General features: G+C 70.7%; 106 protein-coding genes, 1 tRNA gene and 1 pseudogene (2 of these 108 running past the window's edge). 64 read left to right on the top strand and 44 right to left on the bottom strand.

The genetic code is table 11. The annotated features are described in order from the left end of the window. Positions 1-207, bottom strand: partial view of a hypothetical protein gene (locus AB0G04_RS03335; protein ID WP_360975517.1) — the beginning only. 462 nt of this gene lie to the left of the window's left edge; 207 of the gene's 669 nt are visible here — the first part of the coding sequence; the start codon lies at positions 205-207; its stop codon lies off the left edge, out of view. A 93-nt stretch (positions 208-300) separates the two neighbouring features. Here AB0G04_RS03335 and AB0G04_RS03340 point away from each other — a divergent pair, with 93 nt between their 5' ends. The 7 genes from AB0G04_RS03340 to AB0G04_RS03370 all read left to right on the top strand — a co-directional run bounded on the left by AB0G04_RS03340 (position 301) and on the right by AB0G04_RS03370 (position 9,512). Further along, the gene (locus tag AB0G04_RS03340; RefSeq protein WP_360975520.1) at positions 301-1,062 is read left to right on the top strand and encodes a GNAT family N-acyltransferase; all 762 of its coding nucleotides are present in this window, start codon (positions 301-303) and stop codon (positions 1,060-1,062) included. Next, positions 1,059-1,841 carry a lysophospholipid acyltransferase family protein gene (locus tag AB0G04_RS03345; protein ID WP_360975523.1) on the top strand — a complete coding sequence of 261 codons (783 nt, stop codon included), beginning with the start codon at positions 1,059-1,061 and terminating at the stop codon, positions 1,839-1,841. Before AB0G04_RS03340 ends, AB0G04_RS03345 begins: the two co-directional genes overlap by 4 nt. Positions 1,842-1,914: 73 nt before the next feature. Beyond that, on the top strand, positions 1,915-2,628 hold the full coding sequence (locus AB0G04_RS03350) for a response regulator transcription factor (RefSeq protein WP_106316166.1): 714 nt from the start codon (positions 1,915-1,917) through the stop codon (positions 2,626-2,628). A 35-nt stretch (positions 2,629-2,663) separates the two neighbouring features. Then, the gene (locus AB0G04_RS03355) at positions 2,664-4,247 is read left to right on the top strand and encodes an ATP-binding protein (protein ID WP_360975526.1); all 1,584 of its coding nucleotides are present in this window, start codon (positions 2,664-2,666) and stop codon (positions 4,245-4,247) included. 39 nt (positions 4,248-4,286) lie between these two features. After that, complete coding sequence (locus AB0G04_RS03360; RefSeq protein WP_360975529.1) at positions 4,287-5,840, top strand: trypsin-like peptidase domain-containing protein; 1,554 nt, start codon at positions 4,287-4,289, stop codon at positions 5,838-5,840. Between the two features lie 250 nt (positions 5,841-6,090). Then, positions 6,091-9,255, top strand: a complete 3,165-nt coding sequence (locus AB0G04_RS03365; protein WP_360975532.1) for a cyclic nucleotide-binding protein — start codon at positions 6,091-6,093, stop codon at positions 9,253-9,255. Positions 9,256-9,296: 41 nt separating this feature from the next. Then, positions 9,297-9,512, top strand: coding sequence for a hypothetical protein (locus tag AB0G04_RS03370; RefSeq protein ID WP_360975535.1), 216 nt, complete (start codon positions 9,297-9,299; stop codon positions 9,510-9,512). Between the two features lie 22 nt (positions 9,513-9,534). On the opposite strand, the gene AB0G04_RS03375 is transcribed toward AB0G04_RS03370, so the two are convergent. After that, positions 9,535-9,882 carry a thioredoxin domain-containing protein gene (locus AB0G04_RS03375; RefSeq protein ID WP_360975538.1) on the bottom strand — a complete coding sequence of 116 codons (348 nt, stop codon included), beginning with the start codon at positions 9,880-9,882 and terminating at the stop codon, positions 9,535-9,537. After that, on the bottom strand, positions 9,864-10,226 hold the full coding sequence (locus AB0G04_RS03380; RefSeq protein ID WP_360975541.1) for a MerR family transcriptional regulator: 363 nt from the start codon (positions 10,224-10,226) through the stop codon (positions 9,864-9,866). Before AB0G04_RS03380 ends, AB0G04_RS03375 begins: the two co-directional genes overlap by 19 nt. Before the next feature lie 90 nt (positions 10,227-10,316). Here AB0G04_RS03380 and AB0G04_RS03385 point away from each other — a divergent pair, with 90 nt between their 5' ends. From AB0G04_RS03385 to AB0G04_RS03395, 3 genes are all read left to right on the top strand, one after another. Continuing rightward, positions 10,317-11,174, top strand: a complete 858-nt coding sequence (locus AB0G04_RS03385) for a patatin-like phospholipase family protein (RefSeq protein ID WP_360975544.1) — start codon at positions 10,317-10,319, stop codon at positions 11,172-11,174. After that, complete coding sequence (locus AB0G04_RS03390) at positions 11,174-12,214, top strand: 1-acyl-sn-glycerol-3-phosphate acyltransferase (protein WP_360975547.1); 1,041 nt, start codon at positions 11,174-11,176, stop codon at positions 12,212-12,214. The genes AB0G04_RS03385 and AB0G04_RS03390 overlap by 1 nt, the downstream gene beginning before the upstream one ends. A gap of 168 nt (positions 12,215-12,382) precedes the next feature. Next, positions 12,383-13,531, top strand: coding sequence for an FHA domain-containing protein (locus AB0G04_RS03395; RefSeq protein ID WP_360975550.1), 1,149 nt, complete (start codon positions 12,383-12,385; stop codon positions 13,529-13,531). A 76-nt stretch (positions 13,532-13,607) separates the two neighbouring features. Here AB0G04_RS03395 and rocD read toward each other — a convergent pair whose 3' ends face one another. From rocD to AB0G04_RS03415, 4 genes are all read right to left on the bottom strand, one after another. After that, positions 13,608-14,822 carry an ornithine--oxo-acid transaminase gene (gene rocD, locus AB0G04_RS03400; protein ID WP_360975553.1) on the bottom strand — a complete coding sequence of 405 codons (1,215 nt, stop codon included), beginning with the start codon at positions 14,820-14,822 and terminating at the stop codon, positions 13,608-13,610. 46 nt (positions 14,823-14,868) lie between these two features. Continuing rightward, entirely contained in the window at positions 14,869-15,666 is a 798-nt protein-coding gene (gene ddaH / locus AB0G04_RS03405) for a dimethylargininase (RefSeq protein ID WP_360975556.1), read from the bottom strand. A gap of 259 nt (positions 15,667-15,925) precedes the next feature. Further along, positions 15,926-16,492 carry a hypothetical protein gene (locus AB0G04_RS03410; protein WP_360975559.1) on the bottom strand — a complete coding sequence of 189 codons (567 nt, stop codon included), beginning with the start codon at positions 16,490-16,492 and terminating at the stop codon, positions 15,926-15,928. Between the two features lie 102 nt (positions 16,493-16,594). After that, positions 16,595-17,200 (bottom strand): ATP-dependent Clp protease proteolytic subunit, encoded by a 606-nt coding sequence (locus tag AB0G04_RS03415; protein WP_360975562.1) that lies wholly within the window; start codon positions 17,198-17,200, stop codon positions 16,595-16,597. 92 nt (positions 17,201-17,292) lie between these two features. Here AB0G04_RS03415 and AB0G04_RS03420 point away from each other — a divergent pair, with 92 nt between their 5' ends. Beyond that, positions 17,293-18,120, top strand: a complete 828-nt coding sequence (locus AB0G04_RS03420; RefSeq protein ID WP_360975565.1) for a DNA-formamidopyrimidine glycosylase family protein — start codon at positions 17,293-17,295, stop codon at positions 18,118-18,120. 29 nt (positions 18,121-18,149) lie between these two features. Here AB0G04_RS03420 and AB0G04_RS03425 read toward each other — a convergent pair whose 3' ends face one another. Together AB0G04_RS03425 and AB0G04_RS03430 are read right to left on the bottom strand one after the other, a co-directional pair. Next, positions 18,150-19,433: a polysaccharide deacetylase family protein gene (locus AB0G04_RS03425; RefSeq protein ID WP_360975568.1), complete on the bottom strand. Its 1,284-nt coding sequence runs from the start codon at positions 19,431-19,433 to the stop codon at positions 18,150-18,152. 238 nt (positions 19,434-19,671) lie between these two features. Then, complete coding sequence (locus AB0G04_RS03430) at positions 19,672-20,814, bottom strand: glutamate--cysteine ligase (protein WP_360975571.1); 1,143 nt, start codon at positions 20,812-20,814, stop codon at positions 19,672-19,674. A 177-nt stretch (positions 20,815-20,991) separates the two neighbouring features. On the opposite strand from AB0G04_RS03430, the gene AB0G04_RS03435 reads away from it, so the two are divergent. Then, positions 20,992-22,329, top strand: a complete 1,338-nt coding sequence (locus AB0G04_RS03435; RefSeq protein WP_360976255.1) for a carbohydrate-binding protein — start codon at positions 20,992-20,994, stop codon at positions 22,327-22,329. A 4-nt stretch (positions 22,330-22,333) separates the two neighbouring features. On the opposite strand, the gene AB0G04_RS03440 is transcribed toward AB0G04_RS03435, so the two are convergent. After that, positions 22,334-22,984, bottom strand: a complete 651-nt coding sequence (locus tag AB0G04_RS03440) for a DedA family protein (RefSeq protein WP_360975574.1) — start codon at positions 22,982-22,984, stop codon at positions 22,334-22,336. Positions 22,985-23,110: 126 nt separating this feature from the next. On the opposite strand from AB0G04_RS03440, the gene AB0G04_RS03445 reads away from it, so the two are divergent. From AB0G04_RS03445 to AB0G04_RS03470, 6 genes are read left to right on the top strand one after another with little or no spacing between them, the layout of a single operon-like run. Further along, positions 23,111-23,458, top strand: coding sequence for a PadR family transcriptional regulator (locus tag AB0G04_RS03445; RefSeq protein ID WP_360975577.1), 348 nt, complete (start codon positions 23,111-23,113; stop codon positions 23,456-23,458). Further along, entirely contained in the window at positions 23,455-24,468 is a 1,014-nt protein-coding gene (locus AB0G04_RS03450; RefSeq protein WP_360975580.1) for a hypothetical protein, read from the top strand. Before AB0G04_RS03445 ends, AB0G04_RS03450 begins: the two co-directional genes overlap by 4 nt. Next, positions 24,461-26,107 carry an alpha-amylase family protein gene (locus tag AB0G04_RS03455; protein ID WP_360975583.1) on the top strand — a complete coding sequence of 549 codons (1,647 nt, stop codon included), beginning with the start codon at positions 24,461-24,463 and terminating at the stop codon, positions 26,105-26,107. The genes AB0G04_RS03450 and AB0G04_RS03455 overlap by 8 nt, the downstream gene beginning before the upstream one ends. A 50-nt stretch (positions 26,108-26,157) precedes the next feature. Continuing rightward, positions 26,158-26,919 carry a 3-oxoacyl-ACP reductase FabG gene (gene fabG, locus AB0G04_RS03460; RefSeq protein WP_360975586.1) on the top strand — a complete coding sequence of 254 codons (762 nt, stop codon included), beginning with the start codon at positions 26,158-26,160 and terminating at the stop codon, positions 26,917-26,919. A 48-nt stretch (positions 26,920-26,967) separates the two neighbouring features. Beyond that, a complete protein-coding gene (locus tag AB0G04_RS03465) occupies positions 26,968-27,360 on the top strand; it encodes a hypothetical protein (RefSeq protein ID WP_360975589.1) in 393 nt (130 codons plus the stop codon). 27 nt (positions 27,361-27,387) lie between these two features. Next, positions 27,388-28,818 carry a glutathionylspermidine synthase family protein gene (locus tag AB0G04_RS03470; protein ID WP_360975592.1) on the top strand — a complete coding sequence of 477 codons (1,431 nt, stop codon included), beginning with the start codon at positions 27,388-27,390 and terminating at the stop codon, positions 28,816-28,818. Between the two features lie 168 nt (positions 28,819-28,986). On the opposite strand, the gene AB0G04_RS03475 is transcribed toward AB0G04_RS03470, so the two are convergent. Both AB0G04_RS03475 and AB0G04_RS03480 read right to left on the bottom strand, forming a co-directional pair. Next, positions 28,987-29,412 (bottom strand): hypothetical protein, encoded by a 426-nt coding sequence (locus AB0G04_RS03475; protein ID WP_360975595.1) that lies wholly within the window; start codon positions 29,410-29,412, stop codon positions 28,987-28,989. After that, complete coding sequence (locus AB0G04_RS03480; protein ID WP_360975598.1) at positions 29,405-29,770, bottom strand: hypothetical protein; 366 nt, start codon at positions 29,768-29,770, stop codon at positions 29,405-29,407. Before AB0G04_RS03480 ends, AB0G04_RS03475 begins: the two co-directional genes overlap by 8 nt. 78 nt (positions 29,771-29,848) lie before the next feature. Between AB0G04_RS03480 and AB0G04_RS03485 the strand changes: the two genes are divergently transcribed. Both AB0G04_RS03485 and AB0G04_RS03490 read left to right on the top strand, forming a co-directional pair. Next, positions 29,849-30,742, top strand: a complete 894-nt coding sequence (locus tag AB0G04_RS03485) for a Gfo/Idh/MocA family oxidoreductase (protein WP_360975601.1) — start codon at positions 29,849-29,851, stop codon at positions 30,740-30,742. A 388-nt stretch (positions 30,743-31,130) separates the two neighbouring features. After that, complete coding sequence (locus AB0G04_RS03490; RefSeq protein WP_360976258.1) at positions 31,131-31,451, top strand: hypothetical protein; 321 nt, start codon at positions 31,131-31,133, stop codon at positions 31,449-31,451. 7 nt (positions 31,452-31,458) lie between these two features. Here the strand turns inward: AB0G04_RS03490 and AB0G04_RS03495 are convergent, their stop codons facing one another. Beyond that, complete coding sequence (locus AB0G04_RS03495; RefSeq protein ID WP_360975604.1) at positions 31,459-32,436, bottom strand: AraC family transcriptional regulator; 978 nt, start codon at positions 32,434-32,436, stop codon at positions 31,459-31,461. A 298-nt stretch (positions 32,437-32,734) separates the two neighbouring features. Here AB0G04_RS03495 and AB0G04_RS03500 point away from each other — a divergent pair, with 298 nt between their 5' ends. Continuing rightward, a complete protein-coding gene (locus AB0G04_RS03500) occupies positions 32,735-33,091 on the top strand; it encodes an STAS domain-containing protein (RefSeq protein ID WP_360975607.1) in 357 nt (118 codons plus the stop codon). 62 nt (positions 33,092-33,153) lie between these two features. Here the strand turns inward: AB0G04_RS03500 and AB0G04_RS03505 are convergent, their stop codons facing one another. Genes AB0G04_RS03505 through AB0G04_RS03515 form a run of 3 tightly spaced genes read right to left on the bottom strand, consistent with a single transcriptional unit; the run spans position 33,154 to position 35,781 of the window. Then, a complete protein-coding gene (locus AB0G04_RS03505) occupies positions 33,154-34,662 on the bottom strand; it encodes an MDR family MFS transporter (protein WP_360975610.1) in 1,509 nt (502 codons plus the stop codon). A gap of 22 nt (positions 34,663-34,684) precedes the next feature. Next, entirely contained in the window at positions 34,685-35,281 is a 597-nt protein-coding gene (locus AB0G04_RS03510) for a helix-turn-helix domain-containing protein (protein WP_360975613.1), read from the bottom strand. A 41-nt stretch (positions 35,282-35,322) separates the two neighbouring features. Then, positions 35,323-35,781 carry a hypothetical protein gene (locus tag AB0G04_RS03515; protein WP_360975616.1) on the bottom strand — a complete coding sequence of 153 codons (459 nt, stop codon included), beginning with the start codon at positions 35,779-35,781 and terminating at the stop codon, positions 35,323-35,325. Between the two features lie 131 nt (positions 35,782-35,912). On the opposite strand from AB0G04_RS03515, the gene AB0G04_RS03520 reads away from it, so the two are divergent. Both AB0G04_RS03520 and AB0G04_RS03525 read left to right on the top strand, forming a co-directional pair. Then, the gene (locus tag AB0G04_RS03520; RefSeq protein ID WP_360975619.1) at positions 35,913-37,457 is read left to right on the top strand and encodes a protein kinase; all 1,545 of its coding nucleotides are present in this window, start codon (positions 35,913-35,915) and stop codon (positions 37,455-37,457) included. A gap of 102 nt (positions 37,458-37,559) precedes the next feature. After that, a complete protein-coding gene (locus tag AB0G04_RS03525; RefSeq protein ID WP_360975622.1) occupies positions 37,560-39,269 on the top strand; it encodes a capsular polysaccharide synthesis protein in 1,710 nt (569 codons plus the stop codon). 518 nt (positions 39,270-39,787) lie between these two features. Here the strand turns inward: AB0G04_RS03525 and AB0G04_RS03530 are convergent. The 3 genes from AB0G04_RS03530 to AB0G04_RS03540 all read right to left on the bottom strand — a co-directional run bounded on the left by AB0G04_RS03530 (position 39,788) and on the right by AB0G04_RS03540 (position 41,469). Beyond that, positions 39,788-39,859, bottom strand: a tRNA-Arg gene (locus AB0G04_RS03530). A 148-nt stretch (positions 39,860-40,007) separates the two neighbouring features. Continuing rightward, entirely contained in the window at positions 40,008-40,658 is a 651-nt protein-coding gene (locus tag AB0G04_RS03535; protein ID WP_360975625.1) for a DUF305 domain-containing protein, read from the bottom strand. A 28-nt stretch (positions 40,659-40,686) separates the two neighbouring features. Beyond that, the gene (locus tag AB0G04_RS03540) at positions 40,687-41,469 is read right to left on the bottom strand and encodes a DUF3105 domain-containing protein (protein ID WP_360975628.1); all 783 of its coding nucleotides are present in this window, start codon (positions 41,467-41,469) and stop codon (positions 40,687-40,689) included. A gap of 87 nt (positions 41,470-41,556) precedes the next feature. Here AB0G04_RS03540 and argS point away from each other — a divergent pair, with 87 nt between their 5' ends. The 4 genes from argS (at position 41,557) to thrC (ending at position 47,069) form a co-directional block, all read left to right on the top strand. Beyond that, positions 41,557-43,218, top strand: coding sequence for an arginine--tRNA ligase (gene argS, locus AB0G04_RS03545; RefSeq protein ID WP_360975631.1), 1,662 nt, complete (start codon positions 41,557-41,559; stop codon positions 43,216-43,218). A 3-nt stretch (positions 43,219-43,221) separates the two neighbouring features. Next, on the top strand, positions 43,222-44,607 hold the full coding sequence (gene lysA / locus AB0G04_RS03550; protein WP_360975634.1) for a diaminopimelate decarboxylase: 1,386 nt from the start codon (positions 43,222-43,224) through the stop codon (positions 44,605-44,607). After that, entirely contained in the window at positions 44,604-45,917 is a 1,314-nt protein-coding gene (locus AB0G04_RS03555) for a homoserine dehydrogenase (protein ID WP_360975637.1), read from the top strand. The genes lysA and AB0G04_RS03555 overlap by 4 nt, the downstream gene beginning before the upstream one ends. 102 nt (positions 45,918-46,019) lie before the next feature. Further along, the gene (thrC, locus tag AB0G04_RS03560) at positions 46,020-47,069 is read left to right on the top strand and encodes a threonine synthase (protein WP_360975640.1); all 1,050 of its coding nucleotides are present in this window, start codon (positions 46,020-46,022) and stop codon (positions 47,067-47,069) included. A gap of 51 nt (positions 47,070-47,120) precedes the next feature. Here thrC and AB0G04_RS03565 read toward each other — a convergent pair whose 3' ends face one another. Next, a complete protein-coding gene (locus AB0G04_RS03565) occupies positions 47,121-47,591 on the bottom strand; it encodes a MarR family transcriptional regulator (RefSeq protein WP_360975643.1) in 471 nt (156 codons plus the stop codon). 258 nt (positions 47,592-47,849) lie between these two features. On the opposite strand from AB0G04_RS03565, the gene AB0G04_RS03570 reads away from it, so the two are divergent. The 5 genes from AB0G04_RS03570 to AB0G04_RS03590 all read left to right on the top strand — a co-directional run bounded on the left by AB0G04_RS03570 (position 47,850) and on the right by AB0G04_RS03590 (position 57,150). After that, complete coding sequence (locus tag AB0G04_RS03570) at positions 47,850-51,116, top strand: efflux RND transporter permease subunit (protein ID WP_360975646.1); 3,267 nt, start codon at positions 47,850-47,852, stop codon at positions 51,114-51,116. Positions 51,117-51,196: 80 nt separating this feature from the next. Then, positions 51,197-52,453, top strand: a complete 1,257-nt coding sequence (locus AB0G04_RS03575; RefSeq protein WP_360975649.1) for an MFS transporter — start codon at positions 51,197-51,199, stop codon at positions 52,451-52,453. A gap of 20 nt (positions 52,454-52,473) precedes the next feature. Further along, a complete protein-coding gene (gene thrB, locus AB0G04_RS03580; RefSeq protein WP_360975652.1) occupies positions 52,474-53,418 on the top strand; it encodes a homoserine kinase in 945 nt (314 codons plus the stop codon). Positions 53,419-53,714: 296 nt separating this feature from the next. Continuing rightward, a complete protein-coding gene (gene rho, locus AB0G04_RS03585; protein ID WP_360975655.1) occupies positions 53,715-55,859 on the top strand; it encodes a transcription termination factor Rho in 2,145 nt (714 codons plus the stop codon). Positions 55,860-55,989: 130 nt separating this feature from the next. Continuing rightward, positions 55,990-57,150, top strand: a complete 1,161-nt coding sequence (locus AB0G04_RS03590; RefSeq protein WP_360975658.1) for a nitric oxide synthase oxygenase — start codon at positions 55,990-55,992, stop codon at positions 57,148-57,150. Here the strand turns inward: AB0G04_RS03590 and AB0G04_RS03595 are convergent. The 3 genes from AB0G04_RS03595 to AB0G04_RS03605 are packed head-to-tail and all read right to left on the bottom strand — an operon-like array spanning position 57,134 to position 59,718. After that, complete coding sequence (locus AB0G04_RS03595) at positions 57,134-57,751, bottom strand: RNA ligase family protein (RefSeq protein WP_360975661.1); 618 nt, start codon at positions 57,749-57,751, stop codon at positions 57,134-57,136. The two genes, AB0G04_RS03590 and AB0G04_RS03595, sit on opposite strands and share 17 nt — an antisense overlap. A 1-nt stretch (position 57,752) precedes the next feature. Next, the gene (locus AB0G04_RS03600) at positions 57,753-58,649 is read right to left on the bottom strand and encodes an AAA family ATPase (RefSeq protein ID WP_360975664.1); all 897 of its coding nucleotides are present in this window, start codon (positions 58,647-58,649) and stop codon (positions 57,753-57,755) included. Positions 58,650-58,662: 13 nt separating this feature from the next. Beyond that, positions 58,663-59,718, bottom strand: a complete 1,056-nt coding sequence (locus AB0G04_RS03605) for an RNA ligase (RefSeq protein ID WP_360975667.1) — start codon at positions 59,716-59,718, stop codon at positions 58,663-58,665. Between the two features lie 183 nt (positions 59,719-59,901). On the opposite strand from AB0G04_RS03605, the gene rpmE reads away from it, so the two are divergent. Together rpmE and prfA are read left to right on the top strand one after the other, a co-directional pair. Then, a complete protein-coding gene (gene rpmE / locus AB0G04_RS03610; protein WP_360975670.1) occupies positions 59,902-60,126 on the top strand; it encodes a 50S ribosomal protein L31 in 225 nt (74 codons plus the stop codon). Positions 60,127-60,209: 83 nt separating this feature from the next. Next, complete coding sequence (gene prfA, locus AB0G04_RS03615) at positions 60,210-61,307, top strand: peptide chain release factor 1 (protein WP_360975673.1); 1,098 nt, start codon at positions 60,210-60,212, stop codon at positions 61,305-61,307. On the opposite strand, the gene AB0G04_RS03620 is transcribed toward prfA, so the two are convergent. Together AB0G04_RS03620 and AB0G04_RS03625 are read right to left on the bottom strand one after the other, a co-directional pair. Beyond that, on the bottom strand, positions 61,291-62,664 hold the full coding sequence (locus tag AB0G04_RS03620; RefSeq protein ID WP_360975676.1) for a PQQ-binding-like beta-propeller repeat protein: 1,374 nt from the start codon (positions 62,662-62,664) through the stop codon (positions 61,291-61,293). The two genes, prfA and AB0G04_RS03620, sit on opposite strands and share 17 nt — an antisense overlap. After that, positions 62,661-64,157: a GGDEF domain-containing protein gene (locus AB0G04_RS03625; RefSeq protein WP_360975679.1), complete on the bottom strand. Its 1,497-nt coding sequence runs from the start codon at positions 64,155-64,157 to the stop codon at positions 62,661-62,663. The genes AB0G04_RS03620 and AB0G04_RS03625 overlap by 4 nt, the downstream gene beginning before the upstream one ends. Before the next feature lie 129 nt (positions 64,158-64,286). On the opposite strand from AB0G04_RS03625, the gene prmC reads away from it, so the two are divergent. The 4 genes from prmC to AB0G04_RS03645 are packed head-to-tail and all read left to right on the top strand — an operon-like array spanning position 64,287 to position 67,376. Continuing rightward, complete coding sequence (prmC, locus tag AB0G04_RS03630) at positions 64,287-65,114, top strand: peptide chain release factor N(5)-glutamine methyltransferase (protein WP_360976261.1); 828 nt, start codon at positions 64,287-64,289, stop codon at positions 65,112-65,114. 24 nt (positions 65,115-65,138) lie between these two features. Next, complete coding sequence (locus AB0G04_RS03635; protein ID WP_360976264.1) at positions 65,139-65,783, top strand: L-threonylcarbamoyladenylate synthase; 645 nt, start codon at positions 65,139-65,141, stop codon at positions 65,781-65,783. A gap of 7 nt (positions 65,784-65,790) precedes the next feature. Further along, on the top strand, positions 65,791-66,381 hold the full coding sequence (locus AB0G04_RS03640) for a phosphotyrosine protein phosphatase (protein WP_360975682.1): 591 nt from the start codon (positions 65,791-65,793) through the stop codon (positions 66,379-66,381). Beyond that, positions 66,378-67,376 (top strand): L-threonylcarbamoyladenylate synthase, encoded by a 999-nt coding sequence (locus AB0G04_RS03645; protein WP_360975685.1) that lies wholly within the window; start codon positions 66,378-66,380, stop codon positions 67,374-67,376. The genes AB0G04_RS03640 and AB0G04_RS03645 overlap by 4 nt, the downstream gene beginning before the upstream one ends. On the opposite strand, the gene AB0G04_RS03650 is transcribed toward AB0G04_RS03645, so the two are convergent. Next, positions 67,359-68,822, bottom strand: a complete 1,464-nt coding sequence (locus tag AB0G04_RS03650) for an SDR family oxidoreductase (RefSeq protein WP_360975688.1) — start codon at positions 68,820-68,822, stop codon at positions 67,359-67,361. The genes AB0G04_RS03645 and AB0G04_RS03650 overlap by 18 nt on opposite strands. A 52-nt stretch (positions 68,823-68,874) precedes the next feature. On the opposite strand from AB0G04_RS03650, the gene glyA reads away from it, so the two are divergent. From glyA to AB0G04_RS03720, 14 genes are all read left to right on the top strand, one after another. Beyond that, positions 68,875-70,185, top strand: coding sequence for a serine hydroxymethyltransferase (gene glyA / locus AB0G04_RS03655; protein WP_360975691.1), 1,311 nt, complete (start codon positions 68,875-68,877; stop codon positions 70,183-70,185). 162 nt (positions 70,186-70,347) lie between these two features. Then, a complete protein-coding gene (locus AB0G04_RS03660; RefSeq protein WP_360975694.1) occupies positions 70,348-70,764 on the top strand; it encodes a hypothetical protein in 417 nt (138 codons plus the stop codon). Between the two features lie 285 nt (positions 70,765-71,049). Beyond that, on the top strand, positions 71,050-71,211 hold the full coding sequence (locus tag AB0G04_RS03665) for an AtpZ/AtpI family protein (protein ID WP_360975697.1): 162 nt from the start codon (positions 71,050-71,052) through the stop codon (positions 71,209-71,211). Between the two features lie 15 nt (positions 71,212-71,226). Then, positions 71,227-72,012, top strand: coding sequence for a F0F1 ATP synthase subunit A (gene atpB, locus AB0G04_RS03670; RefSeq protein WP_360976267.1), 786 nt, complete (start codon positions 71,227-71,229; stop codon positions 72,010-72,012). A gap of 73 nt (positions 72,013-72,085) precedes the next feature. Next, positions 72,086-72,313: an ATP synthase F0 subunit C gene (locus AB0G04_RS03675; protein WP_360975700.1), complete on the top strand. Its 228-nt coding sequence runs from the start codon at positions 72,086-72,088 to the stop codon at positions 72,311-72,313. A gap of 30 nt (positions 72,314-72,343) precedes the next feature. Then, the gene (locus AB0G04_RS03680) at positions 72,344-72,886 is read left to right on the top strand and encodes a F0F1 ATP synthase subunit B (protein WP_360975703.1); all 543 of its coding nucleotides are present in this window, start codon (positions 72,344-72,346) and stop codon (positions 72,884-72,886) included. Further along, the gene (locus tag AB0G04_RS03685; protein ID WP_360975706.1) at positions 72,886-73,707 is read left to right on the top strand and encodes a F0F1 ATP synthase subunit delta; all 822 of its coding nucleotides are present in this window, start codon (positions 72,886-72,888) and stop codon (positions 73,705-73,707) included. The genes AB0G04_RS03680 and AB0G04_RS03685 overlap by 1 nt, the downstream gene beginning before the upstream one ends. Before the next feature lie 75 nt (positions 73,708-73,782). Next, on the top strand, positions 73,783-75,348 hold the full coding sequence (atpA, locus tag AB0G04_RS03690; RefSeq protein ID WP_360975709.1) for a F0F1 ATP synthase subunit alpha: 1,566 nt from the start codon (positions 73,783-73,785) through the stop codon (positions 75,346-75,348). 2 nt (positions 75,349-75,350) lie between these two features. Further along, positions 75,351-76,286 (top strand): F0F1 ATP synthase subunit gamma, encoded by a 936-nt coding sequence (locus AB0G04_RS03695; RefSeq protein WP_360975712.1) that lies wholly within the window; start codon positions 75,351-75,353, stop codon positions 76,284-76,286. Then, positions 76,283-77,728, top strand: a complete 1,446-nt coding sequence (gene atpD, locus AB0G04_RS03700) for a F0F1 ATP synthase subunit beta (protein ID WP_360975715.1) — start codon at positions 76,283-76,285, stop codon at positions 77,726-77,728. Before AB0G04_RS03695 ends, atpD begins: the two co-directional genes overlap by 4 nt. Before the next feature lie 193 nt (positions 77,729-77,921). Beyond that, entirely contained in the window at positions 77,922-79,016 is a 1,095-nt protein-coding gene (locus AB0G04_RS03705; protein ID WP_360975718.1) for an LCP family protein, read from the top strand. 115 nt (positions 79,017-79,131) lie between these two features. Next, positions 79,132-79,413 (top strand): F0F1 ATP synthase subunit epsilon, encoded by a 282-nt coding sequence (locus tag AB0G04_RS03710; protein WP_043524744.1) that lies wholly within the window; start codon positions 79,132-79,134, stop codon positions 79,411-79,413. An 8-nt stretch (positions 79,414-79,421) separates the two neighbouring features. Then, positions 79,422-79,889, top strand: coding sequence for a DUF2550 domain-containing protein (locus tag AB0G04_RS03715; protein WP_360975722.1), 468 nt, complete (start codon positions 79,422-79,424; stop codon positions 79,887-79,889). 275 nt (positions 79,890-80,164) lie between these two features. After that, positions 80,165-80,992, top strand: a complete 828-nt coding sequence (locus tag AB0G04_RS03720; protein WP_360975725.1) for a PhzF family phenazine biosynthesis protein — start codon at positions 80,165-80,167, stop codon at positions 80,990-80,992. Positions 80,993-81,252: 260 nt separating this feature from the next. Here AB0G04_RS03720 and AB0G04_RS03725 read toward each other — a convergent pair whose 3' ends face one another. Both AB0G04_RS03725 and AB0G04_RS03730 read right to left on the bottom strand, forming a co-directional pair. Further along, complete coding sequence (locus tag AB0G04_RS03725; protein WP_360975728.1) at positions 81,253-81,636, bottom strand: VOC family protein; 384 nt, start codon at positions 81,634-81,636, stop codon at positions 81,253-81,255. Then, positions 81,633-82,214, bottom strand: a complete 582-nt coding sequence (locus AB0G04_RS03730) for a cob(I)yrinic acid a,c-diamide adenosyltransferase (RefSeq protein ID WP_360975731.1) — start codon at positions 82,212-82,214, stop codon at positions 81,633-81,635. Before AB0G04_RS03730 ends, AB0G04_RS03725 begins: the two co-directional genes overlap by 4 nt. 41 nt (positions 82,215-82,255) lie before the next feature. On the opposite strand from AB0G04_RS03730, the gene murA reads away from it, so the two are divergent. After that, positions 82,256-83,542 (top strand): UDP-N-acetylglucosamine 1-carboxyvinyltransferase, encoded by a 1,287-nt coding sequence (gene murA / locus AB0G04_RS03735; protein ID WP_360975734.1) that lies wholly within the window; start codon positions 82,256-82,258, stop codon positions 83,540-83,542. Here the strand turns inward: murA and AB0G04_RS03740 are convergent. Beyond that, a complete protein-coding gene (locus AB0G04_RS03740) occupies positions 83,539-83,871 on the bottom strand; it encodes a hypothetical protein (protein WP_360975737.1) in 333 nt (110 codons plus the stop codon). The genes murA and AB0G04_RS03740 overlap by 4 nt on opposite strands. 118 nt (positions 83,872-83,989) lie before the next feature. Between AB0G04_RS03740 and AB0G04_RS03745 the strand changes: the two genes are divergently transcribed. Beyond that, a complete protein-coding gene (locus AB0G04_RS03745; protein WP_360975740.1) occupies positions 83,990-84,838 on the top strand; it encodes a 3-hydroxyacyl-CoA dehydrogenase family protein in 849 nt (282 codons plus the stop codon). 286 nt (positions 84,839-85,124) lie between these two features. Here AB0G04_RS03745 and AB0G04_RS03750 read toward each other — a convergent pair whose 3' ends face one another. Genes AB0G04_RS03750 through AB0G04_RS03765 form a run of 4 tightly spaced genes read right to left on the bottom strand, consistent with a single transcriptional unit; the run spans position 85,125 to position 90,317 of the window. Then, a complete protein-coding gene (locus tag AB0G04_RS03750; protein WP_360975743.1) occupies positions 85,125-85,877 on the bottom strand; it encodes a hypothetical protein in 753 nt (250 codons plus the stop codon). Continuing rightward, positions 85,864-88,323, bottom strand: a complete 2,460-nt coding sequence (locus tag AB0G04_RS03755; RefSeq protein WP_360975746.1) for an FtsK/SpoIIIE domain-containing protein — start codon at positions 88,321-88,323, stop codon at positions 85,864-85,866. Before AB0G04_RS03755 ends, AB0G04_RS03750 begins: the two co-directional genes overlap by 14 nt. Positions 88,324-88,362: 39 nt before the next feature. Then, entirely contained in the window at positions 88,363-89,688 is a 1,326-nt protein-coding gene (locus tag AB0G04_RS03760) for a hypothetical protein (RefSeq protein WP_360975749.1), read from the bottom strand. Between the two features lie 8 nt (positions 89,689-89,696). Continuing rightward, complete coding sequence (locus AB0G04_RS03765) at positions 89,697-90,317, bottom strand: DUF4126 domain-containing protein (protein ID WP_360975752.1); 621 nt, start codon at positions 90,315-90,317, stop codon at positions 89,697-89,699. A 71-nt stretch (positions 90,318-90,388) separates the two neighbouring features. Here AB0G04_RS03765 and nucS point away from each other — a divergent pair, with 71 nt between their 5' ends. Beyond that, a complete protein-coding gene (gene nucS / locus AB0G04_RS03770) occupies positions 90,389-91,048 on the top strand; it encodes an endonuclease NucS (RefSeq protein WP_360975755.1) in 660 nt (219 codons plus the stop codon). Positions 91,049-91,069: 21 nt separating this feature from the next. Here the strand turns inward: nucS and AB0G04_RS03775 are convergent, their stop codons facing one another. From AB0G04_RS03775 to AB0G04_RS03795, 5 genes are all read right to left on the bottom strand, one after another. After that, positions 91,070-92,200, bottom strand: a complete 1,131-nt coding sequence (locus tag AB0G04_RS03775) for a tetratricopeptide repeat protein (protein ID WP_360975758.1) — start codon at positions 92,198-92,200, stop codon at positions 91,070-91,072. Next, positions 92,197-93,624 (bottom strand): AAA family ATPase, encoded by a 1,428-nt coding sequence (locus AB0G04_RS03780; RefSeq protein WP_360975761.1) that lies wholly within the window; start codon positions 93,622-93,624, stop codon positions 92,197-92,199. The genes AB0G04_RS03775 and AB0G04_RS03780 overlap by 4 nt, the downstream gene beginning before the upstream one ends. 88 nt (positions 93,625-93,712) lie before the next feature. Next, positions 93,713-95,200: a DUF6297 family protein gene (locus AB0G04_RS03785; protein WP_360975764.1), complete on the bottom strand. Its 1,488-nt coding sequence runs from the start codon at positions 95,198-95,200 to the stop codon at positions 93,713-93,715. Then, positions 95,197-95,922, bottom strand: a complete 726-nt coding sequence (locus tag AB0G04_RS03790; protein ID WP_360975767.1) for an ATP-binding cassette domain-containing protein — start codon at positions 95,920-95,922, stop codon at positions 95,197-95,199. Before AB0G04_RS03790 ends, AB0G04_RS03785 begins: the two co-directional genes overlap by 4 nt. 23 nt (positions 95,923-95,945) lie before the next feature. Next, positions 95,946-97,439, bottom strand: coding sequence for an aldehyde dehydrogenase family protein (locus AB0G04_RS03795; RefSeq protein WP_360975770.1), 1,494 nt, complete (start codon positions 97,437-97,439; stop codon positions 95,946-95,948). 54 nt (positions 97,440-97,493) lie between these two features. Here AB0G04_RS03795 and AB0G04_RS03800 point away from each other — a divergent pair, with 54 nt between their 5' ends. Next, a complete protein-coding gene (locus tag AB0G04_RS03800) occupies positions 97,494-97,823 on the top strand; it encodes a hypothetical protein (protein ID WP_360975773.1) in 330 nt (109 codons plus the stop codon). 60 nt (positions 97,824-97,883) lie between these two features. Continuing rightward, positions 97,884-98,660, top strand: coding sequence for an alpha/beta hydrolase (locus AB0G04_RS03805; RefSeq protein ID WP_360975776.1), 777 nt, complete (start codon positions 97,884-97,886; stop codon positions 98,658-98,660). On the opposite strand, the gene AB0G04_RS03810 is transcribed toward AB0G04_RS03805, so the two are convergent. The 4 genes from AB0G04_RS03810 to mce all read right to left on the bottom strand — a co-directional run bounded on the left by AB0G04_RS03810 (position 98,657) and on the right by mce (position 103,612). Further along, on the bottom strand, positions 98,657-99,763 hold the full coding sequence (locus tag AB0G04_RS03810; protein WP_360975779.1) for an AI-2E family transporter: 1,107 nt from the start codon (positions 99,761-99,763) through the stop codon (positions 98,657-98,659). The genes AB0G04_RS03805 and AB0G04_RS03810 overlap by 4 nt on opposite strands. 64 nt (positions 99,764-99,827) lie before the next feature. Beyond that, complete coding sequence (locus AB0G04_RS03815) at positions 99,828-101,231, bottom strand: Laminin subunit beta-1 (RefSeq protein ID WP_360976270.1); 1,404 nt, start codon at positions 101,229-101,231, stop codon at positions 99,828-99,830. Between the two features lie 228 nt (positions 101,232-101,459). Then, a complete protein-coding gene (locus AB0G04_RS03820) occupies positions 101,460-102,794 on the bottom strand; it encodes a cell division protein DivIVA (RefSeq protein WP_360975782.1) in 1,335 nt (444 codons plus the stop codon). 290 nt (positions 102,795-103,084) lie between these two features. Then, complete coding sequence (gene mce, locus AB0G04_RS03825) at positions 103,085-103,612, bottom strand: methylmalonyl-CoA epimerase (protein ID WP_360975785.1); 528 nt, start codon at positions 103,610-103,612, stop codon at positions 103,085-103,087. A gap of 82 nt (positions 103,613-103,694) precedes the next feature. Between mce and AB0G04_RS03830 the strand changes: the two genes are divergently transcribed. Continuing rightward, the gene (locus AB0G04_RS03830) at positions 103,695-104,879 is read left to right on the top strand and encodes an acetyl-CoA C-acetyltransferase (protein ID WP_360975788.1); all 1,185 of its coding nucleotides are present in this window, start codon (positions 103,695-103,697) and stop codon (positions 104,877-104,879) included. Then, positions 104,876-105,841, top strand: a complete 966-nt coding sequence (meaB, locus tag AB0G04_RS03835; protein WP_360975791.1) for a methylmalonyl Co-A mutase-associated GTPase MeaB — start codon at positions 104,876-104,878, stop codon at positions 105,839-105,841. Before AB0G04_RS03830 ends, meaB begins: the two co-directional genes overlap by 4 nt. A 133-nt stretch (positions 105,842-105,974) precedes the next feature. Here the strand turns inward: meaB and AB0G04_RS03840 are convergent, their stop codons facing one another. Then, entirely contained in the window at positions 105,975-106,556 is a 582-nt protein-coding gene (locus AB0G04_RS03840; RefSeq protein WP_360975794.1) for a PadR family transcriptional regulator, read from the bottom strand. Positions 106,557-106,609: 53 nt separating this feature from the next. Here AB0G04_RS03840 and AB0G04_RS03845 point away from each other — a divergent pair, with 53 nt between their 5' ends. The 5 genes and pseudogenes from AB0G04_RS03845 (at position 106,610) to AB0G04_RS03865 (ending at position 113,787) form a co-directional block, all read left to right on the top strand. Beyond that, positions 106,610-107,815 carry an NAD(P)/FAD-dependent oxidoreductase gene (locus tag AB0G04_RS03845; RefSeq protein ID WP_360975797.1) on the top strand — a complete coding sequence of 402 codons (1,206 nt, stop codon included), beginning with the start codon at positions 106,610-106,612 and terminating at the stop codon, positions 107,813-107,815. 192 nt (positions 107,816-108,007) lie between these two features. Continuing rightward, positions 108,008-109,681: a methylmalonyl-CoA mutase family protein gene (locus AB0G04_RS03850; protein ID WP_360975800.1), complete on the top strand. Its 1,674-nt coding sequence runs from the start codon at positions 108,008-108,010 to the stop codon at positions 109,679-109,681. 107 nt (positions 109,682-109,788) lie between these two features. Continuing rightward, on the top strand, positions 109,789-110,742 hold the full coding sequence (locus AB0G04_RS03855; protein WP_360975803.1) for a tetratricopeptide repeat protein: 954 nt from the start codon (positions 109,789-109,791) through the stop codon (positions 110,740-110,742). Between the two features lie 29 nt (positions 110,743-110,771). After that, positions 110,772-111,842 (top strand): annotated as a pseudogene (locus tag AB0G04_RS03860) (arginase family protein); the annotation flags it as partial. 1,456 nt (positions 111,843-113,298) lie between these two features. Then, on the top strand, positions 113,299-113,787 hold the full coding sequence (locus AB0G04_RS03865; RefSeq protein WP_360975806.1) for a hypothetical protein: 489 nt from the start codon (positions 113,299-113,301) through the stop codon (positions 113,785-113,787). 34 nt (positions 113,788-113,821) lie between these two features. On the opposite strand, the gene AB0G04_RS03870 is transcribed toward AB0G04_RS03865, so the two are convergent. Next, a protein-coding gene (locus tag AB0G04_RS03870) for a penicillin-binding transpeptidase domain-containing protein (RefSeq protein ID WP_360975809.1) crosses the window boundary here: on the bottom strand, positions 113,822-113,867 show its end. The gene runs 1,859 nt beyond the window's last position; only the last 46 of its 1,905 coding nucleotides appear in the window; the start codon falls outside the window, past its right edge; the stop codon is at positions 113,822-113,824.

The following is a 113,867-nucleotide window of genomic DNA, read 5'->3' on the forward strand; positions in this document are numbered from 1 at the left end:
GACGACGACCTCGGCGATCAGGGCCGCGCCGGCCCACACCACGCCGTCACGGACCTCGAGGGAGGTTTCCAGGGGCGGCGGCACCCGCAGGGTCACCTGGACGGGCGGGCCACCGATCCGGGCGCCGGCCGCGGTGGCGAAGACGCCCGCGCACCAGCCGCCGTTGCCGGTGCCGGGCGGGCCGTTGAAACGAGCCGGGATTCGCATGCCCGAACCTTCGCACACGCCGTTCATCAACCGGTCACGCATCGCCACCTGAAGCGACACGCCATCGGCGTTTGTCAGCCTTACACAGATCACATGGCTGTTCTCATGACTGCCGCCGCACCCACCGGGACCAGCGGCTACTCGCTTCTCCTCGCCGACGGACCCGGTCTGGTCGAGGCCGCGCAGCGACTGCGCCACGACGTCTTCGCCGGAGAACTCGGCGCTCGGCTCAACGGTGCCCCCGAAGGCGTCGACGCCGACGAGTTCGACGCGTACTGCGACCACCTCATCGTTCGCGACGACGCGACCGGTGACGTGGTCGGCACCTACCGGATGCTGCCGCCGCGCGCCGCCGAACTGGCCGGCCGCCGCTATGCCGACTCCGAGTTCGACCTGAGCGCCCTCCGGCCGCTGCGTGACCACCTGGTCGAGATCGGCCGCTCCTGCGTGCACCCGGACCACCGTTCCGGTGCCGTGGTCAACCTGATGTGGGCCGGCATCGCCCGCTATCTGCATCTCAACAACCTGCGCTGGCTCGGTGGCTGCGCGTCGGTGCCGCTCGACGACGGCGGAGCCATGGCCGCCGGGGTGCGCGCCCGGGTGAACGCCAAGCATCTGTCCCCGCCGGCGCTGCGGGTCAGGCCGCGCCGGCCGTGGACTCCGGCCAAGGGCGTCGAGGCGAACCCGAAGGTGCTTCCGCCGCCGCTGCTCCGCGGATACCTGCGGCTCGGCAGCTGGGTGTGCGGTGAGCCGGCCTACGACCCGGACTTCGACTGCGCCGACTTCTACGTGCTGTTCTCGATGGACCGGCTGGACCCCCGGTACCGCCGGCACTTTTTGGGTGCGACGCGATGACAGCGGCCATCGGCGGCACGCTGTGGCATCCGGCCTCGGCGTGCGGTGACCGGTGCCGGGACGGCAGCGGTCACCGCAGCGATCCGGTCACCGCGTTCGTGCGGGTGTGGAGCCTGGTCGCCGTACTCGCGATCGGTCTTCCCCTCGCGGCGCTGGCACGTGGCAGCGCGCTGCGGACGCTGGCCCGGGCGATCCTCGCGGTTCTCGGGGTCCGGACGGTGTGGCGCGGACCGGCGCCGCGCCCCGGCAGTCTGCTGGTCGCCAACCACGTCTCCTGGCTGGACGCGATCGCCCTGGCCGCGGCCCAGCCGGTGCGGATGGTGGCCAAGCACGACGTCCGGGCCTGGCCCGGCATCGGCGCCACCGCGGCGCGGGCCGGCACGATCTTCATCGACCGGACGCGTCCGCGGGCGCTGCCGGGGACGGTGGCCGAGGTCGCCGACGCGCTGCGGTCCGGGCATTCGGTCACCCTCTTTCCGGAGGGTACGACGTACTGCGGTGCCGAGCAGGGGCGCTTCCGGGCCGCTGTGTTCCAGGCGGCGATCGACGCGGGTGCCCCGGTGGTGCCGATCTCGGTCGGCTACGACTCGGCCGAGGCCGCGTTCGTGGGCGCGGACACACTCGGCGGATCGGTGCTGCGGATCGCCCGGATCCGCCGGACCACACTGACCCTGGTCGCGGCTCCGGCGCTGCGGCCCGACCCCGGCGCGGACCGGCGTGCCCTGGCGCGGGCCGCGCAGGCCAGCCTGGCGGGCGGGGGCTATCACCTCGCCGCATGACCATCGGGTGGCTCACAGATAATTTTCAGCGAGTGTGCAGGCGCGGTGCAGCAGCCGGGGAAAGAATGGCCCCATGGCTACCCAGACCCAGCCCAAGCAGAGTGAGGCGAAGCTGCTCGTCGTCGAGGACGACGCCAACATCCTCGAGCTGCTCTCCGCCAGCCTCCGCTTCGCCGGGTTCGAGGTGACCACCGCAACCAGCGGCAGCGCAGCCGTGAGCTCGGCCCGCAACTCCACACCGGATCTCGTGGTCCTCGACGTCATGCTGCCCGACCTGGACGGCTTCGAGGTGATCCGCCTGATGCGCGAGGGTGGCCAGCGGACCCCCGTGGTGTTCCTCACCGCCCGCGACGGCACCGACGACAAGATCCGCGGGCTGACCCTGGGTGGCGACGACTACGTGACCAAGCCGTTCAGCCTGGAGGAGCTCACCGCCCGAATCCGGGCGGTGCTGCGCCGCACCAACGCCGGTGACGAGCAGCCCTCCCGGCTGGTGTTCGCCGATCTCGAGCTGGACGAGGAGACGCACGAGGTCTACCGCGCGGGTTCCCGGGTGCAGCTGTCCCCGACCGAGTTCAAGCTTCTGCGCTACCTGATGCTCAACGCCAACCGGGTGCTCTCCAAGGCGCAGATCCTCGACCACGTGTGGAAGTACGACTTTCGTGGTGACGACAACATCGTCGAGTCGTACATCTCCTACCTGCGACGCAAGGTCGACAACGTGCAGCCCCGGCTCATCCACACCCTGCGGGGCGTGGGCTACGTTCTTCGCAAGCCAGCCGTCTAGGCCCGGTGGTGACACTGCCCGAGCCAGGCCCGGTCGTGACACTCCCCGAGCGGGTCCGGCACCGGATCGCTCGTAACGCGGGGCTGCGCCGGATCTCGCTCCAGACGAAGCTGGTCGCCTCCGTCCTCGTCCTGGTCTTCGCGGCCCTGACCCTGATCAGCGCGGCGAGCACCTATTTCCTCAGCGACTACATGGTCTCGCGGATGGACACCCAGCTGCGGGACATGGTCGAGAACGCCGAGAAGAACCCGGCCAGCTTCCATTACCAGGCCAACTTCATGCCGCCCGACTATCTGGTCGCCTTCACCGCGGTCAGTGGCGGTGGCGAGGGCCGGGTCGGTACCGGCGTCGCCACCGACGACATCCCGAAGCTGCTGACCGGTGTACAGGACATCGAGAAGTACGCCGACAAGCCGTACACGGTCAAGGGCCAGAACGGTAAGTACATGTGGCGCATGCTGGTGGTCGTCCTGAAGACGGACGGCACGGTCATGCACGTCGGCCAGCGGATGACCGGGGTGGACGACGTGATCGCCCGGCTCGTCCTGGTGGACGTGCTGGTCGGCGTCGGCGTGCTGATCACCCTGGCGACCGTCGGTGCGGCCCTGGTGCGGCAGAGCCTCATCCCGCTGCTCCAGGTCGAGCGCACCGCGGCGGCGATCGCGGCCGGTGACCTCACCCGCCGGGTGCCCGACCCGGAGGAGTCCGGCGGCCACCCGACCACCGAGCTGGGCCGGCTCTCCGAGGCGCTGAACGCGATGCTCGCCCAGATCGAGGCGGCCTTCCAGGCTCGCGCCGACTCCGAGACCGCGGCCCGGCATGCGGCCGACGCGGCCCAGCTCTCCGAGTCGCGCGCGCTGGAGTCGGAGGCCCGGGCGCTGGAGTCGGAGGGAAAGATGCGGCAGTTCGTCGCGGACGCCTCCCACGAACTGCGTACCCCGCTGACGACCATCCGGGGGTTCGCCGAGCTGTACCGGCAGGGTGCCGTCTCCGATCCGGAACAGGTGGCCCAGCTGGTCCGGCGGATCGAGGACGAGGCGGCCCGGATGGGTCTGCTCGTCGAGGACCTGCTGCTGCTGGCCCGGCTGGACCGGGAACGGCCGCTCACCCTGGCTCCGGTGGAGCTGCCGGTGCTGGCCCTGGACGCGGTCGAGGCGGCTCAGGCGACGGCGCCGGAGCGGGACATCAGCCTCGAGATACGCGACTCGGCGGAACTGCTCGTGGCGTACGGCGACGACGCCCGGCTGCGCCAGGTGATCGGTAACCTCATGACGAACGCTCTGGTGCACACACCCGCCGACGCGGCGGTGACGCTGCGGCTCTACGCCGGCGAGGGCGATCAGGCCGTGGTCGAGGTGTCCGACACCGGTCCGGGGCTGAGCCCGGGGCAGACCGACCGGGTCTTCGAACGCTTCTACCGGGTGGACGAGGCCCGTACCCGGCGGACCGATCGGGAGGCCACCAGTACCGGTCTGGGGCTGGCGATCGTGGCCGCCATCGTGCGTGCGCACGAAGGTTCCGTGCAGGTGATCTCGGAACCGGGCCGAGGCGCCACCTTCCGCGTGTCGTTGCCTACCATAAATCCGGATAAAGGGTTCACAGAAAACGTCCAGGAGTAACACAGTTCGGTACGAGTACGACGGGGCAGAGTTAGGGACATGAAAGAGAACGAGACCGACCCGCGGCCCGCGGACGCCGCCGCTGACAACACCAGCACGGTGCGGGTGGAGTCTGAGCAGCCGACTCTTGCGCAGCCGCCGGTTGCCCCGCAGTCGGGTGCCCCCCAGTCCGCGGCACCCCAGCAGCAGGGCACCTGGGCGCAGCAGTCGCCCTGGCAGCAGCAGGCGGCCGGCGCGCAGCCGCCGGCCATGAGCGGTTCACCCGTGCAGCCGGTCACCGGTGCGCCGGTGTCGGCCCAGCCCGTCACCGCACAGCCGGGCAGCGGTGCCCCGCAGGCCCATCCGCACTACGCCTACCAGGCGCCGCAGGGCTACGGGCAGGGCGACTACCACGACTACTCCCAGCAGCAATCGGCCTATCAAGCCTGGCACGCGGCCGCCGCGGCGCAGGCGGCAGGCGGTGGCAACGTCCCGCCCGGCTGGACGGCACAGCCCGGCGGCGGGCAGCAGAAGCCTCCCGGCCGTGGGCGCAAGGTCGCCATGGCCGGCGCGGCGGCCGTGCTGATCGCGCTGTTCTCCGGCGGGATCGGTGCCGCCACCGCGGTGGCCATGACCGACTCCTCGTCGTCGCCCGCCGCCGTGCAGACCGGCAACTCGTCGGTCACCCGGGTGGTGGACCGTTCGTCACTGGCCCAGATCGCCGCCGCGGTCCAGGACAGCGTCGTCTCGATCACCACCGGCTCCGGCGAGGGCTCCGGAGTGGTGCTCACCGCCGAGGGCTACATCGTCACCAACGCCCACGTCGTCTCATCGGCGCAGGACGCGAACGTGACGGTGATCTTCGCCGACGGCACCAAGACCGCGGCCAAGGTGGTCGGCACCGACGAGCGCACCGATCTCGCCGTGATCAAGGCCGACGGGGTCACCGACCTCAAGGCCGCCACCTTCGGTGACAGCTCCCAGATCCAGGTCGGCGACACGGTGCTGGCCCTGGGCAGCCCGCTCGGCCTGGAGGGATCGGTCACCGCCGGCATCATCAGCGCCAAGGACCGCAGCATCCGGGCCGGCGGCGAGCAGGAACAGCAGAGCCCGTGGGGCACGCAGCAACAGCAGGCGCCCACCACGATGACCGGCCTGCTGCAGACCGACGCCCCGATCAACCCCGGTAACTCCGGCGGTGCACTCGTCAGCACCAACGGTGAGGTGATCGGCATCAACTCGGCGATCGCCACCTCCGGGCAGAACACCGGCAACATCGGTCTCGGCTTCGCGATCCCGAGCAACAAGGCCAAGCAGGTCGCCGAGGCCCTGATGCAGGGCAAGAAGGTCAGCCACCCGGCGCTCGGCGTGAGTGTCACCACCGCGGAGAACGGCGGTGCCGCGGTCAGCGCGGTGGTGGAGAACAGCGCGGCCGCCAAGGCCCAGCTCCAGCGCGGCGACGTGGTCACCAAGGTCGACGGCAAGGCGATCGAGGATTCGGACGACCTGGTGGCGGCCGTTCAGGCGGGCACCGTCGGCCAGAAGATGACCCTCACCTTCACCCGTAACGGCACTGAGCAGACGGTGACCGTCACCCTGCAGGAATCACAGTAAAGACGAATCCCTCCGCTACGGCGGGTGACGTGACCCGGGGTGGGCACGTCACCCGCCGTTCCACTGCCCGGGCTTCTTCTCCGGGGTCCCCACGGGATTCAGGACCTTTCGGCGTCAAGGGGAAGGATTCACCGCGGAGGACTCGCGTTCACGCAGGCAACCGCCTAATCTCCATTCGCCGTCGGCGAAGCCATCGTCCGCCGGTGCGGTCGCGCGGTGTTCGCCACGGCGGAGTGAGAGGCCCCCTGAGTTGACGTATGTCGAGACCCGGACGAACGTCTGGGAAGCCCTGGCCGGACGGTCCCCCGGGGTGCCGTCGGGCCCGGCCGACACCGGGCTCTGGCACACCGTCGCCGACCGGCTCAACCCGGCGAGCGCCCGCCCGGTCCTGCGGCCCGGCATCGAGGTCCGGCACCGTACCGCGGTGCGCGGCGGCCGGTACGTGATGCTCCGCTCGCCCGAGGACGGCGGCCGTAGCTCGTACCTGCGACTCACCCCGGAGGAGTACCAGCTCGCCCTGATGATGGACGGCGACAGCACGGTGGCCCGGCTGGTCGCCGAGTTCGCCCGGATCGCCGGCCGCCTCGCCCCCGACCAGGTCCGCCGGGTGGTCGCCGACCTGGCCGCCAACCGGATGCTCGAAGAGCTCCCGACGGACGCCTTCCGCCCGCTGCGCGATCTGCACCGTGAGCCGCTGCCCCGGCGGGTCGGTGAATCACTTGTCGCCGCCGCGCGCGGCCGGGTGGTGCTGTCCTTCCCGGTCGACGGCGTGATCACGGCGATCTACCGGTCGGCGGGGCGGTTCCTGTTCACCCGGCCGCTCGTCTGGATCGGCGCGCTGCTGGCCGCTGCCGGGCTGCTGCTGTTCGCCGTCGCCTGGCAGCAGGGCAGCCGGTCCCTCTTCCTGGTCGGCGACTCGTACCTGCTCGGCGCGGTCACCCTCGTACTGCTGAACGTGTTCGTGCTGGCGGTCCACGAGTTCGGGCACGCGCTGGCCGCGAAACGGGTCGGGCGCGAAGTCCCGGCCGCCGGTCTGATGCTGTATTTCGGCCTGCCGTCCGTATTCGTCGACACGACCGACGTGTGGATGGCCGGGCGCCGGGCCCGGATCGCGGTCACCGCCGCCGGCCCCGCCACCGCCCTGGGGCTGGCCGGCCTGCTGCAGGTCGCCGGGTTCGCCGTACCGGCCGTCGCGGGTCTCGCCTTCAAACTGGCCTTCCTCTTCTATCTGCACACCTTCTTCAACCTCAGCCCGCTGCTGCCGCTGGACGGCAAGTACCTGCTGATGGACTGGCTGGAGATCCCGGACGTACGGGCACGCGGGCTGGCCTGGACGGCCGGACGCCTGCGCCGCCGCGGCCCCCGCTGGCGGATGCTGGACCGGGAGGGCCGGCTGGTCGCGCTCTACGGCGTGCTCAGCGTGCTGTGGCTGGTCAGTGCGGCTGGTCTCGGTTACCGGCTGTGGACCGACCGGATCCGGGGCCTGGCGGTCGGCCTCTGGTACGAGGGGATCGGCGCCCGGCTCCTGTTGCTGGTGATCATCCTGGGCGTGGTCGCACCGCCGATCTACTTCCTGCTCGGCCGGGTCGTGCGGGGGTTCCGCCGGATCCGCCAGCAGGCCGCCGAACGCGACCGGGAAGCCGACCTGCCCCGCCGGGTGGCCGCCCTGCGCGCCTCCGAGCTCGGCGGCCTGCCCGAGCCGTCGCTGCAGGCCCTGGCCACGCGGGCCCGCTGGTTCCGCCCGTCCACCGGCCGTCAGCTGGTGCTCGCCGGGGACACCCCGAGTGCCGTCTTCGTGGTGGTCGAGGGCGCGCTGCAGGGCCGCCGCCCCGGCGACCCGGGCGGCACCATCCGGCACCACGCCGGCCCCGGCGGTGTCGTCGGCCTGGCCACCGCGCTGACCGGGCGCAGCGCCCAGCTCGACTGGTACACCGCCGGAGTCACGCTGCTGGCCCTGCCCACGTCCACGGTCGCCACCGTGATCGGCCCGATGCCCGGCCCGCCGCCGCAGGAGCGCGCCGAGGCGGAGGCGCTGTTCGCGGACACCCCGGCGCTGGCCGCGCTGGAGGAGGACCAGCGACTCGCGCTGATCGCCGCGGCGCATCCGGCCGATCTGGACCCGGGTGCGCCGGTCATCCTGCCCGGTCCCACCCATGCGGTGGTGGTCGAGTCCGGGGTGATCGCCATGCCGGACGGTGTCGAACTCCGGCGCGGCACGCTGGTCGGCCCGGTGGGTGACGGCAGTCCGGGCATGGTGGCGCAGGCGCGGACCCCGGTCCGGCTCTGGGTGATCCCGGACGCCTCCGACCTGCCGCCCCTGATCGGTACGTACGGCCCCGGCGGCCCGATGCCGGCGCTGCGCCCGAGCACCCCGGCCGTGGGCCGTCCCGGGTCGGCGCATCCGCCGCTCGCGATTCCGCCCGGCCCGCCGGACGCCGACGAGCAGTACGACGTGGACCGGCACTTCGAACGCCGGATGTGGGGTTTCGTCAGCGTGCTCCTGGTGTTCGCCCTCGCCAGTGTGCTGATCAACGTGAGCAGCGGCCCGGCGTGGGCCGAGATGCCCGCCGAGCGGGTGCTGCTGAGTGTGCAGCGGGGCGGCGTCAGCGTGGACTCCGGCGGCGGCCGGATGTCCCTGCAGGCCGGCGACCGCCGTTACCTGTCCGCCGGTGGTGGCGTCGAGGTGCCGGGCAAGGGCGTGGCCCTGCTGACCTTTCCCGGCGGCGCGGCCGTGGTGCTGTGCGGTGGATCGCGGCTGGAGATCAACGATGTCGGTGTGGAGAACGGCCGTACCTCCACCCCGTCCGGCCGGCTGACCCTGGAGAACGGGCGGCTGCTGGCCGACACGAGCAGCCCGAGCGGGGCGTTCGCGCCGCTCGAGCTGACCGTGCTGCGCAGCCAGGGAGAGGTCGGCAACGACGGACGGGCGTGGTATTCGGTCGATCAGGCCGGGGTCAGCGTCTCGGCCGGGACCGTCACCGTCGGCGGCGCCGAGAACGCCGCCGACGGCGCGGGCCTGAACTGCGGGGACGGCGTGACGGTCGCACCGCCGACGGAGGCGGAGCCCAGCGAGTCGCCGGGTGAGGAACTGTTCCCGTCCGAGGAGTCGACGGCTCCGGAGTCACCGGAAGCCTCGGTCTCCCCGACTACGGTGCAGAGTGAGACCGCCGATCCGGACACCGAGCCCACGACCGGCGGTACGACCCGACCGGCCACCAGACCGACGACGGCTCCCACCACCAGGCCGACGGCTCCGACCTCGAAACCGACGACGGCCCCGACCTCGAAACCGACGACGGCTCCGGCGACGACCGACCCCACGACGGCTCCGACCACCCAGCCGACGACGACCGCGCCCACGACCGCCCCGACGCCCACCGACACCGAGGAACCAGCGGATCCGTCCGTCAGCTGACTGCGGGCGGCCCCGCCGACGAGAGTGAGGAGTGGCCGCCCATGCTGTGCTGGTTCTGCGCCGAGGGGGCACGCGCGACGTGCCGGTTCTGCGGCCGGGGCGTGTGCGCCGAGCACGCGCGGTTCGGGCCGTACCTGCTGGAGGTGACCCGGTCGGTGCGGCGGGACCGGGCCGAGGCGCTGGTCGTGGAGGACGCGGTGCAGTGCGGGGCCTGCCACCCGCGGCCGGCGCCGGTCGCCATGCCGGAACTCGACTGACCTCCAGCGGTGGCGTACGGGTTCAGCTGTTGACGTATGGGCTGAGGGCGTTCGTCATCGCCTGCCGGAGGATCGACTTCGGCCGGGCGCCGACGATCGTCGAGGTCACCACGCCACCGGTGAAGAAGAGCAGCGAGGGCATGGAGATCACCCGGTACGTCATGGTGGTCACCGGGTTCGAGTCGACGTCCAGTGTGGCCACCAGCAGCCGGCCGTCGAACTCCCCGGCCAGCTCGCCCAGGATCCGGGTCATCGGCCCGCACGGCGGGCACCACCGCGCCCAGAAGTCGACGAGAACCGGCGTGCGCGCGGCCAGCACGATCTCGGCGAAGCTCTCGTCAGTGACGACGGTCAGGGATTCATCTGGCATTTGATCTCCTCCAACTGGGACCGCAGCCGATCCCGGACCACGGTGAGCTGATCGAGGTAGCCGTCCACTTCGGCCAGCCGGCGGCGCAGCACCGCGGCCGAGTCCGGGCACACGTGGCCGGCGCTGTTGCCGGCCCGCAGGCATGCGACGAACGGTTTGATGTCGTCCACGCCGAACCCGTCGGCGAGGAGCGACCGGATCTCGTGCACCAGGCGGAGCTCACCGTCGTCGTACTGCCGGTAGCCGTTGGCGTCCCGGCGCGGGTGGATCAGCCCGTGCTCCTCGTAGTAGCGCAGCGTGCGAGGGCTCGTACCGGCCCGCTCGGCAAGCTCTCCGATCAGCATGGATCCGACGGTATGCCCTGACACCGGCGTCAAGGCAAGGCTGCAAGATCGTACGAGAATCCCTCTCCAAGATCGTGCAAAGATGGGCGCATGGTCGACGGTCCGGTGGCGTTCGTGCTGGGTGGCGGCGGCGTCCTGGGCGCGGTCGAGGTCGGGATGCTGCGGGCCCTGTTCCGTGCCGGGTTCCGTCCGGATCTCGTGGTCGGTACGTCGATCGGCGCGGTCAACGGCGCCCTGGTCGCTGCCGACCCGAGTGAGCCGGTCACCGAGCGGCTGGTCCGGCTCTGGACCTCGCCGGAGGCGGCGGCCGTCTACGGCGACTCGATCGGCCGCCAGATGCGGCGGTTCGCGGCCCGGACCCACCTGCACTCGCCCCGCCCGCTGCGCCGCCTGCTCGAGGCCGAGCTGGGCGAGTCGGCCACCTTCGCCGATCTCAAGGTGCCGTTCCACTGCTGCGCGGCGAGCATCGAGCGGGCCGCCGAACACTGGTTCGACAGTGGACCGCTCGTCGACGCGGTGCTCGCCTCGTCAGCGGTGCCCGGCCTGCTGCCGCCCATGGAGATCGGGGGCGAACACTTCGTCGACGGTGGCATCGTCAACTCGATCCCGATCGGGGAGGCCGTCCGGATCGGGGCGAAACTGATCTTCGTGCTCCAGGTCGGGCGGGTGGAACGGCAGCTCAGTGTGCCGAAACGGCCGTGGGAGGTGGCGCAGGTGGCGTTCGAGATCGCCCGGCGGCACCGGTTCGCCCGGGAGCTTGCGTCCCTGCCCGACGATGTACGGGTGCATGTGCTCCCGAGCGGGACCGGTGACGGCGGCGACGGCCGGGACGACTCCCCGTGGGCGTACCGGGACATGGCCGCGGTGGGCCGCCGGATCAGTCGCGCCTACACCGCGTCCCGGCGTTATCTGAGCGCGAACGTCAATCCGCTGCCGGGTGGCAACTGATGGCCCCGCCCCCGGTGTGGGTCCGGCGACTGGTGATCGCACCGACCGTGGTGGTGCTGGCGTTCGTACTGCTCACCACCCTGCCGATCTGGCTGCTGCTGGCCCTGGCCGTGTCCCCGCTGGTGCCCGGCCGGCTACGCGTGCCCCGGCTGGTCTTCCTGGTGATCGTCTACCTGGTGTGGGACGCGGTCGCGCTGGTGTCGCTGACCGGGCTCTGGATCGCCTCCGGATTCGGCGCGCGGATCCGCTCGCCGTGGTTCCAGCGCGCGCACTACGTACTCACCGGGTGGTTCTTGAAGATCCTGTTCTGGTTCGCGCGGTGGTCGCTGCACCTGGAGATCGACGTCGTCGGCACCGACCCGGACACCGCCCTGCCGGGCCGCCCGGAGATCGTGGTGAGCCGGCACGCCGGCCCCGGTGACTCGTTCACCCTGATCCACGGGCTGGTCAACTGGTTCGCGCGGGAGCCGCGGATCGTGCTGAAAGCGGCCCTGCAGTGGGACCCCGCGGTCGACGTGCTGCTCAACCGCCTGCCCAACAGGTTCATCTCGCCCGGACGCACCGGGACGGCGACCCTCGAGCAACAGATCGGCGACCTGGCCACCGGCCTGGACCACAACGACGCCTTCGTGATCTTCCCGGAAGGCGGGAACTTCACCCCGCGCCGCAAGGTCAGTGCCATCGCCCGGCTCCGGGACCGCGGGCTGCACGACATGGCGGCCAAGGCGGAGAACCTGCGCAACCTGCTGCCGCCGAAGCCGGGCGGTCTGCTCGCCGCGATCGAAGCGGCCCCGGACGCCGGTGTGATCTTCGTGGCACACACCGGCCTGGACCGGATGCTCAGCGTCGCTGATGTGTGGCGTGAGCTGCCGATGGACAAGCGTCTGGTGATGCGGTTCTGGAGCGTACCGCCGGAGGACGTGCCCACCGGGGAGCAGGAGCGCACCGAATGGTTGTACGAGTGGTGGGCCCGGATCGACGCGTGGATCGACGAGCATCAGCCCGCGCCGAGGCCGCTGTGGACGCCGCGCGCACGCTAGGGCGTCACCGTCGCGGCGGCCGGCCGTTGGACTTCACATCTGCCTCCTCGTCGATGTCTGGGCGGCGTACGCCGTAGCCGGCGGGTCGCGGCCCGATTTCCGGGGCGATCATGGGCGAGGCATGATGGTTCTTCAGGCGTCCGCACGGTACGTACAGGGGGAGGACCCGTGAGATTCGAGGTCAGCAAGGTCCTCGACGCCATCGAGGCTCGGCTCACCACCGATCCGGCGCTCGCCCGGGCTGTGGTGGATCTGGAGGAGGTCGTCCGTTACGCGGATCTCGACGGCGGCCGCCCGGCCAGCCTGGTCCGTCTCGGTCTGCTGGTAGACGCGCTCGGCCGGTACGTCTCCGAGGAGAACGTCCCGGTGTACGTGGTCACGCCGCGCGGGTTGCTCTCGGACACCGACCTCACCTCGAACGAACGGATGGTGGTGCGCCGCTGGGCCGACGACGGCAAGGTCGAGGTGGTGCCACAGGTCGAGGACCGGGTGCTGGAAGTGGCCGAGATGCTCGGACTGCCGGTGCTCACCCGTGACCGGGAGGACCGCTTCCGGGCCAGCCGCCCGTGGGTGACCGAGCCGGGCCGGCTGCTCGCGCTGGTGTCGGCGCAAGGTGGTCCGACGCTGGTGGCCCGGGTGGGCCGCGGCGAGGTGACGCCGCCGGTGCCGCGTTCCCCGCTGGGCGAGCGGCTGCTGGCCAGGGTGTGGCGGTGCCCCTCGCTGAGCTGCAACAGCTACGGCGACGGCGGTGACTCGGACAGCCCGTTCGCGGACATGCGCACCTACACCAGCCCGGTGTCGCAGCCACCGCCGGCCCTGCGCGCCGGCGTGCCGACATGCCCCCGGCACGGGGAACGGCTGAAGGACGTCGGGCCGCGCCCGGCGACCGAGGTCTTCTCGGTCCGCATCGACGGCGTGATCCGGCAGCGGTTCGTGGTCTCCGAGGACCGGGCCATGGTGGTGGGCCGGGCCCCCGAGGGCGGTTCGGGGGTGATGCTCGGCCAGTGGCTCACCGACGACGCCCGGAAATGGATCAGCCGAGGGCACGTCCAGTTCACGCTGCGCGGTGGCCAGGTGACGGTGACGGACATCAGCATGAACGGTTCGGGTGTCCGGCCGGGCGGCTCGATGGACGACGAGGCGCGGATCACCCTGCGCCGTGACGAGAGCCGGATCCTGGCCGACGACGACATCGTCGAGCTCTATCACGCGGTGCTCATCGGCCGGTCGAAACTCTGGGCCAGTGGCGGCAACGTCCAGCCCGAGTCGGTGATGGGCGAGGCGCCGACCATGGCGTTCCGGCCGGTCGGCCGCTAGGACGTCCGGCTGTCGCTCACCGCTGTCTCGAAGGCGCTGAGACAGCGGTGAGCGACAGCCGGAAAGGGCCGGGAGATCAGCCGCGCACCACCGCGGCGAGCTGGGCCAGCGCGTGGTCCAGCTCCTCCTCGGTGACGACCAGCGGCGGAGCCAGCCGGATCGTCGACCCGTGCGTGTCCTTGGCCAGCACACCCCGCTCGGTCAGGCGCTCACAGGCCTGCCGTCCGGTCATCAGCAGCGGATCGATGTCGACGCCGGCCCAGAGCCCGCGGCCGCGTACCGCCACCACGCCCTTGCCGATGAGGGCCGTGAGGCCCTCGTGCAGCCGGGCACCGAGACGCGCCGACCGCTCCTGGAACTCACCGGTCTCCAGCAGCCGGACCACCGCGGTCCCGACCGCGCACGCCAGCGGATTCCCGCCGAAGGTGGAGCCGTGCTCGCCGGGCCGCAGCACACCGAGCACCGCCCGGTCGGCGGCGACCGCGGAGACCGGCACGATACCGCCGCCGAGGGCCTTGCCGAGCACGTACATGTCCGGCACGACGCCCTCGTGCTCGATCGCGAAGGTCTTCCCGGTACGTCCCAGACCCGACTGGATCTCGTCGGCGATCATCAGGACGTTGTTCTCGGTGCACAGCTCGCGGACACCGGCCAGGAACCCGGCCGGCGGCACCAGCACGCCGGCCTCGCCCTGGATCGGCTCCATCAGGACGGCGACCGTGTTCGGGTTGATCGCGGCCCGGAGCGCGGCCAGATCGCCGTACGGCACCACCACGAACCCGGGGGTGTACGGCCCGAAGTCGGCGCGCGCGTCCGGGTCGGTGGAGAAGCTGACAATCGTCGTGGTGCGCCCGTGGAAGTTGTCGGCCGCCACGATGATCTCGGCCCGCTCGTCGGCGACCCCCTTGACCCGGTAACCCCACTTGCGGGCCACCTTGATCGCGGTCTCCACGGCTTCGGCGCCGGTGTTCATCGGCAGTACCAGGTCCTTGCCGCACAGCTCGGCAAGGCCGTGGCAGAACGCCGCGAACTGGTCGTGCACGAACGCCCGGCTGGTCAGGGTGACCCGGTCGAGCTGGGCGTGGGCGGCCGCGATCAGCCCGGGGTGCCGGTGGCCGAAGTTGAGCGCGGAGTAGCCGGCCAGGAAGTCCAGGTAACGACGGCCGTCGACGTCGGTGACCCAGGTGCCCTCGGCCTCCGCCACCACCACCGGCAGCGGGTGGTAGTTGTGGGCCGTCCAACGCTCGGCGTCGGCGAGCTCCGCGGGCGTACGAAGATCCACGGTCGTCATGAGCTGTACCTCCTCGTCATGCTCTCCTGGTGCTGGCTGCGCTCGGTCATGACCGGACCTCGAGCGTGCAGCACTTCGGACCGCCGCCGGCCTTGCGCAGCTCGGAGACGTCGACCCCGACGGTCTGGTAACCGGCGGCGCGCAGTGCTCCGGCGAGGTGGGTGGCCTGCTCGGCCAGCACGACGGTCCGGCCGTCGCTGACCGCGTTCAGGCCGAGCACGGCGGCGTCCTCCGGCGTCGCGATGATCGCGTCCGGGAAGAGCTGCCGGAGCACCGCCTGCGAACCGGGGGAGAACGCCTCCGGCAGGTACGCGATGTTGCGCTCGTCCAGCACGCACAGCGCGGTGTCCAGGTGATAGTAGGCCGGGTCGACCAGCTGCAGCGTGATCACCGGGCGCTGGAGGAACTCCTGGGTCTCGGCGTGCGACGCGTGGGCGGTCCGGAAGCCGGTGCCGGCCAGCAGAACGTCACCGGCGAGCAGGATGTCGCCCTCGCCCTCGTTGGTGTGCTTGGGCTCGAGCACGTCGAAGCCGCGCTCACGGAACCAGGCGGCGTAGGCGGGGGCCTCGTCGGCTCGCTCCGCGTCACGGAACTGCACACCCAGCACCCGTCCGTCCACGACGGTGCCGCCGTTCGCGGCGAAGACCATGTCGGGCAGGCCCGGCAGCGGATCGATCAGTTCAACGGTGTGACCGAGGCCGAGGAACGTCTGCCGCAGGTTCTCCCACTGGCTGATCGCCAGGGCGTTGTCGTACGGCGCCGTCGGGTCCATCCACGGATTGATCCGGTACGTGACGGCGAAGTGGGTGGGCCGGCACATCAGGTAGCGGCGCTTCAGGCTCATGAAGAAAAACGGTATGCGCCCTGGACCGACGAACACCCCGGACCAACCATGCGTACGGCGGCGGATCGTTGCGTGATCTCGGGATCCTGCGGCGATTCATTGCAAAGGCCCCGGCGGGGCGGCGAACCGCTGCCCATGCCGGGGCCTTGGCAACCTCGGCGAACCGCCGGGGTCATTCGGGGCGGGCCGGCCAAGGCCGTCCCGGTTCCGAGAGGTTGTTTGCGCCGACTCTTCATCGGCGGTGACTGTCAGGTACCCGTCAGATCCGAGTCTCAAACTGTGTGTCAAGCCACGTCCGGAACTCCGTGACGGTCTGCGTGTCGGTGCCGAGCCACCACAGCTGGCCGGCCAGAGCCAGCACGCCGATGACGATGGCGGTCAGCGACAGCACCAGCCCGATCACCGCACCGGTCTTGCCGGCCACGTGCCGCTTGCGGGTCGCGAAGACGCCGGCGAGGGAGAGGACGAGCGCGACCGCGGCGACGCCGATGCCGTACCCCAGCAGGGGTCCGGACAGCACCAGCAGGGCACCGGCGACCGAGAGGACCAGGCCGAGGGTGGCCACGAAGCTGGCCCGGGCTCGCGGAGCGGGTGCCGGGGGAATCGCGACCGGGTCGGAGACGGCCTTGGCGCGCTCGGTCTCGGAACGTGCCGGCGGGGGAGCCGGGCGGAACGTCTCCGGCTTGGCCGGCGGCGGGGTCACGGTGTCCGAACGGACCGGCGGGAGTGATGCGGTGGTCGCATCGTCGCGGCGAGGCATCACCGGCGTCCGCTCGGTGTTCGCGCCGTCGGTCGTCGTCTGTCGGGGGAAGGTGGGGAGCCTCACGTCTGAACCTCCTTGGCAGGTTTGACACCGCTACATACCCCTGCGACCCGGAAACGACACGAAGGGCACGCCCGCGAGGACGTGCCCTTGCGAAGAAGTGAGTCAGACCAGCGAGGACACCGCGTTCACGTCGCTCGCCTTGGCGATCACATGGTCGACGAGGCCGTAGTCCTTCGCCTGCTGGGCGGTGAACCAGCGGTCGCGGTCGGAGTCGCGCTCGATCTCCTCGGGGGTGTGCCCGGAGTGGAAGGCGATGCGATCGTTCATCACGTGCTTGATGTGCAACATGCTCTCGGCCTGGATGGCGATGTCGGCTGCGGTGCCGCCGATGCCGCCGGAGAGCTGGTGCATCATCACCCGGGCGTGCGGAAGCGCATACCGCTTGCCGGGGGTGCCGGCGCAGAGCAGGAACTGGCCCATCGAGGCGGCCATGCCCATCGCGATCGTGGCCACGTCGTTCTTGATGTACTGCATGGTGTCGTAGACGGCCATGCCGGCGCTGATCGAGCCGCCCGGAGAGTTGATGTAGAGGGCGATGTCGCGCTCCGCGTCCTCGGAGGCCAGCAGGAGCATCTGCGCACAGATGCGGTTGGTCACCTCGTCGTTGACCTCGCTGCCGAGGAAGATGATCCGTTCCCGGAGGAGTCTTTCGAAGACCTGGTCGTCGAAGGACGCGCCGCCACCACGCATGGTCGTCTCATTGGTCATGGGAACCACCTTCTCCCAGCCGCGCCGCGGATCCCAGCGATTCGCCTCAGGGCGAATCCGCTGACGGCATAATGCCCGGCTACCTTTGGTGCGTGCCGGAGGGACATACCATTCACCGCCTCGCCAGCCGCCACCGTGAGCTGTTCGCCGGGCAGCCGGTCGCGGCAGTCAGCCCGCAGGGCCGTTTCGCCGCGGGAGCCGCACTCATCGACGGGCGTGTGCTCCTCGACACCGAGGCGTACGGCAAGCATCTGCTCCACCACTACGAGGGTGAGCGCATCCTGCACGTGCACCTCGGGCTGTACGGCAAGTTCGCCGACGGCCCGCTGCCCGCCCCCGCCCCGGTCGGTCAGATCCGGTTCGCGCTGACCGGTTCCGATCACTGGCTGGAACTGCGCGGCCCGACCGCGTGCGAGGTCCTCGACCCCGGTGCGGTGGAGTTGCTGCGGTCCCGGCTGGGCGCTGATCCGCTGCGTGACGACGCCGATCCCGCGGCGGCCTGGGCCCGGGTCCGGGCGAGCACCAAACCGCTGCTCGCCCTGCTGATGGACCAGTCGATCGTGGCCGGTTGCGGCTTGATCTACGCCAACGAGACGCTGTTCCGGGCCGGTCTCTCGCCGCAGTCACCGGGCACGGCGATCGACGCCGCCCGCTGGGCCGCGCTCTGGGACGATCTGCGGGCGCTGATGAAGGAGGGCGTGCTGCGCGGCCGGATCGACACCGTGCACACCGAGCACACCCCGGAGGCGATGCGCCGCGCGCCGCGGGTCGACCGGCACGGCGGCGAGGTCTACGTCTACCGCCGTTCCGGCCAGCCGTGCCTGGTCTGCGGGACGCCGATCGCGATGGGCACGATGGTGGCGCGCAACGTCTACTGGTGCCCGGCCTGCCAGCCGGCCGCGCGGTCGCGGCGCCGCTAGCTGGACCGGCGGACGGCGTACCCGCCCGGTCAGGTGGTCGCGGCCTCGGTGGGTGCGGGGGACGGCGTCTCGACCGGCGGGCTCGACGGCGCCGGGGTGGTCTCCGTCGGTGACGGCTCCGGTGCGGTCCCGGCTCCCGGCACTCCGACCTCGAAGTTCGCCACCAGCCACGGGAGCAGCTGCTCGTACGCGCTTGTGGTGTCCGGCTGGTTGAAGTCGTGCGACAGCACGATCGAGCCGGGCCGGGTCTCCTTCTTGACCTGGGTCACGATCCGCTTGACGTGCTCCGCGGAGGTCTCGCCCTCCGGGTGCTCCCAGTCGCGCGGGTCGACCTCCCAGTACAGCGAGGTCATGCCGTCACCGTAGGCGGTCTTCACGAGCCGGTCGGTGAAGTTGCCGCCGGGCGCCCGGAAGTAGGGGATCGCGACGCCCGGAGCGGCCGCGCGGATCGCCGCGTTCGTCCGTTCCAGATCATCGAGGATCTGGTCCGACTTCTTGGTGCCGATCCTCAGATCGTGGCTCCACGTGTGGTTGCACAGCACGTGCCCGGCCTCGGCGATCTGCCGGACCAGGTCGGGGTGCCGTCGCGCCTGTGTGCCGACGAGGCAGAACACCGCCTTCACCTGATGCTTCTCGAGCAGCGCCAGGATCTTCGGGGTCTCGACCGGGTCAGGCCCGTCGTCGAAGCTCAGCATCACCACGCGCGAGCCGGTGGTGCGCAGCGAGTTGAACGGTCCGTCGCCGGCCGGCACCACGACCTGCGGTGCTCCGTTCTCGGTCGGCTTGACGGCCGGTTTCGGCGGCGGCGGGCTGGGGTCCGCCGTGGCGGTCTGCGTGGCGGCCGGGCGGGCCGGGACCGTGGCCGGCTTCTTCTCCGGCGCGGGCTTCTTCTTCTCCGGCTTGCTGATCACGCCGACCGCCTCCGCGGCGGCGTTCATCACCGTGGTGCTGCCGCCGTCCTGTGGGATGGGTACGGCGGTGAGCAGCAGGCCGGCGGCCACCAGGGTGCCGAGCAGCACGTGCGGCCGGTTCTTCGCGACCTCGAGCACGGACGCCATCGGCGTCGGGGACGGCGCGCGGTGGGAGCCGCGGTCCCTCTTGGAGCGGCGGGCCCGGGAGTCGCGGGATGTGGCGGGCCGGGTGGCTCCCCACGAGTTGTCCGTCCCGGCCCGGTGCCGGGCCGATCGGGGGGCCGGCACGATCGTGCCGGTGGCGTCGACAATCGCGGCGCGCAGACGGGTGGCCCGGGGCGCCCGGGACGGTGCCGGCGTGTCGCCGGCCGACTCTTCCGGGGCCCGGTGCCGCCCGGCCACCGGGCGGTCCTCACGGGACGTCGGCGCTGGTGAGAGCGAGGCGTGCGGCGGCATTCGTCATGCCTACCGTGCCGCAAGATCGAGCGCGATACCGAATCGGTCACCGCGCGCTCACGCAGCGACATACGTGCTGTTCACCACGGGTGATTCGACAGGCGGCAATCTGTGACTGTGATATCCGAATGAGACCGACTAATCGCACTCTGCCGGACATAGGGCCGCTGTCAGAGGATGTCCGTCAAGCGATGCCCCGGGTGGTACGAGCCAGCCAGTCCACCACGTCGTCGACCGACGCCCCCTGTGCGAGCAGCGCCCGCTGCCGGGCCGCCCCGGTGCCGTGGTCGCGCAACCGTCCCATCAGGAGGGTCGCGGTGGCGAGGTCGCCGTGACGTTCCAGTTCGGGACGTACGTAATCGAACAACTGCCGCAGGAGCCGCCAGGCCGGCCGCGTCTCCCGGGTGGCCATGTCGAGGTTCAGGCCCTCGAGCCCGTCGTGGGCGGCCCGCCAGTGTGCCGCCATCAGCAGCGGGTGTTCCACGTCCGGAGCATCGACACCATCCTGTACCTCACGCAGCAGGGTGGCGACCAGGGCCCGGGTCAGAGCGGCGAGCAGCACCGCGTCGTCGGTGCTCGGCATGACGTCGCCCATCCGGATCTCCACGGTGGGGTAGTTCGCGGAGAGGCGGGCGTACCAGTAGAGCATTCCCTCGTCGAGCATCGCGCCGCTCGCCTCGAGGTCCGAGACGAGTGTCAGGTAGTGCTCGTGCGACCGCAGGTACGGCGTCGGGCCGACGGTGGGCCAGCGCTCCCACATCATCGACCGCCAGCTCGCGTAGCCGGTGTCGCGCCCGGCGAACAGCGGCGAGTTGGCGGTGGCCGCCTGCAGCACCGGGAGCCAGGGGCGCAGGTGGTTCAGGATGAGGACGCCGGTCTCCGGGTCGGGGATGCTGACGTGCACGTGTGTGCCGCACATGCCCTGACCGGGGGAGAGGTCGCCGAAGCGTTCCCGCATCCGGTGGTAACGCTCGTTGTCCACGATCCGGGCGTTGTGGCCGGCGGCGGGTCCGGTGCCGACGGCGACGAGCCGGACGCCGGCCCGTTCCGCCGCGGCCGCCACCTCGGAGCGCAGCCGGCGCAGCGAGTCGGCGAGCCGGTCCAGTTCGAGTTGCGGTGGGCTCGCCACCTCGATCTGGGTCCGGTAGTACTCGTGCTGCACCCCGTCCCGTAACTCCTCGGGGAGTTCGGCGAAGACCTCCTCGACCGCCTCGGCGGCCCGTGGTTCCTCCGCGTCGACGAGCAGGTACTCCTCTTCGACGCCGAGAGTGAGCAGGTCGTCCCGTTCCGCCCGGGCGGCGAGTGCGGGAGAGATGGCCGTATCCATGCGCCGTGATTACCCTGCCGGATCTTCCCGAAAACGACGGCGGGCCGGCGTCCGCCGCTGAGCCATATTGACAAGTTTCGGAAACAAGCGTGCAATCTTTGAGAGCGCTCTCTTCCTCCCCAGAAAGGCGCGACCCCCATGACGATCCCCCGGAAACTGCTGGCCGTGGCCACCGCGATGCTCGCCGTCGGCGCGTCGGTGACCTTCGTGACCACCGCCGACGCCGCGGTCCCCCCGCCGCCCTCGGGCATGTCCCTCGTTTTCAGCGACGACTTCACCGGCGCCGCGGGCACCGGGCTCAACCGGTCCAACTGGCTCTACTCCACCGGCACCGGATATCCCGGTGGCGCCGCCAACTGGGGCACCGGCGAGATCGAGACGATGACCGACTCGACCGCCAACGTCTACCAGGACGGTGCCGGCAATCTGGTCATCAAGCCGCTGCGCGACTCCGCCGGCCGATGGACCTCCGGCCGGGTCGAGACCCAGCGCACCGACTTCGCCGCCCCGGCCGGCGGGAAGATGCGGATGGAGGCCCGGATCCAGCAACCGAACGTGACCGGCGCGGCCGCAGCCGGGTACTGGCCGGCGTTCTGGGCTCTCGGCGCCGCTGCCCGCCCGGTCGGCGCCACCAACTGGCCGAGCATCGGCGAGATCGACATCCTGGAGAACATCAACGGCCGGCCGAGCGTCTTCTCGGCACTGCACTGCGGCAGCAACCCCGGTGGGCCGTGCAACGAGACCACCGGCCTGGGCAGCGGTGAGCGGGCCTGCAGCGGCTGTCTCGGCAGCTTCCGCACGTACGCCATGGAGTACGACCGCAGCGTTTCGCCCGAGCAGCTGCGCTTTTACCTGGACGGCAACAACTACTTCACCCTCACCTCGAACGTGGTCGACGCGACCACCTGGAGCAACGCCCTGCACCACGGTTTCTTCATGATCCTCAACGTGGCGATCGGCGGCGGGTTCCCGGCTGCGTTCGGTGGCGGCCCGACGGCGGCCACCCAGCCCGGCGTGCCGATGCTGATCGACTACGTGGCCGTCTACCGGTCCGGCGGCGGCACCACACCGCCGACCACACCCCCGACCAGCACCCCGCCCACCGGCAGTCGTGACGCGTACTCCCGGATCGAGGCCGAGTCGTACAACGGCTCCGCCGGGGTGCAGCTCGAGACCTCCTCGGAGGGTGGCCAGAACGTCAGCCACATCGCCAACGGTGACTGGGTGCAGTTCAACAACGTCAACTTCGGCACCGGCGGGGTGAGGGACTTCGTGGCCCGGGTGGCCTCCGGCGCGGGCGCCGGGGTGAGTGGCCTGGTCGAGGTGCGCCTGGACAGCCGCAGCAACGCCCCGATCGGAAGTTTCGCCCTCGCCGGCACGGGCGGCTGGCAGAACTGGACCTCGATCCCGGCCAACGTGTCGAACGTGACCGGATCCCACACCGTCTATCTGACCTTCACCAGTGGCCAGCCGGCCGACTTCGTGAACGTCAACTGGATCCAGTTCCGCAGGTGACCGGCTAGCGTGCGCGGGCGGCGGCGCGCTGCCGCCGCTTGCGCACCTTCTTCACCGCCCAGGACCCGATGGCGATCGCGAAGAACGCCAAGATCGCGTAGTCGAACCACTGGGCGTACGTCTCCAGGTCTTTCCAGCGGGAGCCGAGCGCATATCCACCGCCGATGAACAGGGCGTTCCAGAAGCCGCTGCCGATCGAGGTGAAGAGCATGAACTGGCCCATCGGCATGTGGTTGGCGCCCGCCGGGATGGAGACCAGGCTGCGGATCACCGGAGCGCAGCGACCGAAGAGCACCGCGGCCCGCTCGTGTTTCTCGAACCAGCGGTCGGCGGTGTTCAGATCGTCGAGGTCGACCAGCGGGATGCGGTCGAGCCAGTGCTTGAGCCTTTCCTCGCCGAGTCCCCGGCCCAGCCAGTAGAGGGCGACCGCGCCGCCGAGCGCGCCGAGCGTCGCGGTGAACCAGACAAGGACCAGATTGACCCGGCCCTGGCTGGCCAGATAACCGGCCATCGAGAGGACGATCTCACTCGGGATCGGCGGGATCAGGTTCTCCAGCGCGACCAGCAGCCCGACGCCGATCTCGCCGAGCGAGTCGATCACCGAGGCGACCCATCCGGTCAGTCCGCCGAGATTGCCGAGATCGCCGTCGGCCATGGGCCCGCCTTTCGAATGTCGTCCAGAAAGCTCCCCACACACTGTGCAGGCGGTTGCTGAGAGGTACCCGAGAATCGGCTGACGAACCGCTCCCGTATATACCGCTCATCGGTATATGGTGCCGTCATGACTGAGACGCCGATGCGTGAGCCGACGTTTCTCGTGCTCACCGCCCTGGCCGAGGAGCCACGCCACGGTTACGCCGTCATCGAGGACGTGGCCGCCATCACCGGCGGGCGGGTGCGCCTGCGGGCCGGCACTCTTTACGCCGCCCTCGACCGGCTGCGCGCCGCGGGCCTGATCGAGGTCGACCGCGAGGAGGTGGTGCAGTCCCGGCTGCGGCGGTACTACCGGCTCACGGCGGCCGGTGAGCGGAGCCTGGCCACCGAGACCGCCCGCCTGCGCAGCCAGGCCACCGTCGCCGAGCGCCGCCTGCAGCTGCGCCGCACACCACTCGGGGGAGCGACCGCATGACCGGTCTGGAGATCCGTTACCGCCGCCTGCTGCGGGCCTACCCGGCCGGCCACCGGGCCGCCTACGAGGAGGAGATGATCGGCGTTCTGATGTCGGGCGCCGAGGAGGGCCGGCGATTCCCCTCCCCGGCCGATGCGTTCGATCTGGTGCGCGCAGGCCTCACGGTCCGTCTCGGCCGGGCTTTCCACACCCGCCGGGGTACGGGCTGGCGCGACGCCGCCGCGGTCACCGCCCTGTTCACCGCCCTGGTGCTGGCCGGTGGCGCCGTCAGCCGTCTGGCGGGCGGGCTGGCGCTGTGGGGCGACGGCGACCCGATGCGTGCCCTCGGCGTCGACGGCCTGATGCTGGCCGACCCGGCGGCGCGCGCGGTGATCTGGCTGCTGGTCGTCGCCGCGGCGGTGCTGGGCCTGCGGCGGACGGCGGTGGCTCTGGCGACCGCCGGAGTGCTGGTGCAGGCCGCTGCGATCCTGCTGTGGTCGGCGGTCACGCCGGTGTGGGCCCTGTTCCTGCTGTGGCAGCTCGGGCTCGCGGTCGTCGTCACCGGACTGTTCGTGGTCTCCGACCGGCCGGTCCGGGCCGTCCTGGGTGGCCGGGGCCTGGCGCTCGTCGCCGCCGGTGTGGTGGTCGCGGCGACGACCGAGGGCTTCGCCCGGTCCGCCGTCGAGGAGCGCCCCTGGTTCGACCCGCGGTTCTTCGACCTGTTCTGGGATTCGGTCCACTACGGACTGCCGGGCCTGATCCTGGTCGCCGCGGCATGGACCGCCGGTCGCCGGGTGCGGGGCCGGATCGCGGTGCTGTCCGCCGTGGTGCTGATGGTCACGTTCGTCCTGAACGCGCTGGACCAGGTGGCGACCGAGTGGCGCATGCTGGGCCCGACGGCGGGCGGTGTCCTGTCCGTCGCGGTGCTGTTGCTGATGCCGCTCGTGGTGTTCGGCGCTGGCGTGCTGGCACTCAGCCTCTGGGAACGTTTGGCCGCTCGGGGCCACGGACATGTAAGGGCCCATGAGTGACCGCTGGTATTCCCAGGCCGTCGTCTACTGCCTCGACATCGACTCGTTCGCCGATTCCGACGGTGACGGCTGCGGGGACATCCGCGGTCTGATCGGCCGGCTCGACTACCTGGCGCGGCTCGGGGTGACCTGCCTCTGGCTGAACCCGATCCACCCGTCGCCGGGCAAGGACGACGGCTACGACGTGTCCGACTTCTACAACGTGGACCCGCGCTTCGGCACGCTTGGCGACTTCGCCGAGTTGTTGCACCAGGCGTCCAACCGCGGCATCAAGGTGATCATCGACCTGGTCGTGAACCACACCTCCGACCAGCACCCGTGGTTCAAGTCGGCCAGGTCGTCGCCCGACTCCCCGTACCGCGACTGGTATGTCTGGAGCGAAAGCGCTCCGGCCGACCGCCACCAGGGCATGGTCTTCCCCGGCGAACAGGCGGAGACCTGGACCTACGACCGCACGGCGAAGCTCTGGTACTACCACCGGTTCTACGACTTCCAGCCGGACCTCAACTTCAAGAACCCGCAGGTCCGGGAAGAGGTCAAGAAGATCTGCGCGTTCTGGCTCCAGCTCGGGGTCGCCGGGTTCCGGATGGACGCGGTGCCGTTCATCATCGAGGAGACCGAGCCGGGCAACCCCAGCTCGCCGATGGACTTCGAGTTCCTCTCCGAACTGCGGCAACACGTCCAATGGCGGCGCGGCGACGCGGTCCTGCTGGCCGAGGCCAATGTGGAGCCCGAGAAGCTGGTCACCTTCTTCGGCGACGACGGGGGCTCCAGCAACCGCATCCACATGCTGTTCGACTTCATGCTCAACGCCCGCCTGGTGCTCGCCCTGGCCCGGCGGGACACCGAGCCGATCATCGACGCGCTGCGCGACTCGCCGAAGCTGCCGGACGGTGGGCAGTGGGCGACCTTCCTGCGCAACCACGACGAGATCGACCTGTCCCGGCTCACCGCCGAGCAGCGCAAGGACGTGTTCGAGAAGTTCGGACCCGAAGAACACATGCAGTCGTACGGCCGGGGCATCCGCCGGCGGCTGGCGCCGATGCTCGGCAACGACCGGCGGCGTGTCGAACTGGCCTACTCGCTGCAGTTCAGCCTGCGGGGCACCCCGGTGCTGCGCTACGGCGAGGAGATCGGGATGGGTGACGACCTCACCCTCGACGGGCGCAACGCCATCCGTACCCCCATGCAATGGTCCCTGCAGCCGAACGGCGGGTTCTCCACCGCCGAGCCGAAAGACCTGGTCCGGCCGGTGATCTCGGGCGGCGAGTTCGGGTTCGAGAAGGTCAACGTGACCCTCCAGCGGCACAACCCGCTGTCGCTGCTGTCCTGGTTCGAGCGCATGATCCGTACGCTCCGGGAGGCACCCGAGATCGGCTGCGGCAGCTGCACCCATGTCGACGTGCCGGCACCCCGCGGAATCCTGGTGCACCGTGCCGACGCCGACACCGGGACCATGCTGTTCGTGCACAACCTCAGCACGAAGGCCGCCGAGGTGGACCTGAGCAGCCTGGCCGCCGAGGCTGACTTCCCGAACGACGTGCTGGCCGACCAGGAGTACCCGGAGCCGGGCAAACTCGACAGCATCAAGGTCGGCGGATACGGATACCGGTGGATCCGGATGCGCAGAACCGCCTGACCCGGATTAGCATCGGCTTCCAGCAGCGTGGATCACCATCGGAGGCCGCAATGTCGCAGTCCGTACCTCGTGTCGCTGTCGTCACCGGAGCCGCTCGCGGCATCGGTGCGGCGGTCGCCCGCAAGCTCGCCGCCGACGGCATGGCCGTCGCGGTGGTGGACCTGGACGAGAAGTCCGGTGCCGACACCGTGGCCGCGATCGAGGCGGCTGGTGGCCGGGCGATCGCCGTCGGTGCCGACGTGTCCGACAAAGCCCAGGTGACGGCGGCCGTCGAACGGACCGTGGCCGAGCTCGGCGCGCCGACCGTCCTGGTGAACAACGCCGGCGTGCTGCGCGACAACCTGCTCTTCAAGATGTCCGAGGACGACTGGGACACCGTGATGGCCGTCCACCTGCGGGGTGCCTTCCTCTTCAGCAAAGCTGTGCAGAAACACATGGTCGACGCCGGGTACGGCCGGATCGTCAGCCTGTCCAGCACGTCCGCGCTCGGCAACCGCGGCCAGGCCAACTACGCCGCCGCCAAGGCGGGTCTGCAGGGCTTCACCAAGACGCTCGCCATCGAGCTCGGCAAGTTCGGCATCACCGCGAACGCGGTCGCGCCCGGCTTCATCGTGACCGACATGACGCGGGCCACCGCGGCCCGCGTCGGGGTCGATTTCGACGATTTCGAGAAGGCGGCGGTGAGTCAGATTCCCGTCGCACGAGCCGGGCGCCCCGAGGACGTCGCCAACACCGTGTCGTTCCTGGTCAGCGAAGGGGCCGGATTCGTGTCCGGTCAGGTCGTGTACGTGGCGGGCGGGCCGAGGGACTGACAAGGTAACGGTTACTGGCAACTTGCTGAGAAGAGTTACAAAGAAATCATGAACCGACGCATGAGTTCCCGGACCGTGTCGCTGACCAGCACCTTCCTCCTGCTGGCCGCGGGCGGCACGGCCGCGTGCGACAACGATGAGTACGTCGACGAGGGCTTCTACTGCGCCGACGCCAACGGAGTGATCGTCGACGAGGACTACTGCGACGACGACGGTGGCGGTGGCGGGGGCGGCGGCTTCTTCATCTGGCACTCGTCGGGTTACCGCAGCGGCTACCCCATCGGGTCGAGACTGCCGGCCGGTGGAAGCAAGTTCGCCTACAACGACGCTGCCTCACGTGCCAAGTTCGGCCTGCCCTCCACGGGTAAGGTCAGCAACGGCACGATCAAGACGAGCGTCGTCGGCAAGGGCGGCAGCGGTTCGCGTTCCTCGGGGGGCTGACATTTGCGGAGGGTTCCGCACGGGCCGGTGCGCGACGGGTGGCGGCTCACCAACTACAGCCTCGGGCTGACGTACAACGACGATGTCCTGCCCGACGGGACGACGTATTCGTACTGGCAGGAGGGGCCGTACTACGACTTCTCCACCGCCGAGATCGAGGAACTCGAGACCGCCGCCACGACCCTGTACGCGATGTGCCTCGAGGCCGGCGACTGGATGGTGCGGCAGTGCCCCCGGCGGACCGTCGAAGGCCGCAGGGAGGGTTACTTCACCTCGATCTGCACCGCCGAGTCGTGCTTCCTGGCCCGCATCGGCATCCCCGAGTACGCCCACGAGCAGATCATCCGGACCTGGTTCGACGGCGACGCGGAAACATGGACGCACCAGGACAAGGACCCGGACGGTCGCCTGCCGATGCAGACACCGGACTACTCGCCGACCGTTTATGGTCGCTTCGACCTCTGGTACAACGGCGCCGGAACCGTCCCGAGACTGCTCGAGTTCAACGCGCAGACGCCCACCTCGCTGATCGAGGCGGCGGTCATCCAATGGCACTGGATGGACCAGACCGGCGTCACCGAGCATCCGTGGCGGCAGTGGAACTCCATCCACGAACGTCTGGTCGGCTGGGAGGACGCCCCCGGCGAACCGGGTGAGCCCGGTGCCTGGCGGCGCAACATCGGCAAGCTGCGTGAGGCCCGGCCCTGGCTCCCGGAGAAACCCAAGATCTTCTTCGCGTACGAGACGTCGGAGACCTCCGGCGAGGACCGGATGAACGTCGCCTACCTGATGGCCACCGCCGAGGAGGCCGGCTTCCCGGTCGAGCTGATCGCGATGAGCCAGATCGGCTGGGACGTCGCCGGTGACCGGGTGCTGTTCGTTCCCGCGCCCGGCCAGGAGCACAAGGCCGAGCCGATCGACGTCATCTTCATGCTCTACCCGTGGGAGTGGTTCTGGCACGAGGAGGGCGGCAAGGCCTTCTTCCGCAACATGGCCGACCCGCAGAAGCACGGCACCGTCTGGATCGAGCCGCCGTACAAAGCGGCTCTGCTCGGCAACAAGGCGCTGCTCCCGGTCCTGTGGAAGCTTTTCGGCGACGACCCCGAACGCGGGAAGTACCTGCTCCCGTCGTACTTCGCCGAATCGTCCGCCGCCGCGACCCTCAAGTCCTACGCGAAGAAGCCCGTCTGGGGCCGTGAGGGCGGCTCGGTCACCCTCGTCCGTGACGGAGTTCCGATCACCGATGTGCCGTCGGAGTACGGCTCGGACGGCCGGTACGTCGTGCAGGAACTGTGCGAGCTGCCGTCGTTCGACGGGCTCGAGGGCACGGTCCACCCGGTTATCGGCGCCTGGCTGATCGACGGCGAACCGGCCGGGATGGGCATCCGGGAGGGCCTCGGGACGGCAGGGCTGATCACCAACAACATGTGCAACTTCGTGCCTCATGTGATCAGTTAGGGCGGCTTGGGAGGTTCGGGGTCTGTGCTTGCTGGCTTCGCTTCGCTCCGCGGCAAAACGCCTCGTCACCGGCGGCGTTTTGCGAGTTGCTCTGTGACTAGGGGTGCACTGGAAAACTACGCGGTTGAACCTTGCGGTGGGCGCGGTTACCCCTTGCTGGGGGGTGGGTTAGCTTGCGGTTGGTTGGTGGCGGTGGATCCACCAGAGGCCTATGAAGGGCAGCACCAAGGGGACGTATCCGTAGCCGCTGCCGAAGTTGGACCAGACTGTGGCGTCGGGGAAGTCTCCCGCGTCGATGACGCTCAGGGTGCCGATCAGCAGGACGCCGACCAGTTCGACGGTGCAGCTGACCAGGGCGATCATGCGGCCGCGCGGGCCGCCGCGGGCCAGGCCGATCGTGGCGGCGATGTAGACCAGGCCGGCCAGTGCGGAGAGCAGGTAGGCCAGTGGCGCTTCGGCAAAGTGGGTGCTGATCTGCACGAGGGCGCGGGCACTCGCGGAGAGGGCGAACACGCCGTAGACGAGCAGCAGGACCCGGCCGGCGCCGGAGCCGAGGGCGGCGTCTCCGGGGCGGGTGGTGGTCTGGTCAGGCACCGGTCACCGACGCGATCTGCTGCAGGCGCAGCACGAGGACGGGCAGGACGAGACAGCCGATGCCGAGGATCAGGTTGCCCCAGCGGGTGGGTTCCATCTTGGCGAGGATCAGCGCGGTCGGAACCAGGCCGGCGGTCGTGATCAGATAGCCGGCGAAGGTGGCGGTGTCGGCGGGGCGGCTGCCGTCGAAGAGACCGGCGACGGCGACCACGACGAGCACGGCGACCAGGACACCGAGGACGCCGGCGGCGGTCAGGTCGATGCGGTCGGGCGCCCGGTCGAGGGCCGTCCGCAACAGGTACCAGACCGCCAGGGCGAGGGCGGCGACGATCGTCGCCGACGACAGGACACCGTTCACCCGGCCAGGTTACTGAGACCCTCGGGGCCTGGTAACTTCCGCCCTGGAGATCAGCAACCGGGATGGTGGGACGATCCAGTGCGCTTCGGACTTTTCGGTACGGGACCTTGGGCTCATCTGGCGCACGCCCCGGCGCTGGCCGCACATTCCGGCGTGGAGTTCACCGGAGTCTGGGGCCGTGACCCGCAGAAGGCCGTCGACCTCGCCGGTCGCTACGGGGTGGCCGCATACTCCGATGTCGACGCCCTGATCGCCGACGTGGACGCGGTCGCGATAGCCCTCCCGCCGGACGTGCAGGCGCCGATCGCGCTGCGGGCGGCCCGCGCCGGGCGGCACCTCGTGCTGGACAAGCCGATCGCCTTGCGTACCGAGGACGCCGAAGAGCTGGCCGCGGCAGCCGCCGACGTGGCCTCGGTGGTGTTCTTCACCCGCCGGTTCACACCCGAGCTGGACGACTTCCTGACCGAGGCGGTGGCGACCGGCGGCTGGAGTGAGGCTCGCGTCGACCACCTCGGCTCGATCTTCGTACCGGACAACCCGTTCGGCGCGTCTCCGTGGCGTCGCGAGCGTGGTGGCCTCTGGGACGTCGGACCGCACGCTCTGGCCCTGGTGCTGCCGGTGCTCGGCCCGGTCACCGAGGTCACCGGTGTCGCGGGCGACCGGGATCTGACCTTTCTGCTGCTCAAGCATGCGGGCGGTGCGGTCAGTCGGCTCACTCTCGCGGTGGACGCCCCGCCGGCGGCGGCCCGTGAGGAGGCGGTCCTCGCCGGGGACGCGGGGCTGCGGACCGTACCGCGCGGCGAATGGGCCCCGGCCGACGCCCTCGGCCGTGCCGTCGACCAGTTGCTCGCGGCGGCCGCGGGTGGTGCCCGGCCGGCCTGTGACGTACGTTTCGGTGCTCAGGTGACGGCGATTCTGGCCGCCGCCAAACGGGCTGTCGCCGAGGGCCGGACGGTCCGGCTGCCGTCCTGAGACCGGTCATGTCGCCCCGGTCGCCTACGCGCGGTGATCGTCGGGGAAGCCGCTCCAGCCGAACTGAGCGCTAACTGGACAGAACCTGCGCGTTACGGATGGACGCATAGTAGCGGGCCGAATACATTTTCGCCTTGTCACGTACACCGGGGCCGAATCGCCCGGCGGTGGCTGTCGCGGGCCCGCGAAGGCTGCCGGGTATGTGTCGGGGTGAGGGGATGCGCTGCATGACCGACCGCATGGCAATGAACTTTTTTCTGCGTGGCGAGGGCTTCGCGGCCCGGCGCCGGCCGATGGACCTGGACGTCCCGGTCCGATGTGGGGACGAAGAGGGTTCAGCGGGTGTGAACCGGCCGGGTGAGCGCGGGGGAGCGCCGGCGTGACCGGGATGTGGGAAGCCGAGCGTGCCGCCTCCGAGGCGGCGCAGGCGCTGGCCGGCCTGGCCGCCCTGCTGCGTGAGGAGAAACCGGCCGACCCCCGTGTGTTGCGGAGCCTGGCCGAGAACGGCGGTGCCGCCGCGGAGCGTGTCGTCGCGTACCTCCGCCGGCGATGTGCCGCCGGGGACGGAGAACTCGCCTCGGTGCCACCACGTCTGGCGCCGTGGCGTGAGTGGGTACCACCGCGTGGTCACCTTTTCGGGACTGCCGATTCCCGCCGTCGGGCCGACGGCGTGCCGCAGCCGCGGCGTTGCGGCGACCCTGGGGAGTGACACCCGTTCAGGTGGCCGTCCGCAAGGTCTCCGACGGTGACTCTCCGAAGCGTTTGCGATAGGCGGACGCGAACCGGCCGAGGTGGGCGAAACCCCATCGGTGGGCCACGTCGGCAACGGTGATCTCCGCCGGGTCGCCGGTCCGCAGAGTCTCGTGCGCCCGGGTGAGCCGGATCTGCTGCAGGTGTGTCATCGGCGCGCTGCCGATGTGCCGGCGGAACCCGGACTGCAGCGAGCGGACGCTCATCCCGGCGATCGCCGCGAGCTCGCCCACGGTGAACGCGTGTTCCGGCTCGTCGCTGATCGCCTCCAGGACCCGCCGGATGGGGCGGGGCGGGCCGCCGGTGGCCGGTGCCACCAACTCGTCGTGGAAGCGGTGCGGAACGCTGAGCAGCAGCCCGCTGAGGACGCTGGCGCACAACTGTTCGGCGATCAGTGGCTGGTAGATCAGGCTGCTCTCGTGTTCCAGCTCGTCACGTAGCAGCCGGATCAGCCGGCCCCAGCTGTGCGCCGGTCCTTCGGTGAGGTCGAAGACCGGTGAGAGGTCGATCGGTCCCTCGACCGGGTGACCGAGCAGCGTGGCCAGCTCCGCCTCGAGCGCCCAGCTCTCGATCCGTACGTCGAGCTCCGCGGTGTTGGGCTCGTGCCGCAGCTGGACCCGGTCGCCGGGCCGGAAGACGAGGGCGGTGGCCGGTGTGGCGGTGATCTCGTGGCCGTCCAGCCGGGCCAGAACACGGCCGGCCGTGGGCAGGGTCACGTGGTACGCGGCCCGGATGGGCAGACTCAGCGTTGCGCTGCGTGCAAACGTGAGATGACCGACCGTGAGCGGTCCCAGCTGGATCACCTCGACGTCCAGCTTGAGGTCACCCTCGGCCGAGACCGGGTGGTAAAAACGATTCAGCACCTCGTGGGCCTGATCACCGTCGACGCTGTCGAAGTAGACGATCTCCGGCGCCGACGTGGCACGCGGTCGGGCGTCAACCATTCCGCCCGGCGCTCCAACGCATACGGTGAGTATTCGGTCAAAGCCCGTCGGCAGTCAACGTGCCCGCCACGCGCTGACCGTTCCAGCACATTCCGGCCATATGAACTACTCTGGCGTTCCGCGCCTACGTGGCGTAACTTGCAGACCAGCGGATTGTTGTAGGAACGCGGGTTCCGGTCGGCGTCCCCCAGCGAACGCCGCTCAGCGCACGACCCTTTCTTTCTCCGGTCGGCGCCACCGTGTCTCGCGGCAAATCGGCGTCGGTTCGAACGGGCTGGACGCCAGGAAGAGGGCAGCTGTGTATCTGCCGATCACGACCCGCCAGCTGGCCGACGGCACCGTCGAGATCGCCCCGAGCGGCGAGATCGATCTGGACAACGCTCACGTCATGCGGGACGCGGTCAATGACGTCCTCACCGGCATGACACCGAGCCGGATCTGTCTGAACCTTCAGCGGGTCATGCTGATCGACAGCATCGGGATCGGCATACTGGTCGCCTGCTTCCACACGGCCGCCGCGAGCGGCGTGAAGCTGGTGGTCAGCCACCCCAGCGCCACGGTCTACCGGCAGCTCTGGGTGTCCGGGCTGGTCGGCCTTCTCGGCTGTGCCGAGCCACCGAGCCCGCGCACCTCGGTGGGCCTGCGCCCGTCCTGAGGACTTTCACCCGACGGGGAAGGCCGGCCGACCGATTCCGACCGGACGGCCCCCCCCGCGGGTCAGTGCAGGGCACTCTCCTGCTTGAGCCGCTCGTCACCGGAGAGGGTGGAGAGCGGCTTCTCCTTTATGAAGACGACCGCGATCACGGCCAGGAACGCGATCGGCGCTCCGACCAGGAACAGGTCGGCGGTGGCCGTACCGTAGATCTCCTTGATCACGGCAAGCACCTGCGGTGGCAGCGTCTCGAGGTCGGGAACCTCGCCGCCACCCGAGGCGGTGGCGCCGAACTTCTCGGTGAACAGCGTGGTCACCCGGTGGGTCAGTACCGCGCCGAGCGCGCTGACCCCGATCGAGCCGCCCATGCTGCGGAAGAACGTCAGCGCCGAGGTGGTGGCGCCGAGTTCGGCCGCGGGCACGTCGTTCTGCGCGGCAAGCACCAGGTTCTGCATGAGTAGGCCGACACCGACGCCGAGAATCGCCATGTACGCCGAGATCACTGGCACGCCGGTGTGCGCATCGATCGTGCTGAGCAGCAGCATGCCGACGGTCATCACGATCGAGCCGGCGACCAGGTACGCCTTCCACTTGCCGAACTTGGTGATCAGCGCGCCGGCCACGGTGGAGGAGATCAGCAGGCCGAAGACCATCGGCAACCCCATCAGGCCGGCGACGGTCGGTGACTTGCCGAGCGAGATCTGGAAGTACTGGGAGAGGAAGACCGTCCCGCCGAACATGGCCACCCCGACCAGCACGCTGGCGACGATCGCCAGGGTGACCGTGCGGTGCCGGAAGATGCCGAGCGGGATGATCGGCTCGGTGGCCCTCGACTCGGCCCAGACCGCCAGCGCGAGGACCACCACACCACCGGTGACCAGCGCGGCGGTCTGCCAGGAGGCCCACTCGAACTTGTCGCCGGCCAGAGTGGACCAGATCAGCAGGGTGCTGACGCCGGTGGTGATCAGGAGCGCGCCGAGCCAGTCGATGCTGACCTCCTTGCGAACCACCGGCAGGTGCAGGGTTCTCTGCAGCAGCGCGATCGCGATCAGGCTGAACGGCACGCCGATCAGGAAGCACCAGCGCCAGCCGAGCCACGGGGTGTCCACCAGGACCCCGCCGATCAGCGGGCCGGCGATGGTGGCCACACCGAAGACGGCGCCGAACATGCCGGAGTAACGGCCCAGCTCCCGCGGCGGGATCATGGCGGCCATCACGATCATCGCGAGCGCGGTCATGCCGCCCGCTCCGACGCCCTGGATGATCCGGCTGACCAGCAGCACCTCGACGTTCGGAGTGAAGCCGGCGATCAGCGAGCCGACGACGAACAGGCCGAGCGAGAGCTGGATCAGCAGCTTCTTGCTGTAGAGATCGGCCATCTTGCCCCAGAGCGGGACGGTGGCCGTCATGGCGAGCAGCTCGGTCGTGACGATCCAGGTGTAGACGGACTGGCTGCCGTCGAGGTCGGCGATGATCCGGGGCAGCGCGTTGGCGACGACGGTGGAGGCCAGGATGCTCACGAACATGCCGAGCATCAGGCCGGAGAGAGCCTGCACCACTTCGCGGGGGGACATCCGCCCGCTGGTCCCGGCTATTTCAGGTTCTACGGCGGTCATCGACTTCTTTCAGATGGTGGAAGGCTTCCCGAACGTGTTCGGTCAGCGGGCGGGAGTCGCCACACTCGGCCCAGCGGACGACGGCGACCCGGACCGCGGCGTTGACCACCGCGGCCATGACCTGCGGGCGGACATGGTCCGGCGCGAGACCGGTCTGCTCAGCGATCGCCTGTGCGAGCCGCTGCTCGGCTGAGGCGGCAGCCGCGATGAGCAGCGGGATGAGCTGCTGGTTGGCGGCGATCACCCGCATCCGCAGCAGCCACAGGTCGCGGTCGTGCTCGATCTGCTCGAAGGCCGGCGCCAGAGCGTCGAGCAGGGCCTCCAGCAGCGGCAGATCCTTGAGGACGGGCGCGGGGCAGTCCTCGAGCGGGTCGCCGACGAGGGCGTGCTCCTTGGTGGCGAAGTAGTTGAAGAACGTCCGCGGGGACACCTCCGCGGCCGCGCTGATCTCGTCGACGGTCACCCGGTCCACGCCGCGCTCGTCGGCGAGGCGTAGCGCGGCGGTGATCAGGGCCAGGCGGGTCTGCCTGCGCTTGATCTCCCGCCGGCCGGGCATGGGTTCGGTCTCCGGGCGCACCCGGAGAGGTTAGAACCAAACTTGCAGTTTCTGCAAAATTATTAGTCGTTGAGCTGAGCCCGCTCGATCTCGGCGAGCGCGGACGTCCACCAGGGCGCGACCGGGCGGTCCGCCAGCAGGTCGGCAAGCAGCACGGCGGTGTTGCGGGCCAGCGTGTCCGGCTTCGGGGCCGGCGAGCCGTCCTCCTCGAGCACGCCGAGCGCCCCGGCCAGCAGCCAGAGCAGCACCTGCGGGTCGGTGTCCGGCCACGATCGGACCGCGCTTGCCAGGACGTTGCGCACGTCGTCGGCGGTCAGGCCGTCCGGGTGACCGTCCTCCAGCAGCAACCGGACCGTGGTGCCCAGGACCAGACCGGTCTGCGCCGGGTCGAGGGCGGCCAGGCCGGCGACCGCGTCGTCGAGGGCCTCGGTGTCCCCGGCGCGGACCGCCGCGATCGCGGTGGTGGCCGCGGCGGCGATCGGGCGGGCCGGTGCGGGCAGGTGCCGCCAGTTCTCGGTCATGGAGGCGACCCTAAGCCCGCCCGCACATACGACGAAGATCGGCCCGGGAATCGACGCCGAAGGTGAACGTGAATCAATTCGAGTGATGTTCGGATGTGCGAATCGGCGAGCATTTCGGCAGACTGCGTCGCGTGGAGGCGGAGCGGAAACTCGGCGGCCGGTACCGGTTGGAGAACGAACTCGGCCGGGGCGGCATGGCGGTCGTCTGGCGCGCCCTGGACGAGGTGCTGAATCGTCCGGTCGCGGTCAAGGTGCTGGCCGGGCGCTTTGCCGGAGACGACCGGTTCCGGGCCCGGATCCTGCACGAGGCGCGATCGGCGGCCACCCTCTCGCACCCGAACATCGCACAGATCTACGATTTCGGGGAATCCGAGGAGAATGGGCGGCCCGTCCCGTACGTGGTCATGGAATTGATCAATGGGCCGACCCTGCAGCAACGTGTCTCGCGAGGCCGGATCCCGCCGCGGACGATTTTCCGGATCTGTGGCGAGGTGGCCACCGCCCTGGCCGTCGCGCACGACGACGGGCTCGTGCACCGCGACATCAAACTTGCCAACATCATGGTCACCCCGGGCGGCGCCAAGGTCGTCGACTTCGGCATCGCCGCCGTCGCCGGGCCCGCCTCACCCGAGGACGCACTGCTCGGCACCCCGGCCTACCTCGCGCCGGAACGGCTCACCGGCGGCGCCATCGAACCGGCCTCCGACGTCTACGCGCTCGGCGTGCTGCTCTACCGGCTCCTCGCCGGGACCGCGCCGTGGAGTGTGGAGACCACCACCCAGATGCTCTCGGCACACGTCTACCAGGAGCCGAATCCGCTGCCCGACCTGCCCGGCGTACCCGAGGAGATCATCGACCTGGTCACCCGGTGCCTGGCCAAGGACCCGGCCGCCCGGCCCGTCGCGGCGGAGGTGGCGGGCCTGCTGGGCGACGCGGCCGAGGCCGCGGGGGTCACCGGACCGGATCCGGTACGGCCGGAAACACCCGGATCCGCCGCATACGAGGAGGACACCCGGCAGGCGACCGGCTCCGTGCCGGAGTGGACCCCGATCGTGGCGGAACCGGGCCGGGCGGCCGGCGCTGCCGCGGCGCGCGTGGCCGTACCGTCCCGGTGGAGGAAGGCCCGGCTGCTTGCCGGGGCCGCCGTGGCAACCCTGCTCGCGGCCGTGCCGTTCGCCCTGACCTCCGGAGACGGTGACGCGGCCGGGGACCTGGGCGCCGCCCCGCCCGCCGCGTCACCGAAAGTGACCCGAAGCGTGGCCGAGCCCGCCGTCGGCCGCCCTGCCGAGTCGACAAGCCGGCCCGACCGTATCCCCGCGATCAGCTCGGACGCCGGGGATACGGGGACCGGCGCGCCGCTGGCCCCCGGTGGATCGGCGTCAGCCTCGGACCGTGGACCTCGACCGAGCGTGACCGTATCCGCTTCTCCGTCCGGATCAGCGGCTCCGGCGGAGGGCACCCTGCTGGAATCGGCGGGTGGGACGGTACTCGCCCGGTGTGTGCCCGCCGGAACCGAACTGCTCGCCTGGGAACCGCGGCCCGGCTTCACCGTGGAACGGGCCGACCGAGGTCCCGCTTTCACTGCGGTGGTGGTGTTCGCCGGCGACCTGACGCGCTACCGGATGACCGTGACCTGCGTGGGCGGCCGGCCGTCCGCCGTGGTCCTGCCGTTGTAGGGAGCGTTGGGCCCGCCGTTGCAGGGAACGGTCCGTCCGCTCGATGCCGGGGAGCGCCGGATGTCCGACTAAACTGCGGCGGCACGCTGCGAAGGGACATCGATGACGGCGAACGCACCCGACGACTGGCTTGCCCGATTCCGGGCCGCGATCCGCCGCACCCCTCCGCCGCCGAACGAGCCCGCCCCGGTGCCGCCGGCCGACGGCGAACTGGCCGCCGACCCCGGCTTCCGGGACGCTCCCGAGAACATCGACGTACCCGCGACCGTCACGGCGGAACGGGTCGAGGTACCCGGCCGGCCCGGAGTGAGCGGCCTGAGCGTGACCGGCGCCGGCGCGGACTCCGGGATCGCGCCGCCCGCCCGGCCGCTGCGGCCCGGTGTCACCTACCGTGCGGAGGTTTCGGTCCACCTGGCCGAGCCGCTGAACGCGCCGATCCTGCGCGTGATCCCGGAATGGGTCGTCGACGAGCCGGCGGACCGTGCGGCGATCCGGTCGATGCCGGCCCGCAACGAATACGGCCACCATCGGATCAGCCTGACCTTCACGGTTCCGGCCGGGGCCCGCGACGCCCTGGTCCGGCTGCACTCCGGCGAGGGCACCGCCATCTGGTACGACTACTCGCTCACCACAGTCGTCACCCCCGCCGAGACCGTCCGCCCCGAGGATGACGACCCTCTGGCGGCCGGCCGGGCCGCTCTTGCCGCGGGCGACGTCCCGACGGCCGTCAAGGCGCTGCGCCAGGTGGTCAAGGCCGGTGACCCGGACGGTGAGGCCGCCTGGGAACTGGGCCGGATCGAGCTTGCCGAACAGCGCTGGGCAGCCGCCGAGCAACTGCTGCGCGGTGCCGTGGCGAAACAGCCGGAGGCCTACGAACGCGGGTACGCCCTGGCGCTGGCCTACGACCGGCTCAAACGCCGCGACGACAGCCGCCGGGCGTCCGCCGCGGCCCTGATCCACGACACCAAACTGCCGTTCGACGGCGCCGCCCTGCTGGACTCCGACGTCACGTCGTTCGGAGCCCGGCGGGAGGTCGGCATCTTCCTCGCCGAGCACCTCCCGCAGATCCGCACCCAGGCCGGACAGCGCCTGGCGCGGCCCGTCCACAGCACCTTCGACCAGCCGATCTTCGTCTACTGGGCGCAGGGCTTCGAGGTCGCGCCGCCGGTGGTCCGGGCGTGCCTGGCCGCACTCAAGGCGACCAACCCGGACTCCCGGGTGCACGAACTGTCACTGGCCACCATCGGCAACTACGTCGACATGCCGGAGGACCTGGTGGCTTCGCTCGCGGGCGATCACTACCACTTCTCCGACCTGCTGCGGATGCTGCTCCTGGAGAAGTTCGGCGGCATCTGGGTGGACGCCACCTGCCTCGTCACCGAGCCGCTGCGCTCGCACGTCGACCGGGCGCTGGCCAGGGGCAGCGTTTTCGCGTTCAACTACACCGGCCCGTACCTGGTCAACTGGTTCCTGGCGAGCCGCCCCGACAGTTACGTCATGCACCTGTGGCGGGCCGCGTCGTTCCTGTGGTGGGAGAAACGCGGCGAGATCGTCGACTTCCTCCTGCATCACCACATCTTCGAGATGCTGCACCGGCTCGACGACCGCTTCCGCGCCGAATGGGACGCCGGTCTGCGCCTCAACGCGACGCCCCCGCATGCCCTCCAGTCGGTGCTGCTCAAGCCGTACGAGCCGGAGATGTTCCAGACGATCATGGAGAGCTCGTTCGTCCACAAGCTGCGCCACAGTCTCCCGGCCGACCCCCCGGACAGCGAGTCCTACCTGTCCCGGATCATCCGCGGAGACCACTGACCCGCCGCCCACCACCCGCCGCCGCGCCCGCCCGAACAGCCACCGCCCGCCGGAACACCCGCCGCAAGCCGCAACATCCGCCGGACAGCCGGCGCGGCGCCACGACCGGGCGATCAGGACCTGCTCATCCGGCCGGACCTGCGCCGACGCCACCCAAACAACCTGTGACGCGGATCAGGCTCCAGTCCACCCCGCAGCGTCCCGGACCGGCTCGTGTGGTGGCCCGCGGTGCGCATGGGGCCGCACATCACCGCGCAACGTCCCGGACGGGCTTGGGTGGTGATCTGGAGTGCGGATCGACCCGCACATCACCACACGACAAAGCGCGCGAGAGCCCAGAATGGCGAAACGCGACTCCCGAATAGCGCACAAACGCTTTCCAAAAAGCCCACCCACCGGAACCGCACAGCGAACCAGGTCCCCGTAATGCGGGGGCACGGGGGCTCGGCCCCAAGCGGATAAAGAAAACAAGCGACCCAGGTCCGCGCTTTCTGCGGACGGGTCGCTCCCAAAGCTTGTGCCCCCGGCAGGATTCGAACCTGCGCTTTCGCCTCCGGAGGGCGACGCTCTATCCCCTGAGCTACGGGGGCTCAGTGGTTAGTAGCCTAGCAGGTGCTTCCGTGGCGGGGCCAATCGGTATGACGGCGCGCCCTCGCCGCAGGTGAGGCTGCGATTCGAGTGACGAACGGGCCCGGCAGTCATCGACTGCCGGGCCCGTTGCGTCCGTGTTCGATCGGCTCAGGAGGCCTGCACCTGACTGAGCAGGTCCGTCATGGCGGTGATCTCGTACTGCTGCGATTCCATGATGGTTTTCGCGATGCCGGTCACATTCTCGTTGTCCGACATCTTGAGAATCTCCTGCGCCATGTGGATTCCGCCGAGGTGGTGCTGACGCATCAGCGTCAGGTAGAGGATGTCCGCCTGTTTGCCCTCGGCTTTGCGCAGTTCCTCCATCTGCTGCTGGGTGGCCATGCCGGGCATGAGGCCGTCCTGCATAGAGGCCTGACCGTTGGGCATCCAGGCCATCGGGGGCTCGGTGCCGTTCGGGTTGAGTCCCCATTCGCGTAGCCACGTCTGCATGATGTTGACCTGGCCGTGCTGGGTGAGGGCGGTGTCCAGGCCCATCGACCGGACCTCGGCGTTGGTGGCCTTCGGGTACACGATCGAGCCCATGTCGACAGCCTGGGCGTGGTGCGTCGCCATGTCCCGGAGGAAGCCGGCTTCCGCCGAGTCGTCGGCCGGGTGGTCGGGCGACGCGATGTTCAGCCCGGCGGCCAGCCCGGCCCCCACTCCGACGAGGAGAATCAGCAGGGCCAGCAGCACCCGCATGACGAGGCCGGAGCCACGGCGTTCAGGAGCTCCGAGATCCTCGGCCTCGTCGGTCGGCACGGTCGATTGCACTTTCCATCGCCTACTGTCAGCTGAGCGGAGTGGTACCGGTCTGGGTCACCCCGCCGGAGCAGGGGATACCCGGCTCGATCGAGGCGTTGAGGCTGAGAGCCCGGATGAAGTCGTCGATGCGGGGATCGTCGGCGGTGGCGACCTTGAGCTGGTAACCCCAGGCCTGGAGCGAGATGTTGTCGGTCAGGTTCTCGACCGGGCTCATCATGGTGAACGGCTTGCCCTTCACCTTCGACTCCAGCGCGCTGATCTGGTCAGCCGCGAGGCCGGGCTTGTAGGCGATCCAGACGGCCCCGTGCTCGAGGCTGTGCACGGCGTGCTCGTTGGCGACCGGCGCGTCGTAGACGTCACCCATGCAGTTCTGCCAGCGGGCGTTGTGCTCACCGCCGACCGGTGGCGTCAGCTTGTAGGTGAGCGGGCCGGTCTTGTGGTCCTTCGCGGTGAGCGACTTGTCCGGGTCGTTCCGGTAGTTGACGATGCCGGAGATCGCGGCTGCGCGTTCCTCCCACGGCGTCGCCTTCTCCTTGTCGGACTGCATCGAGGCCGCTACACCCCAGCCGATGATGCCGACCGCGATCAGCACGACGACGCCGGCGACCAGGATCGGGCCCCAGTTGCGGGCACCGGCCACCTTGACCGGGGTGACCGTCTTGCGGCCCTTGCCACCCTTTCCGGCTGGCCGGGAGCCGCCGGGACGGTTGGCGCCGGACTTGCCCGCGGGGGGCTTGCCCTGGCCGCTGGTCTTGTCGACCTTGACGGTGGACGGAACCCGGTCGGGACCCGGGGAACTAATGCTCATCGTGCCTCGTCGATTCGTCAAAAGAGGGAAGGGGCGGGGCTCGGGTGGCCGCCGAACGCCGAAGTCTACCCCCGATAGCATGGCTGAGTGACTCCCGCCAACCTTGCTGACACCGTTCTCTCAGCCGCTCGTGCCGTATTCGAGACGCGCGGACTCGACGTCACGCTGCTGCCCGCCACGACGACGGTGGAGCGGCCGCGTAACCCTGAGCACGGCGACTACGCCTCGAACCTGGCCCTGCAACTGGGCAAGAAGGCCGGCGTCGCCCCGCGCGAACTGGCCGCGGCGCTCGCCGAGGAGCTGGGCAGCCGGGACGGCGTCAAGTCGGTGGAGATCGCCGGCCCGGGCTTCCTCAACATCCGGCTGGACGCCGCCACGACCGGCGCGATCGCCCGGCTGGTGGTCGAGGCCGGTCCAGCCTACGGCCGCAACACCGCCCTGGCCGGGCAGAAGGTGAACCTCGAGTTCGTCTCGGCGAACCCGACCGGCCCGATCCACCTGGGCCACACCCGCTGGGCCGCCGTCGGTGACTCGCTGCGCCGGGTGCTGTCGGCCGCCGGCGCCGAGGTCACCAGTGAGTACTACATCAACGACGCGGGCGCCCAGGTCGACCGCTTCGCCCGCTCGCTGTTCGCGGCCGCCAACGGCGAGCCCACGCCGGAGGACGGGTACGTCGGGGACTACATCACCGAGATCGCCAAGGTGATCACCGACGCCGACCCCGGCCTGGTCGGACAGCCCGCCGAGACCGCGCTGCCGATCTTCCTGGCCCGCGGTTACGAGCTGATGCTCAAGGAGATCCGGGAGAGCCTGGAGCGCTTCGGCGTGCACTTCGACGTCTGGTTCTCCGAGCAGACGCTGCACGGCGGCGGCGCGGTCGAGCACGCCATCGAGGAGTTGCGCAAGCAGGGGCACATCTTCGAGGACGGCGGCGCGATCTGGCTGCGGACCACCGACTTCACCGACGACAAGGACCGGGTGCTGATCCGGTCGAACGGTGAGAAGACCTACTTCGCGGCCGACGCGGCGTACTACATCAACAAGCGGGAGCGCGGCTTCGACCGCTGCATCTACCTGCTCGGCGCCGACCACCACGGCTACATCGGCCGGCTCAAGGCGATCGCCGCGTGCGCCGGCGACGACCCGCAGCAGAACATCGAGATCCTGATCGGCCAGCTGGTCAACCTGGTCCGTGCGGGGCAGCCGGTCCGGCTGTCGAAGCGGGCCGGCAACATCATCACGCTTGACGAGCTGCTCGAGGCGGTCGGCGCGGACGCCGCCCGGTACTCGCTGGCCCGGTCCTCCACCGACTCCATGCTGACGCTGGACATCGAGGAGATCACCAAGAACTCGAGTGACAACCCGGTCTTCTACGTGCAGTACGCCCACGCGCGGATCTGCTCGTTGCTGAGGAACGCCGAGGAGAAGAAGATCAGCCGCGGCGACGACTACGACCCCGCGCTGCTCTCGCACGAGCGTGAGAAGGACCTGCTCAAGACGCTCAACCAGTTCCCCGAGGTGGTCGCCACCGCGGCTGAGCTGCGCGAGCCGCACCGGATCGCGGTCTACCTGGAGGAGCGGGTGGCCACCGACTACCACCGGTTCTACGACGCCTGCAAGGTGCTCCCGAAGGGCGACGAGCCGGTCACCGAATTCACCCAGCCGCGGCTCTGGCTGGTCGAGGCCACCCGAACGGTGCTCGCGAACGGGTTGGACCTTCTCGGCGTCTCCGCTCCGGAGAGGATGTAAGACATGCGCGCACACGAGGCCGGAGCCCTGCACGGCGACCTCGGCAGCCGGGGGCCGGCGTGGCTCCGTACGCCTGAGGACGTGAACGCCCTGGTTCCGCGGCTGTGGCCGCGGACCGTGAGCCGTACCGGCGCCGGGGGTCTGGAGATCGGCGGCGTGAGCGTCGCCGATCTGGCGGCGGACTACGGCACCCCCGCCTACCTGCTGGACGAGGAGGACCTCCGGGCCCGCTGCCGGGATTTCGCGGCCGCGTTCGCCGGGGCCGACGTCTACTACGCCGGCAAGTCGTTCATCTGCAAGGCCGTCGTCCGGGTCATCGACGAGGAGGGACTTTTCCTCGACGTCTGCTCCGGCGGTGAGCTGGCGGTGGCGCTGGCGGCCGGGTTCCCGGCCGAACGGATCGGCTTCCACGGCAACAACAAGTCGGAGAGCGAGTTGCGCCGTGCGCTGGAGGCGGGAGTCGGCCGGATCGTCGTCGACTCGTTCCACGAGATCGCCCGGCTGACCGCGCTCGCCACCGAGCTGAACAAGCGGCCCGGCGTACTGGTCCGCGTCACCGTGGGTGTCGAGGCTCACACCCACGAGTTCATCGCGACCGCACACGAGGATCAGAAGTTCGGGTTCTCGCTGGCGGGCGGGGCGGCGTTCACGGCGGCCGCGCAGATCCTCGACGAGGGTGTGCTCGACCTGCGCGGCCTGCACTCGCACATCGGCTCGCAGATCTTCGACACCAGCGGGTTCGAGGTGGCCGCCCGGCGGATTTTGGAGCTGCAGGCGCAGATCCGTGACGCGCGCGGGGTGGAGCTGCCGGAACTCGACCTGGGCGGCGGTTTCGGTATCGCGTACACCACGCAGGACGACCCCTCGACGCCCGGCGATCTGGCCAAGCGGATCAACAAGATCGTCGAGTCGGAGTGCGAGATGGCCTCGCTGCGCAAGCCGCACCTCTCGATCGAGCCGGGCCGGGCCATCGTGGGTCCTTCGGTCTTCACCCTGTACGAAGTGGGGACGGTCAAGGACGTCGACGGGATCCGCACGTACGTGAGCGTGGACGGCGGGATGAGCGACAACATCCGGACCGCTCTGTACGACGCCTCGTACTCGGCCACCATGGCGAACCGGCGCAGCGACGCGGAGCCGATGCTCGCCCGAGTGGTGGGAAAACATTGTGAGTCCGGGGACATCGTCGTGAAGGATGAATTCCTGCCCAGCGACGTGCAGCCCGGAGATCTTATCGCTGTGCCCGGTACCGGCGCGTATTGCCGCAGCATGGCCAGCAACTACAACCACGTTCCTCGGCCACCGGTGGTGGCGGTGCGTGACGGCGCCGCCCGCGTCATCGTGCGCCGGGAGACCGAGGACGACCTGCTTGCATTGGATGTTGGATGAGCTCAGCGAAATCGGTCCGGCTGGCCATGCTCGGCTGCGGAACCGTCGGCACTGAAGTGGTCCGTCTGCTGCACGAGCAGGCCGAGGACCTGACCGCCCGGATCGGCGCCCCCCTCGAGCTCGTCGGTATCGCGGTGCGTCGCATGGGCCGCGAGCGCGGCGGCGTGCCGATCGACCCGTCGCTGTTCACCACGGACGCGCTGGGCCTGGTCAAGCGGGACGACGTGGACGTGGTGATCGAGGTCGTCGGCGGCATCGAGCCGGCCCGCACCTGGCTGACCGAGGCGCTGCGGGCCGGCAAGAGCGTGGTCACCGCCAACAAGGCGCTGCTCGCCGAGGACGGCGGCACCCTGCACGATGCCGCGGCCGAGGGCGGCGCGGACCTCTACTACGAGGCCTCGGTGGCCGGCGCGATCCCGCTGCTGCGCCCGCTGCGCGAGTCACTGCACGGGGACCGGGTCACCGCGGTCACCGGCATCGTGAACGGCACCACCAACTTCATCCTCTCCTCGATGGCGGCGACCGGCGCGGGCTTCAACGAGGCTCTGGAGGAGGCCACCGAGCTGGGGTACGCGGAAGCCGACCCCACCGCCGACGTGGAGGGCTTCGACGCCGCCGCGAAGGCGGCCATCCTCGCTTCGCTGGCCTTCCACACCCGGGTCACCGCCGCCGACGTGTTCCGTGAGGGCATGACCGGGGTGACGGCCGGCGACATGGCCAGCGCCAAGGAGATGGGCTGCACCATCAAGCTGCTCTGCATCGCGCAGCGCACCAGCGATCCCATGGGGGGCAGCGCGGTGAGTGTCCGCGTGCACCCGGCGATGATCCCGCTCAGCCACCCGCTGGCAAGCGTGGGGGACGCCTTCAACGCGGTGTTCGTCGAGGCGGAGGCGGCCGGTCCGCTGATGTTCTACGGGCGGGGCGCCGGTGGCCGTCCGACCGCCAGCGCGGTGCTCGGCGACATCGTCGCGGCGGCCCGCAACAAGCTCACCGGCACCCGGGCGCCGAGCGAGAGCAACTACGCCCAGCTGCCGGTCCGCCCGATCGGTGAGTCGCTGACGAGGTACCACATCAGTCTCGACGTGGCCGAGAAGCCGGGCGTCCTGGCGACCGTGGCCGGGGTTTTCGCCCAGCACGAGGTCTCGATCGCGACGGTCCGCCAGTCGGGCCGCGAGGACGACGCGAAACTGGTCATCGTCACCCACAGCGCACCGGACGCGGCGCTGGCCGCGACCGTCGAGGCACTGTCGCGGCTGGACATCGTCCGGTCGATCGCGAGCGTGCTGCGCGTCGAGGGTGGAGCCGGCTGATGGTCGGCCACATCTGTCATCATCCTGAATAGTGGGCACCCGGTCTCATGGACCGGTTGCTTGAGGCACTCTGTGCCGGGAATCGAGTGAGGGAGTACGGCCATGTGGCGGGGCTTGATCGAGGCGTACCGGGACCGGCTGCCCGTCACCGACGCCACTCCGGTGGTCTCGTTGCACGAGGGGAACACTCCGCTGGTGCCGGCACCGGTGCTGTCGTCGCGGGTGGGTGCCGACGTCTACCTCAAGGTGGAGGGCGCCAACCCGACCGGCTCCTTCAAGGACCGGGGCATGACGATGGCCGTGTCCAAGGCGGTCGAGGACGGCGCGAAGGCGATCATCTGCGCCTCCACCGGCAACACCAGTGCCTCGGCCGCGGCCTACGCCGCCCGGGCCGGCATCACCTGCGCGGTCCTCGTGCCGCAGGGCAAGATCGCGCTCGGCAAGCTGGCCCAGGCCCTGGTGCACGGCGCCCGGCTGCTGCAGGTCGACGGCAACTTCGACGACTGCCTGGCACTCGCCTCGAAGCTGTCCCAGGACTACCCGGTCTCCCTGGTCAACTCGGTGAACATCTTCCGGCTGCACGGGCAGAAGACGGCCTCCTTCGAGATCGTCGAGGCGCTCGGCGACGCGCCGGACATCCACTGCCTGCCGGTCGGTAACGCCGGCAACATCTCCGCCTACTGGATGGGCTACCAGGAGGACCGGGAAGCGGGGAACAGCTCGAAGCTGCCGAAGATGTACGGCTTCCAGGCTTCCGGGGCGGCCCCGATCGTGAACGGCAAGGTCGTCGAGCACCCGTCGACGATCGCCACCGCGATCCGGATCGGGAACCCGGCCAGCTGGACCAAGGCGCTTGACGCGCGGGACGCGTCGGGCGGCCTGATCTCGTCGGTCACCGATCGGGACATCCTGAACGCGTACCGGCTGCTCGCCCGGGAGGTCGGTGTCTTCGTCGAACTGGGCAGCGCCGCAAGTGTGGCGGGCCTGCTGCAGCAGGCGGCGGCCGGCAAGATCCCGGCCGGCTCGCGGGTGGTGTGCACGGTGACCGGGCACGGCTTGAAGGACCCGGAGTGGGCAATCTCGACCGCTCCGTCCCCGACCGTCATCGCCAACGACGCACTGATCGCGGCGAAGGCCCTCGACCTGGCCTGACGCCTGCTTCGCAGGGCCGGCCGCGGCGTGGCCACCACCACGAAGGCGGCGCTAGCTTTCCCCGGTTCCGGTTTCGGCCGCAGCATGGTCTGAGAGACTGGCTGCGGCCTCTTCGGCTGCCTGGCATCCGGCCTCGCGGACCAGTAATTCCATGGCCTGGGCCACGATCGTCAGTTCCTCCGCTGAGAGCCGGCTGAGGAGTTGGCGCTGCTTCGCCACCCCTGCCGTGATGATGCCCTCGATGACTTCGGTGCCCGCCCTCGTGAGTCCGATCCGGCGAACGCGCCGATCGTTCACGTCCTCCGTGCGTGTGACCAGGTCCTGCACGACAAGGCGGTCGATCATGCCGCTGAGCGCGGCGGCACCGACACCGAGCATCCGGGCGAGTTCGCCACCGGCGAGCGTGCCGTGCCGGGACAGCAGCAGCATGATCTTCAGTTGCGACATCGTGAGATGCGACGAGAAGAGCGGGTCTGAGCGGTCGTCGGCGAACAGGTGCTCGAGCTGGATCGACGCACCCATGATGTCCGCGATGAGCTTTTCTTCCTGGCTCAGCGCCCACTCCTTCGGTGACGTGCCGGTGGCGGGTTCGCGTCCACCTCGTGACGGACGGTACCAGTGGGGTTCCCTCGCGACCCATCTTCAGCCGCGCCTCGCGGAGGAAAAGGGTGCGACGGCTCCACCGTCGCGATCGAATCCCGTCGGCACCCCGGCGGAAAACCATTTGTTCGCGTCATGCAAACTATCAATATCGACCGAACCAATCTCGGGGGAGCGCCCATGTCAGCTCTGACACGGCTCAGCCTTGCCAACCGAGGTCTCGTCGCCCTGATCGCTCTGGTGATCAGCGGCTTCGGGCTCTATGCGATCCCGTCCCTCAAGCAGCAGCTCTTCCCCTCGATCGAGCTGCCGGCCGCGTTCGTGAACGCGGTGCTGCCCGGAGCCTCGCCGGAAGCGGTCGAGGAGCAGGTGACCAAGCCGATCGAGGACGCCGTCAAGAGCATCGACGGTATCGACACCGTCACGTCGACCTCCCGCGAGAACGTGTCGAGCGTCGTGGTGATGTTCGAGTTCGGCACGGACATCGAGTCCGCCGTCAACCAGGTCACCACCTCGGTGAACCGGATCCAGGCGCAGCTGCCGGAGAACGTCGACCCGACCGTCTTCGCCGGTGGTACCGACGACATCCCGGCGATCGTGCTGGCCGCCTCCGGCGGTTCCGACGAGTCCGATCTGCTCAACAGGCTGAACGACACCGTCGTGCCGGAGCTCAACGCGATCGAGGGTGTCCGCGACGTCCAGGTCACCGGGGCTCGCTCCAACCAGGTCGTGATCACGCCCGACCTGGCGAAACTGGGAGCGGCCGGGGTCAGTCCGGCCTCGCTCACCACGGTGCTGCAGGCCAACGGCGTCTCCATCCCGGCCGGTGCGGTCGTTCAGGGCGACAGGTCGCTGACCGTTCAGGTGGGCACCCCGATCACCTCGGTCGATCAGCTCAAGGAGATCTATCTCACCGGATCGCGTGGACAGGTGCGGCTCGGTGACGTGGCCGCGGTGGAGAGCAAGCTGCCGGCGGCCGAGTCGTACACGCGGACCGACGGGGTCGACAGCCTCGGCATCGCGGTGACGGCGCGGCCCGACGGCAACCCGGTCTCCATCTCGCACGAGGTCCGGGACCTCCTGGCCGACCTGCAGAAGGACTCCGGCGCCACCCTCACCGTGATCACCGACCAGGCGCCCTACGTGGAGAAGTCCATCGAGAGCCTGACCACCGAGGGCCTGCTGGGCCTGCTGATGGCGGTCGTGGTCATTCTGGTCTTCCTGCTCAGTGTCCGCTCGACTCTGGTCACCGCGGTCTCCATCCCGCTCTCCGTGCTGGTCGCACTGATCGCGCTGTGGATCGGCGACTACACGCTCAACCTGCTGACCCTCGGCGCGCTGACGATCGCGGTCGGCCGGGTGGTCGACGACTCGATCGTGGTGCTGGAGAACATCAAGAGACATCTGGAGTACGGCGAGGAGAAGGTCCACGCCATTCTCGGCGCGGTTCGTGAGGTGGCCGGCGCGGTTGTCGCCTCGACGCTCACCACGGTCGCGGTGTTCGCCCCGATCGCCCTGGTCGGTGGCCTGGTCGGGCAGATCTTCTCGTCCTTCGCTATCACCGTGACGGTCGCGCTGCTGGCCTCGCTTCTCGTGTCGCTGACCATCGTGCCGGTGCTCGCCTACTGGTTCCTCAAGCCGCCGCCCGCGGGCGCCGACAACGCGGCGATCCGCAAGGCCGCCGAGGAGAAGGAGCTGCGCAGCCCGCTGCAGCGTGGTTATCTGCCGGTCATCCGGTTCGCCACCACCAAGCGCTGGACCACGGTGCTGATCGGCATCGTGGTGCTGATCGGCACGTTCCTGCTCTCCACCCGTCTGGAGACCAACTTCCTGGACGAGTCCGGGCAGGACAGCCTGACCATCAGCCAGGAGTTGCCGGCCGGCACCAGCCTGGCGGCCACCGACGCGGCGGCCAAGAAGGTCGAGGCCGTGCTCGACGCCCGCACCGAGATCAAGACCTACCAGGTCACCGTGGGCGGCAACTCCGCCAACCCGTTCGCCGGGGGTGGTGGATCCGGTACCGCCAACTACAACGTCGCTCTGCACGAGGACGCGGACGCCGAGGGGCTCTCCGACGACCTGCGCGACCAGTTCGCCCAGCTGACCGGGGCCGGTGAGATCAAGATCGGTCAGGAGAGCTCCGGCCTGGGCGGCAGCCAGCTCGCTGTGCAGGTTTCCGCCTCCGACAACGCGGTCCTCACCAGCACCACCGAACAGGTGCGTGCCGCGATGGCCGGGATCAAGGGCGTCACCGACGTGGACACCACCCTGGTGGCAAGCGTCCCGCGCCTGGACGTGGTGGTGGACCGCAAGGCCGCCGCGGCCACCGGCCTCAGCGAGGCGCAGATCGGTCAGACCGTGGCCGGCCTGTTCCGCAGCGCCCCGGCTGGTCAGATCACCATCGACGGCAACACCCAGGACGTGGTCATCTCGTTCGGCAAGGCGCCTGCCGACCCGGCCGCGCTCCGTGCCCTGCCGCTGACCACCCCGCGCGGGTTCGTCCCGCTGGACCAGGTCGCCGACGTCAAGGAGGTGGGCGGTCCGGCCGCGGTCACCCGGGTCGACGGGAACCGCACCGCCACCGTCAGCGGCGTGGTGGTGGGCTCCGACCTCCGGACGGTCAACGCCGACCTGGCCAAGGCGCTGGACGCCATCGACCCGCCGCCCGGCGCGGAGATCACCGTCGCGGGTGTCGGCGCCGACCAGGCGGAGGCGTTCCAGCAGCTCGGACTCGCCGTGCTGGCCGCCATCGCGATCGTCTTCATCATCATGGTCGCCACCTTCCGCAGCCTGCTGCAGCCGGTGATCCTGCTGGTGTCCATCCCGTTCGCGGCGACCGGCGCGATCGGCCTGCTGCTGATCACCGGCACCCCGCTCGGCGTGCCGGCCCTGATCGGTGTGCTGATGCTGGTCGGCATCGTGGTCACGAACGCGATCGTGCTGATGGACCTGATCAACCACTACCGGGCCGAGGGGTACGGCGTGAAGGAGGCCGTGATCGAGGGCGGCCGGCACCGGCTGCGCCCGATCCTGATGACCGCCATCGCGACGATCTTCGCGCTGATCCCGATGGCGCTGGGCCTCACCGGCGAGGGCGGCTTCATCTCCCAGCCGCTGGCGGTCGTGGTGATCGGTGGTCTGGTCAGCTCGACGCTGCTGACCCTGGTGCTGGTGCCGACGCTGTACACCATGGTGGAGAACCGTAAGGAGAGGAGCCGGGCCAAGCGGCAGGCCAAGCGGCTGCGCAAGGGCCAGGCGGCCGGGCAGCCGAAGCACGCCGCCGACGAGCCCGCCGACGACCTGGTGGCGGCCGGTGTGGCGCCGGACTCCAGCGGCGGGGCACACGAGGCGTCGGCCGACAAGGGCGGACGATCCGCGCTGCGCGGGGTGACCGACCAGTTCGAGGTGCTGAAGATGCCACGCAAGCCGGTCAACCCGGCAGAGTAACCGCATATCGACGCTGATGCCCGGCCCGGGTGGCCGGGCATCAGTGTTTGCAGGGACGTCACAAACGTTAAGGTCGGTACGTGCCAGCGTCGTTTTCGGTCCTTACCCGCAACCGTGACTTCCGCCGCCTGTTCGCTGCTGAGCTGGTGGTGTTCGGCGCCGACTGGTTCGTGATGATTCCGCTGCTCGTGCTGCTCCCCGAGCTCACCGGCAGCGGCACGCTCGGCGCGATGGTGCTGGCCGTGGACACCGGCATCCTGGCGCTGCTGCTGCCGTGGACCGGCACGGTCGCCGACCGGGTGGACCGCCGCAAGATCCTGATCTTCGCGAACGTCGCGGCTTTCGTCTCGGTGCTGCTGCTGTTCGCGGTCCGGTCCGAGGCGACCGCCCCGCTGGCGCTGGTCGCGGTCGGCGCCATCGCGGTGTCGAAGGCCTTCTACTCGCCGGCCGCGTCGGCCGCGCTGCCGAACCTGGTGGACCGTGCGGACCTGGCCGCGGCCAACACCGTCGCCGGGTCGGCGTGGGGGACCATGACGGTGGTGGGCGCCTCGCTCGGCGGTGTGGTGAGCAGCGTCTTCAGCCCGTACGTCTGCTTCGCCGTGACCGCCGTCTGCCTGCTGACCGGAAGTCTGCTCACCGCGCTGATCCGCCGGCCGATGCAGGCGCCGCGCAGCGGTGACGGCAGGCCGGCCCGGGCCCTGCCCGCCCTGCTGGAGTCACTGCGCTACATCGCCGGCCGTCCCCGGCTGCGCGCGCTGGTCACCGTGAAGTCGGCGGTCGGCCTCGGTAACGGGGTGCTGACCGTGTTCCCGCTGATCGCGGCCGTGCACGGGGCCGGCGCGATGGGGACCGGCCTGCTCTTCGCGCTGCGTGGCGCGGGCGCGCTGATCGGACCGATGGTGATGCGCCCGGTGCTGAACCGCCCGTCCTGGCTGCTGCCCGGCCTGGCCCTCTCCATGGGCCTGTACGGCCTCGGGTATCTCGGTGTCGCGGTGGCGCCGTGGTTCCCGCTGGTCCTGGCGCTGGTCTTCGTCGCGCACTTCGCCGGTGGCAGCAACTGGGTGCTGTCCAACTACGCGCTGCAGGGTGAGGTCCCGGACGAACTCCGCGGCCGGGTGTTCGCCACCGACATGATGCTGGCGACGCTCGCGATCGCGGTGAGCCAGCTGGTCGCGGGTGCCGCCATCGACCGTTTCGAGCAGGAGTGGATCATCGCGGCCTGCGGGACGATCACGCTCACCTACGCGATCGGCTGGCGGCTCGCCACCCGTCGGCTCAAGCCCTCCACCGAGCCGACATTCGGGATTGCCGGGACCGGGGAGCTCCCGCCGAAATGATCACGCCCTAGCATGTGGCGATGGGCTTGACCTTCGTCACCGAACCGGTCTTCGTCAGCACGCCGGCGACCAGCGCCAATCTGGGTCCCGGGTTCGACGCCCTCGGCCTGGCGCTGACACTCTACGACGACCTGTCGGCACGGGTCACCGGCGACGGTTTTGCCGTCACGGTGCGTGGTGAGGGCGCGGGTGACCTGCCGACCGGAGCCGACCATCTGGTGGTCCGCGCGATGCTTGCCACCTTCGACGAGGCCGGGGAGCGACCGCCGGGCCTTGCCGTCGAGTGCGTCAACCGGATTCCGCAGGCCCGTGGCATGGGCAGCTCGTCGGCGGCGATCGTGGGTGGCGTACAGCTGGCACGTGGTCTGATCAAAGACGGACTTGAGCTCATCGACGACGCCGCAGCGCTGAGGATCGCGGCCCGGCTCGAGGGGCATCCCGACAATGTCGCGCCGTGCCTGCTGGGCGGGTTCACCGTCGCATGGACCGATCCGGACGGTGCGCGGGCGGTCAGACTTTCCCCGGCCGCCGGCGTGCGCCCCACGGTTTTCATCCCCGCCGAACTGGGGTACACCGCGTCGGCGCGAGCGGCGCTGCCGTCCGAGGTTCCGCACCGGGACGCGGCGTTCAACGCCGGACGGGCGGCGTTGTTCACGCACGCCCTCACGAGTGACCCGTCCCTGTTGTTCCCGGCCACCGAGGATCGGTTGCACCAGGGTTACCGCGCTCCGGGGATGCCGGGAACGGCTTCTCTGGTGGCGGCGCTCCGCTCGGTGGGGGTGGCCGCCGTGGTCAGCGGAGCCGGTCCGACCGTGCTGGCGTTGACCGAGGTCCCAGCCGATTTCACGCCGGGCGCGCACTGGCACAGCGAAGTGCTGGGCGTGGATGACGCCGGTGCTCTTGTGAAAGGGGGTATGGTGGAACACGCCGAGCGGGGTCCTGTTGCCGCAGGTCGCACGAGTTGACTACGCTCAAGACCTAGCACAGCCGCGAAGCAAGCGATCTCTGCGGTTCGGCGCACCCCCGAGATTCTGGGTCTTCTGGCCTTTCTCAACTCTCACCAAGGCAAACGCCGGGCAGCAGTCCATAGATCGCTGCACTCGCCGAGACCTACCCGTCGAGCCTCGCCGGGCAGGGATACCGTCGAGCTGCCGTGCTGCATGAACTCCCGCACCGCTGTTGCGAAGCGGGTTCCGAGGGCACCCGGCCCAAAGGCTGCAGTTCCGGGTGAACTCGGGCTTTTTCCGACGGAAGGAATCCATTGAGCGACACCACCGACGTGACGTCGGGTGTTTCTGACGTCGCTGACGGCGCAGGCACCACCGCGACCGCTACCAAGCGTCGCCGGGGCGGCACCGGACTGTCCGCGATGCTGCTGCCCGAGTTGCAGAGCCTCGCCGCCTCCCTCGGCATCTCCGGCACCGCCCGGATGCGCAAGGGCGAGCTGATCGCCGCGATCACCGAGCGCCAGAGCGGCGGTGCCCCCGCCGCCACGGCCGAGACCGCGCCGCGCCCGCGCACCAACGGCTCCGAGGCTGTGGCCCCGGCTCCCGCCCAGACCGCTCCGGTCGAGGCTCCCCAGACCGCATCCGCTCCGGCCGAGACCGCTCCGGCCGAGCGACCGTCCCGGAGCCGTCGTGAGCGCGGTTCCCGTGAGTCGGCCCCGCGTGAGTCGGCTCCCCGTGAGTCGGCGCCGCGCGAGACCGCTGAGGTCGCGCCCGCTCCCGTCGTGGCTCCGGCCGAGGCGCCCGCGCCCGCTGCCGAGGCCACCGAGCGCCCGGAACGGGGCGATCGCCCCGAGCGGGGCGAACGCAACCGCGACCGCCAGCGCAACCAGCGTGACGGTCAGCCGCGTGACGGTCAGCGCGACAACCAGGCGCGTGATGGCCAGCGCGACAACCAGGCGCGTGATGGCCAGGCACGTGACGGCCAGGCACGTGACAGTCAGCGCGACAACCAGGCGCGTGACGGTCAGCGCGACAACCAGGCGCGTGACGGCCAGCCGCGTGACGGTCAGCGCGACAACCAGGGGCGTGACGGCCAGCCGCGTGACGGTCAGCAGCGCGACGACCGCGGCGGCAACGACCGCGGCCCGCGTGCCGACCAGGGTCACGACGACGACGACAACGACGGCGATGGCGGCCGCCGGAGCCGGCGTAGCCGCTTCCGGGACCGTCGCCGCGGCCGCGACCGTGACGACAACCCGCGCGAGGACCGCGGGGGCCAGCGCGAGGGCCGGGAGCCGCACGTGGCCGAGGACGAGGTCCTCGTCCCGGTCGCCGGCATCCTCGATGTGCTGGACAACTACGCGTTCGTCCGTACCACCGGGTACCTCTCCGGGCCGAACGACGTCTACGTGTCGATGTCGCAGGTCAAGAAGTACGGCCTGCGTCGCGGTGACGCGGTCACCGGTGCGGTGCGCTCCACCCCGCGTGAGGGCGCCGCCGGCGACGGGCAGCGGCGGGACAAGTACAACCCGCTGGTCCGTCTGGACACCATCAACGGGATGGAGCCGGACGAGGCTCGCCGTCGTCCCGAGTTCTACAAGCTCACGCCGCTCTACCCGCAGGAGCGCCTGCGGCTGGAGACCGAGCCGCACCTCCTCACCACCCGCATCATCGACCTGGTGATGCCGATCGGTAAGGGCCAGCGCGCGCTCATCGTCTCCCCGCCGAAGGCCGGTAAGACGATGGTGTTGCAGGCGATCGCCAACGCGATCACCCACAACAACCCCGAGTGCCACCTGATGGTCGTGCTGGTCGACGAGCGGCCTGAAGAGGTCACCGACATGCAGCGGTCGATCAAGGGCGAGGTCATCGCGGCCACGTTCGACCGTCCGCCGCAGGACCACACCACGGTCGCCGAGCTCGCCATCGAGCGGGCCAAGCGGCTGGTCGAGCTGGGCCACGACGTGGTCGTGCTGCTCGACTCGGTCACCCGGCTCGGCCGGTCGTACAACCTGGCTGCTCCGGCCTCCGGCCGCATCATGTCGGGTGGTATCGATTCGACCGCGCTCTACCCGCCGAAGCGCTTCCTCGGCGCCGCGCGCAACATCGAGAACGGTGGCTCGCTCACCATCCTCGCGACCGCGCTGGTCGAGACCGGGTCGATGATGGACACGGTCATCTTCGAGGAGTTCAAGGGCACGGGTAACGCCGAGCTCAAGCTCGACCGGAAGATCGCCGACAAGCGCATCTTCCCGGCCGTGGACGTCTCCGCCTCCAGCACCCGTAAGGAAGAGATCCTTCTGGGCAAGGAGGAGCTGGCGATCATCCACAAGCTCCGCAAGGTGCTCAGCTCGCTGGAGTCCGGCGCGGCTCTGGACCTCCTGATGGACCGGCTCAAGCAGACCCGGACCAACATCGAGTTCCTGATGCAGATCGCCAAGTCGACACCTGGCGAGTAACCACGCAAAGATGACGCGACCCACCCAATCGGGTGGGTCGCGTCATTTTGGTCGCACAACCAGTCTGATTTGGTCCATCCCGGGTCATGCGAACCTCCGGTATCCCATCCTCGACATCCGGAGGCGCCCGATGATCGTGCCCGGTTACCGGGACAATCCGGTCGAGCCCTGGGACCCCGGCTCGCCCGTGGATCCCGGCGAGGCCGAGGATTTCCTGCGCCGCTGCTACACCGAGAACCCCCGGCTCGGCCCGGTCGAACCTCGCCTGGCCATCGTGCGGGCGCAGATCGCGGCGACCGGCACCTATGTGCACACCACCGACGAGCTGACCCACGGCGCCAGGATGGCCTGGCGCAACGCGAGCCGCTGCATCGGGCGCCTCTACTGGCGCAGTCTCATGGTGCTGGACCGGCGGCGTGCCCGGACCGCCGACGAGATCTACTCGTTGCTGGTGCAGCACCTGCACACCGCGGGGGACGGCCAGATCCGGCCGGTGATCAGCGTCTTCGCGCCGGCGCTGCCCGGCCAGCCGTACGCCCGGGTCTGGAACGAGCAGCTGATCCGGTACGCCGGTTACCGCACCGAGGACGGCGGCACGATCGGTGATCCACGCCAGGTCGGGCTCACCGAGGCGGTCCGCGGGTTCGGCTGGCAGGGCAAGGGCGAGGCGTTCGACGTGCTGCCCCTGGTGATCGAGACCCCCGGCGAGGGGGTACGCGTCTACGAGCTCCCGGAACGCGCGATCCGGGAGGTGCCGCTCAGCCATCCCGACTACGCCTGGTTCGCCGAGCTCGGCCTGCGCTGGCACGCCGTCCCCGCGATCGCCGGGATGCGCCTGACCATCGGCGGCGTGCACTACCCGCTCGCCCCGTTCAACGGCTGGTACCTGGGTTCCGAGATCGGTGCCCGCAACCTCGCCGACACCGATCGCTACGACCTGTTGCCGCTCGTCGCCGCCCGGATGGGCCTGGACACCAGCCGGGAGTCCACCCTCTGGCGCGACCGTGCGCTCGTCGAACTGAACCGGGCCGTCCTGCACAGTTTCGAGGTGGCCGGCGTCAAGATGAGCGACCACCACACCGAGTCGCAGCGGTTCCTCACCCACATACGCAACGAGGAGAAGGCCGGGCGGCGGGTGCCCGCCGACTGGACCTGGATCGTCCCGCCCATCTCCGGCGGCATCACCCCGGTCTTCCATCGCTATTACGACGAGTTCGATCAGCGGCCCGCGTTCTATCTCGACGACGAGGCGGCCGAGCGGGCCCGGGGCTGTCCTAGGCGAACTCGTTGAGCGCGAAGTCGTCGCGATGGCGCCAGGAGGCCTCGGTACGTACGTGATCCGGTCGCACCCACTTGAGCAGCTTGCGGTCGAACTCGGCCGCCGGGATGCGCCCGGCCGCGCGTACCACGTACCCCTCGGAGGTCTCGGTGTTCCTCTGCCGGGCCCAGGCGGTGCGCGCCTCGGTGAGGCTCCCGCCGCGGTAGAGGACCGGGACCACCGGAAGCTCCAGCCGGCGGGCCCAGTCCACGGTGTCGTCCCAGCCGAGCAGCGTGTTGGTCTCGTCCCAGATGCCGAACACCAGGAAGACACCGGGCAGATCCGTGTACGCGACGCTGCGGCGAGCCCACATGGACTCGCCGCAGACGCGCCAGCTGTCGGGGATGCGGTACGCCGTCATGGCCCACAGTGCTTTCGCCGGCCGGTCCCACGGCTGGGTGCCGGAGTCGAGCGAGCGGGCGTACATGGTGTCGCGGGTGAAGGTGAGGTTTCCGCCGTCCATCTTCTCGGTCACCACGAGCTCGCCGTCCAGCCACGACAGGTCGTGCTGGATCCGGTCGTCGGCGGATGCTCCCGGTGAGTCGGGCAGGTGGAACGTCCGCGGGTACTTCACCCTAGAAATCTCCCTCCGCTACCTGGAAGACGGTCAGGCCGAGCTGCCGCCACATACGTACCACCTGTTGACGGTCGTCGAACACCCCGACGATCCGCCAGCGATCCCTGACCTCCCGGTCGAAGATCTCGCGCTTGACGATGGAGTCCTTTCGGCTGTCGCCTTCCGGCCGCATGAACAACGCTTCGTAGGGCACCCCGACGAACAGCTCCAGCCAGGCTTCCGTCTCCGGGCGGCACACCGCGTCGCGCCCGGAGCAGAAGACGATGGCGTGGCCGGCGGCGTGCATCGCCCGGACCGCGGCGATGACCGCCGGGTTCGGCTCGTCCTCACCGACCCGGCCCCATTCGAACGGGCTGCGCCCGCTCATCAGCGCGACGGTCCCGTCGATGTCCACCAGGACGGCCTCCGGGAGTTCCGGATCCGGCTGGTAGATCACACCGGGACCGGCCGGGTCGGCGAACGGGATCGGCAGCGGCAGATTCTTCCCCGCCAGGTACCGGGCGTGCATGCGCCGGATGCCGTCCTCGCCGACCCGCTCGTCCTCGGGCCGGTCGACGTCACGCCGGACGCACTCGTCCACCGGCACGTCGGTGAAGTCGTGCACCTCGAACGACGCGTTGTACCGCGCGGCCATCTCGGCCCACTCGCGGACCGTCTTGGCACGCAGGTTCGTGTCGTCGACGATGACGCTCCCGCGGGCCCGCAGCAGCGCCTCCACGGCGGCCCGCTGCGCTTGGGTGACCTGGGCCTCGGCGCGCTGGGTGTAGAGCCGGCCGCCGTGCAGCATGCGCCGCAGGTCGTCGCGGTTGACCCGGACGACCTCCGGCTGCAGCTTGCGGGCGAACGTCGTCTTGCCTGAGGCCGGCAGGCCCCGGGTGATGAGGAGTCGTGTCATTTCCCTGTGCTCTCTAACCAGCCGGCCGCACGCGCTGCCACAGGCCGGGACGGTAATCCTTGTCGTCCAGCCGGAGGAAGAGCTCGGCCCGGTACTCGCTGCGCAGCGCCTCGGCCGCGAACTCCTTACGTCCCCAGCCCTCGGGCAGCGCGGCGATGATCTTCTCGTACGTGTCCTCGACCGTGACCGCCCGTTCGGCGACCGCCTTGGTCAGTTCGTCGGCGATGCCGCGGACCCAGACGTGGAACTCGTCCGGCAGCGGTTCGGTGAGCGCGTCCAGGTCGCCGCCGTTGGCGAGGATGTCCCACACCGAGCGCGGCGTGAGTCCCGTCACCAGCCGGTGCAGCCGGACGTACTCGGCGTACTTGATCTTGACCAGTTCACCGGTCTCCTCGACCCGGACGACCATGCCCTCCCGGCCGTCCCGGGGCGGTGCGGCCAGCGCCTCGGCGAACGTCGAGTAGGTGAACGACTCGACGACCGGGCCCGGCCACTCCGGCACCGCGCCGGGACCGAGGACCCGGCCCGTCGCGATCTCCACCGCCCCGAGCAGTACGAGGTCGTCGAGGCCCTGGTAATCCACGACGATCCGGTTGCCCGGGTAGATGATCTCCACGAGCACGGTCAGTCCCGCCGGTGCGACGAAGGCCGGGTACCGGGTGCGGAGCACCTCGGTCGCGTGCAGGGCCTGGTCGGAGGCGAACGAGCCGCGGGTGGCGACGGCGTAGCCCGAGCCGTCGTGGTAGATCACACCGAGGCTGCCGTCCATCTTGTCGGTCACCGTGACCGTGGCGCCGGGATCGAGGACCGGAGCGTGGCTCTCCGAGTGGTTGAAGAACTTGCTCATCGGCCGGGCGGCGATCCGTCCGTCCGCGTCCACGATCAGGCCACGGCACGCCAGCGTCACCGGCGACCAGGCGCCGCTGTACTGGCAGGCCTCGGTGTAGTTGTAGATGACGAATGGCAGGCTGGGGTGACGCTGCAACCGGACGAGCCCGTTGCCGACCGCAGAGGCCAGTTCGACCGGATCGAGGACGTCGTGCAGGAGCGTCACTTCGGTGCCTTTCATAGACGGGAATGCCGGGGAGGACGCTCACGTTATCCAGCATGAATCCAGTTGCGCCTCCTGATTTCCGGCCGGTACGGGCGGCATGGCAGACTGGTACATCGGCCAGTAGGGGTTCCGGTTCACGTCTTCCGTCACGGGAATGGCGACCCGGCGACCCGACCATCTGAGAGGGACCGAGAAGACATGAAGAGCGGCATTCACCCGGAGTACGCGACCACCGAGGTCATCTGCTCCTGCGGCAGCAGCTTCACCACCCGTAGCACCGCCAAGGGCGGCGAGATCCGCGTCGAGACCTGCAGCGCCTGCCACCCGTTCTACACCGGCAAGCAGCGCGTCCTCGACACCGCGGGCCGGGTTGCGAAGTTCCAGGCGAAGTACGCCAAGGTCACTGCCGCGAAGAAGAAGTAACTGCTTCAACGGCGCCCGTCCCGGATTCCGGGGCGGGCGCCGTTCGCGTGTGGTCCGCTTCTTCTGACACTTGGAGAGATTCGATGAGCAACGACCGTTTGAGCACGCTTCTCGCCGAGTACGCGGATCTGGAGAAGCGGATGGAGGACCCCTCGATCCACTCCGACCAGGCGCTGGTCCGGCGGGTCGGGCGCCGGTTCGCCGAGCTGGCGCCGCTCTACGCCGCCCATCAGGAGCTCGAGGCCGCACGCGCCGACCTGGCCGCCGCCAGGGAACTGGCCGCCGAGGACCCCGGGTTCGCCTCCGAGGTCGAGGCGGTGGCGGCGGTGCTGCCCGCGCTCGAGGAGAAGCTCGGCGAGATGCTCATCCCGCGCGACGCCAGTGACGCCAAGGACGTGATCATCGAGATCAAGGCGGGCGAGGGTGGTCAGGAGTCCGCGCTGTTCGCCGGTGACCTGCTGCGCATGTACACCCGCTACGCCGAGCGCCGTGGCTGGGTGGTCGAGGTGATCGACTCGCAGGAGTCGGACCTCGGCGGCATCAAGGACATCTCGTTCGCGGTCAAGACGCGTGGCGTGCCCGAGGGCGGTCACGGCGTCTGGTCCCGGATGAAGTGGGAGGGCGGCGTGCACCGGGTGCAGCGCGTGCCGGTCACCGAGTCGCAGGGCCGCATCCACACCTCGGCCGCTGGCGTGCTCGTGCTCCCCGAGGCCGAGGAGGTCGACATCGACATCCAGCCCGGCGACCTGCGGATCGACGTCTACCGGTCGTCCGGTCCGGGTGGTCAGTCGGTCAACACCACCGACTCCGCGGTCCGGATCACGCACCTGCCCACCGGCACCGTGGTGAGCTGCCAGAACGAGAAGAGTCAGCTGCAGAACAAGGAGTCGGCGATGCGCATCCTGCGTTCCCGGCTGCTGGTCCAGGCACAGGAGGTGGCCGACGCCGCGGCCGGCGACGCCCGCAAGGCCCAGGTGCGTACGGTCGACCGCTCCGAGCGGGTCCGCACGTACAACTTCCCGCAGAACCGGATCACCGACCACCGCATCGGCTACACCGCGTACAACCTGGACCTGGTGCTCGGTGGCGAGCTGGACGCGGTGCTCGACGCGCTGGCCGCCTCCGACCGGGCGGCCCGGCTGTCCGGTGACCCGGAGGACGACGTCAACCGACGGCAGTGACCACCAGCCGGTCCGCCGAGCCGCAGATGATGTGACGACCGCCACCGTCGCAGAACCGCCGGCTCGAGGCGCTGATCGCGCCGAGCGTCCGGGTGCGGCCGGTGGCCGGGTCGAGCCGGGTCACCGCGTTACGGGTCAGCTCCGGGTACAGACCCCGAAGCAGGATCAACCCGCCGTCCGGCTCCTGGAACGCCAGGAAGCCGGAAGCGGCGGAACCGATGGTGCGCCCGGTGGCTAGATCGACGACGGTGTTGCTCGGGATCGAGTCGCCGCTGGTGATCAGCAGGCGGTCCGCGCCCAGCCGCAGGCCGGGGTACGGACTGCCCAGGAAGTCCCAGCGCTGCTCGCCGGTGGCCGGTTCGACCGCGGCGGTGAAGTTCCCGGCCGCGCCCAGACAGATCAGTGGGCCGCAGGTCTCGGCGTACGCCCAGGGCGGCAGGGTCCTGGACCAGAGCCGGTGCAGGTCCGCCGGGTCGTAGGCGGCGACCTCGCTCTTCGTCTCGGTGTTGGTGAGGACCATGAGCAGGCCGCCCGCCGTGGTGATCTGGCTGCCCTCGCCGCTCGCCATCGAGGGTGGTTGCCACGGCAGCCGCCCGGTGGCACGCGTGGTGCCGTCCGCGTACGCCAGGAGGCTCACCTCCCCGCGTGCGGTGACGGTGACGACACGGGCCGGGGTGTCGCCGTCGAACTGCACCACCACGTTCTCGGTGCCGGTCGGCGGCGGGCGTTCCCAGACGACCGAGCCGTCCCGTGAACCGATGAGGCGCAGGGTGGTCAGCCGGCCCGTGTCGTCCCGTTCAAGGGTGAGCAGGGTGCCGGAACCCTCCTCGGCGGCCTGCATCCCGTCGTGTTTCCACAACTGCCTGCCGGTGACCGGGTCCACGGCCGTCAGGGTGCCGCCGTAGCTGTAGTTGACTAGGCTCCCGTCCGGCATCACGCGTTCGATCAGCTGCTCGTCGCCGGGAACGAGCAGGACGCCGGTCCGCTTCAGGGGAGTCAGCCAGGCGGGTGTCTCACCCCCGGTACTCCGGGTCCAGCGGACCGTGCCGCTCGCCAGGTCGTACGCGGTCAGCTCGGCCCGACCGGACGGCAGCGACCGGAACAGGAAGACCGCATCCCCGAGGACCGTCATGGTGTCCATCTCGGAGAACGGCACCGACCACACCTCGTTGAGCACCGGCCGGCCGGGCAGCCCGGAACCGCCGAGCGCCAGCATCGCGACGACGGCGATCACGGCCCGGATCAGCCGGCTGATCCGGATCCGATCGGCCTCCCGGCGCCGCCCGCCGCCGGGACAGCCCTCCGGGCCGGCCGACGGATCGCTGACGTCACCGAGGTCGATCACGGTCATGGTCATGTGGGTTTCCGGTTCGCGGCGGCCGCCGCCAGTGCCGCACTGAGCCCACGCCCGTTGGTGCCCACCTCCGACCAGCCCGAGGCCAGGCCGACCGCCGTGCCCGGCACCAGCGCCTGCCAGTTCTCGGCGGTCGCGGCCGCGCCGATCCGGCGCGACACCTCGGCCGCCTGGTCCGGACCGGCTCCGGGGAGGACCAGCACGAACTCGTCGCCGGCGAACCGGGCGACGAAGTCGCCGCGCCGCATCACCCGGTGCAGCACACCGGCGATCCGCTGCAGCACCAGGTCGCCGCAGTGCCGGCCGTGCCGCACGTTGACCGTGGTGAATCCGATCACATCGCAGAGGCCGACGGCGGCCCGTCCACCGCGGGACAGCAGCGAGTCGACGTAACGCTCCAGCTGCCGGCGGTTGGGCAGGCCGGTGAGCGGATCGATGAGGGTCTCGTCGCCGTAGCGGCCCGGATCGCGATGGGTCTCCTGGGCGTCCAGGCGCGCGGCCACCCCGTCCAGGTATCCGTCGCGGAGCTGGTCGATGCGCAGCGCGGCGAGCCGGAAGGCGTACCGGTCGGCGGTGTGCGCGGCGGCGTGATCGCCGGCGGCGGCGTGGCACATGCTGCGCAGCCGGGCCGGTTCGGCGGGACCGAGCACCTCGGCCGAGACCGGCACCGCCGCGAGCATGGCCAGGGCCTGCTGCGGACGGCCGGCCGCGATCGAGAGACAGACCGAGCCGAGATGCCGCAGGTCACGGGTACGGGCGCTGTCGCCGCCGCCGGTCAGCCAGCGGGTCGCCTCGGTGCCGGTGGGCTCGCCGACCGCGGCGCGGCGGGCCAGGGCGTAGCCGTAGACCGTCCGGCTGCCCGGCCGCAACCGGTCGGTGGCCAGGAACCGGGACAGTTCGGCGTCCATGTCGCGCAGCACCCGCAGGCAGCCGTCGGTGTCGCCGTGATGGTCGAGGGCGACCGCGTTGCGCAGCCGGATGCCGGGTGCCGCGAACACCTCGGGTGCCAGCCCGGCCGCCGCGCCGATCTCCCGCGCCTGCTCGACGGCGGTCAGGGCCTGACCGTGGAAACCCAGGTAGGAGTAGGCCATCGCGAGGTCGTGCCAGCCCCAGGCGGTCTCCGCGTCGCGGGACGGCACCGCGGCCAGCGCACGGGCCGCCTGCACCAGGTGCGTGACACCGCGGTCCAGGTTGCTCTGCAGGTGCGCGCCGAGAGCCGCGAACGCGTGCATCTGGCCGCGCAGGTAGGGATCGGGCACCTCACGGACCGCCTCGGCGGCCGCCGCCATCGCGGTCGCCAGCTCCCCGGCCCGGCCCAGGTTGATCAGCGCGCCGAAACGCTGGACCAGCGCGTACGCCCGGGTGGCCGGATCGCTTGCCGAGGCGAGCACCCCGTCCAGGATCGGGAGGGCGAGCGCGGACTGCCCGTCCTGTTGCAGATGACCCGCATGGCGCAGGTCCTCCACGTGTTCCGCGAGCTGGTCCAACCAACTCACCAGGCGCCTCCCACGGCCTAGGCCCGTCCCGCCGACGACCCCCGGCGCGTGACGTCCCATGATTATGCCGTGACACCGCGACACGAACACCCCCGTGAGGACACGGATCGGGCGCGCCTGGCGCCGGAATTGGCATCGGCCACCGCCGATCTGGCAGAAGCCGGGGTCGAATCGCCGCGGGTCGATGCGGAACTTCTGGTCGCGCACGTGCTCGGCGTCTCCCGCGGACGGCTCCTGCTGATCGACTCGATCCGGGCGGAGGAACTGGCCCGGTTCCGGGAACTGGTCGCGCGGCGCCGTGAGCGGATCCCGCTGCAGCACCTGCTCGGCACCGCCGCGTTCCGGCACGTGGAGCTGGCCGTCGGTGACGGCGTCTTCGTGCCGCGGCCGGAGACCGAGCTGCTGGCCGGCTGGGGTGCCGAACGCACCCGGCCCGGTGCGGTCGTGGTCGACCTGTGCAGTGGCAGCGGCGCCATCGCGATCGCGATCGCCGACGAGACCCGGGCCGGCCGGGTGATCGCCGTGGAGCGGTCCACGGCGGCGCTGCCGTGGCTGCGGCGCAACGCCTCGGCGTACCCGGTGGTCGAGGTGGTCGCCGGGGACGTCACCGACCCGGGCCTGCTGTCCGAACTGCACGGTGCGGTCGATGTGCTGCTCTGCAACCCGCCGTACGTGCCGGACGGCACCGCCGTCCCGCCGGAGGTCTCCGGGCACGACCCGGCCGAGGCGGTCTTCGGCGGCGGGGACGGGCTCGAGGTGATCCGGCCGGTGATCCAGCTCGCCGCGGCGCTGCTCCGGCCGGGTGGATCACTCGGCATCGAGCACGACGACATGCACGGTGAGGCGGTTCCGGCGCTGCTGCGAGCCGACGGGCGGTTCGACGAGGTGACCGCCCACGACGACCTCACCGGCCGTCCCCGGTACGCGACGGCCCGCCGCCGGTGGGAGACCGGATAGCCACATGGCACACTGCATCTCGTGATGCTCTACGACTGCGCCACCGTCACGGACCGGGACCGTGGCATCGCCGCGGCTGTCGAGGCGGCCAAGAGTGGCGAGCTCGTGGTGCTCCCCACCGACACGGTGTACGGGGTGGGTGCCGACGCGTTCGCCACGCACGCGATCACCCAGCTGCACCACGCCCGCGGCTCGGACCGCCGGGTGCCGCCGCCGATCCTGGTCGGTTCCCGGCACACGCTCGACGGGCTGGTCTACTCGCTGCCCCGGGCGGCACGTGACCTGGCCGACGCGTTCTGGCCGGGAGCGCTGACGATCATCGTCGAGCACTCGCCCAGCCTGCAGTGGGACCTCGGCGACACCGGCGGTGCGGTGGCCGTGCGGATGCCGTTGCACCCGGTCGCGCTCGAGGTGCTGCGCGAGGTCGGCCCGATGGCCGTGACGACCGCCAACAAGATCGGATCGCCCGCCCCGCTGACCGCGGAGGATGCCCGCGACCAGCTGGAATACGCGGTCCGCGTCTATCTCGAGGCCGGCCCCGCCGCCGATCCCGCCCCGAGCACGATCGTCGATGTCACAGGTGACGTGCCGCGGATCCTGAGGGCCGGCGCGATCCCGCTCGAGAAGCTTCGTGACGTCGTTCCGGACATCGCCGACGGGCAGGGCTGAAGCCGAGATGTTCACCGTTCTGCATGTCTGCATGGGCAACATCTGCCGCTCCCCGATGGCCGAGCGCCTGCTGGCCCGGGCCGTCCGCGAGCGGGCCGGTGACGTCGACGGCGGCCCGCTGCTGCGCAGTGTCAGCGCCGGCACCGGTGGCTGGCACGAGGGCGAAGAGATGAACCCGCCGGCCGCCCGGCTGGTCCGCGCCCGCCGCGGCTCCGACGAGAACTTCCTGGCCCGCAAGCTGCGCGGCGACTTCATCGACGAGGCCGACCTGATCCTCACGGCCACCGCCGATCAGTACGACTACGTGGTGGCGCTGCGTCCCGACGCGGCCGGCCGCACGTTCGTCCTCGGTGAGTTCGGCCGCCTGCTGAGTGCCGTGGACGCCGCCGCCCTGCCGCCGGCCGAGCCGAAGCCGGACTCGGTGCACGCCCGCGGCACGGCGATCGTCGCGGCGGTGGCCGCTCTGCGCGGCACCGACGCCGCACAGCCGGCCGACGACCTCGACGACCCGTGGGGGCGCGGCGACCAGACGTTCCACCGGGTGGCCGACGAGATCGAGGACACCACGATGCCGTTCGCCGCGTTGCTCCTCCCGTGAGCCGGGCAGCCTCCGACATGCCGATCGCCGTGATCGACTCCCAGTGGCGTGACCGCATCGCCGCGCCCGACGCCGATGGGCTGTCCCGCGCGGCCGAGCTGCTGCGGTCCGGTTCGGTGGTGGCGTTCCCCACCGAGACCGTCTACGGCCTCGGCGCCGACGCCTTCGACGAGAAGGCGGTCGGCGAGATCTACCGGCTGAAGAACCGGCCGTCCTGGAACCCGCTCATCGTGCACGTCGCGGACCTGGCCGCGGCCCGTGCACTGGCCGAGGAGTGGCCGGCGACAGCGGAGGAACTGGCCGCCCGGTTCTGGCCGGGCCCGCTCACCCTGGTGGTGCGCCGGGCGCGGCATCTGCCCGGCATCGGGGCCTCCAACGACACCGTGGCGGTCCGGGTGCCGGCCCACCCGGTAGCACTCGACCTGCTGAGGGTCTCCGGGTTGCCGCTTGCCGCGCCGAGCGCGAACCGTTCCGAGGGCATCTCGCCGACCACTGCCGAGCACGTGGTCCGCAGCCTGCCCGAGGTGCCGATGGTGCTGGACGGCGGCCCGAGCTCGTGGGGCATCGAGTCGACGGTCCTGGACCTGACCGGCGATGTGCCGCGGCTGCTGCGCCCGGGTGCGCTCGCCCTGCGGGTGCTGCGCGACGCGGCCGGCCCGATCACGCTGCCCGAATCGGAGACCCTGGACGGCGTGGCGCGGCCCTCCCCGGGGATGAGCCGGCGGCACTACGCCCCCCGCGCGAAGGCGATCCTCTGCAAGGACGTGGCAGAGGTCGACCGGTCCGGGCTCACCGGGCCGGTCGGCACGCTGACGTTCGAGGGCAGCGCCGGCACCGAGGTCCTGTCGGCCGATCCGCGGGAGTACGCCGCCGACCTGTACGCCGCCCTGCACCGCCTGGACGACGCCGGATTCGCCACGGTCCTGATCCAGGAACCGCCGCAGACCGAGGACTGGCTGGCCGTCCGGGACCGTCTGTCACGGGCCACCGCCTGACGTCTCCGCGGTCCGGGTGATGTTGCGGGCCATCCCGTTGAAGACGATCCCGTGGAACGGCACCACCGACGCCCAGTACAGGTGCCCGCCCAGCCCGCGCGGCAGGAAAACGGCCCGCTGCCGGTAGACGCTCCCGCCGTCGCCGTCGGGTTCGGCGCGCATCTCCAGCCAGGCCCGGCCCGGCACCCGCATCTCGGCACGCAGCCGCAGCAGCGATCCCGGCTCGAGCTCCTCGACCCGCCACCAGTCCAGTGCCTCGCCGACGCGCAGCCGGTGCCGGTCGCGCCGTCCGCGGCGCAGCCCGACCCCGCCGGCCAGCCGGTCCAGCCAGCCCCGCACCGACCAGGCCAGCGGGAACGAGTACCAGCCGTTCTCACCGCCGACGCCCTCGATGACCCGCCACAGCCGGTCGGCCGGCGCGGCCACCGGACGGGTCCGCTCGTCGACGTAGATGCTTCCGCCGGACCAGTCCGGGTCGCTGGGCAGTGGCTCGGCCGACGGGTTCAGGCCGGCAGCGGTGGACCAGCGGGTCTCCACCTCGGCGTCGCGGATCCGGCCGAGGGCCAGCCGTACCGACTCGTCGAACCCGAGCGGTTCGGAGCCGGGAAGCAGCTCGGCCAGGTCGTTTTCGTGTGCCACCGCCTCGTGGATGAGGCTGGCCACCAGCGGGCGGGCGATGCTGTTCGGCACCGGGGTGATCAGGCCGACCCAGTGCGCGGAGAGCCACGGACTGAGCAGGCGGACCGGGACGATGACGCGGCGGGGGAGTCCGGCCACCCGGGCGTACCGCTGCATCATCTCCCGATAGGTCAGCACGTCGGCGCCGCCGATGTCGAAACCGCGGCTGATCTCGGGCGGGAGCGTCGCCGCGCCGATCAGGTAGCGCAGCACGTCCCGTACCGCGATGGGCTGGATCCGGTTCTCGACCCACCGCGGCGTGACCATGGCCGGCAGGCGTTCGGTCAGATAGCGCAGCATCTCGAAGGACGCCGAGCCGGATCCGATGATCACCGGCGCCCGTAGCACCACGGTCGGCACCCCGCTGTCCAGCAGGAGGTGCGCCACTTCGGCGCGGGAGCGCAGATGGGGCGAGGGCCGCTCATGGGCGGGCGGTTCCGGGCCACCGAGATAGATGATCCGGCGTACGCCCGCCGCGCGCGCCGCAGCCGCGAAGTTGCGGGCCGCCTCCCGGTCGAGCTGCTCGAAGTCCGGCCGTCCCAGCGAGTGCATCAAAAAGTACGCGACCTCGACGCCCTCGAACGCGGCCGGCAGCGTGGCCGGGTCGGAGAGGTCGGCCTCGACGATCTCGGTACGGTCCGCCCACGGAACGTCCCGGAGCCGTCCCGCGCTCCGTGCGAGGCATCGCACCTCGTGTCCCGCTTCGAGTAGTCGTGGGGCGAGCCGCCCCCCGATGTAGCCGGTCGCACCGGTCACCAAGCACCGCATAACCGCAGAGTGTGCCCACGAACTGCGGGTCGTAAGCCATATGCTCTTTCCCGTGGGCACCTTCTGGGGGCCGGACTTCGCAATGCTGGAACGCGACGATCCGGAGATCGCGGCCGTGCTCGTCGGCGAGGTGGCCCGCCAGCGGGACACCCTCCAGCTGATCGCGAGCGAGAGTTTCACGTCACCGGCGGTGCTCGCGGCGCTCGGTTCCACCCTGGCGAACAAGTACGCCGAGGGTTACCCGGGGCAGCGCTACTACGGGGGCTGCGCGCACGTGGACCGGGCCGAGACGCTGGCGGTGGAGCGCGCCAAGGACCTCTTCGCCGCCGAGCACGTCAACGTGCAGCCGCATTCCGGGGCGTGCGCGAACCTGGCCGCGTACGCGGCGCTGGCCGAGCCGGGTGACGTGGTGCTGGCCATGGGCCTGCCGCACGGCGGTCACCTGACCCACGGCAGCCGGGCCAACTTCTCGGGGAAGTGGTTCCATCCGATCTCCTACCGGGTCACGCCGGACACCGAGGAGATCGACTACGACGAGGTCCGCGACCTGGCGCTGGCCCATCGCCCCAAGCTGATCATCTGTGGGGCCACGTCGTACCCGCGGCTCATCGACTTCGCCCGGTTCCGCGGGATCGCCGACGAGGTGGGCGCCTATCTGCTGGTCGACGCGGCCCATTTCATCGGGCTGGTGGCCGGTCGGGCGGTGCCGTCACCGGTGCCGCATGCCGACGTGGTCACCGGCACCACCCACAAGGCGCTCCGCGGCCCGCGCGGCGGCATGATCATCTGCCGCGGCGACCTGGCGCAGCGCATCGACAAGGCGGTCTTCCCGTTCGCGCAGGGCGGTCCGATGATGCACGCCATCGCGGCCAAGGCGGTCGCGTTCCGGGAAGCCGGCACCCCGGCCTTCCGCGGGTACGCGAACCAGACGGTCCGCAACGCCAGGGCACTCACCGGCGGTCTGACGACCGAGGGCATGCGCCCGGTCACCGGTGGCACCGACAACCATCTCGCGGTGCTCGATCTTCGCGAGCTGGGTGTCACCGGCCGCGACGCCGAGGCGCGTTGCGCGCGGGCGGGCATCGCCCTCAACAAGAACCCGGTGCCGTACGACCCGCAGCGCCCGGCCGTGGCGTCCGGTGTCCGGGTCGGCACGCCGAGCGTCACGTCGCAGGGGATGCGTGAGGGCGAGATGCGGCGGATCGCCGGCTTGATCGGCCGCGTGGTGCGCGACGGCACGGAGACCACGGCCGGGGAGGCGGTGCTCCGCGAGGTGGCCGAAGAGGTGCGCGAGATCGTCGGCGCCTTCCCGCCCTATCCGCTCGACACGGAATTGCCGGTGGATTCCGCGTCGATACGCTGAATCGGGCCGGGATCGAATTCCGGGTTGAATTCCCGGGAACGGGACCTTAACGAGCGCTAACGGTGCGCGGACGTGATTCCGGCGCGTTCCGGGCGCGGTGATAGCGTGACGCCGCCGGCCACCGGGCCGGTGACGTCCGCGCTGTCGGTGAGGGGTGGAGCGGTGAGTGAGGCTCCGGCGGATCCGGTCTCGGGTGATCCGCGCTGGAAGGTCGAGCATCTCCCGGTCCTGACCGCGGTCTCGATGGCGTTGCTGCTGTTCGCGGTGTCGGCGGGGTTCTTCGCGGCGGGGCCGGACGCGGCGGTGGGTGCGGCGGCCGGAGTGTTGATCGTGACCTTCAGCTACACCCTGTCCACCTTGGTCATCGCCTGGGCGGACACCGTACGGCCGGCTTTGCTGATGCCCCTCGGAATGCTGACCTATGTGGTGAAATACACATTGCTGGGAGTCGTGCTGGCCTTCGGGGTGACCAGCGACTGGCAGGGTAAGAAGGCGCTCGGCTGGAGCATCGTCGCCGCAGTGGTGGTCTGGACCGGGGTGCAGGCCTGGTGGATCCATCTGCGCGTTACCCGGAAGTGATCCAGGACACCTCGAACTGCCTGGTCAGTGTTGTGATTTCCGGTCACTCCACCACGTTCCGGTGACCTGTCCGGACGTGCCGTGTTCCGATTTGGCGCGACAGGAGTACCGTGTCCAGTCAGTTGCGAGACCCCTGACGCCTGGACAACTACGGTTGTGCGGGGGGTCCCGCTTAGCTTCGTGTTTCCTGCTGATATCGTTCGGGCCGTCATGACCGGCCAGAAACCTCCCCACGTTCCCCGCGATGACAACGGTCAAAACCAGCCGCCTGACTCAGGCGCAGGGATGACCGCGTTGTCATATCTCATCGCGGGCATTCTCGTCTGGGGTGGAATCGGGTGGCTGGTCGACCACTTCGTCGGAACCACGGGCATCTTCGCCGGGATCGGCGCGGTCCTCGGGGTCGCCGGTGGTGTGTACCTCATCGTGCGCCGTCTCGGCGCCTGACAGGAAAGGGCCATGGTGATCGGTCAGTCGACGGTCCTCGCGGCGGCGTTCCCGCCCAGCGTCGAGGACTTCTACCTGCCCAGCATCCTGCCGTGGGGCGCGGAGAACAGCTACTGGTTCACCAAGATCACGGTGCTGGTCTGGGTGGCGGTCGCGGCGATCATCGTCTTCTTCCTGATGTCGTACCGGAAACCGCAGCTCGTGCCCACGAAGAAGCAGTGGCTCGCCGAGAGCATCTACGGCTTCGTGCGGAACAACATCGCGGTCGACATGATCGGCCCGCAGGGTGTGCGCTTCGCGCCGTACCTGACCACGCTGTTCATGTTCATCCTGGTGAACAACTTCTTCGGCATCCTGCCGCTCGTGCAGATCTCGCCGATGTCGCACATCGCCTTCCCGGCCGTGCTCGCGGTGATCAGCTACGTCATGTTCATCTGGGTCGGTATCCGGAAGCACGGCATCGCGTACTTCAAGCACGCCGTGGTCCCGAACGCCCCGCTCGGTATCCTGCCGCTGCTGGTCCCGATCGAGATCTTCTCGAACTTCCTGGTCCGGCCGTTCTCGCTGGCGGTTCGTCTCTTCGCCAACATGTTCGCGGGCCACATGCTGCTGCTGGTGTTCACGCTCGGCGGCTTCGCGATGATCAACGCGAACGTGCTGCTCGCACCGGTCTCGGTACTGTCCTGGGTGCTCACCATCGCGATCACCTTCCTCGAGTTCATGGTGATCTGCCTCCAGGCCTACGTCTTCACGGTGCTGACGGCGAGCTACGTCCAAGGCTCGCTCGCCGACGAGCACTGAGCACCACCGCACCTCGTAACACCCCGTTGTCGTCCCGCGTGACAGTCACGCGAGATACCAGGAGGAATTGGTAATGGAGCTTATTGCCGCCGTTGAGGGCAGCACCGCCGCCATCGGCTACGGCCTCGCGGCCATCGGCCCCGGCATCGGCGTGGGCCTGGTCTTCTCGGCCTACATCCAGGCCACGGCGCGCCAGCCCGAGTCGTCCCGCCTGACTCTGCCGTTCGTCTGGATCGGCTTCGCCGTGATCGAGGCGCTCGCGCTGCTCGGCATCGCGTTCGGTTTCATCTGGGCCGGCTGATAGTCCTTTCCACCTCGTTGGGAGGTCTCCATGCTCACCTATCTCGCTGCTGCTGAGGGCGCGACCGAGCACAACCCGATCGTGCCTGTCTGGCAGGAGATCGTGGTCGGTTCCGTCGCGTTCGGTGTGCTCTGCTTCGTGCTGATCAAGTTCGTCTTCCCGCAGATGGAGAAGACGTTCCAGGCGCGGGTGGACGCTATCGAGGGCGGCATCAAGCGCGCCGAGGCCGCACAGGCCGAGGCGAACCAGCTGCTCGAGCAGTACAAGGCTCAGCTCTCCGAGGCCCGGACCGAAGCCGCTCGCATCCGCGACGAGGCCCGGGCCGACGCCGAGGGCATCCGGCAGGACGTGCTGGCGAAGGCCCGCGAGGAGTCGGACCGCATCATCGCGGCCGGCAACGAGCAGCTGTCCGCCCAGCGTGAGTCCATCGTGCGGGAGCTCCGCTCCGAGGTCGGCACCCTTGCGGTCGACCTGGCCAGCAAGATCGTCGGCGAGGCTCTCGCTGACGAGGCCCGCACCCGCGGCACCGTCGAGCGCTTCATCGCCGACCTCGACACGGCGGGACAGCGCTGATGACGTCGAGCGTAAGCCGCGAGGCCTACGGCGACGCGTCGGCACAGCTCGCCGCGAACACCATGACGGCCACGGCCCCGCAGCTGGCCACAGTCGCCGACGAGATCCTGTCGGTGGCCGGCCTGCTGCGGGCCCAGCCCCGGCTGCGCCGGGCGCTGACCGACCCGTCCCGGCCCGGTTCCGACCGTGCCGGGCTGTTCAAGTCGGTGCTGTCCGGCAAGGTCTCCGAGATCACGGTGAACGCGCTGGCGGCTCTGGCGGCCGGCCGTTTCTCGCGGCCGGCGGATCTGCTGGACGCCACCGAGCGTCTGGGTGTCGACACGCTGCTGGCCTCGGCCGATCGTGACGGCAAGCTCGCCGACGTCGAGGACGAGCTGTTCCGGTTCGGCCAGATCGTCTCGGGCGACTCCGCCCTGGCTGTCACGCTGAGTGACATCGGTGCTCCGTTCGAGCGCCGCGTTAAGCTGGTGCAGGACTTGCTCAAGGGCAAGGTGCACGTGGCCACCGGCCGCCTCGTCGAGGTTGCACTGCTCGGCTTCGGTGGTCGTGGCTTCGAGGCCTCGCTCACCCGGCTGGTCGAGGCGACCGCGGCGAAGCGGGACCGCGAGGTGGCGTATGTGACGGTTGCGAAGCCGCTCACCGACGCCGAGGAGCAGTCGCTGGCCGCGAAGCTGTCCACCGTCTACGGCCGCGAGGTGTCGCTGAAGGTGGACGTCGAGCCCGCCGTTCTCGGTGGGGTCAGCGTCCGGGTCGGGTCCGACCTCTACGACGGCACGGTTCTGCGGAAGCTGAACGCAGCCAAGCAGGCGTTCGCTAAATAGTCTTTTCCCCTCGATTTCCATCGAGAAGCCCCCTCGGCGGCGGTGACGTCCCGAGCTAGACAGAGAAGGCAGAGGATGGCCGAGCTGACCATCTCCTCGGACGAGATCCGGGGGGCGCTAGAGCGCTACGTCTCGTCCGCTACGACCGACCTCACCCGTGAAGAGGTCGGCATCGTCTCCGACGCGGGCGACGGCATCGCACACGTCGAGGGTCTCCCCTCGACGATGGCGAACGAACTGCTGGAATTCGCCGACGGCACCCTTGGTGTCGCCCTGAACCTCGACGTCCGCGAGATCGGCGCCGTGATCCTGGGTGACTTCGCGAAGATCGAGGAGGGCCAGCCGGTCAAGCGCACCGGCCGTGTCCTCTCCGTCCCGGTGGGCGACGCCTTCCTGGGCCGCGTGGTCGACGCGCTCGGTAACCCGATCGACGGGCACGGCGAGATCGCCAACGAAGGCTTCCGCGAGCTGGAGCTGCAGGCGCCGAACGTGATGGCCCGGCAGCCGGTGAAGCAGCCGCTGCAGACCGGTATCAAGGCGATCGACGCCATGACGCCGATCGGCCGTGGCCAGCGCCAGCTGATCATCGGTGACCGCAAGACCGGTAAGACCACGGTCGCGATCGACACGATCATCAACCAGAAGGCGAACTGGGACTCCGGCGACCCGGAGAAGCAGGTGCGCTGCATCTACGTGGCGATCGGCCAGAAGGCCTCCACCATCGCCAGCATCCGGGGCACCCTGGAGGCCCAGGGCGCGCTGCAGTACACGACGATCGTCGCGGCTCCGGCGTCCGACCCGGCCGGCTTCAAGTACATCGCCCCGTACACCGGTTCGTCCATCGGACAGCACTGGATGTACAACGGCAAGCACGTCCTGATCGTCTTCGACGACCTGACGAAGCAGGCCGAGGCCTACCGCGCCGTGTCGCTGCTGCTGCGCCGCCCGCCGGGCCGCGAGGCGTACCCGGGTGACGTCTTCTACCTGCACTCCCGCCTGCTGGAGCGCTGCGCCAAGCTCTCCAACGAGCTGGGTGGCGGCTCGATGACCGGTCTTCCGATCATCGAGACCAAGGCCAACGACATCTCGGCGTACATCCCGACCAACGTGATCTCGATCACCGACGGTCAGATCTTCCTCGAGTCCGACCTGTTCGCCTCGGGTGTGCGTCCCGCCATCAACGTCGGCACCTCGGTGTCCCGCGTGGGTGGTTCGGCGCAGGTCAAGGCGATGCGTACGGTCTCCGGCCGTCTGCGTCTCGACCTGGCCCAGTTCCGTGAGCTGGAGGCCTTCTCGGCCTTCGCCTCCGACCTGGACCGCGCGTCGCGTGCCCAGCTCGAGAAGGGCATCCGCCTGGTCGAGCTGCTCAAGCAGCCGCAGTACTCGCCGTACTCGACCGTCGACCAGGTCATCACGATCTGGGCCGGCACGACCGGGCAGCTCGACGACGTGGCCGTCGCTGACGTGCGCCGCTTCGAGCAGGAGTTCCTGCAGTGGTTCAGGCAGCACAACAGCGAGGTCTACACCTCGATCGAGTCGACGAACCTGCTGAGCGACGACAACATCGAGAGCCTCAAGGCCGGCGTCGTCGAGTTCAAGAAGTCGTTCCAGGGCAGCGCGACCGGCGAAAGCGGTAACTAGGCATGGCCGCCGGTCAGGTACAGGCGCTGCGTCGGCGCATCCGCACCGTCAAGTCGACCAAGAAGATCACCAAGGCGCAGGAGCTGGTCGCCACCAGCCGGATCGCGAAGGCTCAGGAACGGGTCAACGCTTCCCGGCCGTACTCGCTGGCGATCACCAAGGTGCTCGGCGCGCTGGCGTCGAACGCCTCCGTCGACAACCCGCTGCTGGTCGCGCGTGAGCGCGTCCAGCGGGCGGGGGTCCTGCTGATCACCAGTGACCGGGGCCTGGCCGGCGCCTACAACGCCAACGCCATCCGGACCGCCGAGCAGCTGATCGCTCAGCTGAAGTCGGAGGGCAAGGAGGTGGCGCTGTACATCGTCGGCCGCAAGGGCGTCGGCTACTACCGGTTCCGCGGACGGGACATCGCCGCCAGCTGGACCGGGTTCTCCGAGCGTCCGTCGTTCGCGGACGCCAAGAGGATCGGCGACGCGTTGATCGAGGGATTCGCGGCCGGTTCCGAGACCGAGGGCAGCTTCGGTCCGGAGAGCATCGCGGGCGTGGACGAGCTGCACCTCGTGAGCACCGAGTTCAAGTCCCTGATGACGCAGAACGCCAACGCGAAACCGCTCGCACCCGTGCAGGTCGAGGCGCAGTCGGAGGAGAAGTCCTCCGAGCCGCGCGCGGCGTACGAGTTCGAGCCGGACGCCGACGAGCTGCTCGACGCGCTGCTGCCGAAGTACCTCAACACGCGGATCTACGCGGCGTTGCTGGACTCGGCGGCCAGCGAGTCGGCCTCGCGTCGGCGGGCGATGAAGAGCGCGTCGGACAACGCCGACGACCTCCTCAAGCGGTACACGCGCGAGATGAACTCCGCGCGGCAGGCTGCGATCACCCAGGAAATCAGTGAGATCGTCGGCGGCGCCAACGCGCTGGCCGCGGCGGGAAGTGATGTGTGATGACTGTTACTGCTGAGCCCATTAAGGCGGAGACCGCTGTCGGCCGCGTCGTCCGGGTCATCGGCCCGGTCGTCGACGTCGAGTTCCCCCGCGGTTCCATGCCCGCGATCTTCAACGCGCTGCACGTGGAGGTCACCCTCTCCGGCGGCACGAAGAAGCTGACCATGGAGGTCGCCCAGCACCTGGGTGACAACCTGCTCCGTGCCATCTCGATGCAGCCGACCGACGGCCTGGTCCGTGGCTCGGCGGTCACCGACACCGGCGCGCCGATCTCGGTGCCCGTCGGTGACGTGACCAAGGGCCACGTGTTCAACGCCCTCGGCGAGGTGCTCAACGTCGACCCGTCGACGCTGAACATCACCGAGCGCTGGTCGATCCACCGCAAGCCCCCGGCGTTCGCGGACCTCGAGCCGAAGACCGAGATGCTGGAGACCGGCATCAAGGTGCTCGACCTGCTCGCGCCGTACGTGCGTGGTGGCAAGATCGGCCTGTTCGGCGGCGCGGGCGTGGGCAAGACGGTGCTCATCCAGGAGATGATCATCCGCGTTGCCCGTAACTTCGGTGGTACCTCCGTGTTCGCCGGCGTCGGCGAGCGCACCCGTGAGGGCAACGACCTCATCCTGGAAATGGACGAGGGTGGCGTTCTGGACAAGACCGCGCTGGTCTTCGGCCAGATGGACGAGCCGCCGGGCACCCGTCTGCGGGTCGCCCTGACCGCTCTGACCATGGCGGAGTACTTCCGTGACGTCCAGAACCAGGAGGTGCTGCTCTTCATCGACAACATCTTCCGGTTCACCCAGGCCGGTTCCGAGGTCTCCACCCTGCTCGGCCGTATGCCGTCCGCCGTGGGTTACCAGCCCACCCTGGCCGACGAGATGGGCGAGCTCCAGGAGCGGATCACCTCGGTCCGTGGCAAGGCGATCACCTCGCTGCAGGCGATCTACGTGCCCGCCGACGACTACACCGACCCGGCGCCGGCCACCACCTTCGCCCACCTGGACGCGACCACCAACCTCGAGCGGTCGATCTCCGACAAGGGCATCTACCCGGCCGTGGACCCGCTGGCCTCCAGCTCGCGGATCCTCGCCCCCGAGTTCGTCGGTGCCGAGCACTACGCGGTCGCCCGCGAGGTGCAGCGGATCCTGCAGAAGTACAAGGACCTGCAGGACATCATCGCCATCCTCGGTATGGACGAGCTCTCCGAGGAGGACAAGGTCACGGTGCAGCGGGCGCGCCGCATCGAGCGGTTCCTGTCGCAGAACACGTACGCGGCGGAGCAGTTCACCGGTGTCCCCGGCTCGACGGTCCCGCTGAAGGAGACCATCGAGGCGTTCAAGAAGATCGCCGAGGGTGAGTACGACAACTTCCCGGAGCAGGCCTTCTTCATGTGCGGTGGCCTCGAGGACCTCGAGAAGAACGCGCACGAGCTGATGAAGGGCTGACGTTCGTCAGTTCCGACACGGGAGCCGCGCCGGTGCGAACCGGCGCGGCTTTCGTATTTCCGGGATTTCTGCAGCTCAACGTGGGTACGCTTGGCCGCGCATTCGCTAGACCGGTGGCTGCCCGCTACCTCGGCGGCCCGGCAGAGTTGGGAATCGCGTGCCACAGTCTTCGAGGAAACGTCGCCGCGCGCCCATGTGGGCGAGACTCAGCGCCGCCTTCGGCTGCGTGCTCATGGTCTCCAGCGGGGGTGCCCTGGTCGCCGGCCAGACGCTCATCGCGAGGTACACCGGTTCGGTCGACGCCGGCGGCAGCCTCATCGGCGATCCCGCGTCGGGTGCCGCCCGGGATGCCGACGACATCAAGGGGCCGCTCAACATCCTGCTCGCCGGCATCGACCCGCGCGACGACTCGCAGGCCCCGCGGTCCGACTCGATCATCGTGGCGCACGTGCCGGCCGACATGGACCGGGTCTTCCTCTTCAGCATCCCTCGCGACCTCTACGTCCAGATCCCGGCCTTCGCCAGGACCGGCTTCACCGGCACCACTGCGAAGATCAATTCCGCGATGTCGTACGGGAGTGACACCGGCAACGGCACGCACGACGTCAAGCAGGGCTTCCAGTTGCTCGCCGAGACGGTCAGCGGCTTCACCGGCATCGACGAGTTCGACGCCGGTGCCATCGTCAACTTCGGCGGCTTCAAGAGGATCGTCGAGGCCATGGGCGGCGTCACCATGACGATCGACCAGACCGTGAAGTCCGAGCACCTGCAGCCGAACGGCAAGGCCCGGCCGAAGAGTGCGGGCTGTGCGGGCGGTGGCTGCGAACACCCGTACACCGGTCCGCAGAAGGTCTACAAGAAGGGCACCTACCACCTGCAGGCGTGGGAGGCGCTCGACTACGTCCGCCAGCGGTACGGGCTGCCCAACGGCGACTACGACCGGCAGCGGCACCAGCAGCAGTTCATCAAGGCCATGGCCGAGCAGGCGATGAGCAAGGACGTCGTGACCGACCCGGGCAAGCTGCTCGGCGTGCTCGACGCGGCCGGGGACTCGCTCACCTTCGACGGCGGCGGCAACAGCATCATCGACTGGGGCCTGGCCCTGAAAGACCTCGACACCGACGACATGACGCTGGTCAAACTGCCCGGTGGCGGCCTCTACGCCGGCGGGCAGTACCTCGGCGAGCAACTCGACCCCACCGCTGCCGACTTCTTCCGAGCGGTCGAGGAGGATCGGGTCGCGGCGTTCCTGCTCGACAACCCGGAATACGTCGCCGGGGAGAGCTAGGTCGGTACCCCGTACCACGTCGACGTTCGCCGCCGATTAGACTTCACTCGTTCGGTTCGAAGCATCTGAGGGATCCGTAGTACCTGAGGGATCCGTAGTACCTGAGGGGAACAGCGTGGCCAACCAGCTGCACGTCGAGGTCGTCGCGGTCGAGGAGAAGGTCTGGGCCGGCGAGGCCGAGATGCTCGTTGCGCGCACCACCGAGGGTGAGATCGGTGTGCTGCCCGGTCACTCGCCGCTGCTCGGCCTGCTGAAGGAGCCGTCCCAGGTGCGCGTGAAACTCGCCGGTGGCGAGCAGCTCACCTACGACGTCGCCGGTGGGTTCCTCTCGATCGACGCGAACGGCGTCACGGTGCTCGCCGAGAGCGCGACGCCTGCCACGCCCGAGTCCCACTGACCCCCGCGATGCGGGTTCTGGAAATCGCCGGAATCTGCGTCGTCGCGCTGCTCGCACTGCTGTTCGCGATCTTCTTCCGCCGCCGGCTACTCATGCTCGGCGGCGGAACCATTCGCCTTCAGGTCCGCATCAGCACCATGGTGCCCGGCCGTGGCTGGTCCACCGGAGTCGGCCAGTTCGTCGGCGACGAGTTGCGCTTCCACCGCATGTTCAGCCTGGGGATCCGTCCGAAACGCGTTCTCGACCGCCGGTCACTGACCGTCGTGGAACGCCGCCTGCCGGCCGGTCCGGAGCGGCTCACCATGCCTGGACACTGGGTTGTTCTCCGCTGCCGTACCGGCTCCACGGACCTGGAGATCGCCATGGCCGAGACCACGGTGACCGGATTCCTCTCCTGGCTCGAGGCCGGCCCACCCCGGGACCCGGGCAGTCTCCGGGGCCGCCCGGTCTTCGGCCCCCGCCCGATCGAGAGCTGACGCTCTTCCGGCCGTTCGCGGGCGACGCCTTTCTGGCTTGTTCGCGGGCCGGCGCCCTTCCGGCCGTTCGAGAGTTGACGCCTCTCGGCTGAGGCCTTGCCGGCTGTTTGCGGGCCGGCGCCTTTCGGCCGTGGGGTGACGCCCCACCCGCCCGACTGAGGGCAGACATCCCGTCCGCCCGTTCGAGGGGCCGACACGCCCGCCGTGCCGCGGGACGGCCGCGCTTTCCGGATTGGCTGTCGTGCCGGCGGCCGTGACTTCGTAACGTCGGCGGTATGCGGATCAGAATCGTCGACGCCTTCACCGACCGCCCGTTCGCCGGCAACCCCGCGGGGGTGGTGGTCCTCGACGGGGACGGGTTCCCGCCCGACGAGTGGATGCGGAACGTCGCCGCCGAGGTCAACCACGCTGAGACAGCGTTCGTCCACCGGCTCCCCGCCGAATCGGGCAACGTGCCCGCCGCGGACTGGGCGCTGCGCTGGTTCACGCCCCTCGTCGAGGTGGCGCTCTGCGGCCACGCCACGCTCGCGACCACGCACGTGCTGAACCGGACCGGGCAGCTGGACGGAACTGTTCGCTACCGGACGCTCAGCGGCGTGCTGACCGCCTCCGCCGACGCCGGTGGACTGATCACGCTCGACTTCCCGACCGCCCCGCTCAGCCCGGTCGAGGCCGACCCGGAACTGGTCGCCGCACTCGGCATCGACCATCGGACGGTCCTGCACACCGGCCCCTCCACCGACGACCTGCTGTTCGAGGTGGCCGACGAGAAGACGGTACGGGCCCTCACCCCCGACCTGCGGGCGGTCGGCCGGCTGACGCGGCGCGGCGTCATCGTCACGGCGGCGGCCGGGGACGCGACCTCCGGGTACGACTTCGTGTCCCGCTTCTTCGGGCCGGCCGTCGGTGTCGACGAGGACCCCGTCACCGGAAGCGCGCACACCGCGCTGACCCCGTTCTGGGCGGAGCGGCTCGGCCGGACCGAGCTGACCGGCTACCAGGCGTCGCCGCGGGGCGGTCTGGTCCGGGTGTCGCTGCACGGGGACCGGACCCACCTGTCCGGCTACGCCGTGACCACCATCGACGGCGAGTTCCTGCCCTAGCCGCCCCACCCAAGGCTGGCACTTACCGTTGTCTCAGCCCGCTCGAGGAAGCGGTGCGTGCCAGCCTGGGGTTGGCGCCGTCGCATGAGCCCGGCGGCCGCGTGGTGGCTGGAGGACCGCCTGCGTCGCGGTGCGGCCACGGGTCGGGGTGGTTGCGGTTGTGGGCGGTTCGGACCGTACCGAAGCGGGGGGTTGACGGTGAGAGTGACCGGCGACCCGGCCGACGCCCGTCGCACGCGGTGAGCCGCGGATGGGCCGGGTCAGGACTCGGCCACCAGTTCGGCCTCGTAGCCCCAGGCGTCCTCGAGGTAGGCGGCATAGCAGCCGGGGCCGCCGGCGTGCGGGTACCGGTCGGCGAACAGCGGGGACCACCCGTGTGCCGGGGCGGCCTCGGCGAGGCGGTCCACGGCGGAGGCCGGTCCGGCCGTGAAGGCCAGGTGGTTGAGGCCCGGGGCGAGCCGGTCGTGGACCGTGCCGGAGAGGGCGGGTGACTGCTCCAGCACCAGATAGAGACCACCGTGCCGCCAGGAGCGACCGGCCGGCCACTCCTGGAACGGCGTCCAGCCGAGTTCGCCGAGCAGCCAGCCCCACGGGTGCAGAGCTCCGGCCAGATCGGGCACCCACAGCTCGATGTGGTGGATCACCGGGGGTTGGCGCCGCCCGGTACCCATTTCACGTCGCCGGACGGGTTGGCGACGCGGGACAGGATGAAGAGCAGGTCGGACAGGCGGTTGAGGTACTTGGCGGGGAGCACCGACGTGCGGTCGGCCTCGAGTTCGTACAGGGCCCACGCGGTCCGCTCGGCGCGGCGGGCCACCGTGCGGGCCACGTGCAGCAGGGCCGCGCCCGGGGTGCCGCCCGGGAGGATGAAACTGTCCAGCGGGGCCAGCCGCTCGTTGAACTCGTCGCACCAGCCTTCGAGCCTGGTCACGTACGCCTCGGTGATGCGCAGCGGCGGGTAGGGCGGAGGTTCGTCGCTCAGCGGGTTGCCCAGGTCGGCGCCGAGGTCGAAGAGGTCGTTCTGGATGGCGGCGAGCACCGCCCGCACGTCGTCGGGCAGCTCGCCGAGCGCCAGGGCGGTACCCAGCGCCGCGTTGCACTCGTCGGCGTCCGCGTAGGCGGCGATCCGCGGTGCGGTTTTCGGCGCGACCTCGTTGTTGACCAGTCGGGTCTGGCCGGCGTCGCCGGTCCGGGTGTAGATACGGGTGAGATGCACAGCCATGGCCCCACCCTACGAGGCGGAGGTGGGCAGCGGCCCATACGATGGCCCGCGTGGATGTGATCAGGGTTAAGGGCGGGGCGCGTCTCGCCGGCGACGTCACGGTGGGCGGCGCGAAGAACTCGGCGCTCAAGCTGATGGCTGTCGCGTTGCTGGCCGAGGGCCGCAGCGTCGTGTCGAACGTCCCCCGGATCACCGACATAGCCATCATGGCCGAGGTGCTGCGGCGGCTGGGCTGCGACGTCACGCTCGACGGCACCGAGGCGGTCATCGACGTGCCCGCCGAGCCGGGCAGCGAGGCGGACTACGACCTCGTCCGGCGGCTGCGCGCGTCGATCTGTGTGCTGGGGCCGCTGCTGGCCCGTCGCGGCTACGTGCGGGTGGCGCTGCCCGGTGGCGACATGATCGGGTCGCGCGGCCTGGACATGCACGTGTCCGGCCTGGCCCGGATGGGTGCGGAGATCTCCGGCGAGCACGGTTTCGTGATCGCCTCGGCGCCGGGCGGACTGCACGGCGCGAAGATCTGGCTGGACTTCCCGAGCGTCGGCGCGACCGAGAACATCCTGATGGCCGCGGTGCTCGCCAAGGGCGTCACCGAGATCGACAACGCGGCCCGGGAGCCGGAGATCGTCGACATCTGCAACATGCTCGTCGAGATGGGCGCGAAGATCGAGGGAGCCGGCTCGTCCACGCTGATCGTCGAGGGTGTCGAGGCGCTGAACCCGGTGCGCCACGAGACGATCGGCGACCGGATCGTCGGCGGCACCTGGGCGTACGCCTCGGTGATGACCCGTGGCGACGTGACCGTGCACGGGGTGCGGCCGGAATTCCTGGACATCGCCCTGGACAAGCTGGTGACGGCGGGCGCCGTGGTGGAGCCGGGCGACAACCGTTTCCGGGTACGGATGGCCGACCGGCCGCGCGGTGTCGACATCGTGACGCTGCCCTACCCGGGGTTCGCGACCGACCTGCTGCCGATGGCGCTGGGTCTCGCCGCGGTCGCCGAGGGCTCGTCGCTGATCACCGAGAACATCTTCGACGGCCGGTTCATGTTCGTGAACGAGATGGTGCGCCTGGGCGCCGACATCCGTACCGATGGGCACCACGCGGTCGTCAACGGGCGGGACCGGCTCTCCGGCGCCCCGGTGCGGGCCACCGACATCCGGGCCGGGGCGGGCCTGGTCATCGCCGGCCTCTGCGCGGACGGGGTGACCGAGGTCGGCGAGGTGCACCACATCGACCGTGGGTACCCGGACTTCGTCTCCGACCTGGAGAATCTCGGCGTCGAGGTGGAGCGCACGGACGTACCCGAGCCGACCTTCGACTTCTAGAAGGACGCGACCAGGCGCCGCGCCTCCTCCACCTCTTCGGAGAAGACCAGCACACTGACCCGGCCGTCGCGCCGGATCGCCTTGGTGGCACGGATGCCCGCCTCGGACAGCAGCCGCCTGATCTCGTCGGCCACCTCCGGCGCGTCGGTGACGGCGGCCGGCCAGAGCAGGCCGTAGTCGTCCGGATCGCCGAAGATCGCCAGCCCGTCGGGAGCGGTCTCGGCGCCGGTGGGTTGCAGGCCCATCCGCCAGAACACGGCGCCGAGGAAACCGACCAGACCGACGGCGATCAGCGGTCCGATGAGGTACCAGCCGTCGCTCGTGGCCATGTGCACAGTCTGGCACCGTGGGCGCGCGTTTTCCGGCGATTCGCCCCGATCGGGAACCGGGCTGAACTTCCGTTAAGGATCGCCGCTAAACTGACGGCCTCGGACTAAGGAGTGGATCATGGCAGGTCGTCTCGCGGTCATCGGTTCCGGACTGATGGGCTCCGGCATCGCGCAGGTCTCGGCACAGGCCGGCTGGCAGGTCACCATGCGCGACGTCGACGACGCCTCGCTCAACCGTGGCATGTCGGCGATCAGGGACTCGCTGAGCCGGTTCGCGGCCAAGGGCAAGATCGCCGAGGCGGACGTCGAAGCGACCCTCGCCCGCATCAACCCGACCACCGATCTGGAAGCGGCCGCCGACGCCGACATCGTGGTCGAGGCCATCTACGAGAAGGTCGAGGCCAAGCACGAGGTCTTCAAGGCACTCGACAAGATCTGCAAGTCGGGCGCGATCCTCGGCACCAACACCTCGGCCATCCCGATCACCCAGATCGCCACGGTCACCAGCCGCCCCGAGTCGGTCGTCGGCATCCACTTCTTCTCGCCGGTCCCGATGATGAAGCTCGTCGAACTGGTGCGCGGATACCAGACCTCCGACGAGACCCTGACGGCCGCCCGCAACTACGCCGAAGAGGTCGGCAAGACCTGTGTCGAGGTCAAGCGCGACGTCGCCGGCTTCGTCTCCAACCGCCTCTTCTCCGCGATCCTCGTCGAGGCCATCAAGCTGGTCGAGTCCGGTGTGGTCTCGGCCGCCGACCTCGACACCGTCATGAAGCTCGGCTTCGGCCACGCCATGGGCCCGCTCGCCACCGTCGACCTGACCGGCCTCGACGTGATGCTGAACGCGGCCGGGAACATCTACCGCGACACCGCCGACGAGAAGTTCTTCCCGCCGGAGCTGCTGCAGCGCATGGTCCAGGCCGGCGACCTGGGCCGCAAGACCGGCAAGGGCTTCTACTCCTACTGATCCCTTCGCGACCTGATCCCTTCGCGACGTGGCGTGCCGGGTTCCGCTCTGCGGGCCCGGCATTTCTCTTCCGGTACGGGCCAACCTTTTTGGTACGGGCCAAACTCCCCGCAACCGCACCACTCGCCGAACCCCGCCTCCGGCGGCTGCCGCGGTCCCCGATCCCGCCCCGCCTGAGCCGATCAGCCGGACCCCCGCAGCCCGACACCCCACGGCTGCTCGGGCCGTTGTCTCACCCGCTTTGAGACGGCGGTGAGGGCCGGCCGGGGGTGAGGGTGGGTGGGGGTCAGCGGGTGGCGGCGAAGGACAGCGAGAGCAGTGTGGCGGCGAGCATGCCGCCCAGCAGGGTCAGGCCGATGCCACCGATGTCCATGCGGGCCCGCAGGCGGCTGTGGACCAGGTAGGCGGCGACCGGTACGCCGGCCGACGGGGCGGCCAGGAACGTGAGCCAGCCGAATCCACGGATCAGGAAGCCGCCCCAGTCCGCGTTGTCGCCGAAGGTGACGAGGCCGGCGGCGACCAGGCCGGTGATGAAGGCGCCCAGCGCGCCGGTGAGCGGAAGCAACGGCAGTGCCCAGCGTGGTACGGCGGCGCCGGCCGGGCGGACGGTGACGTCGATGCGGTCGGCGGCCCGGGACAGCAGGACCCGCGGGGACTGCCGCCCGGCCGGCACCACGTCCTCGCCGGGTTCGGGACGCCGCTGGAGAGCGACCCGGGGCATTGCTTCGACGGGAGCCGGGTCGGGGAGCTCACCGAGGGCACGGACCCGTAGTCCGCGGGCGCGGCGCAGCTGGTCCCAGAGGCGGGCGGCCTCCCGGTCGACGTCGAGCACCTGGGCGGCCGCGGCTCCCGCCCAGCGGTCGGCGGCCAGGGCCTCGCCCTCGGCGCGGGCCAGTTCGCCGGCCGCTCGGGTGGCACTGTCCTGATAGGCCCGTTCGGCGTCGTCGAGGTCGGCGTCGCGGCGGCGGGTCACATCGGCGAGCGCGCTCACCATCAGCTGGTAGTCGCGGCCCAGGGGCTGCCGGTCATGTGTGGTCACTGTTCACCTCGTACGGGATGATCACTTCGGGTGTGCGGTGGACCGACCGGTCGAAGAACAGGGCCCGTCGTGGCCGGGGGCGCCAGATCGGGCCGCCGGGCTGCGGATAGAGGGCGGCCAGTTCGGCGCCGTGCACGTCGAGGGCGACCCACGCGCCGATCGGGTCGAACCGTCCGGCCAGGTCGTCGCGGAGCCGGCTGACCGTCCGCCACCAGCCGAGCACGTGCACCCGCCGGGACGGGCCGTTGTCGAGCAGTGCGCGCAGTGCGGGGCGGTGCGGCGGCCCGGCCGAGTCGAGGCCGTAGCCGATCACGTAGCGGGGGACGTCGGAGGCCTGCGGGTCGAAGTGCACGTCGGAGGCGTCGTACCAGTCCGCGGCGGGTAGTTCGGCGACCAGCCGGGCGGCGGCCCGTTCGGTGCCGGGGTCCAGGCAGACGATGCTGAAGTGCGCCGGACCCTGTGCGGCCAGTGACAGCGCGGCGGCCGCGAGGATGTCGCACGCCTCCTCGGCGCGGGTGCCGAGGACCGCCAGGTTGCGGCCGGGCATCCGGCCGAGCCGCAGGCGGGCGGGGCGGGCCGACACGTCGATCCGTTCACCGAGCACCGCACCGGGCGACGAGCCGACCGGGGCGTCGGCGGACGGCACCCGGCCGGACGGCCGGTACACGGACGGCAGCCGGGGCACCGCGTTTCCGTCGAACAGGCGCGGCTCCTCGCAGCCGACCGGCCGGGCCCGCCACAGCCGCCGCTGGGTGGCCCGCCAGGTGGCCGGGTCGCCGGCGTCCGGCAGCCGGACCACCCGGTTGGCGCCGGCCAGCCCGGACTCGGTGTTGACGACCGCGTGGTGGCGGGGGATGACCGAGGCGGCCAGGTTGTCGTCGGCCAGGATCCGTGCCGCCTTCGGCAGGGCGATCCGCAGCGTGAACGGGGCGATCAGGCCGGGCCGGCCCCACAGGGTCTGGATCGCGGCCGTGTCGCCGGTCGCCAGGATCAGGTGGATGCCGTGCGAGCGGCCGCGCCTGGCCAGGTCCTCGAGCAGGTCCACGGCCTCGTCGGCGATCGCGTCCCGGCCGTCGAGCAGTACCGGGAACTCGTCGATGACGGCGACGATCCGCTGGCGGTCGCCGAGGTCCTCGCGGCGGGCGGTCCGGCCGCGCAGTTCCTCGCCGAGGTGGCGGAGCACGGCCAGGCCGAACTCCCGGTCGTCACGGACGTTGATCCCGGCGAGGCGGACCTGTGGCAGCCAGCTCGGGTCGCGGGGGCCGGGCGCGTATCGGGAGAACGAACCGCCGCCCTTGAAGTCGAGCAGGTACAGGGCCAGGTCGGCGGGGCCGTACCGGGTCGCCAGCGAACCCAGCCAGGTGTAGATCAGGTTGGTCTTGCCGGAGCCGGGCGGCCCACCGATCAGCGCGTGCGGGGGGTCGTCACCGAGCCGGACGTCGACGAGTGCGCCGTCGGTGCTGTCGCCGATGGGGACGGACAGTCCGTACCGGGAGGATTCGTCCCAGAGCCGGGCCGGTTCCAGGTCGGCGAGCCGGGCCGGTGGCGGGCCCTGCCGCAGGCGGTCGGCCACGTCCCGGCAGAGCGGGGCCGGCGGCGGCGGGTCGAGCTGTACGTCGAGCCGGCCGAGCGAGCCGATCGTGGCGACCCGGTCCCGGATCACGATCCGCTCGACGGCCGGGTCGTCCGGCAGGTCCAGGCCGCGGACCACCAGGTGCACCCCGAGGTTCACCCCGGTACGCGTGATCCGGTCCAGTTGTGCCCGCTGCACTCGGGTCAGTTCGTCGGCGGTGGCCGGGTCGGCGAGCAGGACGGCAAGCCGCCACTCCTCGCCGGCGGGTCGGCAGAGTTCCTCGAGCAGTGCCGCGAACCCGTCCGGCCCGACGAACCGTGGCCGGAGCTGTCCGAATGTGCCCCGTCGCTGCGGGTCGTAGACGATCAGTTCCACCTCGCCCGGCCGGGTGCTGCCCAGGGCGCGCAGCAGCAACCCGGTGATCACCTCGTCGACGGTTGCGGTGGGCCCGCTCAGGTGCAGGTGAGCACGGTCGAGCAGGGGGATGAGCGCGGGCAGGGCGGCGGTCTCGTCGAACCTGATGGTGCCGATCCGCAGCATGCCCGGCGGGCGGCCCGGCTCGGGTTCGCTCGGTGCCCAGAGCCGCCACGGTGCTCCGGCTGCTCCGGCCGCGCTGATCGTGGCGAGGCCGCGCAGGTGCCCGGCGAGCCGGGTGGCCTCACCCTGGTAGCGCTGCTGGATGTCCTGGCGGGCGGTCTCGCGGGCGGACACCAGCTGGCTGAGGCAGGTGGCGTAGGCGTCTCGCACCAGCCGCCGCCGGTGCTGTGCCTCGCCCCGTGCCGACTCGGCGGCGGCGAGGACGGCGCGGGCGGTGCCGCGGGCCTCGGCGAGTTCCTGCCGGACCGCGGCGACCAGCGCCTTGCGGTGGCTCATGTTTGGGGATATTAACCAGTAAAGGGCGTTTTAGGATGTTTAGGTGGCGCGTGTCGTGATCTCGGCGGACGGGAGGGCGCGACGCCGGCCCACCACATCGGTCCACAGCTGTTCGGCCACCACCATGGCGGCCTCCCGCTGCCACTGCTTGCTGATGTCCTGCGGCACGTACCGTTTGAACCATTCGACGGCCAGGCGCGCCTCCCGGCTCACCCCGTCCAGGCGCGGTCGGCGGGCGTACGGATTCAAGCCGAGCACACAGCAGAACTGCAGAACGTTGTAGTACCGCCACTCCTCGGCCGTGCTGAACGGACCCTTCGGCCGCAGTCCCGAGACACACTCCCGCAGCACCGCCCGCAACTCCCGGGCCCGTGCCCGCGGCTGGTCGTCGCGTCCCGCGAGCCGCCGCTCCACCGCGGGCAGGTCGGTCAGCGGACTGCGCGCCAGCCGGTTCAGGTCATCGAAATCGATCAGCGCCCGCCGGGTCAGCCGCAGGAACTCCGGCTCCCCGATGGTTTCGAGCCGCCGCTGCTCGCGCCGGCGCAGCAGCGCGTCCGCGTTCAGGAACAGCGCCGACCGGTCGGCCCGCAGTGCCTGCTCGTCGGCGAGGGCCATCCGGTCCAGCGCCCGGCGCACCTGGGAGCCCAGCCCGGCGAGTGCCGCACCGGCGGCCAGCACCACGAACTGCAGCAGCACCACCCCGTCCTCGTCCGGCGCCAGGTACATCGTGGTGACCGCCGGGACACCGGCGAGTACCAGGACCGCCCCCGCGGCGACCAGCGAGCGCCGCAGGTCGGGCCGCAGCCGTTCCCCGGTCTCGGTCACGTGCGCCACCGCGATCAGGTAGCCGACCACCAGCAGGTCGACGCCGAGCGCCGGGACCGCGGCGGGCGCGCCGGACGTGGTGAACAGCAGGAGCACCAGGGCGGCGGTGAACAGCACTGCCATCACGGTCAGCGCCGGCGTCAACATCCGGGGTGTGACCTGCGCCCGCATCCGCCAGAGCAGGCTGAGCCCGCCGACGAGCGGCGCCAGCACGACGAGCCGGCCGGCCTGCGGCAGGAAGACGATCATCAGCAGGAACGCGGCGCCGAGCAGCAGGGCGCCCCGGTCGATGGGACGCCGCTCGGCCGGTGTCAGCGGCAGCAGCGACACCACCGCACCGGCCCAGCACAGTGCCGGGATGCAGAGCAGGATCTCGGCGGTGGGCGAGGCGGGCGCCACGGTCCAGGCGGCCACGCCGAGGGCGTACGACAGCAGGGCCGTCGCCGACCACCGCAGCGTGGCACGGGCCGGATCCCGGCCGATCAGGTAGCAGGCGAGCCAGCAACTGAGGGTGAAGGCGGGTACGGCGATCGCGGGCACCCGGAGAGTCAACCAAACAGGTGACGTGTCTCGACACTCCCGAGGCGTTCCCGCTTCCGGCGCTTGCGGCGCCGCACCACCCATACCGCCGCCCACACGAACACGCCGAGACCCACCAGAACCAGCACCGGAAGCACGATGGCCAGCACGGACATGACCACGCTGCTGATGTCCTCGGCCGTGCTCGCGACCGGCGCGCCGAATCCGGCGGTGGCCGTGTTGACCACTGGCCGGGACGCCGCCTTCACACCGTGGACGGCCAGAGCGATCACACCGCCCGCGACGATCGGCACCCACTGGTTCGAGGTGAAGAACGCGCCCGGGTCGGCGACCGTCACCGTCTCGGACGCCGAGCCGGCACCGAAGGCCAGCCCGCCCGCGGTCGGCCGGACGAACGTCTGCACCAGGTCGTTGACGTGGTCGACGACCGGGACCTTGTCCGCCACCACCTCGATGGCCAGCAGCACCGCGAGGATCGACAGGGTCCAGCCGTTCGCCAGCCAGGTCGAGGAGGACGGCAACTCGATGGCGTCGGTGTAACGGGCCAGCAGTCCCATGGTCAGCAGCGGGATGTAGGCGTTGAGCCCGGCGGATGCGGCCAGACCGGTACCGGTCAATACTTCGAACACATTCTCAGCATGGCACCGTCACGCTCGTGGCGCCCGCCGGGCCGCTGCGATGCGTCAGGTACCGTCGTGCGGTGCGCCTGGTCATCGCGAAGTGCTCCGTGGACTATGTCGGCCGTCTCTCCGCCCACCTGCCTCCGGCGGTGCGGCTGCTGATGGTCAAGGCCGACGGGTCGGTGTCGATCCATGCCGACGACCGTGCCTACAAGCCGCTCAACTGGATGAGCCCGCCCTGCAAGCTGCAGGAGGCGCCGGGCGTCTGGAAGGTGGTCAACAAGGCCGGCGAGGAGTTGCGGATCACCCTCGAGGAGGTCTTCCAGGACTACTCGTACGAGTTGGGCGTCGACCCGGGCCTGGTCAAGGACGGTGTCGAGGCGCACCTGCAGGAACTGCTCGCCAAGCACCCGGAGACCTTCGGCGAGGGCTTCACTCTGGTCCGGCGCGAGTACATGACCGCGATCGGCCCGGTCGACCTGCTGCTCAAGGACGCCGACGGCGCCTCGGTGGCGGTCGAGGTCAAGCGGCGCGGCGAGATCGACGGCGTCGAGCAGCTGACCCGCTACCTCGAACTGATGAACCGCGATCCGTTGCTCTCCCCGGTCAAGGGCGTCTTCGCCGCCCAGGAGATCAAGCCGCAGGCCCGCGTCCTGGCCACCGACCGCGGCATCCGCTGCCTGGTCGTCGACTACGACGCCCTCCGTGGCATGAAGAAGGACGAGCTCACCCTCTTCTGACCGCCGTGGCCCGCGAACGGGTCAACCGCGCGGGCTCCGGGCCCTTGCCACGCCGAACCATCCGCGGCGGACCAGCCAGCCGGCCTCCCGGGCGAACCAGTTCCGCGCCCGCAGCACCAGCAGGATGAACGGCAGTGTCGTCCCCGGTATGGCGAAGACCTTGACCCCGCCCGACCCGGCCGGGTCCGGATCGGTGGCGGCCAGCAGCGCCGCGATCGCCGTCACGACGAGCCGCAGCACCGCCGTCGCGAACGTGGGGCGGTGCAGGTTCTGCCGGATCAGCATCCGGGTCGGACCGGAGAGCATCCGCAGCCGCCAGCGCAGGAACATCGCCGCGGCGCCGATGCCCGCCAGCGCGGTGACCAGCCCGGCCGCGACCCCGGCCGGCCCGGCGACCTGCAACCGCACCCCGGTGGTGGCCGCCGACGCGATCACCAGGAGCAGGCTCGCGACGTCGGTGACCAGCCACAGCGCTCCCCGCGCGCTGCGGGTCGCCAGCTTCGCGGCGGTCGCGTCGGCCGGGGCGGCCGTGAGCGTGGCGGCCAGCGCCGGCCCGGCACGTAGCGCCCGTCCCCGGCCGGCGTCCAGCTCGGCGAGGGAGTACAGGGCGATCGGATCGTCCGGCACCAGGGCCAGAGCCTGCTCGTACGCGTGGCGCGCCGCCTCGAAGCGGGCCATCCGGCGGTGGGTGTCACCTTCGGCCACGTACACCATCGGGTCGTCGGGGGCGAGCTGCCGGGCGCGTGCGGCCGCCTCGCCGGCGGCCACGATGTTCGCGGTGCCGCCGTTCTCCAGCAGGGCGTAGACCAGCGCCAGTTCCGAGTACGGATCGAGCGGGGCGAGATCGCGGGCGATGACGGCGGCCCGCACCGCCTCGTCGGAGTGGCCGGTCTGCATCAGCGCCATCGCGTGCTGCCGGTGGGCTCCCGGGTGGTCCGGGGCGAGGGTGACCGCACGCTCGGTTACCGTCAGAGCCTCGGCGTACCGTTCGGCGGCCAGCCGGCAGGCCCCGAGCAGCACGAGCGCGATCACATCGTCGGGATCGTCGGTCAGCTGCCGTTCGGCCAGCCGTGCCGCGTCGTCCGGCCGTCCGGCGTCCAGCAGCAACCTGACCCGCGGGCCGAGGTCCCCGGGCGAGGCGTCCGCTGTCATCGCAGCATCCTGCGCTGCTTGAGGAAGGCGATGAGGTCGTCGTAGGCGCCGCCCTCGTTGGCGAACATCGCGACGTTACGGGCGGTCGCGAACCAGGGACCGGTCGACGGGCGCACCTGCTTCAACGCGCGGGCGAAGTCCCGCTGCTCGATCATCCGCACCTTTCCGCTGCGGATCGAGTCGGCCATCGCGTACTCGGCAGCCGACTCGCATAGGTGAGTCAGATCAGCACCGGAGAAGTCCTCGGTCTCCGCGACGATCCGGGCCAGGTCGATCCCCGCGATCGGACGATCACGCAGGTTGAGCTCGATGATGGCGCGCCGGGCCTCGGCGTCCGGCGGCAGGACCAGCACCATCCGGTCGAGCCGTCCCGGACGGCGCAGCGCCGGGTCGACCTGCCAGGGGGTGTTCGTCGCGGCGAGGACGAAGACGCCTTCGTTGTCGGTGTCGACGCCGTCCAGCTCGGCGAGCAACTGGTTGCCGACCGTGCGCATCCCGTTGGAGTACACATGCGACCGCTTCTGACCGAGCGCGTCGACCTCGTCGAGGAACAGCACGCACGGCGCGTTGCGGCGGGCCGTCTGGAACAGCTCGTGCAGGTTGCGCTCCGAGTTGCCGAGCCACATGTCCAGGACGTCCACGATGGACAACGACATGAACCGGGCACCCATCTCGCCGGCCACCGCACGGGCGATGAACGTCTTGCCGCAGCCCGGCGGGCCGTAGAGCATCAGGCCGCCGCGGAGGCTCTTGCCGTACAGCTTGCGCAGTTCGGGGTTGCGCATCGGGCCCAGGAACGCCAGTTCGAGACGCTCCTTGACCTCGGTCATGCCGCCCACGTCGGCCAGTCGCACGCCGGACGACTCGACGTCGAACGCCCGGTCGCCGTCTCCGACGAGCGGCTCCGGCGGCCCACCGGCCGGCATCCGTTCGGCGGGCCGCTCGGAGGAGGCGACGTACCGGGGCGGCAGAACCGGGGAGAGCTCCTGCTCGTACGCGGCCAGCGGGTCCGCCTCGCCGGCCGGCTCGGCCGCGTCCGGGCCGGCCGCGGAGTCCGGCTCGCCGGCGGGCGCGGGTGGGGCGTCGTCCGGGGTGTCCGGCGCGGTGGCGGGCGCGGGCGGGGCGCTGTCCGGGATGTTCGGCTCGGAGGCGGGCGCGGGTGCGGGCGGGGTGCCGCCGGTGGCCTCCGGCGCGGTGGTGGTTCCCGGTGCGGGCGCCGCGGCGGCGGTGAGAGCCCGCTGCGTGAGCCGGTGCGCCGCCAGGTTGCCGGGGTCGCGGGCGAGCACCGATCCGGCCTGTGCGAGGGCCTCGACCGCGCGCCCGGCGTCCACCAGCACGTCGCCGAGGTGCAGACGCAGGCGCACGTCGTCGGGCCGTGCCTCGACGGCGGCGGTGAGGCTGGAGATCAGATCGTCGTCGCTCATGGCACCGGCAGGATAGAGCGCCCGGGTGCCGATGGCCACCGCGGGCCGACCCGGTCCACAGGCCCCGCGGCCCGATGACCGGAACCGATCAGCTGGCGGAGAGGCCGACGCGTTCCGGGCCGGTGGTCCAGGACAGGTAGGCCCGAATGCCCAGGGCGGCCGCCGCGAACTGGACGGCGATCATCGCGGGCGTCAGCGGGACGTCCCGGACCAGCGCGATCACCGTGGGCAGGGCCAGGATCAGCAGGTCGACGCCGGCGAAGGCATAGACCACCGGGCCGGTCGGAACCGAGCCCATCGGGGTGTCGATCGGAATGAGGTCGTTGCGCACGAAACCGGCCCGCGCGGCGCGTACCGCCGAGGCGGCGCCGACCGGGCCGACGGCGAGTCCCAGCAGCCACCACTGGCCGGACGGCAGTGTGCCGGCCAGCTGCAGCAGAGCCAGGGCGACCGTGGCCCAGACCGCGCCGATCACGGCCGGCACCCACAGCCGCTGCTGGACGACCTGCCGGGAGGTCAGGCCGAGCAGGCGCAGCAACACCGGGTTACCGGCGTCGGTCTTCACCGTGGCGGTGGTGGCGCGGGCCGCGATCACGGTCCCGGTGAGCAGAGCGATCGTCAGCACCCAGCGCGGGGCGCCGGCGAGCAGGAGCGGCATGGTGGTGGAGGCGGCCGTCCACAGCAGCCGGGCCGGGCGGCGGCGGGCCAGCAGCAGGTCCTGGCCGGTCAGCGGGGGCAAGCTGCGGGGCAGGGTCACCGATCGCAGCCGGCGACGGGCCCAGTAGCGGCGTTCCAGCATCTCGGCCAGGAACGACGGCTCGATTCCGTACACCGAGTCGGCGAGCGTTCCGGCGGTCTTGGCGGACTCGAGGATCTCGTGGTCGGGGGTGCGCGCGAGGTCCCGTACGCCCAGCAGGAAGGCTGCCGCGGCCAGGACCGTCAGGGCGCCGGTGACCGGGACCACGGCGGACGTCGCGATCTCCCCGCCGGCCGGCGGTGGCGTCCATCCGGTCGCCTCGGCGACCAGGACGGCCAGGCCGAGGGCGAGCGCGACGCGGGCGGCGGCATCGGTGAGCGAGGCGAGCCGGGGCCGCGACTGCGCGGCGGAGGCCACCAGCGTGAGGAGTACGCCGGTGAGCGCGCCCGTGGCCACCAGGAGCGAAGATCCGGACGCCACGGCGTTGCCGAGGATGCCGAACGCGGCCGCCGCACCCGCCAGGCCCGCACCGAAGGCGGCGGCGCGCAGTGCCGGTGACAGCAGCCGTCGACGGCTGATCGGTGCGGTGAGCAGGAAGTATGCGGCCGGGCGACTGACGGTGACCGGGCCGAGCCGGCGCAACGTGAGGAACAGCAGGCCGGCGCACACGGTGGCGGCGGCGAGCGCCCCGGCCCCGCTGAGGTGTGGCACGAGCGGGCTGAAGACGGCTTTCAGGGTGTCCTGGGCCATCACCGCGATCACCGCGACCGAGAAGACGACCGTGTAGACGGTGCCGAGCAGTTCGCCGCGGTCCCGGTGGGAGGCCTGGGTGCGGCGGATCCAGCGCCGGACCGGCCGTAACGCGACGACGGCGGTCACGGCCGGTCGTCCGGCGCGGCGGCGTCGGGTGCGGTGTCGTGCGGTGCGGTGTCATGCGGTGCGGTGTCGTGCGGTGCGGTGTCGGGGGCGGTGAGCTGCTCCATCGAGACGATCTCGGCACCCGAGGCGACGGCGAACTTGTCGTCGTGGCTGGCCAGCAGCAGGGAACCGCCGCCGGCCTGGTACTCGGCGAGCATGGCGGCGACCATGGCCCGGCCGTCCGGGTCGAGGCGCTGCTCCGGCTCGTCGAGGATCAGCAGCGAGCTGGGCCGCAGCAGCACCAGCGCGAGGGTGAGGCGCTGCTTCTGGCCGGAGGACAGCGACGGCGGGATGGCGTCGCCGTGCCCGGCCAGCCCGAACCGGTCCAGCGCCTCGTCGATGCCGGCGTCGTCCGGGTCCTGGCCGTGCGCCCGGCACACCAGTTCGGCGTGCTCGCGGGTGGTCAGGCCGGGGTACCAGGTGGGCGGCTCGACGGTGGTGGCGACCGCACGCCAGAAGTCCGGTCCGTCGCCGGGCTCACCGCCGAACACCCGGACGGTGCCCGAGTCGGCCCGCTGCAGACCGCTGACACAGCGCAGCAGGGTCGACTTGCCGATGCCGTTCTCGCCGGTCACGCAGACGCCGGCGCCGGCCGGGACGGTCAGTCCCACGTTCACCAGCACCGGCGTCGAGCCGTAGCTCACCTGTAGACCATCGACTGCTACCGCTGGGTGATCGACCACCCCGACAGCCTATTAGCAGGCGTCTAGGGCTTGCGGCCGTAGAGCAGGCGCAGCGCCTTGACGATCTGCTTGACCTGGGCCGGGGTGCGGTCGAAGGTCATCGCCGGCAGCAGCGACGGCCCACGACGGACCGTGATCGCCTTGGCCCGGGCGAACTCGCGCAGTCCGTCCTCGCCGTGGATGCGCCCGAAACCGGACTCGCCGACCCCGCCGAACGGCAGGTTGCCCATGCCGACGAAGGTGAGCGACCCGTTCACGGCCACCATGCCGGAACGCAGCCGCCGGGCGATCCGGATCGCGTTCTTCTTGCCGAACACCGAGCCGCCCAGGCCGTACGGCGTGTCGTTGGCCTTCCGGACGGCCTCGTCCGCGTCGCGGACCTTGGTGATCGTCAGCGTCGGCCCGAAGGTCTCCTCGCGCATCTCCGACGAGTCCTCCGGTACGTCGACCAGCACGGTCGGCGCCACGTAGGGAGCCTGCACCGCCCCGGCTCCACCGAGGACCGCCCGCCCGCCCTTGGCCAGCGCGTCCTCGATGTGATCCCGGATGATGTCGAGCTGCCTCGGCATGGTGATCGGGCCGATCTCCTCGCCGGTGCGCAGCTTCCCGGCCTTGGCGACCACGGCCTCGACGAACCGGTCGTAGACCGGCTCGACCGCGTAGACCCGCTCGATGCCGATGCAGGTCTGCCCGGCGTTGGTCATCGCGCCCCAGACCGCGGCGTCGGCGGCCAGGTCCACATCCGCGTCGGCGTCGACGATCAGCGCGTCCTTGCCACCGGCCTCCAGTACGACCGGGATGAGGTTCTCGGCGCAGGCTGCCATCACCTTCTTGGCGGTGGCGGTGGAGCCGGTGAAGGCGACCTTGTTCACCCCGGCCCGGCACAGCGCCCCGCCGACGTCACCGAGCCCGTGCACCACCTGCAGCACCGGGTGCTCCGGCACGATCTCGGCGAACGTGTCGGCGAGCCACTGGCCGACGATCGGTGTGTACTCACTCGGTTTGAGGACGACCGTGTTGCCGGCCGCCAGCGCGCCGCTGATCGGGCCGACGGGCGTGACGATCGGATAGTTCCACGGGCCGATCACACCGACGACGCCGTACGGCTGGTACTCGAGGTGCCCGGAGTGCTCGGCGACCAGGATGCGGGTACGGACCCGGCGGGGGCCGAGGACCCGTTTGGCGTTGCGGGCCGCCCAGTCGAGGTGCTCGACCGCGGCGACCGCCTCGATCGTGCCGTCGGCCAGGGGCTTGCCGGTCTCCCGGTGGGTCAGTGCGGCCAGTTCCTCGATCCGCTGGACGATCAGGGTGCGCCAGCGCAGCAGCCTGGTCTTCCGGCCCTCGAAGCCGAGTCCCTGCCACCACACGGCGGCCTCGCGGGCGCGTTCGACCGCCGCGGTCACGGCCTTCTCGTCGGCGACCGGCACGCGGCCGGCCTCCTCGCCGGTGGCGGGGTTCGTCGATATCAGGTGGCCGTCCGCGATCACGGGCAGGCCGGGAACGTGAGTCGCCGTCATGTACGGGAGTCTAGGGCGATTGTTACCAGTGAGTCACTACGTACGCTTGACCTCGTGAGCCCGCGCCGAAATCGCCCCCGTCGTCCGTCGCAGGACGAGAAGCCCTCCGCGGACCGCCCCGGTATCACCGAGCAACGCGTCCAGCAATGGCAGGACGGCGAGTGGATGGTGCGTTCGATCTTCGGCGCGGCGGCCGTGAAGACGTACCTGTGCCCCGGTTGCATGCACGACATCCGCCCGGGGGTGGCTCACGTGGTGGCCTGGCCGGCCGACGGCTGGGGCGACCCGGCCGACCGGCGGCACTGGCACAGCGGCTGCTGGCGTGGCCGTGACCGGCGCCGCCCCGGGGTGGAGCGGTCACGCAACGCCCCACGCTACGGGTGAGGCCAGGCCTTCCGGCCGCCCCACCCGCCGCCCTCGAGACGGAAGTGAAAGCCTCTCCACATGACGAACCAGATCCGTGCCAACTCGATCCTCCCCGCACACCGGGAGGACATCGAGCTGCACACCGCGGACGGCGTCACCCTCGTCGGTGAGCTGGCCCGCCCGCTCGACCGCGAGCCGGTGGCCACCCTCGTCTGCCTGCACCCGCTGCCCACCCACGGCGGGATGATGGACAGCCACGTCTACCGCAAGGCCGCCTGGCGGCTGCCCGCCCTGGCCGGCCTCGCCGTGCTGCGCTTCAACACCCGCGGGACGACAAGCGTCCGCGGCACCAGCGGCGGCAGCTTCTCGAACGCGGTCGACGAGCGTTTCGACGTGGCCGCCGCGATCGAGTACGCCGAGTTCGCCGACCTGCCCGGCATCTGGCTGGTCGGCTGGTCCTTCGGGACCGACCTGACCTTGATGTACGGGCTTGACCCGGCCGTCACCGGCGCGATCCTGCTCTCCCCGCCGCTGCGGTTCTCCCAGCCGTCGCACCTGGCGGCCTGGGCCTCCGGCGGCAAACCGCTGACGGCACTGATCCCCGAGTTCGACGACTACCTGCGCCCGGCCGAGGCAGCCGGGAGGTTCGCCGCGATCCCGCAGGCCGAGGTGGTGCCGATGGCGGGCGCCAAGCACCTGTGGGTCGGCGACGCCGAGAAGGTCCTCGACGAGATCGTCCGCCGGGTGGCACCCGATGTGCCGACCCCGCTGCCGAGGACCTGGGACGGCCCGATGGAGACCGGGGACGCGACCGCGTACGCCGACCGCACGGTGGCGGCTTTCGACAAGAGCTAGCGTTCCTCGAGGCTCGGCAGGAGGACCTCCCGCATGATCAGCTGGATGGCGGCCACCATCGGGATCGCGATCAGGGCGCCGATCACTCCGAACAGGCCGACCCCGAGCAGGGCCGCCACCAGCGCCGCCACGTCGCTCACCCGGACCGAGCGGCGCATCACCCGCGGGTAGATCAGGTAGTTCTCGATCTGCTGGTAGACGATGAAGAAAACGATGCAGACGATGCCGTCGGTGATCGAGGACGCCAGGCCGACCAGGCTGATCACGACGGCACCGATGGTCGCGCCGATCTGCGGGATCAGGTCGCAGATCGCGACCACCACGGCGAGCGCGAACGGGTACGCCAGACCCAGCACCACCGCCAGCGCGAAGGTGCTCACCCCGGCCAGCACCGCGATCGCCAGCGCACCCACCATGTAGGCGCCGACCTTGGTCAGGATCTCGTCGGTCAGCAGCCGGACCCGCTCCCGCCGCGACGCCGGGACGAGCCGGTACCCGGTCTCCTTCATCCGCTCGAACGCGGCCATGAAGTAGATCGTCAGCACCAGCACGGTCAGGATGTTGAAGATCGTGCCGAAGAGCAGCCGGGCGCCGCCGACCACGCCGCCCAGGGCGTTCGTGATCGTCCCGGCGTTGACCGCGCCCTGCACCCGGTTCGCGATGTCGTACCGCTGCACCAGCCGGTTGACCGTCTCGCTGCGCCGCAGGCCCTCCACCACACCGGGCGCGTTGTTGATCAGCTCGGTGGTCTGGGTGACCAGCGGCGGGATCAGCGCCACGACGCCGCCGGCCAGCAGCAGCACCACGCCGATCGCGACGATCGCCACCGCCGCCCCTCGCGGCAGGCCCCAGCGTCGCAGCCGTACCACCGCCGGATGCAGACCGATCGCCAGGAACAGCGCGATGAAGATCAGAATCAGCATCGAGGTGGCGTTGCGCACACCGAGAAACAGCGCGTACGCCACGATCACGCCGAGCCCGAACAGGAAACCGAGCAGGAACGGGTTCCGCTTGTTCAGCGGCGGGCCCGGCTCACCGAACGGCTTCCCATCGGCGGGCGACTCGATGACGGGTTCTTCAGCGGCGGGCGACTCGGCGGGCATCTGACCTCCAGTGATCGGAGGTTATCGCTGCCTCGCCGCCCGCGCCATCGGGAAGAACCCGGGGTCACTCCGCGTCTGCGGGCACCCGGCTCGCCTGCGGAACCGTCACCTTGGCCGAGGCGGTCACCTTGGCCGGCGGCTTCTCGGCGGGCTGCACCGCGGCCGGGGCAGGGTCGGCCGGCTTCTCCACCGGCGGCTGCTCGGCCGGCGGCTCGTCCGGGTCGGCGGCGGCCGCCATGACCGCCGCTGCGGCCAGCTCGGCCACCCGCTTCGCCTCTTTCTGCACCTGACGGCGAACGTCGGCGGCGTGCCGCTCGGCGGCCTCACCGGCACGCTGAGCCTCGGCCACCCGCTTCAGCTCCGCCTCCAGCTGCTGCTGCGTCTCGGTGAGACGCTGCTGGACCCGGTCGGCCTCCTTCTCGGCGTTCCGCGCCTGCTCCTGCGACGCCGCCCGCTGCTGCTCGGCCTTCGCCACCTCGGCGGTGGCGGCCTCCAGCTCCCGCCCGGCCTGGGCGATCTTCTCCTGCTGGGCGGCGATCTCCTTGCGTACGGCCGTCGCCTGGTCGTCCGAACGCCGGAGGACCTCCTCGGCGTACTTGTCGGCCTCGCTGCGCAGGTCGGCGCACTGCTTCTCGACGCCGGCCCGCATCTGGCCGAGCTCCTCGATGACCGAGTGCCGCCGCAGCGCCAGCTCGTGCTCGGCGGCCGCCTTCAGGTCGGCCTGCTCGCGCTCGGCCTCGGCCCGCTGCGCCGCGATCTCCTTGCCGGTCTTCTCGCGCAGCGCCTTGAGTTCCTGCTCGGCCTGCATCCGGGTGGACTTGACGTAGCCGTCCACCTCGGCGCGGGCCCGTGCGGCATCCTGTGTGGCCTGCTCGACCAGATGCCGGCCCTCGTTGCGGGACCGGACCAGCACCGCCTCGGCCTCCTTGCGCATCTGCTCGGCGGACTGCCGGGCGGCCGCGAGAGCCTTGTCGGAGGCGGCCCGCCGGGCGGCGTCGGCCTTCTCCTCCTCGGCCCGGCGCGCGGCCAGGGCGATCTCGAAGTCCCGGATGCCGTTGTGCGCGTGCGCCTCGGCCTCGGCCCGGATCCGCTCCGCCTCGGCCAGCCGGGAGGCGATGTCGTCGGTCGCCGACGCCTTGATCGCCTCGCCCTGCTCCTCGGCGAGCGCCAGGATCTGCTCGACCCGCGGGCCGAGATGCCGGAACGACACCTCACCGCTCATCCCGGAGTCACGCCGTGCCTGTGCCAGCTCCGCCTGCAGGCCTTTTATCTGCGCCGTCATCGCCTGCATCTGCGAGTACGCCTGCTCGCGATCGGCGAGGAGGGCGGCAATCTCGTTCTCCGCCCGGGCGACGTAACGCTCGACCTGCTTGCGTTCATACCCCCGCAGGGCGGTCTCGAAGCTGGGTTCGGTGGCCGAATCTCCGCCGAGACCGAGAATTTCACCGCCGTGCGACATACTTTCCATCCTCACATACGCATCGTCCCGTGGTGTGTCGATACACACCGGGTTGGCAGAGACCATGCGGGTAGTTGCGATTCGTCTGACCTCGGCTCGATAAACCCAGGCAAGCGCGAAACGAGTCAGGCCGTACCGGAGACACTCCGGTACGGCCTGTTTCGTCATTGAACGCCCGGCCGGTGTCAACCGTTGCGCACTCGCGGCGGCTCCGCAACTTCAGCGGGCGCGGTGTGATCAGGAGTTCGTCTTGGCGGTCACCGGCTCGTCGCCGGCCTCCTCCGCCACGTCCGCTCCGCCCTGCTGGACCTGCTGTGCGGGCTGCTCGGGTGCCCGCTGCACGGGCGCCTCGGCCGGCTTGGCAGCCGCCGCAGCGGCCGCCGGAGCCGCCGCTCCGACACCCGGCACCAGGCCGGACAGCCCGGAGAGCATCTGACCCAGCTGGTTGGTGACGGCGTCCTTCTGACGGGTCAGGTCCTCGACCTCGCGACGGGCCGCCTGGGTGGTGTGCTCGGCTTCCTGACGCGCCTCGCTGAGCAGCCGGCTCGCCTCGGCGCGGGCCTCGCCCACGGTCTTCTCCGCCAGTGCCCGGGCCTTCTCCACGGTCTCGGACGAGTGACGCTCGGACTCGACCCGGCGGCTCTCGGCGCGCTGCTCGATCTCCTTCGAGCGGTCCTCGGCGGCGCGGGCCCGTTCCTCGGCCTCGGCCACCATCTTCTGGGTGGCGGCGACCTGGGCGGCGTGCCGCTGTGATTCCTCGGACTCGGCCTTCTCCCGGCGCTCGGCGATCTCCAGGGCCAGGGCCTGCAGATCCTTCTCGCGCTTGTCACGGGCATCGCTGAGCAGCTTGGTGGCCTCGGCGCGCTTCTCCTCGGCCTCGCGGCCGGCCTTCGCGCGGGCCTGGGTGATCTCCCGCTCGGCGGTGACGCGCAGCGACGCGACCTCGCGCTCCACGGTCGACTTCAGCTCGGCGACCTCGTGCGCGGTGACCGTGCGGAGCTGCTTGGTCTCCCGGTCGGCGTCCGACCGCAGGGTGTCCGCCTCGCGCCGGGCCTGCACCCGGGCCTCGGCGGCCTCACGCTCGGCGTGCGTGCGGACCTGGCCGGCCTCACGCTCGGCGGTCGCCTTCATCGCGGCGGCCTCGGCGCGAGCCTTGTCGGTGATCTCGCGGGCCTCGAGGCGGGCCGCGGAGAGAATGCCCTCGGACTCCCGTTTCGCCTCGTTGCGGTGATCGTTGGCCTGTTCCTCGGCGAGCCGCAGGATCTGCTCGACCCGGGTGCCCAGCCCGGAGAGCGTCGGCCGGTTGTTCTCCTCCAGCAGCTTGTTGCTGTCGGCAAGCTTCTGCTCGAGCGCGTTCAGCCGCTGCTCGGCCTGCCGCAGGCGACGCTGGGCGTCGTTCATCCGCTGCTCAGCCTCACCGCGGGCCTGCTCGGACTGGTTCAGCGCGGCGAGCAGCCGGCCGATGTGTCCGTCGACCTGGTGACGGTCGTAACCACGCAGGACGACGGTGAAGTCGTGCTGCGAGTTGGCGGTCTCGAAGAAGGCCAGGTTCTGATCCTGCTGCTGGGGCATTGCGCCATCCTGGCGAAGAGGAATCGGACATGCAAGAGCCGATGGGTATCCGCACCGCATCGTAGATCAGCTTTGACCTGGAGCGCAGCCCGCCCCCAGGCCGTTCGGCGGGGCCCGCCGACTCACCGGCCGGTCGGGCGTCGTCCCCCGCCACCTGGCCACTCGGGGCTTCGGGGGATTCCGGGTCCGTCACGGGCGTCGTCGGCCCTGCTCAATGCCCCCGATCCTGCCAGGCGGGCGGGTCCGCGTCAGGTCGATTCACCCGACCGGCGTACGAGCCGGCGAGGCACTCAGGCCGGCTCCACCAGTTCCACCAGGACACCGCCGGCGTCCTTGGGGTGCACGAAGTTGATCCGTGACCCTGCGGTGCCGCGTTTCGGTGAGTCGTAGAGCAGCCGCAGGCCGCGGGCCCGGAGTGCGTCCGCGGCGGCCTCGACGTCGGCCACCGTGTAGGCGAGTTGCTGCAGGCCGGGACCGCTGCGATCGATGAACTTGGCGATCGCCGAGTCGGGCCGGGCCGGGGCGAGCAACTGGATGCGGGGGCCGCTGCCGTCGCCGACCGCGAGCATCGCCTCGCGTACGCCCTGCTCCTCGTTCGTCTCTTGGTGCACACAGTGCAAACCGAAGTTGTCCGCATAGAACCGGAGAGCCTCGTCGAGGTCGGGAACCGCGATTCCGACGTGGTCGATGCGGAGCAGGCCCACATCGGAGAATGGGCTTCCCTCAGCGTGGCGGGCGCCCACCGGGCCGGCGCCGGGCTGCGGGGCGTGCGCTGTGACATTTTCAGCGTGGCCCGCGCTCGGTGTGTTGTCAGTCATGGAGCTAGTCTCTGACCTGACCCATCGTTAAGGCCACCCCGGGTTAGCCCCTGACCCGGGTCGCGCAGATCGGATCGTGACCGTGACCAGCTCCGTCATCGTCAGTGGCGCCCGGACCCCGATGGGGCGCCTCCTCGGAAACCTCAAACACCTGCCCGCCACCGCCCTCGGCGGGCACGCCATCTCCGCCGCGCTGTCCCGGGCCGGTGTCGATCCCGCCCTCGTGCAGTACGTGATCATGGGCCAGGTCCTGCAGGCCGGCTGCGGCCAGATCCCGGCCCGGCAGGCGGCCGTCGCGGCCGGCATCCCGATGACCACCCCGGCCCTCACCGTCAACAAGGTGTGCCTCTCCGGCATGGACGCGATCGCCCTGGCCGACCAGCTGATCCGGGCCGGCGAGTTCGACATCGTGGTGGCCGGCGGCATGGAGTCGATGACCAATGCGCCGCATCTGCTGACCGACCAGCGCGCGGGCCGTAAGTTCGGTGATGTGCTGGTGCGTGACCACACCGCGTTCGACGGCCTGATGGACCCCTGGGCCGGCATCTCGATGGGCGAGTCCACCGAGGCGAGTGGCACCGGTCTCGGCATCACCCGCGAGGAGCAGGACGTCTTCGCCGCCCGCAGTCACCAGCGGGCCGCCGCCGCCCAGCGTGACGGCCGGTTCGCCGAGGAGATCGCGCCGGTCCCGGCCGGGGGCCGCAACGCCACCGGTCCGGTCGACGGCGACGAGGGCGTGCGCCCCGAGGCCACCGTGGAGTCGCTGGCCGGGCTGCGGCCCGCCTTCACCCCGGACGGCACGATCACCGCCGCCAGTGCCTCGCCGATCTCCGACGGCGCCGCCGCGGTGCTGGTGATGAGCAAAGCCAAGGCTGAGGAGCTGGGCCTGACCTGGCTCGCCGAGATCGTGTCGCACGGCAACGTGGCCGGTCCGGACAGCTCGCTGCAGTCCCAGCCGGCCAACGCCATCAAGCACGCGCTGGACAAGGCCGGCCTGGCCGTCTCCGACCTCGGCCTGATCGAGATCAACGAGGCCTTCGCGCAGGTGGTCATCCAGTCCGCCCGCGAGCTGAAGGTGGACGAGTCGATCGTCAACGTCAACGGTGGCGCCATCGCGCTGGGTCACCCGATCGGCATGTCCGGCGCCCGGCTGGTGCTGACCCTGGCGCTGGAACTGCGGCGGCGCGGCGGCGGCCTCGGCGCGGCCGGCCTGTGCGGTGGCGGCGGCCAGGGCGACGCCCTGATCATCAAGGTGCCATCAGAGTGACCGGCCGGCGGTCCCGTGACGTGCCCTCCCTCGTCGCCAAGGCGCGGGAGGGCGACGCCCGGTCCGTGGCACGGCTGATCAGCCTCGTCGAGAACGGCGATCCGGCACTGCCCGAAGTGGCCGCCGCGATGGCGTCGCACGCCGGCCGGGCCCAGGTCGTCGGCCTGACCGGCGCGCCCGGCGTGGGCAAGTCGACGACGACGAACGAGCTGGTCCGGGCCCTGCGTGAGGCGGGGGACCGGGTCGGCGTGCTGGCGGTGGACCCGTCCAGCCCGTTCACCGGCGGCGCCATCCTCGGCGACCGGATCCGCATGCAGGACCACACCGCGGACTCCGGCGTCTACATCCGCTCGATGTCCAGTCGCGGGCAGCTGGGTGGGCTTTCGGCGGCCACCCCGCAGGCGGTCCGGGTGCTGGAGGGTGCCGGTTGTGACGTGATCCTGGTCGAGACGGTCGGGGTCGGGCAGGCCGAGGTGGAGATCGCCTCCCTCGCCGACACCACCCTGGTGCTGCTCGCGCCCGGGATGGGTGACGCGATCCAGGCGGTCAAGGCGGGTGTGCTGGAGATCGCCGACGTCTTCGTGATCAACAAGGCGGACCGTCCCGGCGCGGACGCCACCTATCGCGACATTCAGGGCATGCTCGCCCTGGGGGAGCGCGGGCCGGGTGAGTGGCGCCCGCAGGTGGTCCGCGCGGTAGCGGCCAAGGGCGAGGGCGTCGACGACGTCGTGGCCGCGATCGGCAAGCACCGGGACTGGCTGGAAAGCACCGGCAACCTGCAGAAACGGCGGGAGCACCGGGCGTCGGCGGAGATCTCGGCGCTGGCGCTGGGCACCCTGCGTGCCCGGATCGGTGACCTGAGCGGTGGGACGGCGCTGCCACTTCTTGCCGCCCGTGTCGCGAACGGCGAGCTCGACCCGCACGCCGCCGCCGCGGAGCTGGTCGCCGGCCTCTCCGACTAGATCGGGCGGTGCGGCCGCCGCCACTCCCGGCTGGACCCGGTGCGGTGCGGCCGCCGTCCACGGCTGGATCCGGTGCGGTCCGGGTCGTGGAGGCGGCTGAACCGCACCGGTTCGCGGCTGGCGGGGGTGCTCGCTAGGGGAAGCGGGCGAGCGTCTCCTCGATCAGCTTGCGGTCCCACGTCAGGGTGCCCTCGTCCAGTTCGGTGATCAGGCTGTTCAGCCAGGTGATCTCGGCGCGCAGCATGCCGGCCCGGTACTCGTCCTCGATCAGGAACAGCCGGGGCAGGCCGGGCGGTGCCTGCGCCTCGATGGCCGCGACCCGCTCGGACAGCGCCTCGACGCGTCGTTGCAGCAGCTCACGGGTCTCGGCCGGGGTGAGCGTCGGCAGGAAGGCGAGGGCCACCGGGAACTCCGGGAACTCGCGGGCCGGCTCCGGCAGCATCTCCAGCAGCCAGCGGCGCAGGCTGGCCGTGCCCTCCTCGGTCACCTCGTAGACGGTCCGCTCCGGCCGGCCGGACTCCCGGCTCGTGCCGCCGGGGCGGGCCAGTCCCTCGCGTACCAGCCGATCGAGGGTTTGATAGACGCTGTTGCGCTGCGCGACGTTGACCAGCTGGTCCTGACCGCGTTCCTTGATCACCTGCTGCATCCGGTACGGGTGCATCGGCGCCTCCACCAACAGTGCCAGCAGAACCATCGCCAGGGGAGACCGCTTCATGCGGGTCAGCTTAGGGGTTGACGGTTCATAGTCATCTCATCAATAGTCATTCTATGACTACTACGGAGCAGGACGCCATCGTCATCGGCGGCGGTATCGCGGGAACCGCCGCCGCCCTCGCCCTCCGAGCCGCCGGCCGCACCCCGGTGATCTACGAGGCCGGCCGGCCGGGTGACGCCGAGCGGGGCGTCTTCCTGACCATCGCGGTCAACGGGGTGAACGCGTTGCGGGCCCTCGGCGCCGACCCGGCCGTCGTGCTGGCCCGCGGCTTCGCCACCCCGCGGCTCGCGCTCCGCGGGGCATCCGGCCGGCTGCTCGCCGAGACGCCGCTCGGCGGACCGCTGCCGGACGGGACGGTCACCACCACGATCCGGCGCGCGGACCTCTACGCGGCACTGCGGTCCGAGGCCGGGACGCGGGGCGTCGAGATCGTGTACGGCCACCCGCTCACCACGGCGAGGACTGCCGCGCACGGTGTCACCGCGGAGTTCGCCGGCGGCCGCACCGTGACGGGGAATCTGCTGGTCGGGGCGGACGGACTGCACTCGCGAACCCGTACCGCCCTCGATCCGTCGGCGCCGGCGCCGCACTTCCTCGGCCTGCTGGACACCGGTGGTTTCACCGACGGCCCGGTCTGCCCCGCGCTGCTCCCGCCGTCCGGCGTCATGCAGATGTCGTTCGGCCGCCGGGCGTTCTTCGGCTGGGCCGCGGCGCCGGACGGCCGGGTCTGGTGGTTCGCCAACCCGTCCCGCCGCCGGCCCGCCGAGCCCGGCGAGTTCACCCCCGGGGCGTGGCGGTCCCACCTGCTGGAGCTGTTCGACGGTGAGCCGGGCGCCGATCTGATCCGGGCCACCGGCGAGGTTCTCGGCCCGTGGAACACGCGTGACCTGCCGCGGGTGCCGGTCTGGCGCGGCGACCGGATCGTGCTGATCGGTGACGCCGCGCACGCCGTCGCGCCGTCGTCCGGGCAGGGCGCGTCGATGGCGCTGGAGGACGCCGTCGTTCTCGGGCACAGCCTGCGGGAGCACCGGGACGTGCCCGCGGCGCTGGCCGCCTACGAGGCCGCGCGCCGGGCGCGGGTGGAGAAGGTGGTCGCACACGGCCGGCGGACCAGCGGCACGAAGGTGCTCGGGCCGGTCGGCGCGGCGATGCGGGACGCGATGATGCCGCTGGTGATGCGGATGCTGCACCGGCGCGGCGACCCGCAGGCCTGGATCTTCGAACACCGGGTGCCGGTGCTGCCGTCAGTGCCGCGGTGAGGTGCGGCCGCGGTGAGGTGCGGGAGCCCCGGCGGCGTTGGCGGGCGCCACCGGGGCCACTGGGAACTGCTTGTCTCCACTCTTGTTCGCAACCGGCCCCGGCGACAGTGGGGAAAACCCTTGCTGTTCATTCACCGAGGAGACCGTCGAGATCCCTTAGTGATCGTTCAGTTCTGATCTACCATGGCGGGTATGGAGGCAGCCGACATCCAGGCCGGGCGGGAACGCTGGCAACGACGCTACGACGCGGCCCGTAAACGGGACGCCGACTTCACCACGCTCTCCGGGGCGACGGTGGAACCGGTCTACGGGCCACCCGAGGGCACCGCCTACCCCGGCTTCGAACGCATCGGGTGGCCGGGCGAGTTCCCGTACACCCGTGGTCTGCACCCGACCGGATATCGCGGCCGGACCTGGACCATCCGCCAGTTCGCGGGGTTCGGCAACGCCCGGCAGACCAACGAGCGCTACAAGATGATCCTGGCCGCCGGTGGTGGCGGGCTCAGCGTCGCGTTCGACATGCCCACCCTGATGGGCCGCGACTCCGACGAGCCGGAGGCACTCGGCGAGGTCGGCCACTGCGGTGTCGCCATCGACTCGGCCGCCGACATGGACGTGCTGTTCGAGGGCATTCCGCTGCAGGACGTCACGACCAGCATGACCATCTCCGGCCCAGCCGTGCCGGTCTTCTGCATGTACCTGGTGGCCGCCGAGCGGCAGGGCGCCGACATCGGCAAGCTCGACGGGACCCTGCAGACCGACATCTTCAAGGAGTACATCGCGCAGAAGGAGTGGCTGTTCGCCCCGGAGCCGCACCTGCGCCTGATCGGCGACCTGATGGAGTACTGCGCCCGCGAGATCCCGAAATACAAGCCGCTGTCGGTCAGCGGTTACCACATCCGGGAGGCCGGCTCGACCGCCGCGCAGGAGCTGGCGTACACACTCGCCGACGGTTTCGGGTACGTCGAGCTGGGCCTGTCCCGCGGTCTCGACGTGAACACCTTCGCCCCCGGCCTGAGCTTCTTCTTCGACGCGCACACCGACTTCTTCGAAGAGATCGCCAAGTTCCGCGCCGCCCGCCGGATCTGGGCCCGCCACCTGCGCGACGACTACGGCGCCACCAGCGAGAAAGCACTGTGGCTCAAGTTCCACACACAGACCGCCGGGGTGTCGCTCACCGCCCAGCAGCCGGTCAACAACGTCGTGCGGACCGCGGTCGAGGCGCTGGCCGCCGTGCTCGGCGGTACCAACTCGCTGCACACCAACGCCCTCGACGAGACGCTCGCCCTGCCCACCGACGAGTCCGCCGAGATCGCCCTGCGCACCCAGCAGGTGATCATGGAGGAGACCGGCGTGGTGAATGTGGCCGACCCGCTCGGCGGATCGTGGTATGTGGAGGCGCTCACCGACCGCATCGAGGCCGAGGCGGAGGAGATCTTCACCAGGATCCGTGAGCTCGGCCACGACGGCACCATCACCGCCGGCATCCTGCGCGGTATCGAGGACGGCTGGTTCACCGCGCACATCGCGGAGGCCGCCTTCGCGTACCAGCAGGCTCTGGAGAAGGGCGCCAAGAGGGTCGTCGGCGTCAACGCGCACACCACCACGGTGGCCAAGGAACTGGAGATCCTCCGCGTCTCGCACGAGGTCGAGCAGGAGCAGAAACAGGATCTCCGGACCCGCAAGACCAACCGCGATGACGTACGGGTGAAAGCCGCCCTCGAACACCTGATCACCGTCGCGCGGACCGGCGAGAACATGATCCCCGCGATGCTCGACGCGGCCCGTGCCGAAGCCACGCTCGGCGAGATCTGCGGTGTGCTCAAATCGGAGTGGGGGATCTACCGCGAACCGCCCCGATTCTGACGCTCTCCCTCCGGCCGGCGCCCGTCGGCCGGAGGGGCTGTGACGTCCGATATCGGCGGGCTGGTGGCGACGCGTACAGGCGTGACAGCGTGCGAGACTAGGTAACCATGAGCGACCCAAGGACCACTCCGTCGATCTTCACCCGCGGCGCGGTCGATCTCAGCGCGCTGCGCCCCTCGACGCCGGCCAAACCGGCCGCGCCGAGCCGTCCCGCCGCCCCCGACGGCGCGGGTTCCGGCGCCGTCCCGGGCACGGTGCCCGGTGCAGTTCCCGGTGCAATTCCCGGTGTCACACCGGACACGATCATCGACGTCACCGAGGCCGACTTCCAGGCAGTCCTGGAGCGGTCCCTGACCACGCCGATCCTGCTGGACTTCTGGGCCGACTGGTGTGAGCCCTGCAAGAAGCTCTCGCCCGTGCTCGAGAAGCTCGCGGTGGAGTACGGCGGATCCTGGATCCTCGGCAAGGTCAATGTGGACACGAACCCGCGCCTCGCGCAGGTCTTCCGGGTGCAGGGCATCCCGCAGGTGACCGCGCTGATCGGCGGCCAGCCGGTGGAGGGCTTCAGCGGCGTGCTCGCCGAGGGTCAGGTCCGGCAGTACATCGACGCGGTTCTGAAGGCCGCCGGGGTCAGCGTGGCCACCCCCGAGGACCCGCGGCTCGACGCCGCCGACGACGCCCTGATGACCGGCGACCTGGACGCGGCCGAGGCCGCCTACCGGAAGATCCTGGCCGAGTCGCCCACCGACGCCGCCGCCGAGTCCGGCCTGGCACAGGTGGAGCTGTACCGGCGGATCGGTGGCGCCGACCCGTCCGAGGTCCTGGCCAAGGCCGAGGCCGACCCGGCCGACATCGAGGCCCAGCGGCTCGCCGCCGACATCGAGGTGCTCAGCGGCCAGGCCGAGCAGGCGTACGCCCGTCTCATCGCCCTGGTCAAGGCCACCAGCGGCGACGACCGCGACGCCGTGCGCAAGCACCTGCTCTCGCTGTTCACCGTGGCCGGCCCCGACGACCCCGCGGTCGCCGGCGCGAGACGTGCGCTGGCCCGCGCACTCTTCTAAGCTGCGGCTTTCTGACGAAGGGGGGCGTCGTGCGCCGCATCGCCGTTCTGGACGCACCGTCCAATCTCGGCCTGCGCCCGCCGACCGCGACGTCGGTGCCGGGCTGCGCCAAGGCGCCCGGCGCCCTCCGCGACCAGGGTCTGCTGGCCCGGCTCGGCGCCCGTGACGCGGGCTGCCTGACCCCGCCACGGTACGACCCCGGCGACTGGCGACCCGGCGACGGTGTCGCCCACGCCGCCGAGATCTCGGCCTACTCGCGCGCGCTCGCCGACCGGATCGGCGCGATCATCGACGGCGGCGAGTTCCCGGTGATCCTGGGCGGAGACTGCTCGATACTGATCGGCGCCGGCATCGCCATGCACCGCCTGGGCGATGCTGTCGGCGGCCGCATCGGGCTCGTCTTCGTCGACGGTCACTCCGACTTCCGGCACCCCGGCAATGCCTCCTACGTCGGTGCGGCCGCCGGTGAGGACCTCGCCCTGGTCACCGGCCGCGGCCAGGCCGACCTCGCGGCGATCGAATCGCGCCGGCCGTACTTCCGTGACATCGACGTGGTCGTCCTCGGCATCCGCGCACAGGACGAATACCGCCTCGACCTGCAGGCCGCCGGCATCGTGACCCGGCCCGTCCCCGCCCTGCGGGCCGAGGGGGCCGCCCGCACCGCCCAGTGGGCCCGCGACCAGCTCGTCGACTGCGCCGGTTACTGGGTGCACGTCGACGTCGACGTCCTCGACCCGGCGGTCATGCCGGCCGTCGACGCCCCCGACCCGGGCGGGATCGCCTTCCCCGAACTGGAGATCCTCCTCTCCGGCCTCGTCGAGTCACCGCACTGTCTCGGCGTGGAGATCACCGTCTTCGACCCCGACTACGACCCGGACGGCCGCTACGCGTCCGAGATCACGTCAGCGGTGGTCGGCGGCCTCTCTCCGGTACGCACCACGGCAGCCCGCCCGGACCTGGTCGCGGCTCGCCGGGACCTGGCCACCCCGGAGCCGGCCGGGCCCGGCCCGGACGCGGTCGCCGTACCCGCCGTTCCGTTCCGGGTCCGCACTCACTTCGTTCCCGGGGCGGATACCGAGCCGACCGCCGCCGAGGAGGGGGCCGCTCAGCTCGCTGCCGAGCCGGGCCCTGCTCAGCTCGCTGCCTCGCCGGGCCCTGCTCAGCTAGCTGCCGAGCCGGCTCCTGCTCAGCTGGCAGCCGAGCCCGACGCCGGAATTTACGGCGCCGAGATGGGCAGCTCGTTGTCATCCGGTGCCGAGCTGGACGCCGGGCCGTCCGGTGCCGAGCCGGTCAACGCTGTGTCGCTCTCCGCGCCGGACCCCACCTCGGCTGAGGACACGGAGGTGGCGCGCGCTGCTTCCGAGCAGGTCGCATCCGAGCAGGTCGCTGACCAGGCGGTGCCCGGAGGGGATGTCGACTCTCCGGATCCGGAGTCGTCCGTGTCGGCCTGGGGGCCGAATCCCGCTGCCACGCCGTGGCCGGAGACGGATCCCGGCCCCGGCAGTGGTCCGGCCGCGCAGGCCTCCGCAGCGACCGCCTCCGGGACGCCGGGAGCTTCGGTCACCGACGCGGAATTCGTGCTGGCCGCCGCTCTCGGTACCACGTCCTCGACCAACGGGAGTCGCCTCGATCGTGACGATCCGGTGGACCGTGCGGAGCTGGTGGACCCTGACGATCCGGCGGGCCGTGACCATCCGGTGGACGGTGAGGACCCGGCGGATAGTGAAGAGCCGGCGGGCCGTGAGGAGCCGGTAGACCGTGATGATCCGGCGGACCGTGATGATCCGGCGGACCGGGAGGAGCCGGCGGGCGAAGAGCCGGACGACGTCGGCGAGCATGTGGATGGTCTCGCGCATCCGGACGATGTGGTCGGGCAACCTGACGCTGTCGACGGGTCCGACTCGGACGACGGGGACGATCACGCCGCCGTGGCCGAAGACGATCACTCCGAGGACGCTGACTCCGGTGACCGGGCGGAGCCGCGCGGCTCCGCCGAGGGAGACCAGCCGGGTGATACGGCCGTATCCGACGCTGATTCCGAGTGGGAGCGCGAGATGCCGGCCGGGGTTGACGGCGCCGATGGGGCCGAGCCCGTCCGGGAGACGAACGACACCGCGATCCGCCTGCTCTCGCGCCCTCTCGGCTCAGCACCGCTGCTCGATTCGGAGCCGCTGCCGGCGACCCGGCCGGGAATGCTCCGGCCGCGCCCACCCGCCGATCCGCCGACGTCCGGCGTCGGTTCACCCGCGGTCGGTACCGGCCCGGCCGGCGGTTTCCCACCCGGGGTCGCCTGATCGTCGCTCGCGGTCCGACGCCTGATCGTCGCTCGCCGTTCGACGCCTGCGCTCCGGTCGCCGGACGGGGCAAGATCCTTCTGAACCGGGCTCCACGCGGTGACGTACCCCGTCGGGGAACTTCACTGTGGAGGGTGGCGTGCTCGTGCGAGGGGAACAACCGACAGAGGACAGGGAACAGGCGGGGGATCCCGCGGCGCGACGGACTCGTGACGGGAGCCAGGCGGGGCGGGCGGCGATCGTACTGGGGGTCCTCGCGCTGGTGATCGCGGGCCTGGCACTGGTTCGCGATCTGGGTGATGTCAGGTTCAGCGACATAGGACGTTACTGGTCGGCGTTCTGGGGTTCGTCGCCCCCGGCCGGGAACATGACGGCGTCCTTCGACTCTCCGGAGGACGGCGACAAGGTCCCCCTGTGCTCCTCGCTCAGCGGCACCGTGTCCGGCCTCACCGGCGACCGTGCCGCCTGGCTGCTCCTGAAGGGGCCGAACACCGGCGACCTCTACTACCTCACCCGGAGGATCATTCCCGCTTCCGGGGACGACGTTCGCTGGCACCTGACCTCGCAGCAGATCGGTGATCCGATGCATGAGGGACAGCGGTTCCGGATGCTGATCATCGGCACCGAGGGTGCCGCCACTGCGGAGTACGACCGCGCCGCCGCTACCGCTCCCTTCGTCAAGCTGCCGGCGAAGTACGAGACTCTCGCCGACATTTCCGTCACCATCGCCGACGACATCGTCTGCGGGTAGCCGGTGCGGGAGGCGGCGCGGCGGCGTGTGGCGGTCAGCCGTTGAGGGCGGACAGGAAACGGTTCACGGCGGGAACCGCG

The organism is Actinoplanes sp. NPDC023801 (assembly GCF_040639655.1).
In the GTDB taxonomy this organism is placed as follows: domain Bacteria; phylum Actinomycetota; class Actinomycetes; order Mycobacteriales; family Micromonosporaceae; genus Actinoplanes.

Excerpts from the sequence above, each read along its gene's own strand:
- AB0G04_RS03340 (WP_360975520.1), top strand. The coding sequence starts at position 301 with ATGGCTGTTCTCATGACTGCCGCCGCACCCACCGGGACCAGCGGCTAC.
- AB0G04_RS03345 (WP_360975523.1), top strand. The coding sequence starts at position 1,059 with ATGACAGCGGCCATCGGCGGCACGCTGTGGCATCCGGCCTCGGCGTGC.
- AB0G04_RS03350 (WP_106316166.1), top strand. The coding sequence starts at position 1,915 with ATGGCTACCCAGACCCAGCCCAAGCAGAGTGAGGCGAAGCTGCTCGTC.
- AB0G04_RS03360 (WP_360975529.1), top strand. The coding sequence starts at position 4,287 with ATGAAAGAGAACGAGACCGACCCGCGGCCCGCGGACGCCGCCGCTGAC.
- AB0G04_RS03370 (WP_360975535.1), top strand. The coding sequence starts at position 9,297 with ATGCTGTGCTGGTTCTGCGCCGAGGGGGCACGCGCGACGTGCCGGTTC.
- AB0G04_RS03375 (WP_360975538.1), bottom strand. The coding sequence starts at position 9,882 with ATGCCAGATGAATCCCTGACCGTCGTCACTGACGAGAGCTTCGCCGAG.
- AB0G04_RS03380 (WP_360975541.1), bottom strand. The coding sequence starts at position 10,226 with ATGCTGATCGGAGAGCTTGCCGAGCGGGCCGGTACGAGCCCTCGCACG.
- AB0G04_RS03385 (WP_360975544.1), top strand. The coding sequence starts at position 10,317 with ATGGTCGACGGTCCGGTGGCGTTCGTGCTGGGTGGCGGCGGCGTCCTG.
- AB0G04_RS03390 (WP_360975547.1), top strand. The coding sequence starts at position 11,174 with ATGGCCCCGCCCCCGGTGTGGGTCCGGCGACTGGTGATCGCACCGACC.
- rocD (WP_360975553.1), bottom strand. The coding sequence starts at position 14,822 with ATGACGACCGTGGATCTTCGTACGCCCGCGGAGCTCGCCGACGCCGAG.
- ddaH (WP_360975556.1), bottom strand. The coding sequence starts at position 15,666 with ATGAGCCTGAAGCGCCGCTACCTGATGTGCCGGCCCACCCACTTCGCC.
- AB0G04_RS03415 (WP_360975562.1), bottom strand. The coding sequence starts at position 17,200 with ATGACCAATGAGACGACCATGCGTGGTGGCGGCGCGTCCTTCGACGAC.
- AB0G04_RS03430 (WP_360975571.1), bottom strand. The coding sequence starts at position 20,814 with ATGGATACGGCCATCTCTCCCGCACTCGCCGCCCGGGCGGAACGGGAC.
- AB0G04_RS03435 (WP_360976255.1), top strand. The coding sequence starts at position 20,992 with ATGCTCGCCGTCGGCGCGTCGGTGACCTTCGTGACCACCGCCGACGCC.
- AB0G04_RS03440 (WP_360975574.1), bottom strand. The coding sequence starts at position 22,984 with ATGGCCGACGGCGATCTCGGCAATCTCGGCGGACTGACCGGATGGGTC.
- AB0G04_RS03445 (WP_360975577.1), top strand. The coding sequence starts at position 23,111 with ATGACTGAGACGCCGATGCGTGAGCCGACGTTTCTCGTGCTCACCGCC.
- AB0G04_RS03450 (WP_360975580.1), top strand. The coding sequence starts at position 23,455 with ATGACCGGTCTGGAGATCCGTTACCGCCGCCTGCTGCGGGCCTACCCG.
- AB0G04_RS03455 (WP_360975583.1), top strand. The coding sequence starts at position 24,461 with ATGAGTGACCGCTGGTATTCCCAGGCCGTCGTCTACTGCCTCGACATC.
- fabG (WP_360975586.1), top strand. The coding sequence starts at position 26,158 with ATGTCGCAGTCCGTACCTCGTGTCGCTGTCGTCACCGGAGCCGCTCGC.
- AB0G04_RS03465 (WP_360975589.1), top strand. The coding sequence starts at position 26,968 with ATGAACCGACGCATGAGTTCCCGGACCGTGTCGCTGACCAGCACCTTC.
- AB0G04_RS03490 (WP_360976258.1), top strand. The coding sequence starts at position 31,131 with ATGTGGGAAGCCGAGCGTGCCGCCTCCGAGGCGGCGCAGGCGCTGGCC.
- AB0G04_RS03495 (WP_360975604.1), bottom strand. The coding sequence starts at position 32,436 with ATGGTTGACGCCCGACCGCGTGCCACGTCGGCGCCGGAGATCGTCTAC.
- AB0G04_RS03505 (WP_360975610.1), bottom strand. The coding sequence starts at position 34,662 with ATGTCCCCCCGCGAAGTGGTGCAGGCTCTCTCCGGCCTGATGCTCGGC.
- AB0G04_RS03515 (WP_360975616.1), bottom strand. The coding sequence starts at position 35,781 with ATGACCGAGAACTGGCGGCACCTGCCCGCACCGGCCCGCCCGATCGCC.
- AB0G04_RS03525 (WP_360975622.1), top strand. The coding sequence starts at position 37,560 with ATGACGGCGAACGCACCCGACGACTGGCTTGCCCGATTCCGGGCCGCG.
- AB0G04_RS03540 (WP_360975628.1), bottom strand. The coding sequence starts at position 41,469 with ATGAGCATTAGTTCCCCGGGTCCCGACCGGGTTCCGTCCACCGTCAAG.
- lysA (WP_360975634.1), top strand. The coding sequence starts at position 43,222 with ATGCGCGCACACGAGGCCGGAGCCCTGCACGGCGACCTCGGCAGCCGG.
- AB0G04_RS03555 (WP_360975637.1), top strand. The coding sequence starts at position 44,604 with ATGAGCTCAGCGAAATCGGTCCGGCTGGCCATGCTCGGCTGCGGAACC.
- thrC (WP_360975640.1), top strand. The coding sequence starts at position 46,020 with ATGTGGCGGGGCTTGATCGAGGCGTACCGGGACCGGCTGCCCGTCACC.
- AB0G04_RS03565 (WP_360975643.1), bottom strand. The coding sequence starts at position 47,591 with ATGGGTGCGTCGATCCAGCTCGAGCACCTGTTCGCCGACGACCGCTCA.
- AB0G04_RS03570 (WP_360975646.1), top strand. The coding sequence starts at position 47,850 with ATGTCAGCTCTGACACGGCTCAGCCTTGCCAACCGAGGTCTCGTCGCC.
- thrB (WP_360975652.1), top strand. The coding sequence starts at position 52,474 with ATGGGCTTGACCTTCGTCACCGAACCGGTCTTCGTCAGCACGCCGGCG.
- AB0G04_RS03590 (WP_360975658.1), top strand. The coding sequence starts at position 55,990 with ATGATCGTGCCCGGTTACCGGGACAATCCGGTCGAGCCCTGGGACCCC.
- AB0G04_RS03600 (WP_360975664.1), bottom strand. The coding sequence starts at position 58,649 with ATGACACGACTCCTCATCACCCGGGGCCTGCCGGCCTCAGGCAAGACG.
- AB0G04_RS03605 (WP_360975667.1), bottom strand. The coding sequence starts at position 59,718 with ATGAAAGGCACCGAAGTGACGCTCCTGCACGACGTCCTCGATCCGGTC.
- rpmE (WP_360975670.1), top strand. The coding sequence starts at position 59,902 with ATGAAGAGCGGCATTCACCCGGAGTACGCGACCACCGAGGTCATCTGC.
- prfA (WP_360975673.1), top strand. The coding sequence starts at position 60,210 with ATGAGCAACGACCGTTTGAGCACGCTTCTCGCCGAGTACGCGGATCTG.
- AB0G04_RS03620 (WP_360975676.1), bottom strand. The coding sequence starts at position 62,664 with ATGACCATGACCGTGATCGACCTCGGTGACGTCAGCGATCCGTCGGCC.
- AB0G04_RS03635 (WP_360976264.1), top strand. The coding sequence starts at position 65,139 with ATGCTCTACGACTGCGCCACCGTCACGGACCGGGACCGTGGCATCGCC.
- AB0G04_RS03640 (WP_360975682.1), top strand. The coding sequence starts at position 65,791 with ATGTTCACCGTTCTGCATGTCTGCATGGGCAACATCTGCCGCTCCCCG.
- AB0G04_RS03650 (WP_360975688.1), bottom strand. The coding sequence starts at position 68,822 with ATGCGGTGCTTGGTGACCGGTGCGACCGGCTACATCGGGGGGCGGCTC.
- AB0G04_RS03665 (WP_360975697.1), top strand. The coding sequence starts at position 71,050 with ATGACCGCGTTGTCATATCTCATCGCGGGCATTCTCGTCTGGGGTGGA.
- AB0G04_RS03675 (WP_360975700.1), top strand. The coding sequence starts at position 72,086 with ATGGAGCTTATTGCCGCCGTTGAGGGCAGCACCGCCGCCATCGGCTAC.
- AB0G04_RS03680 (WP_360975703.1), top strand. The coding sequence starts at position 72,344 with ATGCTCACCTATCTCGCTGCTGCTGAGGGCGCGACCGAGCACAACCCG.
- AB0G04_RS03685 (WP_360975706.1), top strand. The coding sequence starts at position 72,886 with ATGACGTCGAGCGTAAGCCGCGAGGCCTACGGCGACGCGTCGGCACAG.
- atpA (WP_360975709.1), top strand. The coding sequence starts at position 73,783 with ATGGCCGAGCTGACCATCTCCTCGGACGAGATCCGGGGGGCGCTAGAG.
- AB0G04_RS03695 (WP_360975712.1), top strand. The coding sequence starts at position 75,351 with ATGGCCGCCGGTCAGGTACAGGCGCTGCGTCGGCGCATCCGCACCGTC.
- AB0G04_RS03705 (WP_360975718.1), top strand. The coding sequence starts at position 77,922 with ATGTGGGCGAGACTCAGCGCCGCCTTCGGCTGCGTGCTCATGGTCTCC.
- AB0G04_RS03715 (WP_360975722.1), top strand. The coding sequence starts at position 79,422 with ATGCGGGTTCTGGAAATCGCCGGAATCTGCGTCGTCGCGCTGCTCGCA.
- AB0G04_RS03720 (WP_360975725.1), top strand. The coding sequence starts at position 80,165 with ATGCGGATCAGAATCGTCGACGCCTTCACCGACCGCCCGTTCGCCGGC.
- AB0G04_RS03730 (WP_360975731.1), bottom strand. The coding sequence starts at position 82,214 with ATGGCTGTGCATCTCACCCGTATCTACACCCGGACCGGCGACGCCGGC.
- murA (WP_360975734.1), top strand. The coding sequence starts at position 82,256 with ATGGCCCGCGTGGATGTGATCAGGGTTAAGGGCGGGGCGCGTCTCGCC.
- AB0G04_RS03740 (WP_360975737.1), bottom strand. The coding sequence starts at position 83,871 with ATGGCCACGAGCGACGGCTGGTACCTCATCGGACCGCTGATCGCCGTC.
- AB0G04_RS03745 (WP_360975740.1), top strand. The coding sequence starts at position 83,990 with ATGGCAGGTCGTCTCGCGGTCATCGGTTCCGGACTGATGGGCTCCGGC.
- AB0G04_RS03755 (WP_360975746.1), bottom strand. The coding sequence starts at position 88,323 with ATGAGCCACCGCAAGGCGCTGGTCGCCGCGGTCCGGCAGGAACTCGCC.
- AB0G04_RS03775 (WP_360975758.1), bottom strand. The coding sequence starts at position 92,200 with ATGACAGCGGACGCCTCGCCCGGGGACCTCGGCCCGCGGGTCAGGTTG.
- AB0G04_RS03780 (WP_360975761.1), bottom strand. The coding sequence starts at position 93,624 with ATGAGCGACGACGATCTGATCTCCAGCCTCACCGCCGCCGTCGAGGCA.
- AB0G04_RS03795 (WP_360975770.1), bottom strand. The coding sequence starts at position 97,439 with ATGACGGCGACTCACGTTCCCGGCCTGCCCGTGATCGCGGACGGCCAC.
- AB0G04_RS03805 (WP_360975776.1), top strand. The coding sequence starts at position 97,884 with ATGACGAACCAGATCCGTGCCAACTCGATCCTCCCCGCACACCGGGAG.
- AB0G04_RS03810 (WP_360975779.1), bottom strand. The coding sequence starts at position 99,763 with ATGCCCGCCGAGTCGCCCGCCGCTGAAGAACCCGTCATCGAGTCGCCC.
- AB0G04_RS03815 (WP_360976270.1), bottom strand. The coding sequence starts at position 101,231 with ATGGAAAGTATGTCGCACGGCGGTGAAATTCTCGGTCTCGGCGGAGAT.
- AB0G04_RS03820 (WP_360975782.1), bottom strand. The coding sequence starts at position 102,794 with ATGCCCCAGCAGCAGGATCAGAACCTGGCCTTCTTCGAGACCGCCAAC.
- mce (WP_360975785.1), bottom strand. The coding sequence starts at position 103,612 with ATGACTGACAACACACCGAGCGCGGGCCACGCTGAAAATGTCACAGCG.
- AB0G04_RS03840 (WP_360975794.1), bottom strand. The coding sequence starts at position 106,556 with ATGAAGCGGTCTCCCCTGGCGATGGTTCTGCTGGCACTGTTGGTGGAG.
- AB0G04_RS03845 (WP_360975797.1), top strand. The coding sequence starts at position 106,610 with ATGACTACTACGGAGCAGGACGCCATCGTCATCGGCGGCGGTATCGCG.
- AB0G04_RS03850 (WP_360975800.1), top strand. The coding sequence starts at position 108,008 with ATGGAGGCAGCCGACATCCAGGCCGGGCGGGAACGCTGGCAACGACGC.
- AB0G04_RS03855 (WP_360975803.1), top strand. The coding sequence starts at position 109,789 with ATGAGCGACCCAAGGACCACTCCGTCGATCTTCACCCGCGGCGCGGTC.